At 63.6% G+C, this 115,343-nt stretch carries 101 protein-coding genes and 6 pseudogenes (1 of these 107 running past the window's edge); 36 read left to right on the top strand and 71 right to left on the bottom strand.

Translation table 11 applies throughout. The annotated features are described in order from the left end of the window. The 4 genes from B7G54_RS24955 to B7G54_RS24940 form a co-directional block, all read left to right on the top strand. Positions 1–518, top strand: the end of a protein-coding gene (locus B7G54_RS24955) for an NADH:flavin oxidoreductase/NADH oxidase family protein (protein WP_085041491.1). Its footprint begins 733 nt before the window's first position; only the last 518 of its 1,251 coding nucleotides appear in the window; the start codon falls outside the window, past its left edge; the stop codon is at positions 516–518. A gap of 45 nt (positions 519–563) precedes the next feature. Further along, positions 564–1,145 carry a TetR/AcrR family transcriptional regulator gene (locus B7G54_RS24950; RefSeq protein ID WP_085041490.1) on the top strand — a complete coding sequence of 194 codons (582 nt, stop codon included), beginning with the start codon at positions 564–566 and terminating at the stop codon, positions 1,143–1,145. A 68-nt stretch (positions 1,146–1,213) separates the two neighbouring features. Further along, entirely contained in the window at positions 1,214–2,077 is an 864-nt protein-coding gene (locus B7G54_RS24945) for an alpha/beta fold hydrolase (RefSeq protein ID WP_085041578.1), read from the top strand. Positions 2,078–2,222: 145 nt separating this feature from the next. Next, entirely contained in the window at positions 2,223–3,224 is a 1,002-nt protein-coding gene (locus B7G54_RS24940) for an NADP-dependent oxidoreductase (RefSeq protein ID WP_085041489.1), read from the top strand. A gap of 153 nt (positions 3,225–3,377) precedes the next feature. On the opposite strand, the gene B7G54_RS24935 is transcribed toward B7G54_RS24940, so the two are convergent. Together B7G54_RS24935 and B7G54_RS24930 are read right to left on the bottom strand one after the other, a co-directional pair. Beyond that, positions 3,378–4,136 (bottom strand): Tat pathway signal protein, encoded by a 759-nt coding sequence (locus tag B7G54_RS24935; protein WP_085041577.1) that lies wholly within the window; start codon positions 4,134–4,136, stop codon positions 3,378–3,380. A gap of 31 nt (positions 4,137–4,167) precedes the next feature. Then, positions 4,168–4,989 carry a hypothetical protein gene (locus B7G54_RS24930; protein ID WP_085041488.1) on the bottom strand — a complete coding sequence of 274 codons (822 nt, stop codon included), beginning with the start codon at positions 4,987–4,989 and terminating at the stop codon, positions 4,168–4,170. Between the two features lie 408 nt (positions 4,990–5,397). On the opposite strand from B7G54_RS24930, the gene B7G54_RS24925 reads away from it, so the two are divergent. The 3 genes and pseudogenes from B7G54_RS24925 to B7G54_RS24915 form a co-directional block, all read left to right on the top strand. Next, entirely contained in the window at positions 5,398–5,721 is a 324-nt protein-coding gene (locus B7G54_RS24925) for a cupin domain-containing protein (protein ID WP_085041487.1), read from the top strand. 128 nt (positions 5,722–5,849) lie between these two features. Continuing rightward, entirely contained in the window at positions 5,850–6,575 is a 726-nt protein-coding gene (locus tag B7G54_RS24920) for a glutathione S-transferase (protein WP_085041576.1), read from the top strand. Between the two features lie 79 nt (positions 6,576–6,654). Then, positions 6,655–7,128 (top strand): annotated as a pseudogene (locus B7G54_RS24915) (LysR substrate-binding domain-containing protein); the annotation flags it as partial. 211 nt (positions 7,129–7,339) lie between these two features. Here B7G54_RS24915 and B7G54_RS24910 read toward each other — a convergent pair. The 5 genes from B7G54_RS24910 to B7G54_RS24890 all read right to left on the bottom strand — a co-directional run bounded on the left by B7G54_RS24910 (position 7,340) and on the right by B7G54_RS24890 (position 12,257). Continuing rightward, entirely contained in the window at positions 7,340–8,872 is a 1,533-nt protein-coding gene (locus B7G54_RS24910) for an amino acid permease (protein ID WP_085041486.1), read from the bottom strand. Positions 8,873–8,974: 102 nt separating this feature from the next. Next, complete coding sequence (locus B7G54_RS24905) at positions 8,975–9,439, bottom strand: Lrp/AsnC family transcriptional regulator (protein ID WP_085041485.1); 465 nt, start codon at positions 9,437–9,439, stop codon at positions 8,975–8,977. A 98-nt stretch (positions 9,440–9,537) separates the two neighbouring features. Further along, positions 9,538–10,296 (bottom strand): dimethylarginine dimethylaminohydrolase family protein, encoded by a 759-nt coding sequence (locus tag B7G54_RS24900; protein WP_085041575.1) that lies wholly within the window; start codon positions 10,294–10,296, stop codon positions 9,538–9,540. A gap of 210 nt (positions 10,297–10,506) precedes the next feature. After that, a complete protein-coding gene (locus tag B7G54_RS24895; RefSeq protein ID WP_085041484.1) occupies positions 10,507–11,757 on the bottom strand; it encodes a DUF1479 domain-containing protein in 1,251 nt (416 codons plus the stop codon). A 110-nt stretch (positions 11,758–11,867) separates the two neighbouring features. After that, positions 11,868–12,257 (bottom strand): VOC family protein, encoded by a 390-nt coding sequence (locus B7G54_RS24890; RefSeq protein ID WP_085041483.1) that lies wholly within the window; start codon positions 12,255–12,257, stop codon positions 11,868–11,870. 72 nt (positions 12,258–12,329) lie between these two features. Here B7G54_RS24890 and B7G54_RS24885 point away from each other — a divergent pair, with 72 nt between their 5' ends. Next, positions 12,330–13,307, top strand: coding sequence for a helix-turn-helix domain-containing protein (locus B7G54_RS24885; RefSeq protein WP_085041482.1), 978 nt, complete (start codon positions 12,330–12,332; stop codon positions 13,305–13,307). 90 nt (positions 13,308–13,397) lie between these two features. Here B7G54_RS24885 and gltA read toward each other — a convergent pair whose 3' ends face one another. From gltA to B7G54_RS24850, 7 genes are all read right to left on the bottom strand, one after another. Further along, positions 13,398–14,699 (bottom strand): citrate synthase, encoded by a 1,302-nt coding sequence (gene gltA, locus B7G54_RS24880; RefSeq protein WP_085041481.1) that lies wholly within the window; start codon positions 14,697–14,699, stop codon positions 13,398–13,400. A 53-nt stretch (positions 14,700–14,752) separates the two neighbouring features. Further along, complete coding sequence (locus tag B7G54_RS24875) at positions 14,753–15,025, bottom strand: FAD assembly factor SdhE (protein WP_085041480.1); 273 nt, start codon at positions 15,023–15,025, stop codon at positions 14,753–14,755. Positions 15,026–15,032: 7 nt separating this feature from the next. Next, entirely contained in the window at positions 15,033–15,734 is a 702-nt protein-coding gene (locus B7G54_RS24870; protein WP_059237255.1) for a succinate dehydrogenase iron-sulfur subunit, read from the bottom strand. A gap of 21 nt (positions 15,735–15,755) precedes the next feature. Beyond that, a complete protein-coding gene (gene sdhA, locus B7G54_RS24865) occupies positions 15,756–17,531 on the bottom strand; it encodes a succinate dehydrogenase flavoprotein subunit (RefSeq protein WP_085041479.1) in 1,776 nt (591 codons plus the stop codon). Between the two features lie 3 nt (positions 17,532–17,534). After that, a complete protein-coding gene (sdhD, locus tag B7G54_RS24860; protein WP_085041478.1) occupies positions 17,535–17,903 on the bottom strand; it encodes a succinate dehydrogenase, hydrophobic membrane anchor protein in 369 nt (122 codons plus the stop codon). A 4-nt stretch (positions 17,904–17,907) separates the two neighbouring features. Then, positions 17,908–18,324 (bottom strand): succinate dehydrogenase, cytochrome b556 subunit, encoded by a 417-nt coding sequence (gene sdhC / locus B7G54_RS24855; protein ID WP_085041477.1) that lies wholly within the window; start codon positions 18,322–18,324, stop codon positions 17,908–17,910. Between the two features lie 170 nt (positions 18,325–18,494). Next, the gene (locus B7G54_RS24850) at positions 18,495–19,319 is read right to left on the bottom strand and encodes a GntR family transcriptional regulator (protein ID WP_085041476.1); all 825 of its coding nucleotides are present in this window, start codon (positions 19,317–19,319) and stop codon (positions 18,495–18,497) included. A gap of 288 nt (positions 19,320–19,607) precedes the next feature. Here B7G54_RS24850 and B7G54_RS24845 point away from each other — a divergent pair, with 288 nt between their 5' ends. From B7G54_RS24845 to acnA, 5 genes are all read left to right on the top strand, one after another. Next, entirely contained in the window at positions 19,608–20,594 is a 987-nt protein-coding gene (locus tag B7G54_RS24845) for a malate dehydrogenase (RefSeq protein ID WP_059237257.1), read from the top strand. 183 nt (positions 20,595–20,777) lie between these two features. After that, positions 20,778–21,785 carry an HpcH/HpaI aldolase/citrate lyase family protein gene (locus B7G54_RS24840; RefSeq protein WP_085041475.1) on the top strand — a complete coding sequence of 336 codons (1,008 nt, stop codon included), beginning with the start codon at positions 20,778–20,780 and terminating at the stop codon, positions 21,783–21,785. 230 nt (positions 21,786–22,015) lie between these two features. Beyond that, on the top strand, positions 22,016–22,531 hold the full coding sequence (locus tag B7G54_RS24835) for a hypothetical protein (RefSeq protein WP_085041474.1): 516 nt from the start codon (positions 22,016–22,018) through the stop codon (positions 22,529–22,531). 22 nt (positions 22,532–22,553) lie between these two features. Beyond that, on the top strand, positions 22,554–24,005 hold the full coding sequence (locus tag B7G54_RS24830; RefSeq protein WP_085041473.1) for a bifunctional 2-methylcitrate dehydratase/aconitate hydratase: 1,452 nt from the start codon (positions 22,554–22,556) through the stop codon (positions 24,003–24,005). A 52-nt stretch (positions 24,006–24,057) separates the two neighbouring features. Further along, positions 24,058–26,775, top strand: a complete 2,718-nt coding sequence (gene acnA / locus B7G54_RS24825) for an aconitate hydratase AcnA (RefSeq protein WP_085041472.1) — start codon at positions 24,058–24,060, stop codon at positions 26,773–26,775. A gap of 122 nt (positions 26,776–26,897) precedes the next feature. Here acnA and B7G54_RS24820 read toward each other — a convergent pair whose 3' ends face one another. The 4 genes from B7G54_RS24820 to B7G54_RS24805 are packed head-to-tail and all read right to left on the bottom strand — an operon-like array spanning position 26,898 to position 28,510. Then, positions 26,898–27,335 (bottom strand): DUF1801 domain-containing protein, encoded by a 438-nt coding sequence (locus B7G54_RS24820; RefSeq protein WP_085041471.1) that lies wholly within the window; start codon positions 27,333–27,335, stop codon positions 26,898–26,900. Next, entirely contained in the window at positions 27,332–27,763 is a 432-nt protein-coding gene (locus B7G54_RS24815; RefSeq protein ID WP_085041470.1) for an SRPBCC family protein, read from the bottom strand. Before B7G54_RS24815 ends, B7G54_RS24820 begins: the two co-directional genes overlap by 4 nt. Continuing rightward, the gene (locus tag B7G54_RS24810; protein WP_041493622.1) at positions 27,763–28,086 is read right to left on the bottom strand and encodes an ArsR/SmtB family transcription factor; all 324 of its coding nucleotides are present in this window, start codon (positions 28,084–28,086) and stop codon (positions 27,763–27,765) included. Before B7G54_RS24810 ends, B7G54_RS24815 begins: the two co-directional genes overlap by 1 nt. Positions 28,087–28,108: 22 nt before the next feature. Continuing rightward, positions 28,109–28,510 (bottom strand): hypothetical protein, encoded by a 402-nt coding sequence (locus tag B7G54_RS24805; RefSeq protein WP_133059213.1) that lies wholly within the window; start codon positions 28,508–28,510, stop codon positions 28,109–28,111. A gap of 219 nt (positions 28,511–28,729) precedes the next feature. Between B7G54_RS24805 and B7G54_RS24795 the strand changes: the two genes are divergently transcribed. After that, positions 28,730–30,463, top strand: coding sequence for a S53 family peptidase (locus B7G54_RS24795; RefSeq protein ID WP_085041468.1), 1,734 nt, complete (start codon positions 28,730–28,732; stop codon positions 30,461–30,463). A 106-nt stretch (positions 30,464–30,569) separates the two neighbouring features. Here B7G54_RS24795 and B7G54_RS24790 read toward each other — a convergent pair whose 3' ends face one another. The 5 genes from B7G54_RS24790 to B7G54_RS24770 form a co-directional block, all read right to left on the bottom strand. After that, on the bottom strand, positions 30,570–31,988 hold the full coding sequence (locus B7G54_RS24790) for an MFS transporter (RefSeq protein ID WP_085041574.1): 1,419 nt from the start codon (positions 31,986–31,988) through the stop codon (positions 30,570–30,572). Positions 31,989–32,208: 220 nt separating this feature from the next. Beyond that, positions 32,209–33,045, bottom strand: a complete 837-nt coding sequence (locus tag B7G54_RS24785; RefSeq protein ID WP_085041467.1) for an ABC transporter permease — start codon at positions 33,043–33,045, stop codon at positions 32,209–32,211. A 37-nt stretch (positions 33,046–33,082) separates the two neighbouring features. Beyond that, entirely contained in the window at positions 33,083–34,348 is a 1,266-nt protein-coding gene (locus B7G54_RS24780) for an ABC transporter permease (protein WP_085041573.1), read from the bottom strand. A 99-nt stretch (positions 34,349–34,447) separates the two neighbouring features. Continuing rightward, on the bottom strand, positions 34,448–35,494 hold the full coding sequence (locus tag B7G54_RS24775) for an ABC transporter substrate-binding protein (RefSeq protein WP_085041466.1): 1,047 nt from the start codon (positions 35,492–35,494) through the stop codon (positions 34,448–34,450). A gap of 76 nt (positions 35,495–35,570) precedes the next feature. Next, entirely contained in the window at positions 35,571–36,701 is a 1,131-nt protein-coding gene (locus tag B7G54_RS24770; RefSeq protein WP_085041465.1) for an ABC transporter ATP-binding protein, read from the bottom strand. Positions 36,702–36,809: 108 nt separating this feature from the next. On the opposite strand from B7G54_RS24770, the gene pdxR (B7G54_RS24765) reads away from it, so the two are divergent. Then, complete coding sequence (pdxR, locus tag B7G54_RS24765) at positions 36,810–38,333, top strand: MocR-like pyridoxine biosynthesis transcription factor PdxR (protein WP_085041464.1); 1,524 nt, start codon at positions 36,810–36,812, stop codon at positions 38,331–38,333. 27 nt (positions 38,334–38,360) lie between these two features. Here pdxR (B7G54_RS24765) and B7G54_RS24760 read toward each other — a convergent pair whose 3' ends face one another. The 5 genes from B7G54_RS24760 to B7G54_RS24735 all read right to left on the bottom strand — a co-directional run bounded on the left by B7G54_RS24760 (position 38,361) and on the right by B7G54_RS24735 (position 43,996). Next, entirely contained in the window at positions 38,361–39,395 is a 1,035-nt protein-coding gene (locus B7G54_RS24760) for a lipase secretion chaperone (protein ID WP_085041463.1), read from the bottom strand. 3 nt (positions 39,396–39,398) lie between these two features. Continuing rightward, on the bottom strand, positions 39,399–40,493 hold the full coding sequence (locus B7G54_RS24755) for a triacylglycerol lipase (RefSeq protein ID WP_085041462.1): 1,095 nt from the start codon (positions 40,491–40,493) through the stop codon (positions 39,399–39,401). A gap of 228 nt (positions 40,494–40,721) precedes the next feature. Further along, entirely contained in the window at positions 40,722–42,854 is a 2,133-nt protein-coding gene (locus tag B7G54_RS24750) for a TonB-dependent copper receptor (protein WP_085041461.1), read from the bottom strand. Between the two features lie 82 nt (positions 42,855–42,936). Then, entirely contained in the window at positions 42,937–43,305 is a 369-nt protein-coding gene (locus tag B7G54_RS24740) for a DUF2946 domain-containing protein (protein ID WP_085041460.1), read from the bottom strand. 154 nt (positions 43,306–43,459) lie between these two features. After that, entirely contained in the window at positions 43,460–43,996 is a 537-nt protein-coding gene (locus B7G54_RS24735; RefSeq protein WP_085041459.1) for a cytochrome b, read from the bottom strand. A gap of 224 nt (positions 43,997–44,220) precedes the next feature. Here B7G54_RS24735 and B7G54_RS24730 point away from each other — a divergent pair, with 224 nt between their 5' ends. Beyond that, positions 44,221–44,859, top strand: coding sequence for a Pr6Pr family membrane protein (locus B7G54_RS24730; RefSeq protein ID WP_085041458.1), 639 nt, complete (start codon positions 44,221–44,223; stop codon positions 44,857–44,859). A 48-nt stretch (positions 44,860–44,907) separates the two neighbouring features. Here B7G54_RS24730 and B7G54_RS24725 read toward each other — a convergent pair whose 3' ends face one another. Further along, positions 44,908–45,642 carry a peptidoglycan DD-metalloendopeptidase family protein gene (locus B7G54_RS24725; RefSeq protein WP_085041457.1) on the bottom strand — a complete coding sequence of 245 codons (735 nt, stop codon included), beginning with the start codon at positions 45,640–45,642 and terminating at the stop codon, positions 44,908–44,910. Between the two features lie 425 nt (positions 45,643–46,067). Here B7G54_RS24725 and B7G54_RS24720 point away from each other — a divergent pair, with 425 nt between their 5' ends. Then, positions 46,068–46,388, top strand: a complete 321-nt coding sequence (locus B7G54_RS24720) for a hypothetical protein (RefSeq protein WP_069259497.1) — start codon at positions 46,068–46,070, stop codon at positions 46,386–46,388. Between the two features lie 118 nt (positions 46,389–46,506). Here the strand turns inward: B7G54_RS24720 and B7G54_RS24715 are convergent, their stop codons facing one another. From B7G54_RS24715 to B7G54_RS24700, 4 genes are all read right to left on the bottom strand, one after another. Further along, positions 46,507–46,851 (bottom strand): DUF4148 domain-containing protein, encoded by a 345-nt coding sequence (locus tag B7G54_RS24715; protein ID WP_085041456.1) that lies wholly within the window; start codon positions 46,849–46,851, stop codon positions 46,507–46,509. A 200-nt stretch (positions 46,852–47,051) separates the two neighbouring features. Beyond that, positions 47,052–48,464 carry an NADP-dependent phosphogluconate dehydrogenase gene (gene gndA / locus B7G54_RS24710; protein WP_085041455.1) on the bottom strand — a complete coding sequence of 471 codons (1,413 nt, stop codon included), beginning with the start codon at positions 48,462–48,464 and terminating at the stop codon, positions 47,052–47,054. Positions 48,465–48,559: 95 nt separating this feature from the next. Next, positions 48,560–49,201, bottom strand: a complete 642-nt coding sequence (locus tag B7G54_RS24705) for a DUF938 domain-containing protein (RefSeq protein ID WP_085041454.1) — start codon at positions 49,199–49,201, stop codon at positions 48,560–48,562. Beyond that, a complete protein-coding gene (locus B7G54_RS24700) occupies positions 49,198–50,094 on the bottom strand; it encodes an NAD-dependent protein deacetylase (protein ID WP_085041453.1) in 897 nt (298 codons plus the stop codon). Before B7G54_RS24700 ends, B7G54_RS24705 begins: the two co-directional genes overlap by 4 nt. Before the next feature lie 1,023 nt (positions 50,095–51,117). On the opposite strand from B7G54_RS24700, the gene B7G54_RS24690 reads away from it, so the two are divergent. Further along, on the top strand, positions 51,118–51,849 hold the full coding sequence (locus B7G54_RS24690) for a GNAT family N-acetyltransferase (RefSeq protein ID WP_085041452.1): 732 nt from the start codon (positions 51,118–51,120) through the stop codon (positions 51,847–51,849). Between the two features lie 21 nt (positions 51,850–51,870). Here B7G54_RS24690 and B7G54_RS24685 read toward each other — a convergent pair whose 3' ends face one another. After that, positions 51,871–52,269 carry a lysozyme inhibitor LprI family protein gene (locus B7G54_RS24685; RefSeq protein WP_085041451.1) on the bottom strand — a complete coding sequence of 133 codons (399 nt, stop codon included), beginning with the start codon at positions 52,267–52,269 and terminating at the stop codon, positions 51,871–51,873. 199 nt (positions 52,270–52,468) lie between these two features. Here B7G54_RS24685 and B7G54_RS24680 point away from each other — a divergent pair, with 199 nt between their 5' ends. Next, positions 52,469–53,428: an LLM class oxidoreductase gene (locus B7G54_RS24680; protein WP_085041450.1), complete on the top strand. Its 960-nt coding sequence runs from the start codon at positions 52,469–52,471 to the stop codon at positions 53,426–53,428. A gap of 297 nt (positions 53,429–53,725) precedes the next feature. Then, the gene (locus tag B7G54_RS24675; RefSeq protein WP_085041449.1) at positions 53,726–56,194 is read left to right on the top strand and encodes a mechanosensitive ion channel domain-containing protein; all 2,469 of its coding nucleotides are present in this window, start codon (positions 53,726–53,728) and stop codon (positions 56,192–56,194) included. 27 nt (positions 56,195–56,221) lie between these two features. On the opposite strand, the gene B7G54_RS24670 is transcribed toward B7G54_RS24675, so the two are convergent. Beyond that, on the bottom strand, positions 56,222–57,055 hold the full coding sequence (locus B7G54_RS24670; RefSeq protein ID WP_085041448.1) for a CerR family C-terminal domain-containing protein: 834 nt from the start codon (positions 57,053–57,055) through the stop codon (positions 56,222–56,224). Positions 57,056–57,147: 92 nt separating this feature from the next. Here B7G54_RS24670 and B7G54_RS24665 point away from each other — a divergent pair, with 92 nt between their 5' ends. The 5 genes from B7G54_RS24665 to B7G54_RS24645 all read left to right on the top strand — a co-directional run bounded on the left by B7G54_RS24665 (position 57,148) and on the right by B7G54_RS24645 (position 63,904). Then, positions 57,148–58,272: an HlyD family secretion protein gene (locus B7G54_RS24665; protein ID WP_085041447.1), complete on the top strand. Its 1,125-nt coding sequence runs from the start codon at positions 57,148–57,150 to the stop codon at positions 58,270–58,272. Then, entirely contained in the window at positions 58,265–59,851 is a 1,587-nt protein-coding gene (locus tag B7G54_RS24660; protein WP_085041446.1) for an MDR family MFS transporter, read from the top strand. The genes B7G54_RS24665 and B7G54_RS24660 overlap by 8 nt, the downstream gene beginning before the upstream one ends. Positions 59,852–59,864: 13 nt before the next feature. Then, positions 59,865–61,352 (top strand): efflux transporter outer membrane subunit, encoded by a 1,488-nt coding sequence (locus B7G54_RS24655; RefSeq protein ID WP_085041445.1) that lies wholly within the window; start codon positions 59,865–59,867, stop codon positions 61,350–61,352. A 327-nt stretch (positions 61,353–61,679) separates the two neighbouring features. Next, positions 61,680–63,215, top strand: a complete 1,536-nt coding sequence (locus B7G54_RS24650; protein WP_085041444.1) for a catalase — start codon at positions 61,680–61,682, stop codon at positions 63,213–63,215. 77 nt (positions 63,216–63,292) lie between these two features. Continuing rightward, positions 63,293–63,904: an ankyrin repeat domain-containing protein gene (locus B7G54_RS24645; protein WP_085041443.1), complete on the top strand. Its 612-nt coding sequence runs from the start codon at positions 63,293–63,295 to the stop codon at positions 63,902–63,904. An 85-nt stretch (positions 63,905–63,989) separates the two neighbouring features. On the opposite strand, the gene B7G54_RS24640 is transcribed toward B7G54_RS24645, so the two are convergent. Further along, entirely contained in the window at positions 63,990–64,784 is a 795-nt protein-coding gene (locus B7G54_RS24640; protein WP_085041442.1) for an APH(3')-II family aminoglycoside O-phosphotransferase, read from the bottom strand. Positions 64,785–65,555: 771 nt separating this feature from the next. Between B7G54_RS24640 and B7G54_RS24630 the strand changes: the two genes are divergently transcribed. Both B7G54_RS24630 and B7G54_RS24625 read left to right on the top strand, forming a co-directional pair. Beyond that, the gene (locus B7G54_RS24630) at positions 65,556–67,388 is read left to right on the top strand and encodes a S53 family peptidase (RefSeq protein WP_085041441.1); all 1,833 of its coding nucleotides are present in this window, start codon (positions 65,556–65,558) and stop codon (positions 67,386–67,388) included. 453 nt (positions 67,389–67,841) lie between these two features. Continuing rightward, positions 67,842–69,524: a DUF3300 domain-containing protein gene (locus tag B7G54_RS24625; protein WP_085041440.1), complete on the top strand. Its 1,683-nt coding sequence runs from the start codon at positions 67,842–67,844 to the stop codon at positions 69,522–69,524. A 111-nt stretch (positions 69,525–69,635) separates the two neighbouring features. On the opposite strand, the gene B7G54_RS24620 is transcribed toward B7G54_RS24625, so the two are convergent. After that, a complete protein-coding gene (locus B7G54_RS24620) occupies positions 69,636–70,286 on the bottom strand; it encodes a pyridoxamine 5'-phosphate oxidase family protein (protein WP_085041439.1) in 651 nt (216 codons plus the stop codon). A gap of 314 nt (positions 70,287–70,600) precedes the next feature. Between B7G54_RS24620 and pdxR (B7G54_RS24615) the strand changes: the two genes are divergently transcribed. Next, entirely contained in the window at positions 70,601–72,067 is a 1,467-nt protein-coding gene (gene pdxR / locus B7G54_RS24615; protein WP_085041438.1) for a MocR-like pyridoxine biosynthesis transcription factor PdxR, read from the top strand. Between the two features lie 22 nt (positions 72,068–72,089). Here the strand turns inward: pdxR (B7G54_RS24615) and B7G54_RS24610 are convergent, their stop codons facing one another. From B7G54_RS24610 to B7G54_RS24580, 5 genes and pseudogenes are all read right to left on the bottom strand, one after another. Then, entirely contained in the window at positions 72,090–73,640 is a 1,551-nt protein-coding gene (locus B7G54_RS24610; protein WP_085041437.1) for a phospholipase D family protein, read from the bottom strand. Between the two features lie 729 nt (positions 73,641–74,369). Next, a complete protein-coding gene (locus tag B7G54_RS24600; RefSeq protein ID WP_085041436.1) occupies positions 74,370–74,996 on the bottom strand; it encodes a TerB N-terminal domain-containing protein in 627 nt (208 codons plus the stop codon). A 64-nt stretch (positions 74,997–75,060) separates the two neighbouring features. Further along, positions 75,061–75,777 (bottom strand): annotated as a pseudogene (locus tag B7G54_RS24595) (UTRA domain-containing protein). 77 nt (positions 75,778–75,854) lie between these two features. After that, entirely contained in the window at positions 75,855–76,472 is a 618-nt protein-coding gene (locus B7G54_RS24590) for a M17 family peptidase N-terminal domain-containing protein (protein WP_085041435.1), read from the bottom strand. 805 nt (positions 76,473–77,277) lie between these two features. Next, positions 77,278–77,682 carry a hypothetical protein gene (locus tag B7G54_RS24580; protein WP_244289414.1) on the bottom strand — a complete coding sequence of 135 codons (405 nt, stop codon included), beginning with the start codon at positions 77,680–77,682 and terminating at the stop codon, positions 77,278–77,280. 216 nt (positions 77,683–77,898) lie between these two features. Between B7G54_RS24580 and B7G54_RS24575 the strand changes: the two are divergent. Then, a pseudogene (locus B7G54_RS24575) lies at positions 77,899–77,997 on the top strand (transposase); the annotation flags it as partial. Positions 77,998–78,168: 171 nt separating this feature from the next. Here B7G54_RS24575 and B7G54_RS24570 read toward each other — a convergent pair. Then, a complete protein-coding gene (locus B7G54_RS24570; RefSeq protein ID WP_085041433.1) occupies positions 78,169–78,822 on the bottom strand; it encodes a hydrolase in 654 nt (217 codons plus the stop codon). Between the two features lie 155 nt (positions 78,823–78,977). On the opposite strand from B7G54_RS24570, the pseudogene B7G54_RS24565 reads away from it, so the two are divergent. Then, a pseudogene (locus B7G54_RS24565) lies at positions 78,978–79,226 on the top strand (LysR family transcriptional regulator); the annotation flags it as partial. Here the strand turns inward: B7G54_RS24565 and B7G54_RS24560 are convergent. The 9 genes and pseudogenes from B7G54_RS24560 to B7G54_RS24520 form a co-directional block, all read right to left on the bottom strand. After that, a pseudogene (locus B7G54_RS24560) lies at positions 79,226–80,008 on the bottom strand (IS5 family transposase); the annotation flags it as partial. The pseudogenes B7G54_RS24565 and B7G54_RS24560 sit on opposite strands and share 1 nt — an antisense overlap. An 85-nt stretch (positions 80,009–80,093) precedes the next feature. Next, the gene (locus B7G54_RS24555) at positions 80,094–81,395 is read right to left on the bottom strand and encodes an MFS transporter (RefSeq protein WP_085041432.1); all 1,302 of its coding nucleotides are present in this window, start codon (positions 81,393–81,395) and stop codon (positions 80,094–80,096) included. Positions 81,396–81,430: 35 nt separating this feature from the next. Then, positions 81,431–82,000, bottom strand: coding sequence for a gluconokinase (locus tag B7G54_RS24550; protein ID WP_085041431.1), 570 nt, complete (start codon positions 81,998–82,000; stop codon positions 81,431–81,433). Between the two features lie 1,210 nt (positions 82,001–83,210). Then, entirely contained in the window at positions 83,211–83,960 is a 750-nt protein-coding gene (locus tag B7G54_RS24545) for an SDR family NAD(P)-dependent oxidoreductase (protein ID WP_085041430.1), read from the bottom strand. 538 nt (positions 83,961–84,498) lie between these two features. Next, positions 84,499–84,912 (bottom strand): DoxX family protein, encoded by a 414-nt coding sequence (locus tag B7G54_RS24535; RefSeq protein WP_085041429.1) that lies wholly within the window; start codon positions 84,910–84,912, stop codon positions 84,499–84,501. Positions 84,913–84,978: 66 nt separating this feature from the next. After that, positions 84,979–85,704, bottom strand: coding sequence for a pirin family protein (locus B7G54_RS24530; RefSeq protein ID WP_085041428.1), 726 nt, complete (start codon positions 85,702–85,704; stop codon positions 84,979–84,981). Between the two features lie 296 nt (positions 85,705–86,000). Continuing rightward, positions 86,001–86,273: a DUF3331 domain-containing protein gene (locus B7G54_RS39825; RefSeq protein WP_244289420.1), complete on the bottom strand. Its 273-nt coding sequence runs from the start codon at positions 86,271–86,273 to the stop codon at positions 86,001–86,003. Between the two features lie 18 nt (positions 86,274–86,291). Continuing rightward, positions 86,292–86,510 (bottom strand): annotated as a pseudogene (locus B7G54_RS39820) (DUF3331 domain-containing protein); the annotation flags it as partial. Positions 86,511–87,001: 491 nt separating this feature from the next. Next, entirely contained in the window at positions 87,002–87,916 is a 915-nt protein-coding gene (locus B7G54_RS24520) for a LysR family transcriptional regulator (protein WP_085041426.1), read from the bottom strand. Between the two features lie 125 nt (positions 87,917–88,041). Between B7G54_RS24520 and B7G54_RS24515 the strand changes: the two genes are divergently transcribed. Together B7G54_RS24515 and B7G54_RS24510 are read left to right on the top strand one after the other, a co-directional pair. Next, positions 88,042–90,318 carry an FdhF/YdeP family oxidoreductase gene (locus B7G54_RS24515; protein WP_085041425.1) on the top strand — a complete coding sequence of 759 codons (2,277 nt, stop codon included), beginning with the start codon at positions 88,042–88,044 and terminating at the stop codon, positions 90,316–90,318. 320 nt (positions 90,319–90,638) lie between these two features. Further along, on the top strand, positions 90,639–91,562 hold the full coding sequence (locus B7G54_RS24510) for a LysR family transcriptional regulator (protein ID WP_085041424.1): 924 nt from the start codon (positions 90,639–90,641) through the stop codon (positions 91,560–91,562). Positions 91,563–91,673: 111 nt separating this feature from the next. On the opposite strand, the gene B7G54_RS24505 is transcribed toward B7G54_RS24510, so the two are convergent. Further along, positions 91,674–92,606 (bottom strand): LysR family transcriptional regulator, encoded by a 933-nt coding sequence (locus B7G54_RS24505; RefSeq protein WP_085041572.1) that lies wholly within the window; start codon positions 92,604–92,606, stop codon positions 91,674–91,676. A 140-nt stretch (positions 92,607–92,746) separates the two neighbouring features. On the opposite strand from B7G54_RS24505, the gene B7G54_RS24500 reads away from it, so the two are divergent. The 3 genes from B7G54_RS24500 (at position 92,747) to B7G54_RS40020 (ending at position 94,963) form a co-directional block, all read left to right on the top strand. Further along, positions 92,747–93,754 carry a zinc-binding alcohol dehydrogenase family protein gene (locus B7G54_RS24500; RefSeq protein WP_085041423.1) on the top strand — a complete coding sequence of 336 codons (1,008 nt, stop codon included), beginning with the start codon at positions 92,747–92,749 and terminating at the stop codon, positions 93,752–93,754. A gap of 71 nt (positions 93,755–93,825) precedes the next feature. Next, positions 93,826–94,512: an L-dopachrome tautomerase-related protein gene (locus B7G54_RS40025; protein WP_279628086.1), complete on the top strand. Its 687-nt coding sequence runs from the start codon at positions 93,826–93,828 to the stop codon at positions 94,510–94,512. 52 nt (positions 94,513–94,564) lie between these two features. Then, positions 94,565–94,963 (top strand): SMP-30/gluconolactonase/LRE family protein, encoded by a 399-nt coding sequence (locus tag B7G54_RS40020; protein ID WP_279628085.1) that lies wholly within the window; start codon positions 94,565–94,567, stop codon positions 94,961–94,963. A 207-nt stretch (positions 94,964–95,170) separates the two neighbouring features. On the opposite strand, the gene B7G54_RS24490 is transcribed toward B7G54_RS40020, so the two are convergent. From B7G54_RS24490 to B7G54_RS24410, 17 genes are all read right to left on the bottom strand, one after another. Beyond that, a complete protein-coding gene (locus tag B7G54_RS24490; protein ID WP_244289413.1) occupies positions 95,171–96,193 on the bottom strand; it encodes an amidohydrolase family protein in 1,023 nt (340 codons plus the stop codon). 129 nt (positions 96,194–96,322) lie between these two features. Further along, a complete protein-coding gene (locus B7G54_RS24485) occupies positions 96,323–97,282 on the bottom strand; it encodes an alpha/beta hydrolase (RefSeq protein ID WP_085041421.1) in 960 nt (319 codons plus the stop codon). Between the two features lie 194 nt (positions 97,283–97,476). Further along, positions 97,477–98,079: an NAD(P)H:quinone oxidoreductase gene (gene wrbA / locus B7G54_RS24480; RefSeq protein WP_085041420.1), complete on the bottom strand. Its 603-nt coding sequence runs from the start codon at positions 98,077–98,079 to the stop codon at positions 97,477–97,479. A 177-nt stretch (positions 98,080–98,256) separates the two neighbouring features. Further along, the gene (locus B7G54_RS24475; protein ID WP_085041419.1) at positions 98,257–99,021 is read right to left on the bottom strand and encodes an SDR family NAD(P)-dependent oxidoreductase; all 765 of its coding nucleotides are present in this window, start codon (positions 99,019–99,021) and stop codon (positions 98,257–98,259) included. A gap of 87 nt (positions 99,022–99,108) precedes the next feature. Further along, positions 99,109–100,095 (bottom strand): zinc-binding dehydrogenase, encoded by a 987-nt coding sequence (locus B7G54_RS24470; RefSeq protein WP_085041418.1) that lies wholly within the window; start codon positions 100,093–100,095, stop codon positions 99,109–99,111. A gap of 449 nt (positions 100,096–100,544) precedes the next feature. Continuing rightward, positions 100,545–100,904, bottom strand: coding sequence for a BON domain-containing protein (locus B7G54_RS24465; protein ID WP_244289412.1), 360 nt, complete (start codon positions 100,902–100,904; stop codon positions 100,545–100,547). 67 nt (positions 100,905–100,971) lie between these two features. Beyond that, the gene (locus tag B7G54_RS24460) at positions 100,972–102,051 is read right to left on the bottom strand and encodes a porin (protein ID WP_085041417.1); all 1,080 of its coding nucleotides are present in this window, start codon (positions 102,049–102,051) and stop codon (positions 100,972–100,974) included. A gap of 153 nt (positions 102,052–102,204) precedes the next feature. Continuing rightward, positions 102,205–102,654 carry a nuclear transport factor 2 family protein gene (locus B7G54_RS24455; protein ID WP_085041416.1) on the bottom strand — a complete coding sequence of 150 codons (450 nt, stop codon included), beginning with the start codon at positions 102,652–102,654 and terminating at the stop codon, positions 102,205–102,207. Positions 102,655–103,060: 406 nt separating this feature from the next. Further along, on the bottom strand, positions 103,061–104,329 hold the full coding sequence (locus tag B7G54_RS24450) for an MFS transporter (protein WP_244289411.1): 1,269 nt from the start codon (positions 104,327–104,329) through the stop codon (positions 103,061–103,063). A gap of 396 nt (positions 104,330–104,725) precedes the next feature. Then, positions 104,726–105,805, bottom strand: coding sequence for a maleylacetate reductase (locus B7G54_RS24445; RefSeq protein WP_085041415.1), 1,080 nt, complete (start codon positions 105,803–105,805; stop codon positions 104,726–104,728). A gap of 10 nt (positions 105,806–105,815) precedes the next feature. Next, a complete protein-coding gene (locus B7G54_RS24440; RefSeq protein ID WP_085041414.1) occupies positions 105,816–106,118 on the bottom strand; it encodes a Dabb family protein in 303 nt (100 codons plus the stop codon). Next, positions 106,115–106,999: an intradiol ring-cleavage dioxygenase gene (locus tag B7G54_RS24435; RefSeq protein ID WP_085041413.1), complete on the bottom strand. Its 885-nt coding sequence runs from the start codon at positions 106,997–106,999 to the stop codon at positions 106,115–106,117. The genes B7G54_RS24440 and B7G54_RS24435 overlap by 4 nt, the downstream gene beginning before the upstream one ends. 198 nt (positions 107,000–107,197) lie before the next feature. After that, positions 107,198–107,860, bottom strand: coding sequence for a hypothetical protein (locus B7G54_RS24430; RefSeq protein ID WP_133059211.1), 663 nt, complete (start codon positions 107,858–107,860; stop codon positions 107,198–107,200). A 58-nt stretch (positions 107,861–107,918) separates the two neighbouring features. Next, complete coding sequence (locus tag B7G54_RS24425; protein WP_425266521.1) at positions 107,919–108,800, bottom strand: SphA family protein; 882 nt, start codon at positions 108,798–108,800, stop codon at positions 107,919–107,921. A gap of 129 nt (positions 108,801–108,929) precedes the next feature. Further along, the gene (locus B7G54_RS24420; protein ID WP_085041411.1) at positions 108,930–109,754 is read right to left on the bottom strand and encodes an alpha/beta fold hydrolase; all 825 of its coding nucleotides are present in this window, start codon (positions 109,752–109,754) and stop codon (positions 108,930–108,932) included. Between the two features lie 47 nt (positions 109,755–109,801). Next, on the bottom strand, positions 109,802–111,088 hold the full coding sequence (locus B7G54_RS24415) for an LLM class flavin-dependent oxidoreductase (RefSeq protein ID WP_085041410.1): 1,287 nt from the start codon (positions 111,086–111,088) through the stop codon (positions 109,802–109,804). Between the two features lie 125 nt (positions 111,089–111,213). Next, complete coding sequence (locus B7G54_RS24410; protein WP_085041409.1) at positions 111,214–111,705, bottom strand: flavin reductase family protein; 492 nt, start codon at positions 111,703–111,705, stop codon at positions 111,214–111,216. A gap of 680 nt (positions 111,706–112,385) precedes the next feature. Between B7G54_RS24410 and B7G54_RS24405 the strand changes: the two genes are divergently transcribed. Further along, positions 112,386–114,980 carry a winged helix-turn-helix domain-containing protein gene (locus B7G54_RS24405; protein ID WP_165765613.1) on the top strand — a complete coding sequence of 865 codons (2,595 nt, stop codon included), beginning with the start codon at positions 112,386–112,388 and terminating at the stop codon, positions 114,978–114,980. 216 nt (positions 114,981–115,196) lie between these two features. On the opposite strand, the gene B7G54_RS24400 is transcribed toward B7G54_RS24405, so the two are convergent. After that, positions 115,197–115,343 (bottom strand): ATP-binding protein (locus tag B7G54_RS24400; RefSeq protein WP_244289410.1); only part of this gene is annotated, 147 nt, incomplete at its 5' end.

Genomic DNA, 115,343 nt, shown 5'->3' with positions numbered 1-115,343 from the left:
GCGCGTTGAGCGATGCGGGGATCGACCTGATCGAGATTTCCGGCGGTACCTATGAGGCACCTGCCATGAGCGGCGCGATGCGAGAACCGAAGAAGGAATCCACCGCGGCCCGAGAAGCCTATTTCCTTGATTTTGCCCGGAAGGTGCGCGCAGCAGTCAAAGTGCCACTCATGGTGACCGGTGGTTTTCGCACCGCTGCCGGCATGAACGCGGCGCTGCACTCCAGCGCGCTGGATGTGGTGGGCTTGGCGCGGCTGCTCGCGATCGATCCCGATGCCCCCGCCGCCTTGCTTCAAGGGCGCGATAGCCTGCAGCAGGTGCACCCAATCAGTACCGGCCTCAAGGCTGTCGATCGCCTCGGAATCATGGAGGTGCTGTGGTACACGCGCCAGCTCAAGCGCATTGCGAGGGGTAGAAAACCGCGCCCCGACGAGGGCGGCCTTGCAGCATTCTTGAAGTCTGCTTTCAGCAGCGGCTGGGGGACGTTTCGCACGCGCCGTCTGCGGGCGCGGAATTGAGCGCCGTGGGCTTGCGCCCAGAAACTCATCGGTAATGAACGTCATATGAAACGATCCACCACCCGATCCAAGGAAGCCACGCACGAGCGCATCGTCGACGCTGGCGCGCGCTTGATCCGCCGCAGCGGGTATGACGGCGTCGCCATTGCCGACATCATGAAGCACGCGGGCCTCACCCACGGCGGGTTTTATGGGCATTTCGCCTCGCGAGAGGCAATGCTGGTCGAGCTGGCGGATCGCGCAGGTGCCGATGCCATCGCCACCTTTTTGCACTGTGCGGCAGCCGTGCCCGCCGAGCATTCCCTGCGGGCGCTTCTGCGAGCTTATCTGTCCAAGGAGCACGTGAAGAACCCGGAGGCCGGTTGCCCAATCGCCGCCCTCGGAACGGAAATGCCGCGTCAGGCACCGGCGGTACGACGCGCAATTACGCGCCGCATCAAAGAAATGATCGAAGTCGTCTCCCGCCAATCGGCCGATTGGGGCGAGCCCGATGCGCACAAGCGTGCCCTGGCGACCGCAGCCACGATGATTGGGGCCGTGATCGTAGCACGCGCAGTCGACGAAGAGCCGTTGTCCGAATCGATGCTTGAAGCAGCACTCGAGCATCTTGTTTGCGGCGCGGATTGAAGTCCGACCGCTTTTTTACCCGTCAGCATGATGCTCGACATATGAAAGCAGCACCCAAGGAGTCAATGATGAAGAGCATCAACCCGGACACCCAATCGGCAACGTCGTTTGCTCAAGCACCGAACAAGTTCGTCAAGGCGGCTGGAACCACCTTCGTCTACCGTGAACTGGGCCCGCACGGCGGAATTCCTTTAGTTTTGCTAAATCATTGGGGCGCCGTGCTGGACAACTTCGACCCGCGCATCGTCGATGGCTTGGCTCACAAGCATCGCGTTATCGCCATCGACTATCGAGGAATTGGCTTATCCGGTGGCGTCGCGCCGGTGACCGTGGACGAGATGGCGCGCGACACGATCGCACTGATTCGCGCAATGGGTTTCGATCAAGTCGATCTGCTCGGCTTCTCGCTTGGCGGCTTCGTGGCGCAGGACGTGACTCTCAAGGCGCCAGGACTGGTGCGCAAGCTCATCCTCACTGGCACGGGTCCCGCCGGCGGTCACGGCATCGATCGTGTGGGGGCCGTGTCCTGGCCACTCATGCTCAAAGGCCTGCTCACGCTACGCGATCCGAAGGCGTATCTGTTCTTCACTTCCACAGCCAATGGACGGCGGGCGGCAAGCGCCTTCTTGAAACGGTTGAAGGAACGCAAGGCCGGCCGCGACAAGGGGCCCACACCTCGCGCCCTCCTTCGTCAACTCAAAGCGATCAAGGCCTGGGGCCAGCAGACGCCACAGGACCTCGCCAGTCTGCCCATGCCTGTCCTGATCGCCAATGGGGATAACGACATTATGGTACCCACTGCTCTGAGCCACGATATGGCCCGCCGAATCCCCCATGCACAACTCGTGATTTACCAGGACGCTGGCCACGGTGGAATCTTCCAGCATTACACCAACTTCGTACCCGCGGCACTGGAATTCCTATCGCAATGAACACTTTGTGGACCAGCGGCGTATGAAGTTTCTCGCGAATCCCGGCAGAGCACGCATGATTCTCGACCAATATTCGTCGCGTGGGCGTGAGCGCGGCTCAGTTCAGCGCCTTCACAATACAACGCAACATCGGAGCAAGAGCAACATGAAAGCACTCACATTCAAACGCTATGGCAAATCACCCGAGATTGGATTCGCCGAAATTCCTCGCCCCACGCTAAAGCCCGACGAACTGCTGGTTGAGGTTCACGCTGCGGGGGTGAACCCGATCGACAACATGATTCCAACGGGAATGTTCAAACCCGTCTTGAAATTCCAACTGCCCGCCATCATGGGTAGCGATCTGGCTGGCATTGTGATCGATGTTGGTAGCCGCGTCACTCGCTTCAAGAAAGGCGACGCCATCTTTGCAAATCTGTTCGACCTTGGAAGAGGATCTATCGCCGAGTATGCAGTGGTACCGGAGAGCGCTGCAGCCCCGAAACCGGTTAATCTGGACTTCGTGCAGGCCGCCTCGGTTCCAATGGTCGGGCTCACTTCATGGCAAGCACTGAAGGAGCGTGCCAATCTTCAGCCGGGTCAGAAGGTGTTCATCCCTGCGGGGTCCGGCGGTATTGGAACATTTGCGATCCAACTGGCCAAATATTTTGGCGCTAAGGTGGGGACCAATACCAGCACGGGTAATATCCCGCTGGTGACAAGCCTGGGCGCGGACGAGGCAATCGACTACAAGAAGCAAGCGTTCGAGAAGGTGCTGCGTGACTACGATGTGGTGCTTGGCACGATCAGGGGTGACGCGGTTGAAAAATCGGTAGGAATCCTGAGGCCGGGAGGGAAGATCGTCTCTCTTATCGGGCCGCTGGACGCAGCGTTCGCCCGTGCTCGCGGGCTGAACTTCGTCCTGAAGTTTGTGTTCGGCCTAATGAGCCGCAAGATCATGCGTCTTGCGAGAAAGCGGGACGTCACCTACTCATTTCTCTTCGTACGCCCCGACGGTGCTCAACTCGCCGAGATTGGCAAACTGCTTACGTCCGAACGTATCCATCCCGTGATTGACAAGGTATTTCCGTTTGAACAAGCAAAGGATGCACTTGAATACCTAGCCCAAGGACGCGCCAAGGGTAAGGTCGTCGTCAAGATCAAGTGACGTATCTAACGGTTGACGGTTGGGGCACGTTGAGCCCGGGAATTATGCGCGATACTCGACACGAGCACGATCGGCCACACCGCCCGGCCGGCGGGAGCGACGGCGAATCGCGGATCGCGCCACCCGGATCACACGCGCCGATGCCTCGTGGCTTCAGCCGTTCGGGTACTCACGATTGATCAGGTCGAGGCGCAGCATGCCGAGTTGCACGCCGGCGTTGCTCAGCAGGTAGAGATCGCGCCGCCGCAAGGCCGGCATCCACGCCGACGTGTCGTAGAGCGACGGCAGCGCAAGGCCGGCCGGCACGGCGGCCTGCATCCCTGCCGCAGTCGACACGCGCACGGCAATCGACGCCTGATCCGAATGCGTGACGACGCCAACCTTGCCGAGCGCCGCGGCCGAGCCGGCCTGCTTGACGATCGCGGCGGCCACGCCGTCGGGCGTCGGTATCGGGCTGCCGGCAGCCAGGGCGGGCGTCGCGATCGACATCACGCCGGCCGTCAGTCCGTACTTCGATGCGAGCACGCTCGCGACTTCCTGCTGCGCGAAGATCGGGGCCGAGACCTTCTGTCGAAGCTGGAACACGGCGTCGGCGATCGCCTCGTTCACGGGGCCAGGCACCGGCGCAGCACCGGATGCCCCGGCGCGACTGCCGAAACTGAACGCGGCAATCGTGTTGATGGCGGTGGCAGCGACGGTCGGTGACGTCCACGAGAAAAACGTGTCGAACAGGTAGCCGGCTTCGTCGCTGGCGGTCGCGCGGTCGTTCAGTTCGTTCGTCAGCTTGCCGAGCATCTGGCGCTGCAACTCCGCATCGGAAACGGGGGCATCGCCCGCGAAAGCGGGGGCAACGGACGCACACGAGGCGGCAAGCAATGAAGTGGAAGCGAGAAAATGGCGGCGGGTCGTCATGGTCATGAGAATCAAGTGGGAGCGGAAGGCGTCAGCCCTTCGGGAACGCCTGCATCGTCGCGGTCACCGCGCGGCCAAGCATCTGCGCATACATGTCGTGCACGAGATAAAGGCTGCGGTTGCGTGTCCACGGCTGGCCCGATTGCAGGTCGTACATTGTCGGGAGCGACACCTCGGCCACCGTTGCCGCCTTCATGCCCGCCTGCTGCGAGGTCTGGATGCAGCGCTTCGCGTGGTCGCGATGGCCGACCACCGCGACGGTGCCCATTGCGGCCGCGCCGCCCGCGCGCGACACGGCCACGGCCGCGACCCCGGCCGTGCTCAGGTACACGATCGAGCCGTCGCTCGCGATCACCGGCTCGACCGACGACAGCACGTCGGCGCCCATTCCGTACTTCGACACGAGAAAGCGCGCGATCTCCCACTGCGCGTAGACCTTGACCGGTTTCAACTGGCGGATGCGGTACACGGCATCCGCGAGCGCTTCATTGACAGGCCCCGGATCGGGCAGCGCGGACTGGTTGCCACCGGTGCTCGACGTGTTGCCGCTCGCCGCGTTCGGACGATTGCCGAAGCTGTACGCGACGATCGCGCCGATCTGCGCGGCCGGCACCGTCGGCAGGCCCCACGTGAAGCCGACATCGGTCAGTGCCGGCACGATCGCATTGACCGTCGCCGCGTCGCCGAGCTGTGCGTTGAGCTTCGCGGACATCTGCGCGGCCAGCGCCGCATCGGTGACGGGCGCCGACGTCACGTCGTCGCCGCCGCATGCGCTCAGCAGCGGTGCGACGGCAACCGCGGGCGCGGCAGCAAGGAGTTTTCTGCGTAACGATGCCGATGGGTTCAGATTCATGAGAAATACGAAATGGTGCGAGCGACGCCGGCAGCCGGCCACGGCGTTGCAAATCGCGGGTTCACGGGAAATGACAACCTGACGCGTTGCGCGATCGGGCGATGGATGGCACCGCCTACGCTCGAATCGAATCGCTGCGCATCGGTCGATCGACGATGCGGGATCGTAGTGGGCGTTTATTAAATCGTGGTGAACCTGTCGATCGAATGCGGACGATCGTCATGCCGTTTCATCGATGGACGCATCCGTTTCATCCTTGGCGAGCACGTGCGGCCGATGTTTCATCCATGGCGAGCCACGTGATTCGCATGCACCGTCTCACGCTGAGCGCCGCACCCCTTATTTCGAGATACGATGGCGCAACGCGCATTCCCAAGTCTCCACGAGACTGACCCGGAGCCCACCGCCATGAAGCTCGGCCTGAACGAATCGCTCGACCGCCTCGACAAGGAAGGCGCGCTGTTCACGACGCTGTTTCGCCACGGCACGCTCGACATCGAGCTGTACCGCCCGCGCATCGAGGACAAGCAGAAGCCGCATACGCGCGACGAGGTCTATGTGATCGCCACCGGCACGTCGCGCTTCGTCGTCGACGGACGCGAATGCGAGGTCGCGACCGGTGACGTGCTGTTCGTCCCGGCACACGCCGAGCACCGCTTCATCGGCTTCTCCGACGATTTCTCGACCTGGGTGTTTTTCTACGGCCCCGAAGGCGGCGAGCGCAGCGCGTAGCGTGCGATGCACGCGGCACTTTTCCTGCGATCGCCTAGACTGTCTATTCGCAGCGGGTGACGCGCGGCGCGCGGCCGCCCGGTCGTCACAATGCCGGTCGCAGCCGGTTCTACGAACGGGAAAACAACATGCGATACGAACTGTATTACTGGCCCGAGATCCAGGGCCGAGGCGAGTACGTGCGGCTCGCACTTGAAGCAGCCGAAGCCGACTATGTCGACGTTGCGCGCGAATCGGGGCGCGGCATGGGCGTGCCGGCGATGATGCGCATGATGGACAGCACGAAGGCGGAATGCGTGCCGTTCGCGCCGCCGTTCCTGAAAGCCGGCGACCTGGTGGTCGGGCAGACCGCGAACATCCTGCTGTTTCTCGGCGCGCGGCTCGGGCTCGCGCCCGACGACGAAGCCGGCCGGCTGTGGGTACACCAGCTTCAGTTGACCGTCGCCGATTTCGTCACCGAGATCCACGACACGCATCATCCGATCGCAAGCGGCCTCTACTACGAGGACCAGCAGGCGGAAGCCGCCGAGCGCGCGGCTGATTTCCTCGAAAACCGGCTGCCGAAATTCCTCGGTTACTTCGAGCGCGTACTCGACCAGAATCCGCACAAGAGCGGCTACCTCGCCGGCAACGCACTCAGCTATGCGGACCTGTCGATGTTCCAGTTGATCGAGGGCCTGCGTTACGCGTTTCCGAAAGCGATGAAGCGTGCCGAGCGGAAAATCGCGGCGCTGGTCGCGCTGCACGACCGCGTCGCACTCCACTCGCCGGTCGCGCACTATCTCGAATCCGAGCGCCGCATCCCGTTCAACGACATGGGCATCTTCCGGCACTATCCGGAGCTCGACAAGTAACGCCGGCACGGCATCCGCGCCGCTCTTCGTGCACGACAGCGGATGCCCCCGCTCACGCGACGACCGGTGTCTCGCACCGATGCTGCATGCGTTCACCGCGCAGCATCCCGCGTTGCGCGTGCGGCTCGAAACGCATACGTCGCAGGCCGATCTCGTGCGCGACTGCGTCGACGTCGCAATCCGGCTCGGACGCCACGAGCACTTTCGCGACCTGCCCTATCGCGGCGTCTGCCTCGCCACCTGCGACGAGCTCGCCGTGATGGCGCCCGACCTGCCTGCGAAGGTCGGGCTCCCGCAACCGGCGGCGCCCGATCAACGGGCCCGTGTGCCGCAGCTCGGCCACTGTCGTCTCGAGCGGATCGCCGAATGAGCGCTCACCGATCGCGCGGGCAACGAGCATGTGTTTCGACCGGCGACGAAGCCTCGCGTCGTCGTCGACAACGCATCGGTATTGAGCGAACTGGCGCACCAGGGCAGCGGCGGCGCGCTGCTGCCCGAATGGCTCGTGCGCGACGATCTCGAAAGCGGCGCACTGGTCGATACGCTGCCCCACCTACCGGTTTCCGCGGCAGAACATCTACGCGCTGTACGTCGCGACGCGGCACGTACCGCAGAAAGTGCGCGCATGGGTGGATTTCATGAAAGCGCAGTTGTAGCAGGCGCACTGAGCGCGGTTTGCGTGCGTCGCCGCACGCAGGCCACCGCGTCGGAGCCGGCCGTACGATACGACCGGCTCCCGTTACCGCGCTTTCAGTACCGGGCAGTCAGTGCGGCTGCCCGTGCTGCGTGGCCGTCGCATCGACGGCCTCGACCGAACGCGTCAGCCAGGGCCCGATGTCCATCTCCTCGTAGCGCACGAGCCGGCTCTTGCGCGCGCGGCGATAGGCCCACCAGATCGCGACGAACAGCGGAATCCAAACGTAGATCGACAGCACTTCCATCCAGTCGATGCGGGCCGCGAAGAACGCCTGGTAATCCTGCCCGAGCGAGATCACGATGCAGATCGCGATCGCGAACAGCGGCCCGAACGGAAACCATTTCGCGCGGTACGGCAGTTGATCGAGCCGGTAGCCCTGCTTCAGGAACCCCTTGCGGAACCGGTAATGGCAGACCGCGATGCCGAGCCACGCGATGAAACCGGTGATGCCGACCGTATTCAGCAGCCACAGATAGATGCCCTGGTTGTTGGTCAGCGACGTGAGGAAGCACAGCCCGCCGACGGCCATCGTCGCGTACAGCGCGTTGCGCGGCACCCCGCCCGGCGACAGCGTCGCGAACATCGCCGGCGCACGCCCTTCCGCCGCGAGGTTGTACAACATCCGTGTGGCCGCGTAGGTGCCGGAATTGCCGGCCGACAGCACGGCCGTCAGGATCACGAGATTCATCGCACCGGCCGCGAGCCGGAAACCCGCGTGACTGAACACCAGCGTGAACGGGCTCACGCCGATGTCGGTCACGTCGCTCTTCAGCAGGTTCGGGTCCGTATACGGCACCAGCAGGCCGATCACGAAGATCGCGAACACGTAGAACAGCATGATCCGCCAGAAGATCTGCTTCACCGCACGCGGGATCGTCTTGCGCGGGTTCTCCGATTCGCCGGCGGTGATCCCGACCAGCTCGGTGCCGAGAAACGAGAAGCCCGCGATCAGCGCAACGCTCATCATCGCGTGCACGCCGCCAACGAACGGCGCGTCGCCCGTCGTGAAGTTGCGCAAGCCGACCGGATGCCCGTTCCCGATCAGGCCGGCCGCGATCAGCAGCCCGGCCGCGATGAACGCGACCACGGTGACGACCTTGATCAGCGAGAACCAGTATTCCGATTCACCAAAACCGCGCACCGACAGCGTATTCAGCAGGAAGATCAGCACGAGGAAGCCCGCGCCCCACCAGATGCCGGGCACGGCCGGGAACCAGTAGCGCATCACGATCTGCGCGGCAACCAGTTCGATCGCGATCGTCACGGCCCAGCTGTACCAGTAGGTCCAGCCGAGCGCGACGCCGAAGCCTTCGTCGACGTACTTTTCGCCGTAGATCGCAAACGAGCCCGATACCGGCATCAGCGCGGCCATCTCGCCGAGGCCCGTGACGACGAAGTACACCATCAGCCCGATTGCGATATACGCGGCGATTGCACCACCCGGCCCCGCCTGCGCGACCGACGCCCCCGACGCGACGAACAGCCCCGTACCGATCGAGCCGCCGATCGCGATCATCGCGATGTGGCGGCCCTGCAGACGGCGCTTCAGCGTCGTTCCGGACGGCGCGGCCGTCTCCGCTACCGCTTGCAAAGCATCCATAGTGTTCACCCTGATTGGATTCGGGCCGGACGATTTGATTCGGAATGCAAATCGTCCAGCCCGGTCATTCGCGTCGAAGCCGGCGCTGCCCGGCCGGCCGCATCACACGACGCTGCGCTTGATCGCCTGCAGTTCGGCCGTCGTCACGATCTTCTCGATCCGGAACCGCGGGCTTTCCAGCCACACGTTCGCGATCCGCCGGTATTCGTCGAGATCCTCGCACGCGAGCCGCACGAGAAAATCGAACGTGCCGCTGACGAGCCAGCAATCGAGCACGGCCGGATTCGCACGCATTTCGTCCTCGAACGGCGCCTGCGAACGCCCGTGGTCGGCCAGCACGATCTGCGCGATCACGACGATCGGCTTGGTCGCGCGCGGCGGCTTGATCACCGCGCGGTAGCCTTCGATCACGCCGAGCGCCTCGAGCCGCTCCACGCGCGCCTGGCACGGCCGCGGCGTGAGGTTCACGAGTTCCGACAGCTTACGGTAGGAAATCCGCCCGTCGGTGCGCAGGATGTCGAGGATCCGGAGATCGATCTTGTCGAGCTGCATCTTCTTGTCAGGCATCCGCGTTCGCTCCGGTCGGGTCGTGGCTGGTGCGCGGAACGTCTCCTGTTCCGCGCGGGGGCCACATTATCCGGCCGAAGCGGCCGCGCGCCAATCGGCTAGAACCGCAGCGACAGGCAGGTCAGGCCGCCGTCCATCTTGCGGAACTCGCTCGTGTCGATCACGTGCAGCGGCAGCCCGAGTGCGGCGATCGCGTCGTGCACGCGCGGGTAGCCGGCCGGCGTGATCAGCGTGCCGTTCACACGCAGCGTGTTGCCCGCGTATTCGTCGGCGGCCGGGATCGCGATCCGGCGATAGTCGGCGAAGGCCGGATGCGCGGCCAGCGCCTCGGTCACGAGCAGCGTGTCGTCGCCGAGCGCGTTGACGACCGACTTGAGATGCAGGCCGGCACCCACCGGCACCGCCACGACCGAATAGCCGTAGCGCGACACGAGCGATTCGAACGCGGCAATGCCTTCGGCGTCGGTACGGCCCGTCAGGCCGATGTAGAAGCGCTTGCCCACCAGCATCACGTCCCCGCCATCGAGACGGCCTTCGTGCATCGGCAGCAGGTCGCGATACGCGCCGAGCGCCGCTTCGATGTGCACCGTCTCGCCACGCCGCGCGGGCGCGCCGGGGCGCGTGATCACCGCGAATTCCGGCGTCACGACGGCGACGTCCTCGACGAAGTGCGAATCGGGGAACGCCTCCAGCGGCGGCAGTTCGGTCAGCTCGACGCCGAGCGTGCGCAGCGCGTCGCAGTAAGCGTGGAATTGAGTAAGCGTCTTGTCGTAGTCGGGCGCGCCGAGCTCGGCGGTGGTCAGGCCCGCGCCACAGGACGGCGCGGGGCGGCGAACGATCGCTTGCGTAAATTGCATCGACTCCTCCATGGTCAGCGCCACGCCCGTGAGGTGCACGGGGCGGCTGCGTTGTCTCCGGACCATTATCGGAAGCCAAATTGCGCAATTCGCGTCGATTTCGGCTGCGCCGACAGCCGATTGCGTCGAATTGCGCGCGGCACGCAGCGGATTCGGCAGACGGCCGCTCACCCGTCTCGCGAACGGCCGCTTTCGCGTGCGGCGCGCCTGCTACACGTCCGGCCCGAACCCCATCTGCGAACGGCCGAGCGCCGTGAGATCGCCCTCCTCGCCCCGTCCGTCGAATTCGACCTCGAAGTGATCGGCCGGGAAATCGGGCGGGCTCTCGCCGCGCAGGAACGCAGCTCGTTGGCGCCGCAGGTACGCGTCGTTTTTCGCGCAACCGGGCGCGGCCGCGATGTACATCACGTTGCTGTCGCCGCTGCCGCGGTGCGCATCCTCGACCGCGTGCACGACGTCACCGTGCCAGAACACCGCGTCGCCCGGCTCCATGTGCGGGATCGGCACCAGCGCGTCGAGCAGCAGCGCGTGCCATTCGGGCCGGATCGACAGCGCCCGGCCCGGACGTGCGCCGCACAAGTCGTCGTCGGCGACATCGTCCTGCAGCGCGCGCAACACGACATAGGCCATCGCGTTCGCGACCGGGATCAACTGCAGCGTGCCGTCGCCGGGCCCCTGCGGCGTCAGCGCGGTCCAGCCCTGGAACGTGCGGAACATCGAGCACACGGCCGGCGACGGAATCTCCTCGACGTCCGGACGGAACGCCGCATCGAACGGGTCGTAATCGCGCCAGCGGCCGGCCAGCACATGACGGTAGACCTGGCGGAAATTCGCGCCAAGCCAGCGTTCGACGGAACCGCCGTCGACATGCGGCGACAGCCCGAGCGACGTCGAACCGGGCGGGCGGCGGCGAATCCGGTCCGCATAGGCCGGCACCTGGTCGGGATCGAAGTGCGTTCGTGCCCCGTCCGCATGCCGCCACAGGCGGTTCAGGAATACGCGCGCCCGGGTCAGGGCCGGCGACTGGCGCGCAGCGACCTGCGGCTTCGACCAGTAGACGCCGTAGATCTGCGGCTTGCCCGATGCGAGGTTGCCGAAATAGCGATCCTCGGCGCGTGCCTGCAGCCGGTCGGCGAAGCGGTTCGCGTCCAGGTACGCGCCGATCTCGTCGTTCCAGTCGCGCGCCTGCTGCGCATCGAATACGCCTCGGATCACGACCGCGCCATGCATGCGGATCGCGGCAAGCGCGTGCGGCTCGACGGTTTCGCCCGCGATATCCGCGAACGGCACCACCGGAATCACGTCATGGCCATGCGCATGCGCGCGGCGGATCGCGTCGACCTGCCGCGCGACGTCGCCCTCCAGCTCGCGGAACGTGGCCGCGTAACCGGGCAGGTCGGCGCGCAGCACCCTTTTCGCGTCGCGAATGGCGGCGGGCAGGTCGTCAATCGTCAGTTGCATCGTGGTCTCCTCGCTGACAGGTATCGTGATGTGCTGTCAGCGTACGGCCGGCACGCGGCCGCGATCACCACTATTCAGCCAACTATCGATACAATCCTGACAACCATGCGTCACTCCGGACGATGGCAGACCACGCACAGCTTGTTACCGTCCGGATCGCGGAAATAGGCGCCGTAGTAGTCGCGGTGATAGTGCGGCCGCAGGCCCGGCGGCCCTTCACAGGTGCCGCCGTGGCGCAGCACGAGCGCATGGCAGCGATCGACGTGCGCGCGTGTCGGCGCATCGAACGCGATCGTGTGGCCATTGCCCGGTTCGGGCGCGCGGCCGTCGAGCGGATGGCCGAAGAAGAACAGCGGCCGGTCGGCGTCGGCCGGCATCCAGCCCGACCAGCCATCCGGCTCGCGGAATTTCAGGCGCAGCCCGAGTTCCGCGAACAGCGGCGCGTAGAAATCGTAGGCGCGCGCGGTATCGCTAACGCCCACGCAAACATGTGAAAACATGGCATTGCTCCGTCGTGACGATCGCTCACGATCATGCCACGGCGCGGTGCCCGCCCTCGCCCGGAGGCCGCCATGAAACCGCAGTACGAGCACGTGACATTCGGCCCTGGCTGTTCGATCCGCGTCTATCACCGCCAGCTCGCGCGCATTCCGTTCGAATGGCATCGCCATCCCGAATACGAACTGACGCTGACGCTCAACAGCCGCGGCCGGCGCTTCATCGGCGATCACGTCGCGCACTACGCGGACGACGACCTGGTGCTCGTGCCGCCCAACCTGCCGCATACCTGGTCGTCGAATGCACGCATCGATCGCGATGCGCCCGAAGTCGCGCTCGTCATCTGGTTCGACGGCGACTGGGTGCGGCGGCTGGCCGACTGCTGCCCCGAATACGCGCCGCTGCGTTCGCTGCTGCGGCGTGCCGCATCGGGCCTGCGCTTCGACGCAGATGCGGCCCGCGCGATGCGCGCACGGCTGCCGCGATTGCTCGATCCGTCGCCTCGTACACGGCTCGCTGCCACGCTCGACACCCTCGCCGATCTGGCGGAAGCCGGCGGCGAACCGCTCGCCACCGCACATGCGTACAACCGGGCCGACGGTACGGCACCGCACGCCAACGCGGCCGCCCCCGAAGCCGAACGCCTCGACCGCGTGCTCGACGCGATTGACCGGCACTTCCACGAACCGCTGCGCATCGACGCGCTCGCCGCCGCCGCGCACATGTCCGAACGCACGCTGCAGCGCCTGTTCGTCCGGCATCTCGGCGAAAGCGTCGGCCGCTACGTGCAGCGGCTGCGGCTCGCGCACGCGTGCCGTCATCTGGTCGGCACCGACTGGCCGATCGCGACCGTGGCCGCGCGCTGCGGCATTCCGAATGCCGCGAACTTCAACCGCCAGTTCCTCGCCGAGCGCGGAATGACGCCCGGCGCATACCGCCAGTTCTTCGTGCAGCACGGCCACGCGCCCGACGACGACGCGCCCGCACTCGACACACGCCCGCCGTCGCTGGAGCGCCACGCCGGACCGGGCGAACCACGGCCGCACAAATGAAAACACCCCGACGGGCTGACCCGTCGGGGTGTCTTGGCGTTGCGATCGCCGGGCGCGAGCGGCCAGCCGGCCGTTCGCGCCGCGCACGACTTAACGTGCGTTGATCGGCTTCGCTTCGCGCGGCGTATCGCCGATGAACAGCTGACGCGGACGGCCGATCTTCTGCTCCGGATCGCCGATCATTTCGTTCCACTGTGCGATCCAGCCGACCGTACGTGCCATCGCGAAGATACACGTGAACATCGACGTCGGGATGCCCAGCGCGCGCTGGACGATGCCCGAGTAGAAGTCGACGTTCGGGTACAGCTTGCGCGACACGAAGTATTCGTCTTCCAGCGCGATCTTCTCGAGCTGCATCGCGAGCTTGAACAGCGGGTCGTCGTGCAGGCCCAGTTCGTTCAGCACTTCGTAGCACGTTTCGCGCATCAGCTTCGCACGCGGGTCGTAGTTCTTGTACACGCGGTGGCCGAAGCCCATCAGCTTCACGCCCGAATTCTTGTCCTTCACCTGCTTGATGAATTCGGGGATGTTGTCCGGCGAACCGATCTGCTCGAGCATGTTCAGCGCGGCTTCGTTCGCACCACCGTGCGCCGGGCCCCACAGACATGCGATACCGGCCGCGATACATGCGAACGGGTTCGCGCCCGACGAGCCGGCCAGGCGGACGGTCGACGTCGATGCGTTCTGCTCGTGATCGGCGTGCAGGATCAGGATGCGGTCGAGTGCGCGGACGAGCACGTCGTTGACCTTGTACTCTTCGCACGGGTTCGAGAACATCATGTGCATGAAGTTCGCGCTGTACGACAGCTCGTTCTTCGGATACACGAACGGCTGGCCGATGCTGAACTTGTACGCCATTGCGACGAGCGTCGGCAGCTTCGCGATCATGCGGATCGCCGACACTTCGCGGTGACGCGGATCGTTGATGTCGAGCGAGTCGTGGTAGAACGCCGACAGCGCGCCGACGGCCGCCACCAGCACCGCCATCGGGTGCGCGTCGCGACGGAAGCCGCGGAAGAAGAAGTGCATCTGCTCGTGCACCATCGTGTGCTTCGTGACGGTGTCGACGAATTCCTTCTTCTGCGCTGCGTTCGGCAGTTCGCCCTTCAGCAGCAGGTAGCAGGACTCGAGGAAGTCCGCGTTTTGCGCGAGGTTGTCGATCGGGTAGCCGCGGTACAGCAGTTCGCCCTTGTCGCCGTCGATGTACGTGATCGCCGAATTACAAGCTGCCGTCGACATGAAGCCCGGGTCGTACGTGAACTTGCCGGTCTGGCCGTACAGCTTGCGGATGTCGATCACGTCCGGGCCCATCGTACCCTTGTAGATCGGCATTTCGACGCTCGGCGAGTTGTCGCTGAACGATAGCGTGGCTTTAACATCAGACGGAGTCATGGCACATCCTCAATCGAAATAAAGAAACGGGATTCGATAACGGGCGTAACGCGTTACACGTTGCGCAGCATCTCCAACAGCCGGTGAATATCCAGGCTGTCTAGGTCGCCCTCTGGTTCCTTGCGCGCGAGGAGCAAGTCCATCAGGTCGTTGTCGCTCAGATCGAGCAGGCGCGACAACGCGCCTACGTCTGCATCGGTGAGGTCATGCTCGTATCTGCTGAAGAAACGCTCGAAAATGATGTCGTTTTCCAGCAGACCCCGCCGCGCGCGCCAGCGGAGGCGCGCGCGACGGTGCGGGTCGGATTGATGCGAATCGTCGCTCATCTCGACCTTAAACCGCGCGACGGACCATCAGTTCCTTGATCTTGCCGATCGCCTTCGTCGGGTTCAGGCCCTTCGGGCAAACGTCGACGCAGTTCATGATCGTGTGGCAACGGAACAGACGGTACGGGTCTTCCAGGTTGTCGAGACGCTCGCCGGTGGCCGTGTCACGGCTGTCCGCGATGAAGCGGTAAGCCTGCAGCAGGCCGGCCGGGCCGACGAACTTGTCCGGGTTCCACCAGAAGCTCGGGCACGACGTCGAGCAGCTCGCGCACAGAATGCACTCGTACACGCCGTCGAGCTCGTCGCGCTCTTCCGGCGACTGGAGGCGTTCCTTCTCCGGCGGCGGCGCATCGTTGATCAGGTACGGCTTGATCGAGTGGTACTGGTTGAAGAAGTGCGTCATGTCGACGATCAGGTCGCGCACGACGGGCAGGCCCGGCAGCGGGCGCAGCACGATCTTCTGCGGCAGGTCGTTCAGGTTCGTCAGGCACGCGAGACCGTTCTTGCCGTTGATGTTCATCGCGTCCGAACCGCACACACCTTCACGGCACGAACGGCGGAACGACAGCGTCTCGTCCAGTGCCTTCAGCTTCACCAGTGCGTCGAGCAGCATGCGCTCATGCTGGATGTCGAGCTCGTACGTCTGCATGCGCGGCGCTGCGTCCTTGTCCGGATCGTAGCGGTAGACTTCAAAAATGCGTTTTGCCATTTCGGATTCCTTTGACTCGGCTTAGAACGTGCGCGGCTTCGGCGGCACGGATTCGACCGTCAGCGGCTTCATTTGAACCGGCTTGTAGTCGAGGCGATCGCCTTCGCTGTACCACAGCGTGTGGCGCAGCCAGTTCTCGTCGTCGCGGTGTTCGTAGTCGCTGTGGGCGTGCGCGCCACGGCTTTCCTTGCGCGCTTCCGCCGACACCATCGTTGCGCGAGCAACTTCGATCAGGTTCTCCAGCTCGAGCGCTTCGACGCGCGCGGTGTTGAACACCTTCGACTTGTCCTTCAGGTGGATGTTTTCCACGCGTGCCGCGAGGCCGGCCATCTGTTCGACGCCTTCCTTCAGCAGTTCCGACGTGCGGAACACGCCTGCGTGCTTCTGCATCGTCGAGCGGATGTCGTTCGCGACGTCCTGCGTGTATTCACCCGACGACGACTTGTCGAGCTTGTTCAGACGTGCCAGCGAGAATTCGCCTGCATCGGCCGGCAGCGGCTTGTGTTCCTTCTGGTTCTTCACGTGCTCGACGATGTGGTTGCCGGCCGCACGGCCGAACACCACGAGGTCCAGCAGCGAGTTCGTGCCGAGGCGGTTCGCGCCGTGCACGGACACGCACGAGCATTCGCCCACTGCGTAGAAGCCGTTGACCGGTTCCTTGTGATCGCGCGACGTGCCGACGACCTGACCGTGGATGTTGGTCGGGATGCCGCCCATCTGGTAGTGGATCGTCGGGACGACCGGGATCGGCTCCTTGATCGCGTCGACGTTCGCGAACTTCAGCGCGATTTCGCGGATCGACGGCAGACGCTTCATGATCGTCTCGGCGCCGATGTGCGACAGGTCGAGCAGCACGTGGTCCTTGTTCGGACCGACGCCGCGGCCTTCCTTGATTTCCTGGTCCATCGAACGCGACACGAAGTCACGCGGCGCCAGATCCTTCAGCGTCGGCGCATAGCGCTCCATGAAGCGCTCGCCGTTCGCGTTGCGCAGGATACCGCCTTCGCCGCGCACGCCTTCGGTGATCAGCACGCCCGCGCCGGCCACGCCGGTCGGGTGGAACTGCCAGAACTCCATGTCCTGCAGGGCGATGCCCGAACGCGCAGCCATGCCGAGGCCGTCGCCGGTATTGATGAACGCGTTGGTCGATGCCGCGAAGATCCGGCCTGCGCCGCCCGTCGCGAACAGCGTCGTCTTGCCTTCCATGATGTAGACGTCACCCGTCTCCATCTCGAGGGCCGTCACGCCGAGCACGTCGCCGTCTGCGTCGCGGATCAGGTCGAGCGCCATCCATTCGACGAAGAACTGCGTCTTCGCTTCGACGTTCTGCTGGTACAGCGTGTGCAGCAGCGCGTGACCGGTACGGTCGGCGGCCGCGCAAGCGCGCTGGACCGGCTTCTCGCCGTAGTTCGCGGTGTGGCCGCCGAATGGGCGCTGGTAGATCGTGCCGTCCGCGTTACGGTCGAACGGCATGCCGAAGTGCTCGAGTTCGTACACGACGTTCGGCGCTTCACGGCACATGAATTCGATCGCGTCCTGGTCGCCGAGCCAGTCGGAGCCCTTGATCGTGTCGTAGAAGTGGAAGTGCCAGTTGTCTTCGCTCATGTTGCCGAGCGATGCACCGATGCCGCCCTGCGCGGCCACCGTGTGCGAACGGGTCGGGAACACCTTCGACAGCACGCCGACCGACAGGCCTGCACGCGACAGTTGCAGCGCTGCGCGCAAGCCGGAGCCACCCGCGCCGACGATCACCACGTCAAACTTGCGACGCGGGAGGGAAGTTTTGATTGCAGCCATTCTTTACACTCTCCAGAGAATCTGCGCGGCGTAGCCCGCACATGCGAGCAGCCAGACGATGGTCAGCGATTGCAGCAGCAGGCGCACACCGACGGGCTTCACGTAGTCCATCCAGATGTCGCGCACGCCGACCCATGCGTGGTAGAAGAGGGAGAGCAGCATCACGAAGGTCGCGAGCTTCATCCATTGCGCGGCGAAGATCGATGCCCAGCCTTCGTACGAAAAATCGCGCGCGCCGAAGAACAGGACGAGCAGAATGACCGTGTAGACCGCCATGATCGTGGCGGTGATGCGCTGCGCAAGCCAGTCGCGCAGGCCGTAGTGTGCGCCGACGACGAGGCGCTTCGAGCCGATTCGGTTGTTGGCTGCCATTTTCTTAGAATGCTCCGAACAGTTTGAGTGCCATGGCGATCGTCAGTGCGATCGAGACGACAAAGGCGACGACTGCCGTCCGCTTGCCGCCTTCCTTCGTGACGGCGTCGTGGTTGACGTCCATCAGCAGGTGGCGAATGCCGGCGCAGAAATGGTGGAAGAAGGCCCACGACAATGCGAGGACGATCAGCTTGACGATGATGTTGGAGAGGAAAGCCTTGAAGACTTCGAAGCTGAGCTCGGACGTGAGGCTCTGGTCGAAGAGGAACAGCAGGAACGGCAGGAACAAGAACAGCAGCGCGCCGCTGACTCGATGGAGAATCGACAAAGTCGCTGCCAGCGGCATGCGATATTTCATCGTGATATCGGCGAATCCGATGTTCCGGTATTCCGGCCTCGGCTTTCTTACTGCATCAGTCATGCTAGACCCCTACTATGTTGTCACACTAATCCGCGATTTTAGCGCCTTTTTATATCGCGCTGCAGCGAAAGTCTGCTCTGGATAGTTGCGCGAACAAGAACAAAGGCGGCCCGAAACGTGCTTCGCGAGCGTGGGAAACGCGAACGCACTCGGCTTGAGCCGAAACACCGTCAACTCAAATCATTCTGATAGTAGTACCCGGTTGTGACATACCAGCCGCGACGCACTTCCACCGGCCGGTCTCCGTATGTATAGGACACGCGCTCGACCGACAGCAACGGGAAACCCGCAGGGACGTGCAGCAGGTCGGCCACCGCCGGCTCCGCCGCCACCGCGCGGATCTTCTCCGTCGCGCGGATCATCCGCGTGCCGAACTCCGTCTCGAACATCGCGTAGAGCGGCCCCTTGTACTCGCTCAGCCGCTCGAACGTGAGCCCGCGGAACATCGCGCCCGGCAGCCAGATCTCGTCGAGCACCGTCACTTCGTTCTCGAACTCCAGCAGGCGGCGCACCTGAACGACGGGATCGGCCGGCTTCAGGTCGAGCTGCCGCGCGATCTCGGCCGGTGCGCGCAGGCGCCGGCATTCGAGCAGGCGGCTCACGTGCGGATGTTCGGCGCCGTCGTCGGCCAGCAGCCGCAGGAAGCGGAACTGCGCGCGATCTTCATTGTGCGTCGCAACAAAAGTACCCTTGCCCTGCCGCCGGACCACGAGGTTTTCGGCGGCCAGTTCGTCGATCGCCTTGCGGACGGTGCCCTGGCTGACCTTGTAGCGGGCCGCGAGCTCCACCTCGCTCGGGATGATCTCGCCCGGCTTCCATTCACCGGATTCGAGACTTTGCGTGATCAATGACTTAATCTGCTGGTATAACGGGCTGAACGTCGGCGACGGCGGCGCCGCAGGCGAAGATGCGGGATCGCTCGCGCCCGGCTGCCCTGGGCCGCCTGCGCCGTTCTGATTCGCGGTATTCGCCTGGTTCGATGTCATGGCGCGCATTTCATCACAAACCGCACTTTTTCGTCCACTCAAATTCCGCAAAACATCTGTCTTATATAAGACATATGATACCGTTTGACTTTGCGCGTGACGGCTCCTACACTCCCGGTCGAGCAAGGGTTCGCGGGTGCAAAAGCGCGTCCCCGGCTACGTGCCACGGCCGTCTCCAGGTTCACCGCGTCTGCCATCGCGAGTCCTCCGCCCTGCTTCAATGCAACGCTACGCACAACGCGCATAGAATGGCGTTTTCGCTAGCGTCCAACGCTTCACCCGTCCTGGAGATTTTCAATGGCTAAGCCCGCAAAGCGCGTTGCCGTCACCGGCGCCGCAGGTCAAATCGCTTACTCCCTGCTGTTCCGCATCGCGAACGGCGACCTGCTCGGCAAGGACCAGCCGGTCATCCTGCAACTGCTCGACCTCCCGCAAGCCCAAGGCGCCGTCAAGGGCGTCGTGATGGAACTCGACGATTGCGCATTCCCGCTGCTCGCGGGCGTCGTGATCACCGACGATCCGAAGGTCGCATTCAAGGATGCCGACGTCGCACTGCTGGTCGGCGCACGCCCGCGCTCGAAGGGCATGGAGCGCAAGGACCTGCTGTCGGCAAACGCTGAAATCTTCACGGTTCAGGGCGCTGCGCTGAACGAAGTCGCCAGCCGCGACGTGAAGGTGCTGGTCGTCGGCAACCCGGCGAACACGAACGCATACATCGCGATGAAGTCGGCACCGGATCTGCCGAAGAAGAACTTCACGGCCATGCTGCGCCTCGACCACAACCGCGCGCTGTCGCAGCTCGCAGCGAAGTCGGGCAAGCCGGTCGCATCGATCGAGAAGCTCGCCGTGTGGGGCAACCACTCGCCGACGATGTACCCCGACTTCCGCTTCGCGACCGCCGAAGGCGAATCGCTGCTGAAGCTGATCAACGACGACGTGTGGAACCGCGACACGTTCATCCCGACCGTCGGCAAGCGCGGCGCGGCGATCATCGAAGCGCGCGGCCTGTCGTCGGCAGCGTCGGCAGCCAACGCGGCGATCGACCACGTGCGTGACTGGGTCCTCGGCACGAACGGCAAGTGGGTCACGATGGGCATCCCGTCGGACGGCTCGTACGGCATCCCCGAAGACATCATCTACGGCGTGCCGGTCGTTTGCGAAAACGGCGAGTACAAGCGCATCGAAGGCCTGGAAATCGACGCATTCTCGCGCGAGAAGATGGACGGCACGCTGGCCGAGCTGCTCGAAGAGCGCGATGGCGTCGCCCACCTGCTGAAGAACTAAGCATCACGCATCTTGCCGGGCGGCCCTCGGGCAGCCCGGCTTCGGCCCGGGCCGGCATGCCGCCGGCCCGGCCGACCGATCCGATCCGCGCCCGTTTTGCCGCCCCGCGCCCGCCGCGTACCGGCCCAGAACGCGCCCGAATCCGATTTCTCCACGTTGACCCGCTTCCCTGACGTAGACGAGATGGCCGCGCTCACTCCTGCACAAGTGCTGTACGACGGGGCGTCCCCGCCCGCGATCCTGCCCTGCTGCGATCACTACGCAGGCAGCGAAAAGCTGATGCGCAAGTCGCTCGCGCTGCAGGCCGAACTGGGCCCCGTGTTCGACATCACGCTCGACTGCGAAGACGGCGCAGCCGTCGGCCAGGAAGCCGCGCACGCGGCACTCGTCGCCGAACTGCTCGGCAGCGGCGAGAACCGCTTCGGCCGCGTCGGCGTCCGCATCCACGACTTTTCCCACCCGCACTGGCGCGACGACGTGCGCATCGTGCTGCGTGCGTCGCGCGCCCCCGCCTACATCACGCTCCCGAAGATCGCGAGTGCCGCCGACGCAGCCGAAATGACCGCGTTCATCGAAGGCACACGCCGCGAGCTCGGCATCATGCAGCCGATCCCGGTCGACGTGCTGGTCGAGACGCACGGCGCGCTCGCCCAGGCGGCCGCCCTCGCCGCGCTGCCGACGGTCGGCACGCTGAGCTTCGGGCTGATGGATTTCGTCTCCGCGCACCACGGCGCGATTCCCGATTCCGCGATGCGCTCGCCGGGCCAGTTCGAGCATCCGCTCGTGCGCCGCGCGAAGCTGGAAATCGCCGCGGCCTGCCACGCGCACGGCAAGACACCGTCGCACAACGTGACGACCGAGGTGCGCGACATGGGTATCGTCGCCGGCGATGCACGCCGCGCGCGCGACGAATTCGCGTTCACGCGGATGTGGAGCATCCATCCCGCGCAGATCCGCCCGATCGTCGACGCATTCGCGCCGCGCACCGACGAGGTCACGCTGGCCGCCGAGATCCTGCTGGCCGCGCAGGCCGCCGATTGGGGGCCGACGCGCCACGGCGATACGCTGCACGATCGCGCGAGTTACCGGTATTACTGGTCGGTGCTGCGCCGCGCGCGGGCCACCGGCCAGCCCGTACCGGCCGAGGCCGCGCCGCTGTTCGGCCCGGCCGCCGCGGGCAGCGCGCCGTAAGCGCGCGCCGCCGGCCGATACACGAGTTTCATGCATTCGACGACGCGCAAACCGGACAGAGGTTTGCGAAACGACAAAAAACGTAACGGAGCCCGAAAACCTGATATGTGCGCGGCCAAATAGGTGAAAATAGCGGCCGCTGCGCGCTTTCGGGGCGCGTGCAGTTTCAAACCGGCCGGCAGTTGCGATTGCCGGCCCTTGTCAACTGATTATCGAAAGGTTCTGACTCCATGAAGAAACTCCTGATCGCTACCGCCATCGGCGCCTTGTCCGCCACGATGCTGGTGTCGGCTCCGAGCGCGTTTGCCCAGGGTACGACCACGACGACCGCAAAGAAGGCAGCGGCCAAGCGCCCGGCGCCGGCCAAGCGCATCATCCCGCGCAGCAAGAAGGCGCAGGCACGTGCCGCAGCCAAGGTCGATCCGGTGCCGGACGGCGCGGTCAAGTGGGCCTGCAAGGAAGGTCTGTCGTTCGACCTCGCCGGTGACATGAAGCGCGACCAGGTCGTCACGGTTCACTGGGCGAAGAAGAACTACAAGCTGCCGCGTCAGGCCACGACGACGGGCGCCGATACGTTCTACGATCCGGCAGCAGGCTTCAAGCTGGTCGTGATCCCGACCAAGGCGATGCTGTTCTCCGACGCAAACGGCGGCGAGCGCCTCGCGGACGAATGCGTGACGCCGGAAATGGCGCAAGGCACGCCGGCACCGACGCAGTCGAACGAGCTGAAGCCCGCAACGAACTAAGCGCGTTTCCATCGGCCCCTCGATGTCCGCCCCGGTCTCCAACGTCCGCCCTGCTCCGGATACGGTACTCGTCGATATCGTCGACTACGTGCTGAATGCCGGCATCGACAGCGCGCTCGCGCTGGAGACGGCGCGTCATTGCCTGATCGACACGCTCGGATGCGGACTCGAGGCGCTGTCCTACCCTGCCTGCACCAAGCTGCTCGGCCCCGTCGTGCCCGGCACGATCGTGCCGAACGGCGCGAAGGTGCCCGGCACGTCCTTCCAGCTCGATCCCGTCCAGGCCGCGTTCGGCATCGGCGCGATGATCCGCTGGCTGGACTTCAACGACACCTGGCTCGCCGCCGAATGGGGTCATCCGTCCGACAATCTCGGCGGGATCCTGGCGACGGCCGACTGGCTTTCCCGCACGGCCGTCGCGGCCGGCCGAAAGCCGCTCACGATGCGCGACGTGCTGGTCGCGATGATCCAGGCCCACGAGATCCAGGGCTGCCTCGCCCTCGAGAATTCGTTCAATGCGGTCGGGCTCGACCACGTGCTGCTCGTGAAGGTCGCGTCGACCGCCGTCGTCGGCCGGCTGCTCGGGCTCACGCGCGACGAGCTGATCAACGCGGTATCCAATGCGTTCGTCGACGGCCAGGCGCTGCGCACCTACCGCCACGCACCGAATACGGGCTCGCGCAAATCATGGGCAGCCGGCGACGCGACCTCCCGCGCGGTGCGCCTCGCGCTGATCGCGAAAACGGGCGAAATGGGCTACCCGTCGGCGCTCACCGCGAAGACCTGGGGCTTCTACGACGTGCTGTTCGACGGCAAGCCGTTCCGCTTCCAGCGCCCGTACGGCACGTACGTAATGGAAAACGTGCTGTTCAAGATCGCGTTCCCCGCCGAGTTCCACGCGCAAACGGCCGCCGAGGCCGCACTGCAGCTGCACGCGCAGCTCGCCGCCGCGGGCCGCACGACCGACGACATCGGCCGGATCACGATCCGCACGCATGCGGCCGCGATCCGCATCATCGACAAGCAGGGCCCGCTCGCCAATCCGGCCGACCGCGACCACTGCATCCAGTACATGGTCGCCGTGCCGCTGCTGTTCGGCCGGCTGACCGCGGCCGACTATGAAGATTCGGCCGCCGCCGATCCCCGCATCGACGCGCTGCGCGCGAAGACCGTCTGCGTCGAGGATCCGCAGTTCACGAAGGATTATCACGATCCGGACAAGCGATCGATCGCGAATGCGCTGACGATCGAGTTCACGGACGGATCGAAGCTTGCCGAAGTGGCGGTCGAATACCCGCTCGGCCATCGGCGGCGCCGCACCGACGGCATCCCGCTCCTGGTCGACAAGTTCCGGACCAACCTCGCCCGCCGCTTCCCGGCAAAGCAGCAACAAGCGATTCTCGACGTGTCGCTGGACCAGGCAAAGCTCGAAGCGATGCCGGTCGATCAGTACGTCGACTTGTATGTGATATAGCCGTCAAATACGAGACTCTTTGTTTCCTAGCCTTAAACCCAGGAAAATCACCATGGCCCACAATCTCCACAAGACCCTCAAGGAATTCGACAGCGGTTCCGGCAAAGGCAAGTTCTACTCGCTGCCGCAACTCGGCAAGGAACTGAAGACGAAGATCGAACGCCTGCCGGTGTCGATCCGTATCGTGCTCGAGTCCGTGCTGCGCAACTACGACGGCAAGAAAATCACCGAAGAGCACATCCAGCAGCTCGCGAACTGGAAGCCGACCGAAAAGCGCGTCGACGAGATTCCGTTCGTGGTGTCGCGCGTCGTGCTGCAGGACTTCACGGGCGTGCCGCTGCTCGCCGACATCGCGGCCATGCGCGGCGTCGCCGAGCGTACGGGCAAGAACCCGAAGAAGATCGAGCCGCTGGTCCCGGTCGATCTCGTCGTCGACCACTCGGTTCAGATCGACTACTTCCGCCAGAAGGACGCGCTCGACCTGAACATGAAACTGGAATTCCAGCGCAACAACGAGCGCTACCAATTCATGAAGTGGGGCATGCAGGCGTTCGACACGTTCAAGGTCGTGCCGCCGGGCGTGGGCATCGTCCACCAGGTGAACCTCGAATATCTCGCGCGCGGCGTCCACAAGAAGGCGGACGGCGGCGACACCGTGTACTACCCGGACACCCTCGTCGGCACCGACAGCCACACGACGATGATCAACGGCATCGGCGTGGTCGGCTGGGGCGTGGGCGGCATCGAGGCTGAAGCCGGCATGCTCGGCCAGCCGGTGTACTTCCTGACGCCGGACGTCGTCGGCGTCGAGCTGAAGGGCAAGCTGCGCGAAGGCGTGACGGCCACCGACCTCGTGCTGACGATCACCGAAATGCTGCGCAAGGAGAAGGTCGTCGGCAAGTTCGTCGAGTTCTTCGGCGAAGGCACGAAGTCGCTGTCGCTGCCGGACCGCGCGACGATCGGCAACATGGCGCCGGAATACGGCGCGACGATGGGCTTCTTCCCGGTCGACGAAAAGACGATCGACTACTTCGAGGGCACGGGCCGCACGAAGGCGGAAATCGCCGCGTTCGAAAACTACTTCAAGGCGCAGAAGCTGTTCGGCATCCCGAAGGCCGGCGACATCGACTACACGAAGGTCGTGACGCTGGATCTGACGACGGTCGCCCCGTCGCTGGCCGGCCCGAAGCGCCCGCAGGACCGCATCGAGATCGGCAACGTCAAGTCGACGTTCACCGACCTGTTCTCGAAGCCGGTCGCCGAGAACGGCTTCGCGAAGAAGGCGGAAGACCTGGGCACGCAGTACACGACGAGCAACGGCGTCGACGTGAAGAACGGCGACATCCTGATCGCCGCGATCACGTCGTGCACGAACACGTCGAACCCGAGCGTGCTGCTGGCCGCCGGCCTGCTCGCGAAGAAGGCGGTCGAGGCCGGCCTCACGGTCGATCCGAAGATCAAGACCTCGCTCGCGCCGGGATCGCGCATCGTCACCGAGTACCTGACGAAGACGGGCCTGCTGCCCTATCTGTCGAAGCTCGGCTTCGAAGTCGCGGCCTACGGCTGCACGACCTGTATCGGCAACGCGGGCGACCTGACGCCGGAGCTGAACGAAGCGATCACGAAGAACGACATCGTCGCGGCAGCCGTGCTGTCGGGCAACCGTAACTTCGAAGCGCGTATCCACCCGAACATCCGCGCGAACTTCCTCGCGTCGCCGCCGCTGGTCGTCGCCTACGCGATCGCCGGCAACATCACGCGCGACCTGATGACGGAACCGGTCGGCAAGGGCAAGGGCGGCCGCGACATCTACCTCGGCGACATCTGGCCGACGAGCGAAGAAATCCACGCGCTGCTCAAGTTCGCGCTCGACCCGAAGAAGTTCGAGGACAACTATTCGAAGCTGACCAAGAAGGGCGACCTCTGGAGCAAGATCGAGGGCGAATCGGGCCAGGTCTACGACTGGCCGAAGTCGACCTACATCGCCGAGCCGCCGTTCTTCGGCAACGACTTCTCGATGGAACCGGCTGCGTCGATCCCGACGGTCAAGGGCGCGCGCGCACTCGGCATCTTCGGCGACTCGGTCACGACCGACCACATCAGCCCGGCAGGCTCGATCAAGGAAGACTCGCCGGCAGGCAAGTGGCTGAAGGAAAACGGCGTGCAGAAGGCCGACTTCAACAGCTACGGCTCGCGCCGCGGCAACCACGACGTGATGATGCGCGGCACGTTCGCGAACGTCCGGATCAAGAACCTGATGATCCCGGCGAAGGCAGACGGCACGCGCGTCGAAGGCGGCCTGACGATCCACCAGCCGAGCGGCGAACAGCAGTCGATCTACGACGCGGCCATGCAGTATGTCGGCGCCGATACGCCGACGGTCGTGTTCGCGGGTGAAGAGTACGGCACGGGCTCGTCGCGCGACTGGGCCGCGAAGGGCACGCAACTGCTCGGCGTGAAGGCCGTGATCGCACGCAGCTTCGAGCGCATCCACCGCTCGAACCTGGTCGGCATGGGCGTGCTGCCGCTGCAGTTCAAGGGCTCGGACAGCGTCCAGTCGCTCGGCATCACCGGCGACGAAACGTACGACATCGAAGGCCTCGGCGACGACTTCAAGCCGCAGCAGGACGTCACGCTCGTGATCAACCGCAAGAACGGCGAAACGCAGCGCGTGCAGGTGCTGCTGCGCATCGATACGCCGATCGAAGTCGACTACTACAAGCACGGCGGTATCCTGCCGTTCGTGCTGCGTTCGCTGCTCGCAGCGTAAGCGCCCTGCTTTTGCAGGTGCCGCAGCCGCCTCGCGGCGGTTGCGGCCGATTTGGATGCCCGACCTCGTGTCGGGCTTTTTTTCGCGTGCGCGCTAGGCGACGCGGCCGGTCGTGCGGCGCGTCACGTCGCGTTGCCGGCCCGCGCCTTCGTGCCTGCGCTCGTTCGCCGCGCGTTCTTCTTCAGATGCGTGCGGTTGTATTCGATCGCCGCGCGCACCAGATTCTTCAGCGCCCGCTTGTCGAGCCGGTCGCCTTCGAACAGGTCGATCGCGCGCCGCGCATTGCCGTCGAGGCCGTCGTTGAACAGCTGGTCGGGATCGGGCAGCTGCGCACCGTGCATGAAGGTCAGCTTCACCTTGCCCTTGTGCGCGTTCGCCACGGCGATCATCCCGTCGCACGACCACACGGGGCTGCCCATCCATTTCCATTCCTCGACGATGCCCGCTTGCGCCTCGAGGATCGTCTGGCGCAGGTCGGCGAAGGTCTTGCCGCGCCAGTCGGCGATACCGGCGATCAGCGCGTCGATACGCTCCGACGGCGTGAGGTCCGTTGTGCTCATGCGCGGGCCTCCGTGCCTTCGCCGGGGCGGGCCAGCACCTGTTCGAGCGAGTCGAAGAACCGGGCCCAGCCGTGCTGCGCACCGCGGTATGCCTGCTCCTGATCCGTGCGGAAGCCGACCTGCTCCATCCGCAGGCGCGTGCCGGCCGGCGTCGGCGTGAGCGTCCACGTGACGACGCTTTCGAGGCCGTACGCGGCCCACGTATAGGACAGCGCGCGCGGCGGCTCGATCGTCAGGACCGTGCAGTCGACCGAGCCCCAGTCGGCGCGGAAGCTGAACGCGCGGCCCGCGACGGGCTCGAAGTCGCTCTTCATCAGCCACGCCTCGATCAGGTGCGGTTGCGTGAGCGCGCGCCAGATCTTCTCCGGCGGATGCGGCAGCTCCCGGTCGACAACGACGGAGCGCGTTTCGGTGGTGGCCTGGTTCATTACTGGTCCATCCTTTTCAGAAGATCTTCGAGGGCATCGAACCGGTTCTGCCAGAAGCCAGCCATCTGGCTCGTCCAGTCGATCAACGGGGCCAGCGCTTGGGGCTGCGCGCTGTAGTGCGTCTGCCGGCCTTCGTGACGGTCGCTCACGAGCCCGGCCTGCTTCAGGACGCCGAGATGCTTCGAGACGGCCGGCTGCGAGACGCCCGCATGGGCGGTGAGCGCAGCAACCGTCAGCTCGCCGTCCGCGCACAGCCGCTCGAAGAGCGCGCGGCGCGTGGGATCGGCAAGCGTCCTGAAAAGCATGTCGTGTGCGTTCTGCATGGTCAAATTCATAACCCGGTGGTTATGGATTGAAGAATATCCGCTGATCGACGTACGTCAAGGCGGAATTTCGCGAACGGCGTCGCGCGATCTTGCGCGGGCCTGCTGGCCGCCGCGTCGGCGCGTACACGCCCCCGAATTCGAACATTCCCTCTAATCCGCAATCGCCGCATGCGATCCGAAAGTCGCCTGCAAGACTGCCGGAAGCACCGTTCCACAGTTCGGGAAACGTTTGCGACCGACCGGCCCATTTTTTGTGCGCGCGCGAATCCGTTCCTGCCGTGTCGCTTCGTTTGACCACATAGTGCGACGCGGCACGCGGCAACGACCGGTCGCGCGTCATGCATTCACGCATCGATCCGCTCCGCGATCGCGCACGTTCCGGCGTCACGACGAACGACTCGTGCGTTTGAACGTCGCGCATTGCCGCGCTGTCGTGTCGCGAACCGGTTCCTTTCGACGCGGCCGCGATCGCTTGCACGTACGACGCAACGCATGCTCGCACCCGCCTCGATGTCAGAACTGACAGCTATGGAAAATGGCAGCTACCTGAACGGCAGCGGCGCCCTACGCTCGTCACCGCTCGCGACCCCACAAGGGTCGGGGGCTCCAGCAACGTCGTCTCTCCTAAAAAGGACTCCCGATGAAAAGGAACGCCTGGTTTGCCCTGCCCCTGCCGTCGCCCCGCCGCCTTGCGTGCGTGGCACCGCTCGTGTTCGCCGCCGCTGCGGCGCATGCGGCGACGGACTGGGTCGACACCCATACGAAGGCCTTTCTGACCGGCCCGCAGTTGATGGCGCGCAGCGCGGCGCCGTCGCTCGAACTCGCGGCCGGCGAAACGACCGACGTCGTCGTCAGCCTGAAGCTGCGCAATGCCGCGCAGCTCAAGCAACTGTCGCGCGACGTTAACCGGCCGGGCAGCGCGCATTACCGCCAGTACCTCACGCATGAGCAGTTCCTCGCCAGCTACGCGCCGACCGAAGCGCAGGTGAAGTCGGTGGTCGACTATCTGCACAAGAGCGGCTTCGTGAACGTCGAGGTCGCGCCGAACCGGCTGCTGGTATCCGCCCGCGGCACGGCCGGCACGGTGAAGACCGCATTCAACACGTCGCTCGTCCACTTCGAATACGCGGGCCGCTCGGGCTTCGCCAACACATCGACCGCGCAGGTGCCGCGCGCGCTCGGCGACGTCGTCGGCTCGGTGCTCGGGCTGCAGAGCGTCGCACGCGCGCGGCCGCTGCTGCGCATCGGCAACGTGTCGAAGCCGCAGGCGCTCGCGGCCGGCACGGCGACCGGCCACTATCCGAAGGAATTCCCGGGCCTCTACAACGCAACCGGCGTGCCGACCGCGGCCGGCGTCACCGTCGGCATCATCACGATCGGCGGCGTGTCGCAAACGCTGCAGGACCTGAAGCAGTTCACGTCGAGCAACGGTTACGGCACGGTGTCGACGCAGACCGTCAAGACCAACGGCTCGGGCGGCAGCTACACCGACGACCAGGACGGCCAGGGCGAGTGGGATCTCGACAGCCAGTCGATCGTCGGCTCGGCCGGCGGCCAGGTCGGCAAGCTCGTGTTCTACATGGCCGACCTCAATGCGAGCGGCAACACCGGCCTCACGCAGGCGTTCAACCGCGCGGTGTCGGACAACACTGCGAAAGTGATCAACGTGTCGCTCGGCTGGTGCGAGACCGACGCGAACGCGGACGGCACGCTCGACGCCGAGGAGCAGATCTTCACGACCGCCGCGGCGCAAGGCCAGACGTTCTCGGTTTCGTCGGGCGACGAAGGCGTGTACGAGTGCAACAACCGCGGCTATCCGGACGGCTCGAATTACACGGTGTCGTGGCCCGCTTCGTCGCCGCACGTGCTCGCGATCGGCGGCACGACGCTCTACACGTCGTCGTCGGGTGCGTTCTCGAACGAGACGGTATGGAACGAAGGGCTCGACGGCAACGGCAAGCTGTGGGCGACAGGCGGCGGCGTCAGCACGATCCTGCCCGCGCCGTCGTGGCAGTCGGGCAGCAACCGCCAGTTGCCGGACGTCTCGTTCGACGCCGCGCAAAGCACCGGTGCCTATATCTACAACTACGGCCAGTTGCAGCAGATCGGCGGCACGAGCCTCGCCGCGCCGATCTTCACGGGCCTCTGGGCGCGCCTCCTCGCAGCGAACGGCACGGGTCTCGGCTTTCCGGCCGGCAAGTTCTACGCCGACATTCCGTCGAACCCGTCGCTCGTGCGCTACGACGTGGTGTCGGGGAACAACGGCTATCAGGGGTATGGCTACAACGCAGGCACCGGCTGGGATTACACGACCGGCTTCGGCAGCCTGAACATCGCGAACCTCAACCAGCTGATCAAGTCGGGCGGGTTCTGAGCGAAGCGTGAAGGCCGGCGCGCGGCGGTGGTTCGTTGCGCGCCGGTTCGGGACTTTTCCGCAATCGTTGTTCGGTCGTCGGCTTGCGCCGCAACTGCGCGCAACCCTACTCCGTCGCGCGCTCGCTCACACGCTCCGACGAAGCCGGCACGCCAGCCCGATGCGACGGCGCAAAGAGCCGCAACCCGCTCGCGACGCTCGCCGCCCCGGCAAAGCCCGCGCCGAGCATCAGCGCAAGCGTCGGCCCGTGGCGCCCCGCGATCCCGAACGACAGCGCGACGAGCGCCGCGCCCGTGGCCTGCCCGATCAGCCGCGCGGTCGCGATGATCCCGCTCGCGCCGCCGCTGCGCTCGGGCGGCGCACTCGACATCAGCGCCTTCAGGTTCGGTGACTGGAAGAAACCGAAACCCGCGCCGCACAGCATCATCCGCCAGCCGATGTCGATGACGCCCGGCGCCGCCGGCAACGCGGCGAGCGACACCATGCCAGCACTCAGCAACGCAAGACCGATCGCGCCGAGCAGGCCCGGCGGATAACGATCCGACAACCGGCCCGCGATCGGCGCGGCGAGCGCGACGATCACCGACCACGGCGTCATCAGGAACCCCGTCTCGACCGCGTTGCGATGCAGGACGGTTTCGAAATAGAACGGCAGCGACACGAACGCAAGCCCCTGCGCGGCGAACGCACACACGGCGGTCAGCGCGGACAGCGTGAACACCGGCCGGCGAAACAAATCGACCGGCAGCATCGGCGCCGGGTGCCCGGCCTGGCGGCGGATCAGCAGCCAGCCGAATACGAGCGCGACCGCGGCCGCCGCGAACACGACGGAAAGCGGCCCGCGCTGCGCGAATTCGCCGAGCGCGAAGATCAGCGACGCGAACGTGATCACATTGAACAATGCAGCGACCGGATCGAACGCATGCTTGCCGCGCGCCGTCTGCGGCAGCGACGGAATCGCCACTGCAAGGGCGAACACGCCGAGCGGCACGTTCACCGCGAACAGCCACGGCCACGCGGCAACCGACAGGATCAGCGATGCGATGGTCGGCCCCACCGCGAACGACACACCGACGACGAGCGCGTTGAAGCCGACGCCGCGCCCGAGCCGGTGCGCGGGGAACAGGCCGCGGATCAGCGCGACGTTGACGCTCATGATCGCGCTCGCGCCGAAGCCCTGCACGATCCGCGCGGCCGTCAGCATCGGCAGCGTCGACGCTAGCGAACAGCCGAACGATGCGAGCGTGAACACCGCGAGCCCGGCGATATACACGCGCTTGTGGCCGACGATGTCGCCGAGCGACGCGAACGGCAGCAGCGTCGCGACCATCGCGAGCTGGTAGGCGTTGATGATCCACACGGACGCGGCCGGCGATGCATGCAGGTCGGCGGCGATCGCGGGTAGCGCGGTGTTCGCGATCGCGGTGTCGAGCGTCGCGAGCGCGACGGCCAGCAGCACTGCGGACATCGCACGCCAGTTGACGGCCGGCTCATGCGCGCCGGCGGGGGAAGCGAATTCGGACAAGATGAGGCTCGGCTGACGAGCGACGCGTTGTGCCGCGTCGCGGATTGGACTCGCGGCGGCGTTCCGCTCGCACTGCACGGAACGCGCGCCGCCGCGCCTCGTATTGTTGCAGAGCCGCATCGAACGTGCAGGCGGCCGCCTCGTCAGTCAGCGAAATGAAAGCAAGTGCGTTGCCGTGCAGGACGCGCGGCAACGCAGGCGCAGCAGGCAGGCCCGCCGGTCAGGTCACCGCGCGCCGCGCATTGCGTCCGCGCAGCCACTCGAGCGCGAGCAGCAGGCTCGTCGAGAAGATGATCAGGATCGTTGCGAGCGCAGCGATCGTCGGGCTGATGTTTTCGCGGATCCCCGTGAACATCTGGCGCGGCAGCGTCGTCTGGTCCGCACCCGCGAGGAACAGTGTGACGACGACTTCATCGAACGACGTCGCGAACGCGAACAGCGCGCCCGACATCACACCCGGCGCGATCACCGGCAGCGTCACGCGGAAGAACGTCGACACCGGATTCGCGCCGAGCGACAGGCTCGCGCGCACGAGATTCTGATTGAAGCCCTGCAGCGTCGCAGCGACCGTCGTCACGACGAACGGCACGCCGAGCGCAGCGTGCGCGGCGATCAACCCCGTGTAGGTATTCGCGAGCCCGAGCGGCGCGAAGAACAGGTACATGCCGACGCCGACCACGACGACCGGCACGATCATCGGCGACAGCAGCACGGCCATCAGCAGCCCCTTGCCGCGGAAGTCGGCCTTCGTGAGACCGATCGCGGCGAGCGTGCCGAGCACGGTCGCGACGACGGTCGCCGATGGCGCGACGATAAAGCTGTTCTTTGCGGCCATCCGCCACTCGTCCGATGCGATCAGGTTCTCGTACCAGCGCATCGAGAAGCCCGGGATCGGATAGACGAGGAACGTGCTCGACGAGAACGACAGCGGCACGATCGCAAGCACCGGCAGGATCAGGTACAGCAGCGTCAGCACGACGAGCACGCGCAGCGCGATAAACCACGCGCGCTCGACGAACGACATGTGCGGCGCGAACAGCGGCCTGGCGAGTTTCATGGTCGGATTCCCCTTCCCTTTTCGTTGCGCGCGGCGCTCAGCCGAGGCTCACGTTCGTGCGCGTGAAGCGCCCGTACACCGCGTACAGCACGAGCGTCGCCGCGAGCAGCAGCCCGCCGAGCGCGCACGCCATGCCCCAGTTGATCGTCACGTTCGTAAAGTACGCGACGTAGTAGCTGACCATCTGGTCGTTCGGCCCGCCGAGCAGCGCGGGCGTGATGTAGTAGCCGATCGCGAGGATGAACACGAGCAGCGCGCCCGCGCCGATGCCCGGGTAGGTCTGCGGCACGTACACGCGCCAGAATGCGGCGAACGGGTGGCTGCCGAGCGACACGGCCGCGCGCTGGTAGGTTGACGGGATCGACTTCATCACGCTGTAGAGCGGCAGGATCATGAACGGCAGCAGGATGTGCGTCATCGAGATGTACACGCCGACGCGGTTGAACAGCAACGTCAGCGGATGCGAGATCAGCCCGCTGCCGATCAGCGCCGTGTTGATGAGCCCTTCGCTCTGCAGCAGCACGATCCACGCGGCGACCCGCACGAGCACCGACGTCCAGAACGGGATCAGCACGAGGATCATCACGAGGTTCGCGCGCCGCTCCGACAGCGTCGAGATCCAGTACGCGAGCGGATAGCCGAGCAGCAGCGCGAACAGCGTGACGGCGACGCCGATCACGAACGTGCGGCCGAAGATCGCGAGGTAGATCGACTGGTCGGGATCGGCCTGCACGATGTGACCGAAGCCGTCCTGCTTGTGGTCGAGCGCGGCGAGCAGGTAGAACGGCGACACCTGGCTGCCGTTCTTCGCGATCGACTGCCAGTACGCGACGTCGCCCCAGCGCGAGTCGAGCTCGATGATTTTTTCGCGTGTCTGCGCGGGCGTCAGCGGCGCGTCGCCTGCACCGCCTTCGCCTTTCAGCGGCATCGCGCGCGCCGTCTTCGCGACGAGCGAGCGATAGCCGGGAATCTCGGTGTTCAGGCGCCGCGCGAGCGCACCCATCGCCTCGCTGTCGGCCACCTTCGTCATGTCCGCCGCGAGCGCGACATACGCGGCGTCGGCCGGCGGCGCCTTGCGGTCCCAGCCTGACAGCGCGGCGACCGTTTTCGGCAACGCGGTCGCGATTTCCGGGTTCTGCACCGCGCGCGTGAGCAGCGTACCGATCGGCACGACGAAAATCAGCAGCAGGAAAATCGCGAGCGGCGCGACCAGCAGCAGTGCCATCGTGCGCTTGCGGGCCTCGGCGGCCTTCAGCTCGCGCTTGAGCGCGGCGGTCGACGGCGAGGAAGGCGCGATCGTCATCGTATTCAACAGTTCTCTCCGGCCGGGCACGTTCCGGCGGAATGCCGCGCGACGCGATCGACGCGTCGCGCGGCCGGTTGCATCAGGACACCTGACCGGTTACTTGGTCGCCCATGCGGCGAAGCGCTGCTCGAGCTCGTCGCTGTGGTCGGTCCAGAAGCCGATGTCTTCCAGCACCGCGTTCTTGCCGTTGGCCGGCGAGTTCGGCAGGTTCGCGAGCGTCTTCGCGTCGAGCGACTTGATCGCCGCGATGTTCGCCGGGCCGTACGCGATGTGCTGCGCATACGCCTGCTGCGGCTTCGGCGTCAGCGAATACGCGATGTACTGCTCGGCCAGCGCCTTGTTCGGCGAGCCCTTCGGAATCGCCCAGTAGTCGAGGTCGTAGATGCTGCCGTTCCACACGACCTTCAGGTTCTTGCCTTCCTTCTGCGCGGCGTCGATGCGGCCGTTGTATGCGGTCGACATCACGACGTCGCCGGCGACGAGGAACTGCGGCGGCTGCGCGCCCGCTTCCCACCACTGGATGTACGGCTTCAGTTCGTCGAGCTTCTTGAATGCGCGGTCCTGGCCAGCCTTCGTGCCGAGCACCTTGTACACGTCCTTCGTCGCGACGCCGTCGGCCATCAACGCGAATTCGAGGTTGTAGCGCGCGCCCTTGCGCATCCCGCGCTTGCCGGGGAATTTCTTCACGTTCCAGAAATCGGCCCAGCCGGTCGGCGCCGACTTCAGCTTGTCCGCGTTGTACGACAGCGCCGTCGACCACACGAAGAAACCGACGCCGCATACCTGCGGCGACTCCGGAATCAGGTCGGACTTCTTCGCGATCTTCGACCAGTCGAGCTTCTCGTACAGCCCTTCGTCGCAGCCGCGGTTCAGGTCGCCCGACTCGACTTCGACCACGTCCCAGTTGACGTGCTTCGCCTCGACCATCGCCTTCACTTTCGCCTGCTCGCCGTTGTATTCGACAGCCGTGACCTTGTTGCCGGTCGCCTTCTCGAACGGCTGGTTGAACGCGGCCTTCTGCGCGTCGCCGTTCGCGCCGCCGAAGTTGACGACCGTGAGCTCGGCCGCCGATGCCGATGCGCCGACGACGGCGAGCGCGAGTGCCAGCGCGGTATGACGCGCGGTAAAGCTTGCTCGGTTCATGATGGTTCCTCTCCTCTCGTGGTGGAAGTGGGCTTTGTTGTTGACGACGTGCTGCGGAAAATCGGGAAAACCCTGCTCAAGCGAACACGCGCAGGTGTTCGGGCGCGAACGCGAGCGCGACCGGCGCACCGGGCGAGAATGCATCGAGCGCGCCGGTGCCGAGCGGCACCTTCACGAAACATTCGTCCTGGCCGGGTAGCGCGCAGCGCATGCGCACGTGATCGCCGAAATAGATGAGGCTGCGCGCCTCGCCGCTCAAGCGGTTCGCGGCCGCGCCGTTCGTCTGACCATTGGCGTGGCCATCCGTCTGCCCGTTCGCACCGTGCGCGGCGAGGCTCATGCGTTCGGGGCGGATGCACGCAACGGCCGGCGCGCCTTCTGCGGCCTCGCCGATACGGCGACCGACGAGTTTCGTGCCGTCGTCGAGCCGGAACTCGCAGAACTCACCGTCGACGCGCGCGATGGTGCCGCGCAGCCGGTTGCTGTCGCCGATGAAGTTCGCGACGAATTCGTTGCATGGCGATTCGTACAGGCGGTCGACGGTGTCGAGCTGCTGCACGATGCCCTTGTCGAACACGGCGACGCGATCGGACATCGTCAGCGCCTCGCCCTGGTCGTGCGTCACGTACACGAAGGTCACGCCGAGCTTTTCGTGCAGCGCCTTCAGTTCGTACTGCATGTGTTCGCGCAGCTGCTTGTCGAGCGCGCCGAGCGGCTCGTCCATCAGCACGAGCTTCGGCTCGAACACGAGCGCGCGCGCCAGCGCGATGCGCTGCTGCTGGCCACCGGACAACTGCGCCGGATAGCGCTTCGCGAAGCGCTCCATCTGCACCATCTTCAGCGCATGCGCGACGCGTTCCGCGCGCTCGGCCGCCGGCAGCTTGCGCACGGTCAGCGGATACGCGACGTTCTGCTCGACCGTCAGGTGCGGAAACAGCGCGTAGTTCTGGAACACCATGCCGATGTTGCGCTTGTGCGGCGGCACGTTGTTCAGCAGCTCGCCGTCGAGGCGGATCTCGCCGCCGGTCGGGAATTCGAAGCCGGCCAGCATCATCAGGCAGGTGGTCTTGCCCGAGCCCGACGGCCCGAGCAGCGTCAGGAATTCACCGCGGTGGATATCGAGGTCGAGCGATTTGACGACCAGCGTTTCGCCGTCGTAGGTCTTCCGCACGCCGCGAAAGCTGACGATCACATCATCGGACTTCATCGTGGCTGTCCCCTTGCTTCGCGACAATTGATTTTGAGATGCGAGCCACTATACGGCGCGCACGGTTCTACAATAGGGAACCATTTCAATATTACTAGTAGGACCACTTTGGATACCGTGATCCTCGCCGACTGGCTCTCTGCCCGCCTCGACCGCAATTCGCCCGAGCCGATGTACCGGCAGTTGCTGCAGCAGATGCAGCAAGCCATCCTGACCGGGGAATTGGGGCCAGGAACCAAACTGCCGAGTACGCGCACGCTCGCGGCCGACCTGTCGATCGCGCGCAATACCGTGCTGCACGTGTACGACCAGCTGACGGCCGAAGGCTACGTGCTGACGACCACCGGCAGCGGCACCTATGTGGCCGACACGCGGCCGGATGCCGCCGCGATCCGTGTGCCGGGCGCCACGCCGCCGCCGTCGAGCGCCGATGAACCGCCGCTGCCGGGCGCACAGGGCGGCCTGTCGATGCGCGGCCGGCAACTGATCGAGCATGCGGGCGTGTCGCGGCGCCAATGGGGCGCGTTCATGCCGGGCGTGCCGGACGTGTCGGAATTCCCGAGCCGGACGTGGAGCCGCCTGCAGGCGCGGCTGTGGAAGGAAGCGAACCCCGAGCTGCTGACCTATGCGCCGGGCGGCGGCTACCGGCCGTTACGGCGCGCGCTCGCCGATTACCTGCGCGTCGCGCGCTCGGTCAAATGTTCGCCGGACCAGGTGATCATCACGACGGGCATCCACCAGTCGATCGATCTCGCGGTGCGGCTGCTGTCCGACATCGGCGATCGCGCGTGGGTCGAGGAACCGTGCTACTGGGGCGTGCGCAGCGTATTGCAGGCAGCCGGTCTCACACTGACGCCGGTACCGGTCGACCAGGAGGGGCTCGACCCGCGTGCCAGCGACCTGCAGCATCCGCCGCGGCTCGTGCTCGTCACGCCTTCGCATCAGTACCCGCTCGGGATGGTGATGAGCCTCGCGCGGCGCCGGATGCTGCTCGAATATGCGCGCCAGCACCGCTGCTGGATCATCGAGGACGACTACGACAGCGAGTTCCGCTACGGCAGCCGCCCGCTCGCATCGCTGCAGGGGCTCGACGACGGCGGCCGCGTGATCTACGTCGGCAGCCTCGGCAAGATGCTGTACCCGGGGCTGCGGATGGGCTACATGGTCGTGCCCGAGCATCTGGTCGATACCTTCCGCACCGGGTTGTCGGAGCTGTACCGCGAGGGCCAGCTGATGCAGCAGGCCGTGCTCGCCGAATTCATCATGGACGGCCACCTGACTTCGCACGTCAGACGAATGCGCACGCTGTACGGCGAACGCCGGCAACTGATGATCGACGCGATCCGCGCGCGCTTCGGCGATGCGCTGCCCGTGATGGGCGACGAGGCAGGCCTGCATCTCGTGCTCGGCCTGCCCGACGCCTGCGACGATCGCGCGGTCACGCAGAGCGCGTTCGACGCGGGCGTGATCGTGCGCCCGCTCACCAGCTACTACAGCAACCTCGACACCGCGCAGCGCGGCCTGCTGCTCGGCTACGCATGCGTCGCGCACGAAGGCATCGGGCCCGCGTTCGACACGCTCGCGAATACCATCGAGCGACACCTGCCGCGGGATCTCACGCGCGCGGCCTAGCAGCGCTCATGCGCCGCGCTGCTCGCGTTACCGCGCGCTGCCCGCCCCGCGATCGAGCGATGCCGCGCGCACGGCTTCGCCGGGCTTCGTGAACACGCGCTGCCGCAGCGCGGCGATCTGCGCGTTGCGATCCTGCGGCGACAGCCCGGCCGACTCGATCTGCGCACGCTGCGCCGCATAGTCCGCGTAGCGGCTCTGCCACGACGCGTCGTCCTGCTGCATCTGCGCGACGCGCGCGGCGGCTTCGGTGCCGAGCGTCTGCGTCAGTTGCGCGCGCATCGCATCGGGCGTCGCCCCGCTCTTCTGCAATTGCGCAATCTGGTCGATCGCCGCGCGCTGCTGGTCGATGCGCTGCTGCGCGGCACGTTCGTCGGCCGGCATCTGCTGTTCGAGCGCCGCGAGCCGTTCGGACTTCTGCGCGTCCGTCAGCGTGGGATCCTGCGCGATCTTCAGCCGCGCGAGGTCGTAGCGCTGCCGCCACTGCTCCGCACCGAAGAACGGCTGGCTCCAGTCGCCGAGCGTGCGGTACGCGATCGACGCGCGCTGGTCGAGCGCGAGTTGCAGCGCGCCCAGGTCGGACTTGTCGACCGCGCCGGCATCGCGCAGTTTCGCGAGTGCGTCGAGATACGCGCGATACCGGTGCCACACGTCCAGCGCCTCGGCCTGCGCCATGGTGCCGTCGAGCTGGCCGGCAACCTCGCGCACGACGAACGCATCGAGCGCGGCCGCGCTCAGGTCGCTCTGCGCGGTCAGGCAGTAGTCGAAGAAATCGCGCACTGCGCGCGACTTCGCGAGATGGCCGCCGGCGTCGAGCGGTAGCCGTGGTGCGCTGGAGCCGGCGAGTGACGGCGGCAGGCCCGCGCTCGCCGGCACCGCGGCCTGCGGCGGTGCGGCAGCCAATCCGCCCGCCACCGACACATCCGGCGACTCGCCGGCAGTGCCCGTCCCGCGATGCCAGCCCGCGCCGCTCCACATCGCCACGCCGGCGATCGCCGCCAGCCCCACGACACCGTAGGCCATGGCGCGCCGCGCCAGCGGCGCGCGCCCTTCACGTTCTGCCATCGATTACACGCCCGCCAGCTTCAGACGGTTCGCATGCGTGCGGATCACCGCGACCGGATCTTCCGCATACGCACCGCGTACGCCGAGCAACTGGTTGATTTCGTCGATATGGTTCCACTTGTAGCTCGTGCTCAGCACCTTGCCGTACAGCGCACTGCACTTCGACACGAGCCCGTCGTTCTGCCCGGAGCCGCGGTTGATCATCACCGTGCCCGTGCCGAACAGCGCGAGCGTCGACAGATCGAGTGCGTTCGCCGGATCGACGAGCGGAATGGTGCTCGTGTCGGTCGCACCCGTGACGCCGAGCAGCGAGAGCGTCGGCTGGATCGCCGTGCCGGCCCACGAGTACAGCAGATGCGTGTTGCCGCCGACGGTTTCGGTCGGCGCACCGGTCTGGCAACTGCCCGGCGCGCCCAGGCCCGCGCTCGGGTAGTTCTGGTTGTACGTGGCGGCCCGTGCGGTCGTCAGCGTCTGCAGTGCGGCGAGCGCGTCCTGGTTCGTGTTGTGGGTGCTGCTCGTCAGGATTCCGAATACATTGACGAACGCGGCGATCACCGATGACGATAGCCCGGTCGGATCGTACGCAAGCACGTTCTGCACGAAGTCGGCGAACTCGGAGCCGCGATGCGGCGTGCCGATCGTCGTCACCGACGCGACGAGATCGGGTGCGACGGCCGCAACATAGCGCGACGTGAGGCCGCCCTGGCTGTGGCCGACGAGATTGACCTTGGTCGCGCCCGTCGCCGCGAGCACCGTCTTCACGTAAGCGAGCAACTGTTCGCCGCGCCCGTTCGGGCCGTCGTCGCTCTGGAAACCCGACAGGTTCGCGACGTAGACGGTCGCACCGTTCTGCTGCAGGTCTTCCTGGATGCCGTACCAATACTCGAGCACGCCGGCGTACTTGTCGGTACCCGTGAGCCCGTGCACGAGGATGATCGGATAACGCGTCGCCGCGTATTTGTCGGCGGGCGCGGGCGCCGCCACTGCCGCGTGCGTCGTCGCAATCGTCATCACGGCGGTCGCCCCCGCGAACGGCGCGATGCTCATCGCGCATGCCACTGCCCCTGCCACCACCCTGGAACGCATCGTTTTGGCCATGCATGTTCTCCTGATTATTGTGCTGCCGGTGCGAATGAAGCCGGATCGACACACACTATGCGTCGCAAACATCGCGACCACTGTGTGCGTCGAATGCGGGAGTGAATCACGAGTCGCGAACGTTTGCGCCCTGACTAGATACGGTTCTCTAATCGGTTGACGCGCCCCGCCCGTTCAGGCGGGGCCGCGTTCATGCGTGCGCATGCTGCAACGCACACGCGCGTCGCGTTACAGCTTCGCGCTCACGCGCACCCATGCAGTCCGGCCGGGCTCCATCACCGGCGAGTTCGCCGGATAGCCGAAGCCCGCATTGCCGGCGAGGTTCAGGTGCTCGGTGTAAGCCTTGTTCAGCACGTTGTCGACGCCGACCGAGATCTGCACGCTCTTGCTGATGTTGTATTGCGTATGCAGCGAGAGCACACCGAATCCGGCGCTCGGGCCGAAGTCCTTGCCGACCACGTTGCCTTCGTTCAGTGCATAGCGATGCTGCGGCGCAACGATGCGCCACAGCCCCCCCGCCGACCACGCGCCACGCGTGTATTCGAGCCCGATGCGCGCCTCGAGCGGCGGCATCTGCGGCAGCGGATCGCCGCTTGCCACGTTTCGCCCCCACGCATATGCGAGCGACGTGTCGACGCGCAGCGGCGAAACCGGTTTCCACGACACGCCCGCTTCGCCACCCATGATCTGCGCATTGACGTTGGCCGCCTGCGTCGTCGGGCCCATCATGCCGGCCGAATAGTTGAACAGGATGAAGTCCTGCACGTAGCCCGCGTAGGCCGACACCCATGCATCGAGCCGGTCGCTCTTGTATTGCGCGCCGATGTCGACCTGCGTGGTCTTCTCCGGCTGCACCGCCGAAAACGCATTGACCGACCCGGCCGGCCCGCGCTTCGCGGAAAACAGCTCCCAGTAGTCGGGAGAGCGTTCCGTATGGCCGATCCCCGCGTACCACGTGACCGGCAGTGACGCGAGATCGCGCTCGTAGCGAATGAAGCCGCTAGGCAGCAAGCGCGTGCGATCGTCGTCGAAGGTCGGATTGGGCTTGCGCTTCATCATGCCGCTCGTCGTCGCGCGCTTGTCGCGTGCGCTCGCATAGTCGATGCGCGCGCCGCCGATCACGCGCGACACGTCGCTCGCGTACCACGTCAGTTCGCCGAACACACCCGCGTTCCACATCGTCGCCTGTGCATCCCACGGCTTGTCGCCGTAGTTCAGCCGCCCCATCGCCGAGCGCGAGTCGAGCCGGTTCGATTGCGCGTCCATGCCCGCCACGAGCTTGAAATCGTCGGCAAAACGGAACGTCGCGGCCGCGCGCGCGCCGAACGTGCGGCGCCGCACTTCCGACGCCATCCGCATCGGCATGCTGCTGGTCGGGTCCGGTTGCCGCAACGTGTAGTTGTCCATCACGTGATCGGCTTCGTTGTAGTACACGCGCGCCTCGATCCGGTCGAGCACGTCGCCGAGATGCTTCTTGTCGAACGACAGGCCGAACGTCTCGCGGCGAAAATGTGCGCCGTCCATTCCGCGCCCCGCGTAGCGCGCATAGCCGTCGCCGGTGCCGGCGGTCAGCTCGACGCGCGTGTGGTCGTCCGGCGTCCAGCCCAGCGCCGCATCGGCGTTCCACTTGTCCCACTGCGACGGCACGGTGTTGCCGTTGCCGTCCTTGTAGTCCTGCGAATGCGCGTGGTTCGCGGTCACGCGGCCATAGACGTCCGGCGTGCCGGCCGTCACGTCGATGTTCTGGTCGTTGCGGCCGAACGACCCGCCGACAAGGCTGCCCGCGAAGCGCATGCCGGGCTTGTCGAAGCGCGGCGTCACGCGCTCGAACATCACGGTGCCGGCCGACGCGCCGGGACCGTACAGCACGGTCTGCGGCCCCTTCACGACCGTGACCTTGTCATAGCTTTCCGGCGCAATGTACGACGTCGGCGCATCCATCCGGCCCGGACATGCGCCGAGCGTCGACATCCCGTTCGCCAGGATGTTCAGCCGCGAGCCGAACATCCCGCGCAGCACGAGGTCGCCGTTGGTGCCGCCACTGCGGATCGACGTGAAACCGGGGATCGTCTTCAGGTAATCCGCGCCGTCGCTGGCGGGCAGCGGCTGGCGCGGCGTCTTCGGATCCGTGACGACGACGAGCGGCGTCGACAGCGGCGAGGCGACGACTTCGATGGCCGGCAGCGGCGCGGCCGTATCGTCGGCCGGCGCGCCGGCCACGCGCGCCGTTTCGGCGGCCGCGGCGCTCGCGGCCAGCGCGCCGGCTGCGAGCGCGGGAACGGTGAGTTTCAGCACGCGCGGCATGCGCCGCGCACAGGCATTGCGTGACGCCCGCGGCGCACGCAACTGGAAAATGGTCATGATCGAAAGCCCGAGTGACGCCCTCCACGCGGCCTCGACGGGCCGCACGGATATTGGCGGTGAAAAGAACGGAAACAGCGCGTCAGGCGCGCTCGGGCGGGGCGCGTGGATACGCGCGCGGATAGCGGTCGGCACGCGCCGCGACGGCAGGCGGCGCGACGGCGGAAACGGAAACGACGGGAACGGAAGCGAGTGCTGCGGCGGCAGGCCCGCCGATCGCGGGGCTGTGTGCGAAGAAACCGCAGTAGCCGCACGCATCGATATGCAGCGCATGATCGTGCATGCGGCTCGCATCGGGCGACTGATGTGCGCGATGCTCGGTACTGCAGACAATTGCGTCGGGCGTGGCCGCCTGCGCGACGCGCCACTGCGACACCAGCGGCGCCGTGATCGCGAACCAGATCGCGAGCACGCCAAGCCAGGCGGTCAGGTGACGATGTCGGTGCAGCATGCTCGGCAACGAGTAAGCAGAATGTAAAAACAGCCGAGATGTTACAGAATGTTTACCGCGATGACCAGCGCAGATGGCGGTAAACGGACCGGGGGCGCATGGTTGTCAACACAACCATGCGCCCCCGCCTGCTGCATGATTCAGGAACGTGCGATCAGGGCGCCATGCGCCGCAGCACGTCGTCGCGCCGGATGAAATGATGGTAGAGCGCGGCCAGCGCGTGCAGGCCGATCACGAAGTAGAACGCGTTGCCGATCAGTTCGTGCGCTTCCTTGATCGTCGGCCGCAGCGCCTTGTCGGGGCCGAACAGCGTGAACGACACGCCGAGCCAGTCGAGCGACACCGGCTTGCCGCCCAGGTTGATCATCATGATGCCGAGCAGCGGCTGCGCAATGATGAACACGTAGAGCGCGACATGCGCGAGCTTCGAGAGCCAGCGCAGCAGCACCGCTTGAGCAATGGCCTCCGGCACGCGGCTGACGACTCGCCACAGCACGCGCAGCACCGACAGCACGAGCACGAGCGTGCCCGCGGCGAGATGCACGTTCATCCAGAATACCCGGCTGTCGCTGCCTTTCGGCCCGCGGATCTCGATGGCCAGGTAGGCCAGCGCCACCAGCAGGAACACGGCCCAGTGGAAGAAGATCGCGGGCGAGCTGTAGCGCGTCTGTTTCGCGAGGATGTTTCTCATGCGTCGTCTCGTGTTGTATGCGGGGATGGGCGCATGCGGCAATCGGCCCGCGCCCGGAAAGCTGCCCCGATTGTAGCCGCACGGGCGCCCGGTTTTGCACGACGCGCGCAAATATCCGACGAATCGTCCACGCACGCCGCGCGGCGCGCCATATGGAAAGTCCGCATCGCGCGCCCGGACGGCTGTGGCACGATGGAGCTTTGGTGCGACGGCGCGCGGGCATCATGAGCAAGGCGTTCTTCGTTGCGGCCTATCGGCTGATCGCCGCGTTGCTCGCGGTATCCACCACGCTGCACAGCGTCGCCGACTACTGGCACCTGCCGGGCTTTCATCTCGGCAACTACCTCAGCTACTTCACGCAACTGAGCAGCCTCTACGCGGCCGCGATGCTCGCCGTGGGGCTCTCGCGCATCACGCGCCCCGGCTCGGCCCGCTACGAATCGATGCGCGGCGCCGCGGTGCTGTACGTACTGATCACCGCGATCGTCTACGAACTCCTGCTCGCGCGGCTCGATGCGCTGCGCCACGTCACGCCGGCGTTCAACAACTGGGTGCTGCACCGGATCGTGCCGCTCGTCGTGCTGTGCGACTGGCTGTACGTGGAGCCGCGCTTGCCGATCCCACGGCGCAGCGCGTTCGCGTGGCTCGGCTTTCCGGTCGTCTATCTCGGCTATACGCTGGTGCGCGGCGCGCTGGAGAACTGGTATCCCTACCCGTTCGTCGATCCGAGACCGAATGGCTACCTGCCGGTCGCCATCCAGTGTTCACTGATCGCACTCGGCGCGGCGGCGCTCGCACTGGGCATTCGCTGGCTCGGCAATCACGCGAGACAGTCCGGCGCGGTAACGCTCAAGAAAGGATGAAGGCGGGAGCGTGTGCGCCGCCCGGCGCACACGGGGTGATGCGGGTCGTCAGCCGCCGTTGCGCGGCAGGAAGTTCATCGGATCGACGACCTTGCCGTTCTGGCGGACTTCGAACTCGAACGTCGAACGACCGCTCGCGTCGGTGCCCATTTCGGCGACCGGCTGGCCCTGGCGCACCGCGTCGCCTTCGTTGACGAGCAGTTTGCCATTGTGTCCGTAGGCCGTGATGAGTCCGTTCTCATGCTTCAGGATCACGAGCGGGCCGTAGGCCTTGACGCCGGAACCGGCGTAAACCACGCGCCCTGCAGCCGCGGCCCGCACCGAATGGTCGGGCCCGGACGCAGCGATCACGAGGCCGCGCGCCTTGCCGGCCGAGAACGGCGCCGCCACGACGCCGGTGGCCGGCCATGCGAGCGAACCCGGCTGCGCGGCCGCCGCGGGCGGCTGCCCGAGCGACGTCGCGGCAGGTGGCGGTGCAACGCGCAGCACCTGGCCGGGATACACGGCATCGGTCGGCGCCATGTGGTTCCAGCTGGCCACGTCCTGGACGCGCTGCCCGTAGGCGTTCGCGACGCCCGCGAGCGTATCGCCCGGATTCACGCGGTAATAGCCGGCGATCACGCCCGGCGTCGCGGCCGATGTGGGTGCCGACTGACGCGCCGGCTGCCAGCTGTCGGTCCACGGCGTCATCGTGCAGCCCGTCAGCGCGATGGCCGCGGCAACGAGCGCCGCCTGCGGCAGCCAGCGCGTCAGCGCATCGTGGATGGGAATAGTTTCTCTCAAGGGTCCTCCCGGATTTGCGTCGTTGCGCCGCCCACCGCCCCCCGGTGCGCGACGCACGATGTCCGGCCGGACGGCCGGACCAATCAGTATCCGACCGCTCTCGCGGCCTTCAGTTTCCACAGTGGAACGTCGGCGCGAATGGGCTCACCGGCCCCTTTTTCGCGTCGTCCAATCGGCAAAGATACCATTTGTGGCGGTCAAGGCCGCGTCAGGTGCCCGATCCGGCAACAATCTTGCGGCGTCGCACCGATGTGCCGGCGGCCTGCAAGCCGTGCCGCGCGGGCCGCCGGGCCGGCCAGCCGCGGTTCTTCCGCGTGCCGCGCCGCCCTCGCAGGCCGGTATCGATCCCGTCACATTCTCCCCTTCGATCGCCACCTATACTCGGTGATGCACTGCGCGATCCAACGACAACGAGGAGCATGACAATGAACAACGCGACGTTTCTTTCCGTGCAGCTCAACGCCGACGATTTCTCCGGCTCCAGCGGCCTGGTCGAATTGCTCAACCGGCACCTTCTGTTTGCGACCGATGTCGCGGAAGCAGCCGATGCGCTCGTCCAGCTGGCGAGCGTCGCGCACATGACCGGCGCCACGCGCCACAGCGTCGAGTTGCCGGTCCTCGCGATCGAGCGGCTGCGCGAGGCGCTCGACACGCTGAGCGGCTACGACGAAACGTGGCTGCAGGTGCTGGAACCGGCCGAAGCGCTGTTCCGGGATATCGGGCGCGGCAGGCGCCCGCTGCACTGAACCGACGGCTGGCGCGTTATACGCGCCGCCAATGAAAACAGCCCGCCGTTCCGCATGACGGAACGACGGGCTGTTTGTACTTCAGGGGTCGGATCAAGCCGCCAAGGCGGCCGCACCATTAACGACCCTTGTAGATCGGAGCGTCGTCAGCGATGCGCTTGACTTGCCAGCCGGTCTTGGCCTTGGCCGGTACGCCGGATTCTTGCGCGGCAGCCGGTTGTGCGCCATAGCCCGTCGTGTCGGCAGCGGCGACGTTCAGTTGCGGGTTCAGGCGGGCTTCAGCAGCCTGGATACCTTCCGGGTAGTTCGTACGGTCGCTGCCCAGCTTGTAGCCGGCCTGTTGGACGGCGACCAGATCGGCCTTCACCTGTGCACGGGTGACGGGCGCATTCTGTTGGGCGAACGAGACGACGGGAACGGCGAGGACGGCAGCTGCGGCGAACGTTGCGATCAGCGATTTCATGATTACCTCCGGGATTTTTTTGCTCCGCCGCACACACCATGTCTGCAGCGATGGAACAGAGTTTAGTCCCGGCGTCCCCTAGGGAAAACCATGAAACAGCGAAAACACTGTTTCCCCGGAGCCAACAATGCCGGCATCCGGGATAGAAAAACCCTATTCAAAGAATAGATTTTCGCAACAATGCTGCCCCCACCCGCCGGTTACGACCAGTTCGCGTGGAAGCTGCCCGGCTTGTCGGTGCGCTCGAACGTGTGCGCGCCGAAGAAGTCTCGCTGCGCCTGCACGAGGTTCGCCGGCAGCCGCTCGGAACGATAGCTGTCGAAGTACGCGACCGCCGACGCGAACGCCGGTACCGGTACGCCGGCCTTCACCGCGGCGACCACGACGTCGCGCAGCGACGCCTGGTAATTCGCGGCGATGTCCTTGAAGTACGGGTCGAGCAGCAGGTTCGCGAGCGCCGAATCCTTCGCGTACGCGTCCGTGATCTTCTGCAGGAAACGCGCGCGGATGATGCAGCCCGCGCGGAAGATCTTCGCGATCGTCCCGAGATCGAGGTTCCAGCCGTATTCTTCCGACGCCGTGCGCAGTTGCGCGAAGCCCTGCGCGTACGAGATCACCTTGCTCAGGTACAGCGCGCGGCGCACCGCTTCGATGAACGCGGCGCGATCGCCGTCGAACGGCGTGGCGGCCGGGCCCGGCAGGACCTTGCTGGCCGCGACGCGCTCGGTCTTCAGCGACGACAGCACGCGCGCGAACACCGATTCGGTGATCAGCGGCAGCGGCACGCCGAGATCCAGCGCGTTCTGGCTCGTCCACTTGCCGGTGCCCTTCTGAGCGGCGCGATCGAGGATCACGTCGACCAGGTGCTTGCCGGTTTCCTCGTCCTTCTTGCCGAAGATCTTTGACGTGATCTCCATCAGGTAGCTGTCGAGTTCGCCCTGATTCCACTCGGTGTACACCGCGCCGAGTTCGTCGTTGGTCAGGCCCGCGACGTCCTTCAGCACCGCATAGCTTTCGGCGATCAGCTGCATGTCGCCGTATTCGATGCCGTTGTGGACCATCTTCACGTAATGGCCCGCGCCGTCCGGGCCCATGTACGCGACGCACGGCTCGCCGTCCGACGGCGCCTTGGCTGCGATCTGCTTGAGGATCGGCTCGACGAGGTCGTACGCGTCACGCTGGCCGCCGGGCATGATCGACGGGCCGCGCAGCGCGCCCTCTTCGCCGCCCGACACACCGGTGCCGATGAAGTGCAGGCCCGATTGGGCGAGCTCCTGGTTGCGGCGGATCGTGTCGGTGAAGTGCGTATTGCCACCGTCGATCAGCACGTCGCCCTTCTCCAGCAGCGGCTTGAGCGACGCGATCGTCGCATCGGTCGCGTCGCCGGCCTTCACCATCATCAGGATCCGGCGCGGCGTTTCGAGCGACGCGACGAACTCCTCGAGCGTATAGGTCGGCACCAGATTGCGGCCGGGGAATTCGGCGATCAGTTCGTCGGTTTTCTCGCGGCTGCGGTTGTACACCGACACCGCGTAACCGCGGCTCTCGATATTGAGTGCGAGATTGCGGCCCATCACCGCGAGCCCGATCACACCGATTGCTTGTTTGCCCATTAGTCAATTCTCCGGAAAAAACGGGGCGCGACCCGAGCCGGGTCGCGCACAGGCGAAAGGATAGTGGAAACCCGGCAGCGCTGCGCGCTTCCGTGTCACTGCTCCGCGTGCGGCAGCCGCCGGAACACGACGCTCAGGTTGTTCGCCGGCATCTCGACCACCTCGATGCAGTCGAGCCCGCGATCGAGGCCCAGCGCGACGACGGTCTCGAGATCGCGCACGCCCCACGACGGGTCGCGGCTGCGCAACTGCAGGTCGAATGCTTCGTTCGACGGCGCCGTATGCCGGCCCTCGCGGCGATACGGCCCGTACAGGAACAGCACGCCACCCGGCCGCAGCAGGCGCGCCGCGCCCGCGAACAGCGCGTCGGTGCAGGCCCACGGCGAGATGTGAATCATGTTGATGCAGACGATCGCGTCGAGCGTGTCGACCGGCCACGACGCGTCGCGCACGTCGAACGCGAGCGGCCCGGCAACGTTGGCGAGTCCCGCATGGGCAACCCACGCGGCGATCGAGCGCCGCGCCTGCGCATCGGGATCGCTCGGTTGCCAGTGCAGGCCCGGCAGCGCCTGCGCGAAGTGGACGACGTGCTGGCCCGTGCCGCTCGCGATTTCGAGCACGCGGCCGCTCGCCGGCAACACGCGGCGCAAGACGTCGAGGATCGGCCCGCGATTGCGTTCGGCCGCCGGTGCCGACAGCCGTGCGGACGGATCGGGCGACGAGGTCGGGCCGGTCACGATGCCTGCTCCGGTGCGTGGCCCGCGAGGCCCAGCCGCGCCGTCAGCGCGTCGAGCGCGGGTGCGCAGCGCGCCTCGACCTTCAGCGTCAGCATCGGATCGGCCCGCGTATGGCCGAGATTGAGCGCGGCGACCGGCTTGTGCTGCGCCTGCGCCCACACGCAGAAGCGGTAGCCGGAATACACCATCAGCGACGAGCCGACGACGAGCAGCGCATCGGCTGCGTCGAGCGCCTGCGACGCGAGCGCCACGCGCTCGCGCGGCACGTTTTCGCCGAAGAACACGACGGCCGGCTTCAGCAGCCCGCCGCACGCGGGGCACGCCGGGATGCGGAACGTGTCGAGCGCGGCCCATTCGAGGTGCGCGTCGCCATCCGCGGCCGGCTCGGCCTGCGCGCCCAGCAATTCGGGATTGTCGGCCTCGAGCATGACCTGGATCCGCGCGCGCGCATGATGCGCACCGCAGCCGAGGCATGTGACGCCGTCGATTCCGCCGTGCAGCTCGATCACGTCGCCGCTGCCCGCGCGCTGGTGCAGGCCGTCGACGTTCTGCGTGACGAGACGCTCGATCCGTCCCGCGCTGCCGAGCCGCGCCAGCGCGACGTGCGACCCGTTCGGCTGCGCGCGGCCGACGACGGGCCAGCCGATCATGCTGCGCGCCCAGTAGCGCCGCCGCGCGGCATCGGAGCCGAGGAATTCGTGGAGCTGGATCGGCGGCGAGCGCATCCATTGGCCGTTGCGGTCGCGATAGCCGGGAATGCCGGAGTCGGTGCTGATGCCCGCGCCGGTCAGCACCAGCAGGCGCGGATGGCGCTCGACGAACGTATGCAGCGCATCGAGTGCGGCCGGATCGACGCCGGCGGTTGAGAGGTCGTGCAGGGCTTTGTCGTTCATGTTGGCAACGCGTGATCGGGCGCGCCGGCAAGCCGTGCGCCCGCACGGGCGGCCAGGCACGCCAGCACATGATACAGAACGCCGCGCGATCGGGCCGAAGGCTCGCGTCGCAAACCGGCGCACAAAAAAAGACGCCCATCCGCCACTCGGCGATGGGCGCTTCAACAATTGATCCATCGGGGTAGTGGATCAACTGACAGCACAATTTCGCGGCGCCCGCCCTGCTGCGACCGGCGAACGCTTCCCCTGGACTACACGTATTCCGCGATGCCGAACACATCGATGCGCTGCCGTCTTTCCGGTGCGATCCGGTTCGGATCCGCCGCGCCGACGCAATGCGCGGCGCACGAACGCCTGCGCAGCGCGACGACTCGCGTTGCGCGCGGCAGCATGACGATCCGGGATCCGGGCCGCGCCATCCGCAGGCATTCACGGTTCATCCCCGACGGCCGACCGGCACCGGTCGGCCTCGTGCGTCACACCTGCACGTCGTCGTTCAGAACAAACCCGATTGCTCGGATGGAACGGAAAGCCGCGCGCTCACGTCGCCTCGATCAACGGCGAAGCGAACACCCTGGCAGGTCGGCGATTCATGTTTGCAACACGACACGTTGCGATTCGGTCTGTTTTCATTCTCTTGTCCCCGTCTCCGATACGTCCGACCCACTGAAGCGATCGCCAAACCGACTGCGTCCGCAACCGCGCTCACGGCCCATACACATATGCAAGGAGCGCACCATGCTTCACGCCGCAAGGCCACGCGGGCCGATGCGGGGCGATCGATGCGAATCGTGCACCGGCAAAAAGCGCGAACGTTTCGAAACTGAAACGCCTTCCGGGCCGGCGACCGTGGCCGGGCGTGCTGTCACACCGCGCCGGCCCGGCCCGCGCCGACACCGCGGCGTCGCATCTGCGCGCGATCGCCTGTCGGCTTACAATCGCCCCACAGTGCCGCATCGCGGGCCGGCCCTGGCCTGCCTCGCCCGGCCCGCCGCCACCTGACCGGAGCCACCTGACCGACGCATGCCTGACGCACACGCCTGGCTGGATATCGACTACCGCACGCTGTTCCGGTTGCATCCGGATCGCCGGATCGAACGCGAGAACGATCCCGACTGCTCGCCCGGGCCGCGCTTCTGGCTCGGCAGATGCGCGGACGGCAACCTGGCGGGCGTACGCGCCGACGTGCCGCCCCCTGTCGCAGATGAACTGGCGCGCCTGGCCGCCAGCGAACCGCCGCTGGCGGACCGCATGCAGCCCGCACATCTCGAGCGCTATCTCACGTTGCTCGCCCCGGTTCCGCACTGGAACATCGGCCTCGTCTTCGCGCTGCCGCACGCACGCGGTTTCGACACCGATGCGCGCGTCGCGTTGATCGACGGCGACAGCGACGCAGGCCGGCATCTGCTGCATGCGCTGTCTACGCACGGAATGCCCGAAGGCCTGTTCTCGATGGGATTTCGGAGCGTCGCCGATCTGTGGGCACCGTGGTGCGCGGCCGTCGTCGACGGAGAAGTCGCATCGGTCGCGTTCGCCGCGCGGCTATCCGAGGTCGGCGCCGAACTCGGTCTCGCGACGGCCCCTGCATTTCGGGGGCGTGGCCTCGCGGCGGCGGTGACCGCAGCGTGGTCGCGGCTGCCGTCGCTTCAAACACGCACGCTGTTCTACAGCACAGACCGCGACAACCGCGCGTCACAACGCGTGGCATCGCGCCTTGGCCTCACGCTGCGCGGCACGACGCTGCGGGTGGCATAGCGCCGCGGCCGGCGCGACACCTCAACGAAAGGCTTCGATAACCTTGACGCGCCGCTCGGTTTCGTTGACGAAGCAACTGTCAACCTCCACGAGCCCGAGCGTGCCGCCCGCGTCGGGCTGCCGCGATTCGGCGCAGGTGGCATCCCGCACCTTGAGCCAGCGGCGCTCGTCGTTGCGCAACCTCGTCTTGCCCTGCGCATCCAGGCTCGCCATCTTCGTCTGGTAGACGGAATTCAACTGTTTGTCGGCCGCGTCGTATTTCAGCTGGAGGCAATTGCGGATGTCGGCCGTGTAGCCCGTTTGCTCGGCAGTCTTGCAGATCGCGGTGCGCGCTGCTTCGTCCGCAAGCGCGGCGGACGCAACGGCAAAGAGCATCACGCTCGCCGCCAGACCGATTACCCCGTGTCGATGCGCGTTCATTCGGGTTCGTTGGTTTCAATGACGGAAGGCACCGATTATGCCCGGCCCGCTGCCTGCATGGCCCGCGTTGCGTCGACGTCGACCGGTCGCGCTCGATCGGTCACCGCGCATGCCGTGCCGCGCAACCGGCGAGCAAACACGCTAGCATTCGGACACGCAACGTCGCGCGTTCGCATTGCACCGCTTCCAAGGATTCGACATGACCCTGCCCGCCCCTGCCCGCCTCGACGTCGCGCATCGCGTCTTTTCGGCCGGGCAGCTGTCGATCGGCCTCACGCTTCCGCTGCTTCGCACCGGCCATATCGTCGCCGACTTCGACGAGCAGCTCGAACTCGCGGCGCTGGCCGACACGCTCGGCTTTCGCGCGCTGTGGATTCGCGACGTGCCGCTGAACAGCGCCGACTACCCCGACCCGGTCGGTCACCTCGACCCGTGGGTGCTGCTCGGCGCACTGGCGTCACACACGCGCCGGATCGCGCTCGCCAGCGGCGCGATCGTGCTGCCGCTGCGTCATCCGCTGCATATCGCGAAAGGCGCGCTGTCGGTCGCGACGCTGTCGGGCGGACGCTTCATCCTCGGGCTCGGTTCCGGCGACCGGCCGCCCGAATACGCGGCGTTCGGCGTCGATGCGGAGACGCGGCGCGACCGGTACCGCGCGCACTGGGACGTCGTCGCGGCCGCGCTCGGCGCGCCATCGCGCGTGCTACCCGACGAAACGCCGCCCGATGCGCCCGAATTCATGCTGCTGCCGCGCGGCGCCGACGCGGTGCCGATGCTGGCAGTCGGCTCGGGCGGGCAAAGCGTCGACTGGATCGCGCGTCACTCGATCGGCTGGATGACGTACCACCGCGATCCGGACACGCAGCGCGCACGCTATTCGATGTGGCGCGCGGCGGTCGACCGGCTCGCGTCGCCCGCCTTTCGCGCGTTCGGTGTGTCGATGCGGCTCGACCTCGTCGCGGCTCCCGATGCGCCGGCCGCCGCATTGCCGCTCGGCTATGCAACCGGACGCCGCGCATTGATCGACATCCTGCAGGACATGCGCGCGGCGGGCACGCATCACGTCACGCTGAATCCGGGCTCGGACCGGCCCGTGCGCGAAGTCATCGAAGAAATCGCGGAACACGTCCTGCCGGTTTTTCACGACGGGCGAGCGTGATTCAGCAGGATTCCAGATTATTTCGATGCGGTGCAGCACGTGCGTTGCCCGCCGTTGTCGACGAGCAGCCGTTACAAATCCCTTACATTCCGGTGATTGGGACACCCCCGCCGGTCTGGCTGCCTGCAGTCCGCGTCAGGCACATGACCGCGCAGGCGCGCCGCAAACGCCCGCGCCGCGTCGTGTATGCCCGATTCGAATAATCGTCGATGGAACTATTCGGTTCCGCTCGCGATCATGTTAACTTCCGTCCATCGTTCAGCCTGGCGGGCCGATGCGCGCCCGCATGCCTACTCCATGCGACATTTCCTCCTCGGCTGGCTGCTTGCCGCCGTCGTCTCGGCCGCCCACGCGGCCGCTCCCGCCCCGGCCGCCGCGTCGGCCGCTTCCGGCACCGTGCCCGCGCTGACGCCGCAACAGGCGCAGCAGGCACTCAATGTGCTCGAAAATCCGCGCGATCGCGCGCAGGTCGAAACGACGCTGCGTGCGATCGCGGCCGTCGGCGTGCTTGCCGCGCCCGCAGTCGCGGCAAGCGATGCGGCTGCGGCCAGCGGCGCGTCGGCGGCGGCGGCCCCGGCCGCGCTCACGTCGAACGGGCTCGCGTCGATGCTCGTCCGGCAGGGGGCGCGCTGGACCACCGAAATCGGCGGGGCGCTGAAGGAATCGCTGCACTCGCTGCTCGATGTCGGCTCGGTCGGAAGCTGGTGGCATGACCGGCTGGTGCGCGCCGACGCGCGCGCGGATCTTGCGCATGCGCTCTGGATCATCATCGCCGTGCTCGTGCCCGCACTCCTCGTCGAATGGTTCGCGAAGCGGCTGTTGCGACGCGCGCTGGCTGCGGTGGCCGCACGGCGCGCCGACACGTCACGCCGCACCGCGCCCGACGCCGTCACGCCCGACGACGACGACGCGCCGCCGGACACCCCCGCCACACCCGGCGCCCCCGACGCCGCGCCCGCATCGTCGCAAGGCCACGGCCATGCGCGCCGCCACACCACGCTGCTGCACCGGATGCCTCGCGCGCTCGTCAGCCTCGCGCTGCGTGCCGTGCCGCTGCTCGTGTTCGTCGGCGTCGCCAGCCTGACAATGTCGGTGATCGGCGATACGGGCACCCCGATCGAATCCGCGCTCGAAGCGCTGATCGACATCTACGTGATCTGCCGGCTCGTCACGATCGTCAGCCGGCTGTTCTTCCAGCCCGATGCGCGGCAATTGCGGTTGCTGCATATCAGCGACACGTGGGCCGACTTCGCGCAACGCTCGATCGCGCGGATCGTGATCGTGGTCGGCGCGTGCACGGCTACTGTCGAGATCGCCGCGAACTTCGGCCTCAGCGACGCCGGTCACGTCGCACTGCTGAAAGCCGTCGCGCTCGTCGCGCACCTGATGGTCTCGACGCTGATCCTGCAGTGCCGCCAGCCGGTCGCCGCGCGGATCCGCGCGGCCGGCGACGGCCGCCCTTCCTTCGCGATGGTCGCCAACGCGCTTGCGGACGCATGGGCGCCCGTCTCGGTATTCATCGTGATGGCGCTGTGGTTCGTGTGGGCGCTCGACGTCCACAACGGCTATCGCGTGCTGATCACGCTCGGCGGCCGCTCGATCGCCGTGATGATCGGCATGCGGATGGTGTCGATCGTCGTGTTCGGCGCGCTGGCGCGGCTGTTCCAGGGCCGCGACGAAGACCGCACGCTCGTCCATCTGCACGCGTACCGCTACTACCCGCTGCTGCGCCAGATCGTGTCGGTTGCGATCGGCATCGTGACCGTCGTGCTGCTGCTGCAGATCTGGGGCGTGCCGATCTTCCGCGCGTTCGAAACCGGCACGATCGGCCATCGGCTCGCGTCGGCGCTGGTGACCATCGCGATTGCGGCCATCGTCGCGCTCATCGTGTGGGAAGCCGCGAACATCGCGATCGAGCGCCGGCTGCAGCGATGGACGCGCGAAGGCAATCTCGTGCGCGCGGCGCGGCTGCGTACGCTGCTGCCGATGCTGCGCTCGCTGCTGTTCGTGATGATCGCGCTCGTCGTCGTGCTGACGGGGCTCAGCCAGCTCGGCGTGAACGTCGGCCCGCTGCTTGCCGGCGCCAGCATCTTCGGTGTCGCGCTCGGCTTCGGCTCGCAGAAGCTCGTGCAGGATTTCATTACCGGGATCTTCCTGCTGATGGAAAACGCGATGCAGGTCGGCGACTGGGTCACGCTCGCCGGCGTGTCGGGCACGGTCGAGTACCTGTCGATCCGCACCGTGCGACTGCGTGCCGGCGACGGGTCGCTGTACACGATCCCGTTCAGCTCGGTGACGACCGTCAACAACACGAATCGCGGGCTCGGCAACGCGGCCGTCAAGATCGGCATTGCCTACGGCGAGGATATCGACCGCGCGATCGCGACGCTGAAGGAGATCGGCGCGGCGTTGCGCGACGATCCGAAGTACCGCGACGGCATCCTGTCGGACTTCAGCTACTGGGGTATCGATCAGGTCGACGGCGCGACGCTCGCGCTGGCCGGACAGATGCAATGCACGGACTCGACACGCTGGAGCGTGCAGCGTGAATTCAACCGGCGGATCGCGGAAACGTTCCGCGAACGCGGCATCCGGATCGCCAATCCGCAGCGCAGCGTCGTCGCGTACGCGGACGGATCGCAGCCTGCCGTCAATGGCGAGAACGGCAGCAACGGCGACAACAGTGCCAACAGTGCCAACGGCCATGCCGCCCAACCGACGGCCCGGCCGCCGTTGCCCGCGGAACCGGCGCGCAAGCCGGGTTGACCGGCCGCGACTGACGGCGCGCCGCGTTCAACGCGCGGCCGGCTTGCTCACGCGCCGCGCGCTTTTCGCGGCCGGCTTCGACGCCCCCGCCTTCGCCGTGCCTTTCGCCGCGGCGCCCTGCCTCCGCTTCGAGCCGGCTTTCGAACCGGCAGCCAATGCGTCGCGCTGCGCGTGCCATTGCTCGAGCAGCACACGCGTCTGGTCGGCGATCGTATCGATCAGGAGTGCCGCACGCTCGTCTTCGAATGCATCCCATTCGAGCAACTGAAGCGCCGATCGCTGCGCGATGTGGAACACGGTGAGCTGCCCGAACAGGCTCAGCGCGCGCAGCCGCGTGACAGGATCGTTGGCCGGCCGCCCCGAGATGCGGCCGATCAGCTCGGCGCTCACGTCGTTGAGCGGCTTGCGCATGCGCTTCATCAGGATTTCGCTCGCGCTCGCCGGCTCCTGGCCGCCTTGCTCGCGCACGAAGAACATCCGCTGGTTCATCGTCTTCGGCGCCGTGAACATCCGGTCCGACAGCGCGCGCAGCAGCCCGACGAACGCGTCGATCAGCACGTCGACGTCCGCGTCCGCATCGAGCATCGCCCACGCATGGCCGACCGACGGTGCGAACACCTCCCAGCCGTGCTCCGCGATCGTCTCCACGCACGCGCGGTACACGCCCTCCTTGTTCTCGAAGTAGTACTGGAGCGCCGGTGCGTTCACGCCGGCCATCGCGGCGATCTCGCGTGTCGATGCCCCCGCGAACCCGCGTTCGCCGAACAGTTCGATCGCCGCCTCGATGATCCGCTGACGCGTTTCGTCGCCGCGGGCGTAGCCGCCCGCCGATGTACGGCGCAGCTTCTTCGCTTCGTTCATGCCTTCCTCGTCATTCGATCGATCGACATTCTACTTGACACAATTTTATCAACTGGAATAATTCTTCCACCCGGAATAAATTGGATGTCAGCATGTCGACCCTGCAAGACCCGCCACAGAAAGCAAATCGTCAGGAAACCGGAACAACGCCACGCAACGGAAACGTCGGATCGAAGCGACGCATCCTGCTCGTCGTCGCCGTGCTCGCTGCCATCGGCGGTAGCATCTGGCTCGGCCGATGGTGGACGAGCGGCCGCTTCATCGAAAGCACCAACGACGCGTACCTGCAGGCGGACAGCATGACCGCCGCGCCGAAGGTCGCCGGCTACGTGACCGACGTCTACGTGCGCGACAACCAGGCTGTGAAGGCCGGCGATCCGCTCGTGCGGCTCGACATCCGTCCATATCAGGTGGCGCTCGCGCAGTCGCGCGCGACCGTCGACGCCCGCCGCGCGGATATCGCCCGCGCCGAAGCCGACATCAGCCAGCAGCACGCGAATCTCGAGCAGGCCGACGCACAGGCGAAGGTGTCGCGAATCAATGCGCAGCACGCGAGCGACGAATACACGCGTTATGCGCCGCTCGCGGCGACCGGCGCCGAAACCCACGAACGCGTGGCCGACCTGAAGAGCACGCGCGACCAGGCGCTTGCGACGCTCGCCGCGAACAACGCGTCGATCGCCGCTGCGCACACGCAGATCGCGTCGTTTACCGCACAGCTCCAGCAGGCGCGCGCGCAGCTCGAGGCCGCGCAGGCCAGCGCCGCGCAATCGCAGCTCGACCTCGACAATACGGTCGTGCGCAGCACGCTCGACGGCCGCGTCGGCGATCGCACGGTGCGCGTCGGCCAGTACGTACAGCCCGGCACACGGCTGCTGACCGTCGTGCCCGTCGACGCGATCTACCTCGTCGCGAACTTCAAGGAAACGCAGATCGCCAACATGCGCATCGGCCAGCCCGTCGAACTGCACGTCGACGCGCTGCCGGACGGCGCGCTGTCCGGCGTCGTCGACAGCTTCGCACCCGGCACCGGCGCGCAGTTCGCGCTGCTGCCGCCCGAGAACGCGACCGGCAACTTCACGAAGATCGTCCAGCGCGTGCCGGTACGCATCCGCCTCGCCGCGAATGCACGCGCGCAGCACATGCTGGTGCCGGGGCTGTCGGTGACGGTCGACGTCGATACGCGTTCGGCCCGCGACGAGCAGCACCATGGCTGATACGCCCGCCACGACGCCCGCGCCGCCGCACGAGGGCCGCGCGAGCGTGACCGACTGGATCGCGGTCGCGGCCGGCGCGCTCGGCGCGCTGATGGCGACGCTCGACATCTCGATCACGAACTCCGCGCTGCCGCAGATCCAGGGAGAAATCGGCGCGACGGGCACCGAAGGCACGTGGATCTCGACCGGCTACCTGATGTCGGAAATCGTGATGATCCCGCTCGCCGCGTGGCTCACGCGCGTGTTCGGGCTGCGCAATTTCCTGCTGACGAACTCCGCACTGTTCATTGCGTTCTCGATGATGTGCGGCTGGTCGCACTCGCTGCCGATGATGATCGCCGGCCGGATCGGCCAGGGCTTCACCGGCGGCGCGCTGATCCCGACCGCGCAGACCATCATCCGCACGCGGCTGCCGCTGTCGCAGTTGCCGGTCGGGATGACGCTGTTCGGCCTGATCGTGCTGCTCGGGCCGCTGTTCGGCCCCGTGCTCGGCGGCTGGCTGGCGGAGAACGTGAACTGGAGCTGGTGCTTCTTCCTGAACCTGCCCGTGTGCCTGCTGCTGATGGCGCTGCTGGTGTTCGGGCTGCCGTCGGATCGCCCGCAATGGCGTTCGTTCTTCAACGCCGACTGGCTCGGGATCTTCGGCCTCGCGATCGGGCTGAGCTCGCTCACCGTCGTGCTCGAGGAAGGTCAGCGCGAACGCTGGTTCGAATCGCAGACGATCGTCACGCTGAGCGTCGTGTCGCTCGCCGGGATGATCCTGATCGCGTTGTCGCAGATCTTTGCGAAGCGGCCGATCATGCGGCTCTCACTGATGCGCAACCCGCGCTACGCGAGCGTGATCGTGATCGTGTCCGCGGTCGGTGCCGGGCTGTACGGCGTGTCCTACCTGCTGCCGCAGTTCCTCGCGATCGTCGCCGGCTACAACGCGGAACAGGCGGGTGCGATCATGCTGCTGTCGGGGCTGCCCGCCTTTCTCGTGATGCCGATCCTGCCGCGCCTGCTCGGCAAGGTCGATTTCCGCATCCTCGTGATCTCGGGGCTGCTGCTGTTCTGCCTGAGCTGCATGCTCGACATCAGCCTGACCGCGCAGAGCGTCGGCCACGACTTCGTCTGGTCGCAACTGATTCGCGGTGTCGCGCAGATGCTCGCGATGATGCCGCTCAACCAGGCATCGATGGCGGCCGTCGCGCGCGAAGACTCGGGCGATGCGGCCGGGCTCTACAACATGGCGCGCAATCTCGGCGGCTCGATCGGGCTCGCGATCATCGGCACCGTGATCGACCGGCGCACGACCTTCCATACGGCCGCGCTCCGCGAATCGGTGACGGCGAACTCGCTGATCGGGCAGGACCGGCTGTCGGCCTATGCGGCCAACTGGTTCGCGCACACCGGCGACCTCGCTTATTCGAACATGCGCGCGCTCGGACAGCTGGCGCAGCAGATCCAGATCCAGGCCGTCGTGATGACCTATTCCGAAACCTTCTATCTGCTGGGCCTGGCGTTGCTCGCCTGCGTGCCGCTCGCACTGCTGCTGAGAACGCCGCGCGGGCCGCAGCCGATGTCGTCCGGCCACTGAACCGTCTTACGCGATGAAACCCTTCTCCCTGCCCCGTCGCCCTGCGCTCACGCTGTGCGCCGCCGCGTGCCTGCTCGCCGGCTGCACGGTCGGCCCCGACTACCGCGGTGCGCCCGCCGCACCGGATGCGCCGACCTTCGTGCGCGCACCGGCCTCCGGCGTCGACGCCGCTGCGCCCGCGCCGAGCGCGTGGTGGCACGCGCTGAACGATCGCCAGCTCGACGACCTGATCACCGCCGCGCTGGTGTACAACCCCGATCTGCATGCTGCGCAGGCACGCTTGCGCGCATCGCGCGCGCAGCTCTCGCAACAGCGCGCGGCGCAGCTGCCGAAATCGTCGGCCACCGTCGCCGCCATCCGCATGCGCGAGCCGGACGTCAGCGCGCTCGGCTCGCTGCTGCCGCCGAACGGCTCGAACCAGTCGGGCGGTGCCTCGCCGTCGCTGGGCGGCTCGGGCCCGCTGCAGCTCTATTCCGCAGGCTTCGACGCAACCTGGGAAATCGACCTGTTCGGCGGCACGCGGCGCGCGGTCGAAGCGGCGTCCGCGCAAGCGGAGGCGGTCGACGCCGATCTCGCCGATACGCAGGTGTCGATCGCGGCCGAAGTCGCGAACGCGTACGTCGACCTGCGCGACCGCCAGCAGCGGCTTGCGCTGTCGCGACGCACCGCCGAGTTGCAGCAACAGATGCTCGAACTCACGCAGCAGCGTCGCGCGCGTGGCATCTCGGCCGACGTGGATATCGAACGCCTGACCACGCAGGTCGAAACCACGCGTGCGTCGCTGATCCCGCTCGACGCGCAGGTGACGGAGTCGCTCGACCGGCTCGCGATCCTGACGGGCCGCCCGCCGGGTGCGCTCGACACGGCGCTGTCGACACCGGACGCGCCGCTGCCGACGCTACCCGGCAGCGTCGCGGTCGGCGATCCGGCTGCGCTGCTCAAGCAACGCCCCGATATTCGTGCGGCCGAGCGCCGGCTTGCGTCGAGCAATGCGCAGATCGGCGAGCATGTCGCCGACTATTTCCCGAAGGTGACGCTGCTCGGCGATCTCGGCTTCAGCGCGTCGGATCCCGGCCATCTGTTCCGCAAGCAGAACTTCACGTGGGTCGGCGCGCCGTATCTGCAATGGAACATCCTCGACTTCGGGCGCACGCGCGGTGCGGTGCGTGCGGCCGAAGCATCGCGCGACGAAGCGGAAGCGAACTATCAGAAGGCAGTGCTCGCTGCATTGCAGGATGCCAACACGGCATTGCAGCGCTACGGGCACCAGCGCGAACACGTCGTTGCGCTCACCAAGGTGCAGACGTCGGCCGTGCATTCCCGGTCGCTGATGGACGAGCGCTATCGCGCGGGCGTCGCATCGATGATCGACCTGCTCGATACGCAACGCGAAGCGCTGTCCGCGCAGCAGAACGTGATCGCCGGGCAGGCCGAACTGATCAAGGACTACGTGTCACTGCAGAAGAGCCTCGGGCTCGGGTGGCAGGCCGGCGAGGGTTGAAATCCAGTTGATCGGCGCCGCATGGCCGGGTCTGGCGAGGCCGCCGCGGCGCCGACACTTGAAATGCAGATCGCAAAAACCGCGCAAGGCATCGCACGTTCAATCGTCGGTGTTCGACACCCGCGGATCGTTTCGCGATGCGCGACGCAACAACCCATTGCGCTCGCAACACTATTCAGCATCGGCGCCGATCACATCCGGACTCGCACCGCATCGATGCCGGCCCTATCGGAAACATATCCAATATCAATTGGCCAATCGTCTGACGATCTCTTCTAATTCAGTCGGCTTCCCCACCACCGATCGGATTCAAGGAGTTCCATCGTCATGTCCTCATCCTCCCGTCGCGTGCTGACACACGCAGTCGCCGCGATCTGCGTTGCACTTTCCGCCTCTCCCCATGCCGCCGAACTCACTCGAGACACGGGCGCCCCCGTCGGCGACAACGAGAATTCGCAGACGGCCGGCCCTGCCGGCCCCGTGCTCCTGCAAGACTCCGCACTCATCGAGAAACTGCAGCGCTTCGATCGCGAGCGCATTCCGGAACGCGTCGTGCATGCACGCGGCACCGGCGCATTCGGCGAGTTCGTGCCGACCGCCGACATCTCGAACCTGACGAAAGCGAAGGTCTTCACGCCGGGCACGCGCACGCCGGTGTTCGTGCGCTTCTCGACCGTGATGGGCTATCGCGGCTCGCCCGAACAGGCGCGCGATCCGCGCGGCTTCGCGGTGAAGTTCTATACGCAACAGGGCAACTGGGACATGGTCGGCATCAACTGGCCCGTGTTCTTCATTCGCGACGGCATCAAGTTCCCCGACTTCGTTCACGCGAACAAGCCGAGCGCCGTAACCGGCGTGCAGGATCCGAACCTCGCATTCGACTTCTTCGCGAACACGCCCGAAGCGACCAACATGTTGACGATGCTGTACACGAATGCGGGCATGCCCGATTCGTATCGTCACATGGACGGCTTCGCGGTGCATGCGTTCAAGTTCGTCAATGCGCACGGCGACGTGCACTACGTGAAGTTCCACTGGAAAAGCCAGCAAGGCATACACGGCCTGCGTCCGCAAGATATCGACGCATCGATCGGGCGCGACTGGAACATGATGACGAACGACCTGTACGGTGCGCTGAAGCAAGGCGACTTCCCGAAGTGGGATCTGTACGTGCAGGTGCTCACGCCGCAGGACCTGAACCGGTTCGATTTCGATGCGCTGGACGATACGAAGGTATGGACCGGCGTCCCCGAGCGCAAGATCGGCACGATGACGCTGAACCGCGTGCCCGACAACTACTTCCAGTCGACCGAGGAATCGGCGTTCGCGCCGTCGCGACTCGTGCCGGGCATCGAGCCGTCCGAAGACCGGATGCTGCAGGATCGCCTGTTCGCCTACGCCGACACGCAGATGTACCGGCTCGGCGCGAACTACATGGACCTGCCGATCAACCGGCCCGCCGTGCCGGTGGTCAACAACAACCAGGACGGCAAGATGAACGCCGGCGACCGCAAGGGCGAGGTGAACTACGAACCGTCGACGCTGCATGAACTCGCGCCGGATCCGCAATACAAGTCCGTACGCATGACGCTCGGCGGAACGACGCAGCAGGAAGCAATCCACAAGAAGCTGCGGTTCCGTCAGGCGGGCGAGTACTACCGCAGCCTGTCGCAGCAGGACAGGGACGACCTGATCACCGCGCTGTCCGGCGATCTCGGCAAGGTGACGAACGCGCACAACCAGTACGCGATGCTGTCGTACTTCTACAAGGCCGATGCCGATTACGGCACGCGTCTCGCGCAGGCCGTTCACGCCGACGTCGGGCAAGTGCAATCGCTCGCGGCAAAGCTGAGCGAGAACTGATCCCGCGACTCCGGTCGCTGTCGACGTGCGGGGTCGCGCCGCGCACGTCGACCCTACACAACCATCAGGACATCCCCATGCAATCCGAACGCCTGACGCGCGCGATCCGCTCGACCGCAACGGCCCTGGCGCTGGCCACGCTCGCCGGTTGCGCGCACCTTCCCGACCGGCCGGCGTATTCGCGGGCCGATCCTGCCGCGCTGCGCCGCTACGACGGCGACTGGTTCGACGCCGCCCGCGTCGGACGCGTCGACATCCTGCGTGCATTGCACGACGCCGGCTATCCCGTCGATGCCACCGACAGCCACGGCTTTACGGCCGTGATACTCGCGTCCTACGACGGCCAGCCGGCCGCGCTCGACTACCTGCTGTCGGCCGGCGCAAACGCATGCGCCGGCGACCGTCACGGCAACACGGCGCTGATGGGTGCGCTCTTCAGGAACGAACCCGACATCGCGCGGCGCCTGATCGACACGCATTGCCCGATCGACCAGACGAACGGCGCCGGGGAGACCGCGCTGGGATTCGCCACGCTGTTCAATCGATTCGAGCTGATCCCGCTCCTCGTCGCGCATGGCGCGAATCCGAACCATGTCGATCGCCGCGGCCAGTCGCTGCTGCAGCTCGCGCAGTCGCACGACAACGCGGACGCTGTGGATGCGCTGCGGCATGCAGGTGCGCGACAGTAGAAGGGCAGGAATCCTGCTGAGTTCCGGTAACCCGGAGGACAAGGAAGCAATCTCCTGCGCCGCCCGCGAAATCCCGCGCGCGGACTCAGAAAAACTCGTCGAGCAGCCGATAGAAGGCGATCCGCTCCTGATCGGGCTGCTCGATTCCGTACCGGGCGAAGAAAGGTGCGACCCATTCATCGCCGAGATCCACTTCGATATCGCGCGCCGCCAGCGCCAGATCCTGATAGCGATCGGCCACGCCGAGGCGCCCGCAATCGATGAAGCCCGAGAAGCGGCCGTCTTCGACCATGAAGTTGGGCAGGCACGCGTCACCGTGCGTGACGACCCTGCCCTCGATCAACGGCCGGCTCGCCTGAAGCCTGGCGAACAGTTCGTCGAGCGATACACCCGTATTCGCGTCATCGAGGTTGTCCGCGTCGACGAGCCCCGCGCTCATCCGAGCGCACGCGCGCTCGATGCGAGACGCAGCGCCGTGATCGAACGGGCAGGTTGCCGGATCGAGCCGATGCAGTGCACGCAGCGCGTCGGCGATGATCGCCACCTTTGCCGCCGGCCCGAGCCGAGCGACTTCGAGATTTTCGCCGCGCACGGCACTCAGCAGCATCCACTCGCGTCCCGCCGCCGATGCCACGTCGAGCACCCGCGCGCCCGGCAAGCCCGTCGTCGCCAGCCAGCGCAGTCGCGCCGCCTCGTCGCTCAGTTCGGCCAGCGGCCCAGCCGGTTCGATCTTGACGAACCGTCGCGTTCCATCGCGCGCATCGAGCCGGAACACCAACGCATCCGACTGCCCGTCCGTCTGTCGCATCCATCGGCAATCTGCCAGTGCGGCCTTCCAGGCTGCCGGCATTTCGATGCAAAGCTTGTCGTTATCGATCACGTCAGGTTCGGTCCTCGTTGACCCGGCCGGCATGCGAAATGTCGGACACCTTGAGACTTCGTGCTCCGCTTCCTGCCAACCGCGGACTCGACTTTTTCCGGCGCGCCCCGGCGATTCGAGTCACGCCTCGAACACGATCGGCCAATTGCGCCAATTACACGTCGAATCAGAAACGATCGGCAGATCGAATTCAGCATTACTTTCTTTGCCGGCCTCGAATATTACAAAATACTGCCAATATTTTCAAAAACATTGCACTTATTCGCTTTAATTTAGTTTCATATAATCAAAAAAAGTTTGACACCTCGCTTTCGTTCTTGATACCGTCCGATGCAAGCAATCTGACGAATTGTTCACCACGCAATCGCTCCGCTCTACGTTTTTTCGCTTCCGCCGCACCGCAGTGCTCGCCGCCGGCTGTATCGTTCGCGCGCCGGCGCATGCAACATCCCGATGCATCTCATTGGACGACTGCCATCCGGCAGCGGGCCGAAGGATCGAATCAAATGAGCAGGACAACGAAACTGTTGCTCTAGCAATCCCGCCCGCGCCATGTCCGGCGCGGTTGCGTCGTACCTCGGCGCAGCCTTCCCGTTACCGCGTTTTCCGTATTTCGCCCCCGGAGAAAAACACCGTTCCGGATCGGGCGAAGGGCCCTGTCGCGCCTGTGCCATCCGCACGCGTGCGACAGAAATCGGCGGTGCACGACCCGCACCGCTGTCGACCGTTGTTGTTCGTGCCGTTCGATGTTCAACCGGAGGGGTAATTCAAATGAATCAGGTTGCAGACAAGAATCAAAAGCACCATCGCTTCGTCAAGCTCGCATTCGCCGCAGCAGCAGCCGCGTCGTTCGGCATGGCGACCGTCCACGCCGCGCCTGCGGCCGGCTGGACGGAAACGCGCACCAAGGGCTTCCTGCCGCTCGTGCAGCAGAGCGAAGCCGGTACGGCCGGCGCGCCTGCCGCGAGCACGGCCGCCGCCGCTGCGGCAGCCGTCGAGATGGCGCCGGGCGAATCGGTGGATATCGTGCTCGGATTGAACCTGCGCAACGAAGCACAACTCGACCAATACCTGCACGACCTGCATACGCCTGGTTCCCCGCACTACCGGCAGTTCCTCACGCCGGCGCAGTTCGCGGCGCAATATGCGCCGACCGACCAGCAGGTCGCCTCGGTCGTTGCGCATCTGCGCAAGGAAGGCTTCGTGAACATCGTGGTCGCGCCGAACCGCCTGCTGGTATCCGCGTCCGGCACCGCGGCAACCATCAAGTCCGCGTTCCGCACGACGCTCAAGCGCTTCTCGCGCAACGGTCGCAGCGTCTATGCGAATACCGACGCCGCGCAAGTGCCGAACGCGATCGGCGGCATCGTGGGCGCGGTGCTGGGCCTGCAGAACGTCGAGCTGATGCACACGGGCGCGGGCAGCCAGCCGCAAGGCAACACCAGCAACCTGACGATTCCGGCCGGCGCATCGGCGGTGCCGCACAACCCGACCGAGTTCTCGTCGATCTATGGCGGCGACGGCACGCCAACGGCCTCGCAGACCACGGTCGGCATCATCTCCGAAGGCGACCTGTCGCAGACGGTAAGCGACCTCAATACGTTCGCCGCAAACAACAGCCTCGGCACGATCAGCAGCAGCATCGTGAAGACGGGCCCGTCCGGCAGTTCTTACACCGACACCGACGGCACCGTCGAATGGAACCTCGACAGCCAGTCGATCGTCGGCGCGGCCGGCGGCAGCGTGAAGCAGGTCGTGTTCTACGTCGCACCGTCGATGACGCTCACCGCGATCACCGCCGCGTACAACAAGGCCGTGACCGACAACGTCGCGAAGGTGATCAACGTGTCGCTTGGCGTGTGCGAATCGTCCGCGAACAGCACCGGCTCGCAGGCAACCGACGACACCATCTTCAAGCAGGCAATCGCGCAAGGGCAGACCTTCTCGGTATCCGCCGGCGACCATGGTGCGTACGAATGCGCGAGCGGCACGCCGTCGCGCTCGACCTACACGGTGAGCGAGCCGGCAACGTCGCCATACGTGATCGCCGTCGGCGGCACGACGCTGTTCACCAATACGTCGACTCACGCGTACAACAGCGAGATCGTCTGGAACGACCCGAGCTGGCAGCCGGGCACCGTGTGGTCGACGGGCGGCGGGTACAGCAAGTACGAAGCCGCGCCGTCGTGGCAATCGTCGAGCCTCACCGGATCGACCAAGCGCGCGCTGCCTGACGTCGGCTTCGACGCGGACCTGCGCACCGGCGCGATTCTCGTCGTGAACGGCCAGACGTCCGACACGCTGTGGGGCTCGGGCTACCTGAACAACGAAGGCGGCACGAGCCTCGCCGCGCCGATCTTCACGGGCATCTGGGCGCGGCTGCAGTCCGCGAACAACAATGCGCTCGGGTTCCCCGCGTCGAGCATCTACAAGTACTTCCCGAGCAACGCGGCCCTGCTGCACGACGTTACGTCCGGCAACAACGGCAGCGGCACCTACGGCTACAAGGCAAAGGCCGGCTGGGACGCGACGACGGGCTTCGGCAGCGTGAACATCTCGAAGCTGAACACGTTCATCCAGAGCACGCCGGATTTTGCACGCTGATGGATCGATGAACCGCCCCGGTTCCGCGTGCGCACCGCAGCGCACGCACCGAACCGGACGAGATCGATCAAACCACCCGCGGGGCTTTGCAGCCTTCGCGGGTTTTTTTACGTTCCGCGTCATCTCGCGGCGCGGCATCCGGCGCGACGATGCCCTCGCCGACCTTTCAATCGTTGCGCAAGCAACTTTCATATCCATTACCCGGGCGGCGCCAGCCCGCTTACGGGCCGCAAGGTACACACACTGTTACACAACACCCAGACAACTTCCGCGTGTGTCGCGCGTTTAACTGGATATATCGATTCGTCGCAAGACAACCACCATGCGATCGCGACCTTGCCGCCTGCCCCGGCCGTTGCCCCCGGAGCATGCGCTGACGGTCGCGGCACAGTGCTCAAGCCGGTCGCGCCGCCCGCGTGCCTGCCAACGCCGACACAACACCGAACGAACAACATGAACAACACACGTGCACACCGCCCCGTCAGAACGCTGATCGCGTCGTCCCTCATCGTGTCGCTGCTCGGCCTCTCGGCTTGCAACAAGAACAGCGACAGCAGCGCCGCTACGCCGGCCAGCGACGCGAGCACGGCCGCCGCGGCACAACCCGCGTCGACGCCTGTCGCGTACACGCCGCCGACCGCTGACCAGCTCTACCAGATGGTCGCGCCGATCGCACTGTTCCCCGACAAGCTCGTCGCGCTGGTACTGGCGGGTGCAACGTACCCGGACCAGATTACGGCCGCCAATAACTGGGGCGCGCAGAATCCGTCGTTGAAGGGACAGGCACTCGCAACCGCCGCCGATACGCAACCGTGGGACCCGTCCGTCAAGGCATTGACCGCGTTCCCCGCGGTGCTGTCGCAGATGGCGTCGAACCCTGCCTGGACCACGTCGCTCGGCCAGGCGTACTACAACGATCCGACCGACGTGATGAACGCGATCCAGGTGATGCGCCAGCGCGCGCAGACGTCCGGCCATCTCCGCACGGGCGGCCAGATGCGGGTCACGCAAGTCGCGCAGGCCGCACCGACCGGCTATACGCCGGCCACCGATGCGCCCGTGGTCTACGCCGGGCCGGCGATCGTGCCGCCGCCCGCGCAGGCCATCGAGATCGAATCCGCACAGCCCGACGTCGTCTATGTCCCGTCGTACAACCCGACGGTCGTCTACGGCGAGCCGGTTTCGCCCTACCCCGGCTACGTGTATCGGCCGCCTTCATACAGCACGGGTGAAGTCGTTGCCGCCGGCGTGATCACGTTCGGCGTCGGTATCGCCGTCGGCGCCGCGATCTTCGGGCACCACGACTGGGGCTGGCATGCATGGGGCATGAACTGGGGCGCGCCGCGTCCGGAAGGCCCCGGCTGGAACGGCGGCTGGCAGCGCCCGGCCGTGGTGTACAACCACACCACGTATATGTCGAAGTCGACCACCGTGATCAACAACATCACCAACATCCGCAACACGCGCATCACGAACAACTACGGCGGCAACGTCACCAACAACACGACGATCGAACGCAACCCGATGCAGCCGGGTGCGGAACCGATGCGCGGGCAGGCCATGGAGCAACGCCCGGGCGCCGTGCCGATGACAATGCCGCACTTCGGCGCGAACGACGCACGTCCCGGCGCACGGCCGTCGCCCGACGCATTCGCGCAGAACCGTGCGAACGAATCACATGCCGAAGCGCCGGCGCAACATGCGCCCGGCGCGATGCGCGAGGAGCGGCAGCAGGCAATGCAGCAGGAACACGCCGCACAGGAACATCGCGCGGCCGCACAGCAACAGCAGCAACAACAACGCAACGAGGCTCAGCAGCAACGCGAAGCGATACAACAGCACAACGCAGCGCAGAAGCAACGCGAGGAAATGCAGCAGCACAACGCTGCGCAGCAGCAGCGCGAGGAGCTGCAGCAACACAACGCAGCGCAGCAAGAGCAGCGCGAAGCCATGCAACAACGCAACGAAGCTCAGCAGCAAGTGCACAAGGAGGCGCCGCCGCGCAACGAAGCGCAACCGCAGGAACACGCGGCACCGCAGCCGCGGCAACCGGCCCCCGAGCACGCGGCCGCACCGCATCCGCACCCTGCGGAGTCGCATCCGCCGCACGAGACGCGTGAACATCACGCCGAGTGAAACGTACGCCGTGACGGCAGCGCGGCATTCGCGCTGCCATGCAAACGCAGCACGACGCCAAATGCCGCACGCCGCCACTTTCCACAAAACCGCGCGGCCTTGCCGCGCAACTCACCCGGCCCAGTTCCGGACGTAGTCCGGCACCGGCACGTTGCCGTCGGCATGAACCGGCGCGCCGCGCGTCGTCTTCAGCGGCAGGATCCCCGTCCAGACGGCGAGCGCGAGATCTTCGTCCTTGTCGGACGGCATGGAATCGCTGACTTTCACGGCTGCTTCCTCAAGAGCAATCCGCAGCACGCTGGTCGCATTGATCTCCCTCTCGTTACCGGGCCGCGCGTCATGCTTGCGACCGGGTGCGATCTTGTCCATCAATGCATCCAGCGCTGCGAGCTTCTCCGCACTGCCCTCCACCATCTCGAACCGCCCGTAGATCACTGCGGATCGATAATTCATCGAATGATTGAAGGCCGACCTGGCCAACACGAGACCGTCCAGCAACGTAATCGCGACGGACGTCTGCGTGCCCGCCGACAACGCCTTGATCATCCGGCTGCCATTGGACCCGTGAATATAGAGGTCATCGCCCCGTCTCCAGTGCGCGGTCGGGATGCAGTGCGTGTCGTCGCCTGCCCGGAACGCGATGTGGCACACATAGGCGTCGTCCACGATGCGATGAAGCATCGTGCGATCGCGATTCGCCAGTTCCGGCAGGCGGCGAATGGTGGTGCGGGATGTGGGAGAGATGACGGTCTGGTCTTTCATGTTTCGTTTTCCTGTTCGCGCGCCCTGGCGCATATCGTGCGGCCCGCGTTCCGGAAAGACGCAGACATTCACTCCAAATAATATTTGCACTCCGAAGTTAATCGATTCGGACACGTGCTGCTTCCACACCCGAGCAACCGGTCGATCGATCCATCGACAGTCGCTCGCCAAATCGATCAAAATACGCGCATTCCGCTATCGGTGACGATCACCGGAAAGACCTGCGCACCAGCCGGCACCGCGAGAACGTGAACGATACGATGCGCGTCGAATCTTCAAAAGAACCAGCTCAACGAAAAATTCTGGAACCAGCCATGGATCTCGCGCTGCTCATCTCTTCGCTTTCCAGACAGGACGGCACGACACGCCACAGCCAGCAGGAAGCCCTCTACCGGAGCCTGCGCAACATGCTGCTGGACGGGCACCTCCCGCCCGGTACGCGGCTCGTGTCGACGCGCGTGCTCGCCGCGGAGCTGGGCATCGCGCGCAATTCGGCGGTCTATGCGTACGAGCGCCTTGCCGAAGAGGGCTTCGTGGCGGCCACGCGCAACGGTACGATCACGCGATGGGACGGATGCGGCCGTTCGAGCGCCGGACTCGAAAGCGGCCCGGCCCCGGTTCAACTGTCCGAGCGCGTGCACGGGCTGGAGAACGCCGATCCCGAACCCGAACGCATGCTGCCGTTCGTTCCCGGTCTCCCGTCGCTCGATGAATTCCCGGTTGCCCAATGGCGCCGTTGTATCGAGCGCGCATGGAAAGTGATCAAGCCCGCGCAGCTCGCATACGGCCCGGTCGAAGGGCTGCCCGAATTGCGGCGCGCCGTGGCCGCCTACATCCGGGTCTCGCGAGGCGTGCGCTGCGAAACAGGCCAGGTATTCATCACCGACGGCACGCAAAGCAGCCTCGAACTGTGCGCGCGCATGCTGGCGAATCCCGGTGAGTTCGGCTGGCTCGAGAACCCCTGCTATAACGGCGCCCGAACCGCATTCCGGTCGACCGGCCTGGACATCGTGCCGATCGAGGTCGACCACGAAGGGATGGCGCCCACCGACGAACAATGGCGCACCCGGCCGCCCCGGCTGATCTATACGACGCCATCGCATCAATACCCGCTCGGCGCGCTGATGAGCCCCCGGCGGCGCGCGGCGCTCGTCGAGCACGCACGCGCGTGCGGCGCGTGGATCATCGAGGACGATTACGACAGCGAGTTCCGCCACGGCGGCCAGCCGCTGCCCGCGATCCAGGGCCTGCATGCCGACGCACCGGTCTGCTATCTCGGCACCTTCAGCAAGACGATGTTTCCCGCCCTGCGGCTCGGCTTCATGGTGGTGCCACCGGTTTTGGTCGAGTGCTTCACCAGAACGCTGCGCGAACTCGTCCATCGTGGCCACTCGGCCGATCAACTGGCGATGGCCGAATTCATCGACACCGGTTTGTTTGCGCGGCACCTGCGCAAGATGAGGACGCTGTACGCCGAGCGGCGGAGCAGCCTTAAAGCGGCACTCGCCCGCCACCTCGGCGCCGCGCTGAGCGTTCGCGAAAGCCCGGGCGGCATGCATCTGTCGGCCGATCTCGCGATGCCGCTGCACGATACCGACGTCGCCCGCGCCGCAGCCGCGCATGGCCTGCTGCTTCAGCCGCTGAGCAGCTATCGGGTCGGCGACGGCCGGCCGTACAACGGCTTCGTGCTGGGATACGCCGGGCTGAACGATGCGACGATCGAGGCCGCAACGATGCAGCTCGCGGCCGTCATCGAGCAGCACGGCCGCATGCGCTGCTGAGCCTCGCGCGCAGCGGTGTCGCTCACAGTTGCGATTCGATCGGAAACAACCCGAGAAACCAGACTTCCATCCGCCGCGCGGCCGACACTTCCGGTTCATGATCGAGCTCGGTGACCTTCCCGTCGGAATCGGTCTGAATCCACTTGAGCTGCGCCTTGCCCGCCCGGTCGCTCCTTGGCTCGACCCGCCACGCGATCCGGTCGAGCCGTGCTTCCAGATCGTTGGCCACCTGCGACGCAATCGCCGGGCTCTCGCAGTAAACGCCGATCTCCGTATTGAGGTTCAGCGAGCGCGGATCGAGATTCATCGACCCGATGAAAATGCTCTTGTGATCGAATACGTAGGTCTTCGCATGCAGCGACGCACGCGACGACCCGATGATGACCTGCTTCGAAATACTCTTGTCGCCCGACGGCCGCCGTTCGTAAAGCCGCACGCCGGCCGCCACGAGATCGCTTCGGTACTGCCGGTAGCCCGCGTGCACGGCCGCCACGTCGGTCGACGCGAGCGAGTTGGTCAGCACCGTGACGCGCACGCCGCGCGCCGTGAGCGCGCGCAGCCGCTCGACGACCTCCTTGCCCGGCACGAAATACGGCGACACGATCAGCAGGTCATGTTCGGGCTGCAATGCGAGCGCCCGCAACTGCGGCATCAGGTGCCCGTCGCTGTCGTTCGGCGCGTGCGCGATCTTCGACGGATCGTCGTACAGCACCGTCGCGCGGCCCCACGACAGTTCCGTGCCCTGCCCGTGAACGATCCGGTCGAGCCGCTGCCTGGCCTCGAGCACGTATGGATTGTCCTCCATGGCCCGCAGGTAGTCGCGCAACCGTTCGCGCTCGCGGTCGAGCCCGCCCGGCGCCGCATCGTGCCCGACCAGCGCACTGATCGGATACGCGTACGGGGAATTCCAGAACGTATCGAATTCGGTCGAGATGTCTTTCACGACCGGGCCATGAACGACGACGTCGAGATCGCCGAACTCCAGCATCGACGATGCGCCGAAATACTCGTCGCCGATATTGCGGCCGCCGACGATCGCCGCCTGGTTGTCCGCGATCATCGCCTTGTTGTGCATGCGCCGGTTGACGCGCGAGAACTCGAACACCGTGCCGATCTTCTTGAACCGGCGCGTGGCGACCGGATTGAACAGCCGGATCTCGATGTTCGGATGCGAACTGATCTCGAGCAGCTTGCGGTCGTCCGCGTTCGTGCCGAGGTCGTCGAGTAGCGCACGGACGCGGACGCCGCGATCGGCCGCGCGAATGATCGCGTCGGCCAGTTCGTGCCCGGTCAGGTCGTCATGCCAGATGTAGTACTGAAGGTCGAGCGACCTATCCGCGCGATCGGCAAGCAACACGCGCGCATCCAGCGCATCAACCGGATCGGTCAGCAGATGAAACGCGTCCTGCCCCGGATGCGCACTGGCCTGCTGCTGGAACGCGACGCCCAGCCGCGTGCTGTCCGTATCGGTGTACGCGTGCGTCGGCGCGCGCTCGGCCTGCGGCGGCAGGCTCGCGCATGCAACGAGCGCCAGCAACGAAAGAATCGCACCCCACGAACGCAGCTTGGTCATGATTGCCGTCCCACTCCCGGCCGAAGTCTGTTTGTTCTTGCCGCCGGATGGATCGCGGGGCTGTTTGGCTTGCCTTTGGCCGCAACGGGTGTCGCGTGTGAGCCGGCCGCGCTACAGCATACTTCGATTGACCGCAGTGCGGCACCCTCTCGGTAGTTTCCTGATCGTGATACTCGCGAACGCAAAGAAAAACCCGCGACGCCTGAAGCCATCGCGGGTTTTCGGCATTGTGCCGTTAAGCATAAGTCGTCCGCCATATAAAGCATAAACGATCCTCGCGTTATGGCGTTACCGGCAACCATATTATCCCCCAAAAACCATTAGTTGACCACTCGCGCAAATATAAAGCATATCCCGTCCGTGAAAATCACCGATAAAATAGTCTAGTTTTTCGCTTTAACGCGATGCAAACTCGAATACCATGAATGACAGCGCAGTATCGACGGGCCGCCAAGGTGAGATTCGACATTTTCCCGCCAGGCCCTCATTGGTGAACAGGAGATGCTCATGACTATTTGGAGAATCGCCCCAGTGAGTGAGGAACCTGGGGTAACGTTATCGCGCTGGAGAATCATGGAAACATCGAGCGGGACTCGACATTTTGTCGGTGCAGACAACCGAGATCTCACCGGACGCGTCAGCTCCGAAGTCGTTACGTTCGACCATCTCGGCTTACGTGGTGAGACTCGCTCGGGCCGAATTTATCAACTTATCGGGGAGCCTGGCTGGTCAGATAATGCGGACTATGTGTGGAAGCGCTGGTGCCAGCCACTGAATATATGTTCGGCGATGTGCTGCAGAGAACGAGTTGTAGCTCAGCCAGTAGTCTTCGGGGCCAACCGAGCTTTCGCTCCCTTTCGCTGCCACGTTCGAGTTACAAACAACGGCGCACGCATCGAGGCCCTGGTACGCCTCACCCCGTCGTGGTGTACCGAAAAAGAACATGTCGCCGGTAATAGTCGTCCCAGCGATGTCCACCGCCTCACCTTGATTGACCCAGCGGACTTTCGGCGACGTCTCGAAGTTCGGGGGCGCGATCCGATAGGACGATTTGGTTGAATCGGACGACAGTGTTACTGTCAAAAATTCCTCATCCGGCTCCGAAGGGGTTCCCGGTGCAGATTTCGGCATGGCCTCCGCTGGTGTTGTAGACTGCGGCTCCGTCGAGCTTGGGCTCATGGATTTCGTTATTGTCGGCGGCGGCTTCTTTTTCGTCAGGGTGGAAACGATTACACACATAAGGGTGAATACAAAGGCGATCGTCCAGTTCCCCTTCGGGGCCGCAACAATAGCAATCAACAGGGCCACGACAAGCACGCCCACCCCGGCACCCGATTTTTTTGCCTTGTGGCTCATGGTTTTGGTCTCTCTCGCTTCTTCGAACTCAGCCCCCGTCCGGTCGAGCAGTTCGTTTGGACGATTATATTACGTTGGAATATTCGTCCTCGGAAATTGCGCTCGAAATCATGCGGCGCCTTCCCTTCGAAGCTCGATGAAACCGCGACGCCGGATGCCACAGCTGCACTGACGTCGCGACTTCCTCGCCGACCCATGTGCGGTGTCTCAGCAACAGGCGCGGCTCGCCGATTTCCATCACAAAATGGCGACGTACCTGCGCATCGGATTTCTGCGCGTAGATGAGAAATTCCGCGTGCAGGATCGGCGCAAGGCGCATCATTTACTGATTCGGCGTCTCGACGGTGAAATCCTGCTCCAGATACGCGGGAAACAGCGCCGGATTGACGTAGCGATCCTCGAACTGGATCGGTTCACGCTCCTCGTAATGCACGATCCGCGAATGAAGCGCGGCTCCCGAACGAAGCCCGAGCACGTCGATCGCTTCTGGATCGTCGCTGCTTGCGATCAGCAGCACGAGCGCTCTGTGCCGATGGCCGCGCTCGGCGATCTCGTCCGAGGTGTCGCAGATCTCGGGCACCGTCGATTCGTAATGGCGGCGCTCGACGACGGTGCCCGCGCCCGGGATGCAGATCAGCATGCGCTCGGCTGTCAATTCGCGCAGCGCGCGCGACACGATCATGCACGCCACACCGAACTCATTGACCAGCTCGGCGTCAGTCGGAATCGCGCAGCTCGGCTTCCCGTCACCGTTCGCCAACCGCTCAAGCAGGTAACGCATAATTTGCTGGTGTACATCGACGGTGCGACGAGCCGGCTGATGACGCCACACTTCACGCAAACCGAATCGACCTGCCGTTACTTCGTGCCTTGGGACAGTACGGCCGCAAGCGCGTTTCCGAAATGTTCTACGGCTCCGTCGAAGCGTGACGCGCCGACATCGAAGACCCAATGGCGCAGTGACGGTAGCACAGCGAGCCCCAGTTCCGCGATCCGGTACTGTGTGTTTATCGTGGCCAGCACGGCCGTCACCATGGCCTGCGGCATACCTTCGGTCGCCGCAGTAGTCAACCCGCCGTCGAGTATGCTCGGCGCGAAGGCTACACTCCGCGCACCCTGCTGCATCGCCGTTCGGGCAGCGGTGGCGGCAGCATCCGCGGTTACTTCAATGGTCCAGCTTGCGGGGTCACCGAGCCCGACCAGCAGCAGGCTACCCGCTTCGATGCCCGCGGGCGGGCGGCTGATCAACAATGTTTCCATCGGCGCTGCCAAAAAGTGACCTTCGCGCCGCAACCCGGTGAGTGCACCCGAAAGCGCGAGGTCGAGATGGCGTAGTCCGCCCGTCGGCCCCTCACCTGCCGCCTCGCGCGCGAACATGCAACCACAGGAAAGATCGACCTGTGCACCAACGCCATCCCATGCTGCAACCTCGAAGGACACATCACGCCAACTGCCGATGATCTGCCGAAGAACCATATCGTCTCTCCCGTGAGGTCACGACGCGGCGGGCCTACCTTCGATCCTGACGATCAATGGCAAAGCCTCGAGCGTGCAATAGACCAGACATTTGCGTGCAATCCCGATCAGCGGCTCGTACTGATCGGGATTGCCCTCGATGGCCTCCTGTTCATGCGAATTCGAAGCGGCGACACGCCCGGTGAGCCGGCCCTTCTACCCGGCATGCGAGCGCGCCGCTCGCCGTCTATTCGCCATGCGTGAAAGCGATCGCCCTCTATCTTATACGGCGCGGAGCCAGGATGCCTTCGTCGAGCACAAGCGCTCGAGCCGTATGCTGCAGGTCACGCAAGCCCTTCAGGCGCAACGCGATCACCGTTGACTCGGTAAAGCCCGGCCTCGAACACGTCGAGGCGACTTGGGCGTGACACCAGTCGCGTTCGAGGGAGATCTGGAGCGGCACGAGAGGACGATTTCGCCTCCCGAATATAGCCCCCCACCGCGCAAGAGTCCGGCCTGTATCGGACCTTCGCCGATCTGCTTCTTTCCGGTAAGCGCGATCGGTTCTGGCCCGACGTGCCGATGACGACCCAACGGATCTTGGATGCGTTGCTCGAATCCGCCAACGCCGAAAGCGTACCGGCTTCTTTGACGTGAACCCTGGGCGCGGTCGTGCCGTCAACGGAGAAGCGGCGTCGCGCAGGACGCGATCCACCGTTGATGGGCGTGACGAGCGTCCTGCGTACTGCGCCGCCATTGCGCGTCCTAGGCGGGGTGACGCGTAGAGACTGCGCCGAGCACGTCAGCCGCTCGTTTCGAGCATGCCCTACGCAACGCTGCCGATGAGCCTCAACAACGCAGTGTGGTCGACCGCAAGATAGGCCGAGTTGTCAAAGTGATGCAGATAGCGCGTTGCAAATGCGTCCGCGGACGCCCGGTCCAGCTTGAGCAATTCCCGCGCTCTTGCCACGACCACCGTCGGCGTCAGCTCCAGTTCGCCCTCTTGATCCAGCGCTTCGTCCAGCATGACGATGAGTCGGCTGAGAGGCTCCAGCCACTTCATCGAATCGTCGAAGGCCATCACCTGCAAAAAATCGCCGGCGGATTGGTGCCCATAGACCTTCTCGTACTCTCTACGCTCAAGCTCGACCAGTGTCCGGTGCAAATTGAGAAGCGCGGTCCGGATGCGGGCGCAGTGTTCTGCTCGGTGGGAATGTGTTCCAGTATTCATATCGGTTCGCCTGTTCGGACAGCCGTATTCCATTCGGTGGCAGTCCCTGCACAGTGTTTCGCAGGCCGCCATTCTCGGTGCGACGCTCCATCATAGAAGATTGTCTCGACGATGGCATCTGCGTTGGCGATCGATCGCGGCCGGCATGGGTTCCGACGCTGTACCGGCCGGCCGGACATCTTCGAGCCATAATTTTTGGCAAGCGAGGAGATCCATATGAGCAGCAAGCGCTACACGGATGAGTTCAAGATAGAAGCAGTCAAGCAAGTCACCGAACGTGGTCGTTCGGTGGCAGATGTGGCCCAACGTTTTGGCCATGGCCGCTAAGTTTCCACTTCTGAACTCCGTGGAAAACGGGGCGAATACGAGGCCGGCGGCCTGCAGCCCTGCATGATGGCCTTCTCTTTAGAGAGGGATGACGAGACTCGACAAGCAATCAGCCGTCTCGCGGCGCGTCGCTCAAAAACCTCTTCATCCCCACTCAGATCATGCTGCGTTGTTTGGCACAGGCGTGTTGAGCAACTGCTGCTCCCACAGAAAGGCGATGCCGCTACCGCCGGCATGCTGCGTAATCACTTCTGTCAGCGCCGCAGCTTGATCGCTCCGAGCCCAATCGCGCTGCCATTCAGATGCGACCGCCAGCCAAGTCATCATGTTCGCGCCAGCCGCGATCATGCGCTGGATTGCGACCTCATGGGCCTCGACCGAAACACCGCCTGACGCATCGGTGACGACCGTAACGTCCCAACCTTCGCCGAGAGCCTGGATTGTTGGCATCGCGACACATACCTCGGTCCACAAGCCAGCGATAATCAACTGCTTGCGGCCCGTCGCTTCTACCGCATCCACAACCTTCCGGTCCTGCCTGGTGTTAATGAAAGTACGGTCGATGATCTCTTGGTCGGGGAACACGTCGGCGATCTGGGGGAAGAGGTTCCCTCCCCGTCCAGCGACCACCGTCGTCAGAATGGTAGGGACCCCGAAGGCCTTGGCGGTCTTCGCGAGAGCCGCCGTATTGTTGATCACCATCTGCGGTTCGTGGCTGTTCACGTTCGCGAGTTGGTACGGTTGATGATCAATCAGAACGAGTACCGAGTCTTCTGGACGAAGAAGCGAAGCGAGACCGTTACGAAAAGTCACGAGTGCCTCCTTTGTTGCCGATGTGAGCGAGATTCGATTTCCGGGAAACACACGCCAGCGACGACGTCGCCGGGAAGCAACATTTTGTTGGTCCCGTGCTCAACACGGTAGTACCACTCTGGGGCGAGCTGTGTCGCGAATTGGGGAACACCGAATTGGACATCGAAGAGTTGCAGACATTTGTGGAAGTGGCAGATGCTGGGGGCGTTTCACCGGCTGCGCTCCGGCTTGGCGTGTCCAAGTCGATCGTCAGTCGCCGGCTCGCGCGGCTTGAATCGGAACTTGGCGTCCAGTTGCTTGCACGATCCACCCGAGGAGCTGCAGTCACAGAAGCCGGGGCCACGTGTCGAGACCATGCGGCGACGGTCTGCGCCGAAATCGACGTCGCCAAGAGGCCAGTTCTATAACCTTGCTCAGCTTGCCTGAAGATGTTCCAGCAGACGAGCGGGCAGTCAAGTTTCAAGAATGCTTCGTGAATGTCGGCGCGTCGCTCGAAGCGCGCGCGTAGACGACGGAACTTGTGGAGCCAGGAGTGCGTACGTTCCACCACCCAACGTACTTGCCGAACCCGCTGCCGTGTACGGTCCGGCGTTTCTCGATCACGGGCCTGATGCCACGCTCACGCAGTGCACGTCGGCGTCGTGTGGCATCGTAGCCGCGATCGGTGTAGACGACGCCGGGCTTCCGAAGTGGTCGGCCACGGACACCGCGAATCGGCGGAATTGCATTAACGAGCGGCAGCCACTACGTGACGTCGTTGGCGTTCGCGCCGGTCAGGATCGCCACGACAGGAACGCCGTTGGCGTCTACGAGGATGTGGTGCCTGGAACCGGGTCGCGCACGATCCGTGGCCCCAATGGCACGCACGGACGATGAATCAACCGCAGCGTATGACAGATCGATCCGGCCGGCCGCACGCAACTTGTCGAGCAGCAGCTCGTGCAGTCGGTCCCATACACCGGTCTTTTGCCAGTCGTTCAATCGCCGCCAGCAGGTTGCGCCAGAACCGAAGCCCAGCCGAGTCGGCAAGTGGTTCCAGCGGATTCCCGTCTTGAACACGAACAGGATGCCGTTGAGCGCCGCACGATCGGAAACGCACGGACGACCAGGATCACTTTTCGCACGAGGCTTCGCGGGCGGCAGCAATGGGTATCCACGGTTCGTCGTCAATGATCGGCGCTTCCATCCTTGAGCTTCCGTTGTTCTGGTGCCCAAGGCTAACAGCTCGCCGAGGAAGTAAACAGCCCCTCACGGGGTGTTTGAACCGACCTCTAACTGTCGTACTGGACGTCGTCAAGACGGGGGCGCTGGCGCGTTCCGAACTGCCCCGAACGAACTGGAACCGTGATCATCAGTATCACGGAAAGCAGTAGCGCGGCTGCCATGAAGACGTACGAGCTGGACGGGCTTCCGGTCGCACCATTTAGATATCCAACGACCCACGAACCGACAAACGCGCCTAGCGCGCCACTCGAATTGATGATGCCGATCGCGCCGCCGAGCACGTTACTCGGGATGAGTTCCGACACGAGCGCAAAGAAGGGGCCATACGGCGCGTACATAGTTGCGCCAGCAACTATAAGAAGCATGAACGAGATCCAGAAATGTGCCCCTCCAACCATGTACGAAGCCATTAGAGCTATGGTTCCGACGAGCAGTAGTGGCCAGACGAACAGCTTGCGGTTTCGCGTCTTGTCTGAAAGCCACGATGCAAGAAGCATCAGGATAATCGCGGCAACATACGGAATGGCCGCAAGCCAACCGATCGAAACAATATCAATATTCGACGCGGTCTTGAGAATCGACGGCAACCACATGATGAATCCATATACGCCGATGCTCCAGAGGGCGTGGACCGCACTGCACTTCAGCACGACCGACGAACGGAATGCAGCCTTGTAGTCGCGAACCGGCGCGATGTGGGCTTGCTCAGCCCTCAGGCGCGCGTCGAGTTCAGCTTTTTCTGCATCGGTCATCCACGTTGCGTCGACAGGTCGATCCTTGACTGTCAACCACCAGACAATTGCCCACGCAAGTGCTGGGAGTCCTTCGATGACGAACATTTCCCGCCAGCCGAAGCTGCGTACCAAATATCCCGAGACGATCGACATCCACAACACGGTCACCGGGTTGCCGAGAATCAGGAACGTATTCGCGCGCGAGCGCTCGCTACGCGTGAACCAGCGGCTGATGTAAATCAGCATCGACGGCATTACCGCGGCTTCCACCATGCCAAGAACGAAGCGCAGCACCATCAACATCGGAATGTTACTGACCAACCCGGTCGCCGCAGCGCACAAACCCCACAAGATCAGACTGACGAAGATCAATTTCTTCACGCTGTTGCGTTGCGCATAGATCGCGCCGGGCACCTGGAACAGGCAGTAGCCGAGAAAAAACAACGAGCCGATCAGCGACGACGTGCCGTGCGTGATGCCAAGGTCCCTGTCGATCCCGACCGCAGCTGCAAAGCCATAGTTGGCGCGATCCAGATAGGCCAGACTGTAGGTAATGAAGATCACTGGCATCAAGTACCACCAGCGTTGTACGGCAACCGATTGTGTCTTTTCCATTTCGTCTCCTAAGTACAGTATTGTTTTGAATTGCCTTATCGATTCGGTTGGAAGTGTGTCTGGCCTCGACATACGGCGCCACCCTCCTCGCCGGCATCCGCTTCCGGATACGGCAACGCTCGTATCTTTTGCATGACCAGATTGACGATGCGAGCGGGTGCCAGCTCGATGCTGACCTCGATCGCCTCATCTGCCCCTGGCTCCTCGAGCGTATCGAATTGACTCCGCAGCAGCGACGGATCGAAGAAGTGGCCGCCGCGCGCATTCAAACGTTCGCGCAACGTATCGAACGAACCCTTCAGATAGACGAATCGAACGTCGGTGTCGGTGCCGCGCAACACGTCGCGGTACGACCGCTTCAGCGACGAGCAGGTGAAGACGGCAGCCTCTCCCGCGCGCTGCCGCTCCTCGATGGCCGCGCGGATCGACTGCAGCCACGGCCAGCGGTCGTCGTCGGTCAACGGAATGCCGTGGTGCATCTTTTCCTTGTTCGCCGCGCTGTGAAACGCGTCGCCGTCGGTATAGCTGCACGACAAGCGTTCCGCCAGCATTTCGCCGATTTGCGATTTGCCCGCGCCCGACACGCCCATTGCGATCAGAATCATTGATTACCTCTTGTACAGAGCGCACTCCGATCTCACGTGAAACCGAGACCTAGCGCGGTCGTTTCCTCATTACGATCGCTGATCTCGCTTCGGCCAAGCCGCAGGCGAATCACACCCCAAGCCATGCTTCAGCGATCGTTGCGCAACTGAAGTTCCAGCTGAACCGGTCTAACGCATTCATCGTGTCTGTCTCCTCGAATGCTTGTCGAGCCGTCGGATTATCGCGGCCCGTTTTGCTTGGGACGTATCATCTGTTCTCTACCCTGGATTGCGCCAATGGTCTTTTCTGATCTGGTTATCAAGAGGACTGATTACCAGCACCGGTCACCCTTGGGCCACCGTCAATGGAATTCAATTAACTGCGCGGATTGGTCAGATCTGCCTCCCGGGTGCGTAGCGCAGCGCCTATTCTTCGCGCAGTCCGCACTGAACATGCAGACCACGGCGCTCAACGAAGAACTTGGCGTGCGGCTGTTAGAGCGCAACTGAGCGACATCGGGCGCGTATTCCTGCTGGAAGTGCGAGCGGCGCTGCATCAGACCGCGCCCGCCGAGCACATGGCGCGGCTCTCGAGCTGAATCGAGATCGGCACGCTGCCTATCGCGCTCGTCTCGGAGATACTGACAACCGTACTTCCATCCGTGCCGCGCGTGATGCGTCCGTGTTATCCGATGATCACGCTCGAATTGAGGGACATGCCGAAGCTCGGCAAGGTCTCGGCGCGATGCATCGCAGGAATGATTTCGGGTTGATCCGGCTGCCCACAGCACATGCGGCATCGACACGTGCGCGGTGTTCGAAGAAGGGTTCGTCGTCGGGCAGCTGCTCGGCCATCCGCTCGCGGCACTCGACACGATAGCGCCGACCGCGCTGCGCGGCCAACCCGCGATTGTCCTTGCGCTGCACAATGCGCCAGACATTCACGGCGACATGCCGCTCACACTAAGCCGCGCCGGGACAAAGTTCGAGATTGCGCAGGGATTAGGCGGATTCACCACAATGCCCGCGCTTTGGGTAGACAGCGTATCTACGGGCACCCAGACGCCGCTACGATCGCGATGCCGCGGCGCGCCAGAACTCCGTTGGAGAGCGGTATTTCAGCGTCTCACGTGGATGTCAATCGTTGTAATGATCGGAGCAGTGAACCGATGAGACCTTGCTGTCGAATGCAAGATGAAGTTTGACGCTCCGCGCCGCTTTGAGGGCTATCTCAGCGCGAGAGGAAGCCACCGTCGATCGGGATATAACCACCGTTGACGAAGGACGCGCCCATACTGCTCAGGAGGGCAACCACTTCCCCAACCTCCTCTGGCTCGCCCATACGTCCTGCTGGATGCAGTTGCGCAAGCGAGTTGCGGGAGGTTTCGTCAAGGCCTGCCTCCAGCCCAGTCTTCATGAATGCTGGACCAACACTGAAAGCACGAATGCCAAGCGCCGCATAATCCACGGCGATCTGCCTGGTGAGGCCGACAACACCATGTTTCGCCGCAGTGTAGGGTGCGAGCCCGGGAAAAGCCACCTGTCCGAGGATACTAGCCATGTTTACGATAACGCCCCCACCGGTCACGAGCATCGCCTTGATCTCGGCTCGCGCACAATAAAAAACCGAGTCGAGATCCATCCGAGTAATTCGGCTCCATTCCTGATCACTGTAGTCAGCAAGCGGCGTTGCAAGAGGAGCAATCCCTGCGTTATTAAACGCGATATCCAACCGTCGCTTCTTTTGCACTATGACATCGATCATTGCCTGAATTTGCTGCGGAGATGTTACATCGGCGAGAACAAATTCCGCTTCGCCTCCAGCCTCCTTGATCTCCGACACGGTTTCTTCGCCAGTCATCATGTCAATGTCATTGACGAATACATAAGCTCCGTATTTGGCATAGGCAAGTGCACTCGCCTTGCCGAGTCCGTGTCCAGCACCAGTGACCAGAGCGGTCTTTCCTTCGAGAATTTTCATGGCGTCTCCTGTGTTCGGTATCGATGTGTCACCTAGGTCAGCATCTCTGGCCGTTGACGACGTTTTCTTCGTGCTCGGAAGAATGAGCATACGCTCGTGCCAGCGTCCAGATCCCTATCAAAAGATAGGTTTTTCGGCCTTTTCTCTGCTCGGATGCGCATTTCTGACGATCGTGACCGGCCGCTTCGGGATCGCGCCGGCACGGGCACTCTGTGCTGTACTTGCGTGTGCCGCGACTTGGCGAGGAACTACGTGTATTGCACGGCAACGGAGACTGCACCAATGGCTGCGACAGGTTGCCCGCATTGGCGTTCACCTACTGAACGATTTGGGAATGGTTTCTCTCGGCGCAATGGTTCGAAACGATCTGCTCTAGATGATCGATGACCGTGCGGTGGGCAAACCCTTCAGCGTCATTAGCCAGTTTCCGATGGTGCACTGGCAAGGATGAATCAGTGACAAGACCATCGTCGATGCGATGCTCGACTGTCTCATGCTGCATCGTCACTGGATTACGCGTTCAAAGACGGGTTACCGATCATCGCCGGTCGAGAGAATACTTGCCGGCACCCGTCACACACAGCAGCATCAGCCCTCCGATGATGCTGATGTTTTTGTAGAAGTGAATCATGTTGTCTTGCTGCATGGCGCCAGTCATATTCCAGTAGTGATGGCCGATAATCGCCGTACCTAGCGTATAGACCGCGAGCAACAAAGCCAGGGGCCGCGTATAGAACCCGATCACCAGCGCGACGCCGACAACCAGCTCCATCACCACAGCCGTGATCGTCGACAACGCAGGTGCGGGCACGCCGCTCGACGCCATATATGCGACGGTGCTGGAAAAGGCCGTCAGCTTCGACCAACCGAATATCACGAACAGCACCATCAATAGAATGCGAGCGATAAGAATCAACTCATCCTTCCGGTTTTCAAATAGTGTAAAGCGCATGATTTTCCTCGATGAGATAGCTGTCGAGCCTCCCACCTGGTGCTCGACGGGTTCTGAATAGGCCGGTTATGACGACAACCGCGATACTTCGATGCCGCGCAGATCGAACACAAGCACTTCAGCATCGTGACCTCGTGCGAAGCTCAGTGTTCGTTCACCGCGGATCCGTGCACCGTCACCTTCGCCAAGTTCGACGCCGTTCACGGTAATCCTGCCGCACGCCACATGAACATAGGCATAGCGATTGCCGGAGAGTTCGAGCTCGGCGCTTTCGTGACCGTCGAACAGACCTGCATAGACGCGGGCATCCTGTTGCAGCGCGAGCGATTCGTTCGCACCGTCGGGTGACAACACCAGTCGCAGCACGCCACGCTTCTGCTCCACGCCGAAGTGACGTTGCTGATAGCTTGGCGGCGTGCCTTTCATGGCAGTTGCGATCCACACCTGCAAGAGGTGCACGGGCTCGCTATTCGAGTGGTTGTATTCGCTATGGGCGATGCCCGTGCCAGCGCTCATCACCTGAATGTCACCGGGTACGATCACCGATCCGGTTCCCATCGTGTCCTTGTGCGCCAGCGAGCCCTCCAGCACGTACGTGAAGATCTCCATGTCGCGGTGCGGGTGCTTGCCGAATCCTTGCCCCGGCATGATCCGGTCGTCGTTGATCACCAGCAGATCGGAAAAACCGTTTTGCTCCGGATCGTAATAGCTCGCGAATGAAAACGTGTGACGCGTGCTGAGCCAGCCGTGCTCCGCTCTTCCACGTTGATCTGCATGTCTGATCTCGAGCATCGTGTTCCTCCTTGCGTGGACGAGATGGCCCGAGCACTATGCCCGTTCGTTTCATGCTGCGAAAGCGACAAATCTGGTAACCGTCCTCTCAAATTCAAGAAGCTGGTGTGGAGCTTGCGTCGGGATCCGCTTGAGACGCCATGGACCGACCTCATAAAGGTTGAATCCGCGCGCCCGAGGTCTTACGCCGGGGCGGCCGTTTCGCGCGATCACATGAATTGCTGCGTGCAGCGGACGACATGCGGTCCCAGCGCATTACTGGCTCGAGCGCCGGCACGGCACACCGGATATGGCGTTCACACGGACGATCTGTTGTTGCGGTCGAGCGCTGCTGCGAGAATCATCGCTCCCGCGTTTGACGGCTTTGGGCGGCCGATCGGCCTGAAAATCTCGTCACCGCGCGCAATCGCGACACCCGACAGTGCACAGATGCCTGAACGCGCCGCTCGTCCCGGTCGCCAATGCTGCTCTCCATAATGAGCGCGCCCTGGCTCGACCCAACGCACCAGAAGCAACTCATCCGACTGCTCGAGCACATGAACCTGTGGGCGCGCCGGTAGCGTGCCCATGATCCGCTCGAGCACCGCGGCGAGAATCATTGTGTGCGGATGAGCAGCCGCCCGGTCGCCGGGGCTAAAGACGGCATCGCCGCAAATGACTTTCGATCCCGACAACGCACAATTCCCGGAACGCAACGCACGCCCCAGCGTCCATCGCTGATCTTGCGGGCCACTGCGACCGCGTTCGACCCAACGCACCAGCAGCACTTCGTTCGAATAGGCCAGGATATGCACCCGTGCATTCATTTGATGTCGCACCCTGCACGGTCACGGAGTCAGAGTCGCTACCCGCGCGTCGACATCGCACCTGGCGACTTCGACGTTTCAACCCGAATCGCACGGCCCAACGATTCGTCGCCAGGCTCGCACCGGCTCTGCGGGGCGCGACGGCAAACTGGAAGACGCGATGCACGACCGGGAAATCGCGAGCACCAACGTCAACCTCGATGGCTCGTTGCGTGTGTTGCCCTTCCAGACGGATAGGAAATGGATTGCTTTCTTGATCAGATGGATCGGTAACGGCCGATATGCATTGCACTCGAGCACGGATCCAAACCCGATTATTGGACACGCAATAGCTTTTGAAGGGAACAGAAGAACTGGAATCGATCTTATTCCGCATTGCGCATCCCGTTCAGGACCAACGCCACGGCTCGTCGGAGCGTACCGAATCCCGATCGGATCTGCACGAAGCAAGCTGCAGGATCGGCACGGGAACGCGGCCCTGGATCATCGGGTCAAGCGTGCGAATCCAGAGGCCCCACCCCCTTCACGACATCACTCAACTTCGCATCCCAATACGCCTGGCAAAAGTCGAGATAAGCTCTGACGACCGATGACGGATGTCGGTGTGACGGAAACAGCAGGTTCAGCTCGACGGCAGGAAACGGATAGTCGTCCAGTAGCGAAACGAGCCTGCCTTTACGCAGCTCGTCCGAGACAAGAAACGGCGGGAGTTCGCTCACGACATGTCCATCGAGCACACGGTTGCGCAGGTGCGAGTAATCGTTCGTCGACAGCACCGGGCGCGGATGAAACTTCGTGTCGCCGAGGTGCCAGACGGGCGGCGCATACGCACCACGCCCCCAGGTCGCGCACGGCAAACGATGCAGATCTTCGGGCGTCTCCGGCCGGCCGTAGCGCTCCAGCAACGCGGGGCTCGCGACGAGCCGATGCCGATAGATTGCGATCTTGCGCGCCACCATCGACTCCTGCTCGATCGCCCCGACACGCAATGCCACATCGATGCCGTCGAGGATCAAGTCGACACGACGCTCGGTGGTATGAACGAACAGGCGAATACCCGGGTAGCGCGCCTGAAACTCGCCGAGCAGATCCCACCAGACTTCGAACGTCGGCGGCAACGACAAGCGCAGGAACCCTTTCAATTCATGCTGCGCGCCCACCACCGACTCGCGCGCCTCAGCCAGCGCTTCGATGCCGCGACTGGCGTGTTCGTAGAGCCGCACGCCGGCATCCGTCAGCCGCGTGCCACGCACTGAACGCTCGAGCAATTGCACGGCCAGTTCGCTTTCGAGGGCCCTGATCCGGCGACTGAGCGTCGGAAGCGGGATACCCGTACGCACGGCCGCCGCCGACAGGCTGCCGGCCTGCACGACGATCACGAACATCTCGACAGCATTCAGATCCATATAAGCCTTTCGAATTTGAGAGGAAGGTTATCAGATTTGTCGATTCCACATCGCGATTCGAACAGGCACAGTGACCAGCCAAACCGACCGACATTCAAGCTGGCCTGGACAGCAACGGAGTTCATATGACTGCACGACGCGACGTACCTGGTATCCGGGCATACGACGGCCCGGCCGGTGGCTGGGGCGCCCTCCGTGCAACGGCGGAGGCAGTCCGCACGCAGATGGAATCGATCAAGGCGCCGATCACGCTGCTCCGGACCAATCAGCCTGACGGGTTCGACTGCCCCGGCTGCGCGTGGCCCGACAAGGAACACAAGTCAACGTTCCAGTTCTGCGAGAACGGCGCGAAAGCCGTCACGTGGGAAGCGACGACCAAGCGCGTGACGCCCGAATTCTTCGCGGCGAACACCGTGTCGTCGCTGCTGCGCATGTCGGACTACGAGCTGGAGAACATGGGCCGGCTCACGCATCCGCTCGTCTACGATCGCGCGACCGACACGTTCCGTGCAGTCGAATGGGACGATGCATTCGCGCGCATCGGCGAAGTGCTGCGCGTGCTGCCGCCCGATCAGGTCGAGTTCTATACGTCGGGCCGCGCATCGAACGAGGCCGCGTATCTGTTCCAGTTGTTCGCCCGCGAATACGGGACGAACAACTTTCCCGACTGCTCGAACATGTGCCACGAGCCGACGAGCGTCGGCTTGCCGCAGTCGATCGGCATCGGCAAGGGCACCGTGTCGCTGGAAGATTTCGACGTGTGCGACCTGATCATCTCGATCGGCCACAACCCGGGAACCAACCATCCGCGCATGATGGGTACGTTGCACGAAGCCGCGCGGCGCAACGTGCCGATCATCGTGTTCAATCCGCTTCGCGAGCGTGCGCTCGAACGCTTCGCCGATCCTCAGAATCCCGTCGAGATGGCCACCTATGGGTCGACGCGCATTGCGTCGACCTACTTTCAGGTCAAGGCCGGCGGCGACGCGGCCGCGCTCAAGGGCATCATGAAGGCGCTGCTGGCCCTGGACGTCGCACAAGGCGACGTGCTGGACCGTGCGTTCATCGCCGAGCATACCGAAGGTTTCGACACGTTTGCCGCCGATCTCGTCGCGACCGGCTGGGACGCAATCGAGCGCGAAAGCGGGCTCGCCCGCTCGGCACTCGAACAGGTGGCGAACGCGTATGCCAAGGCGAATGCGACGATCGTCACCTACGGGATGGGCGTCACCCAGCACAACACGGGCACCGCGAACGTTCGCCTGATCGCCGACCTGCTGCTGTTGCGCGGCAATATCGGCAAGCCCGGCGCAGGCATCTGCCCGCTGCGCGGTCACTCGAACGTGCAGGGCAACCGGACGGTAGGCATCACCGAAAAGCCCTCGGCCGAATTCCTGAAGAAGATCGAGGACGTGTTCGGTTTCGAGCCGCCGCGTGCGCACGGCCACGATGCCGTCAAGGGCATGCAGGCGATAATCGATGGCACGGCCAAGGCGCTGATCTGCCTCGGCGGCAACTTCGCGGTCGCCCTGCCCGACTCCGGGCAATGCTTTCCGGCGATGGGGCAGCTCGATCTGAGCGTCCACCTCGGCACCAAACTCAATCGCTCCCATCTACTGGTCGCAAAAGAGACTTTCGTGCTGCCGTGCCTCGGGCGCACCGAGCTTGATGTGCAGGCAGGCGGCCCGCAATCAGTGACGGTCGAGGATTCGATGTCGATGGTCCATGCGTCGTCGGGCAAGCTCACGCCGGCGTCCGAACATTTGCGCTCCGAACCCGCGATCGTCGCCGGCATTGCGCACGCGACGCTGCCGGACAGCAAGGTCGCCTGGCTGAATCTGATCGCCGACTATGACGAGATCCGCACGTTGATCGAACGAACCATACCGGGTTTCGACAACTTCAACGAACGGATCAGGACTCCGGGTGGATTCCGGCTGCCTCTGCCGCCGACCGAACGCAAATGGCCGACCGCGACCGGCAAGGCGATGTTCTCGGTATTCAGCGGCGTCGAGGAAGATGCCCCCGTTCACGGCGACGACATCCTGCGCCTCGTGACGCTGCGCAGCCACGACCAGTACAACACCACGATCTACGGGCTCGACGACCGCTATCGCGGCGTGTTCGGCCGACGCGACGTGTTGTTCATGAACGAGGGTGACCTGGCAGCGTGCGGGCTCGAACACGGCGATTTGGTCGACATCGAGACCGTCGCACCTGGCGGCCGGCCGATGCGGCTCGAGAAGATCACGGCGATTGCCTACGACATCGCCGCGGGATCCGTCGGCGCGTATTACCCGGAAGCGAACGTACTCGTCCCACTCGACTACATCGACAAGGAGAGCGGCACGCCGTCGTACAAGTCGGTCCCGGTTCGCGTGGTCCGGTCGCAAACGGTATGAACCGGTGGCAAGCGCGCCGGATAAAACAGTACGAAGCGCGGTCGGCCGCGGCTCGCCGAACCGCCGCGCCTACGCAGCCCGGCAGAATCCGCTCGGCTCGTCAGACTGTCCCGCCGCCATAATCGATTGACACGCGAGCGCCTACGCAATGCCATTATGCATTGCGTAGGCGCACCGTTCGGGGATCGAGCGTGCGGCGCACGCACATCCCACACGTTCCCGAGAGGCGCCTCAGGGTCCCGCCTCACGCCGCGTACATCGGATGAGGTTGCCCTCACTACCGACGTCAGCGCGAAACCTTCATCGCCCCCCACTGCATAATGCATCACCTTCCTGATCTCGAAGCCTGGGCGATCTTCGTACGTGTCGCCGAAACCGGTTCGTTCTCGAAAGCTGCTGCGCTGCTCGGTATGTCGCAACCGACCGTATCGAAAGCAATCGCCCGCCTCGAACAGCGACTCCGCACAACGCTACTGTACCGAACACCGCGTAAGCTTTCGCTCACGCCGACCGGCGAGATGCTGCGTGACCGCGCGATAAAACTGCTCGCGGACGCGGAATGCATCGAGTGCGACGCGTCCGCATACGCACTCGAACCGCACGGCCTCGTCCGGGTTAATGCACCCATGTCGTTCGGGGTCCGCCATCTCGCACCGGTGCTGCCTGCGTTTCTCGAACGCTATCCGCTCGTCGATATCGATCTCGTGCTGACCGATCGTCTAGTCGACATCGTGTCGGACGGCTTCGACATCGCGATCCGCATCGCCAAACTGGACGATTCGACGCTGCGCGCCCGCCCGCTGTGTCCGGTGCGCCGGTCACTCGTCGCGTCCCGCTCCTACCTCGAAAAGTACGGCAGCCCGACACATCCGCGCGATCTCGAGCAGCACGTAATCTTTCTCTACACGAACCTGCCAACACCCGAATCCTGGCACTTTCGCAACACGAAGTCGGGCGAAGAATTCTTGGCGCCCGTGCGCGGGCGCATCCGCAGCAACAACGCTGAAGTGATCATGCCCGCATTGATCGGCGGGCATGGCCTCGCACTGCAACCCGAGTTCGTGATATGGGGCACGTTGCAGCGAGGCGAACTGGAGGTAGTGATGCAAGACTGGTCGATCTCCGACATCAACATCAACCTCGTCACGCCGCCTGGCACGCTACGCCCGGCGCGTGTCACGTTGCTCCTCGACTTTCTCGCCGAGTGCTTCGCGCAAGCACCATGGACGTTCTCTGAGCTTTGATGTGTCAATACCGCGCTGGCAAAAAAGCCGTCCGCGATCCGTGCCGTTGCGATGCCTCGCCTTTACCTGGCCGGAATAAATCAGCGCCGGATCGAAACGCCTCGCGCGCCCTTATTTCTCTTGTAATACGGTATGGTTTTTCATTTCAGCGACCATGTACGAGATTTGATCTCGCAGCGCCGCGTGCAGATAACGCACGGTCGGCGAGAATTGCCGGCGGTGCGGGCATACGAGGTTCAGCGGTGCAGGCTCGCCAGGCTGATCCGGAATCAGCACCTCCAGCCGCCCGCTCGTGACGTCATCGCAAACGTCGAGCCATGACTTGTAGGCAACACCGAGCCCCTCCACCACCCAGCGACGCGCAACGTCTGCGTCGTCGCAAAGCAGTTCTCCGTTGACCGTCACCAGCCGGCGCACGCCGTTGACGGGAAATACCCATCGGTCGTATACGCGGCCGCCGAGCGCGAATAGCAGGCACTTGTGCAAGGCAAGCTCGTCAAGCGAGGTCGGGCGACCATGGCGTGCCAGATAGGCCGGCGATGCGACCAGCACACGCCGGTTGCTCTCCGCGAGCGGCAATGCCACATAGCTGGCGGTTTCTGCCACGCCATAGCGAATCGCGACGTCGACCGGATCGCGGAACACGTCCGCCACGTAATCCGACAGCGACAGCTTCAGCACCAGCTTCGGATGCGCGTCGCGAAACGCCGTCAGCCATGGCAGCAGCACGTTTCGCCCAAGATCCGACGGCGCGGAGATCTTCAGCACGCCCTGCAGCTCGTGGCGCTCCCCATGCAGGCGCTCCCGCCCCTCCCTGAGCGCCGACAGCGCTTCCTGCGCATAGGGCAGGTATTGCTCGCCCTCCGACGTAAGCTTCAGGCTGCGCGTCGACCGCGCAAACAGGCGAATGTCCAGCTCCCGCTCTAGCCGCTGAATCGCCGCACTGACCTGCCCCGGAAGCAGGTCGGCCTCACGGGCGGCGTTGGAGAAGCTGCCCAGCGCCGCCGTACGCACGAAGAGTCCAAGGTCGTCAATCCGGATCATTTTCATTCCAACAGTGAAAGTTCTACCCGATTTTCCTGGTTTTTCATCTGTGTTGCAGTTCGGAAAATACGATCCACACGTCGACGGCGGCGATAGCCACCGGTTTCCGACCTCTCTCCACATCGACTGGAACACACCGCATGAAAGCCATCGTCTATACGCAGCACGGCCTCCCGGCCACCCACCCCAACGCGCTCCACGAAGCGGAGTTGCCCCTGCCCAAGCCGGGGCCGAGGGACCTGCTCGTCAGGATTCGGGCGATCGCCGTAAACCCTGTCGACACCAAGGTTCGGAAGGGATCGCCGACCGACGAGCCGCGCGTGCTGGGCTGGGATGCGGTCGGCACGGTCGAGGCCGTGGGTCGCGACGTTTCGCTGTATCAGGCGGGCGACGACGTTTACTACGCAGGGTCGATCGCGCGAGCCGGCGCCTATGCGGAGTACGGGCTGGTGGACGAACGAATCGCCGCGCGCAAGCCCGCCAGCCTGAGCGATGCTCATGCCGCCGCCCTTCCGCTGACATCGCTCACCGCATGGGAGTTGCTGTTCGACCGTCTCGGCGTGGCCGAGGGAGGCGGCGAAGGCGATGCCATCCTGATCGTCGGTGCGTCCGGCGGCGTCGGGTCAATCCTGACGCAACTCGCGCGGCGCCTCACCCGGTTGCGCGTCATCGGCACGGCCTCGCGCCCGGAAACGCAGGCCTGGGTCCGGGAATTGGGTGCCCACGACGTCATCGATCATTCTCGGTCTCTGGTCGAAGGGCTGCGGGAAATCGGCGTACCCCACGTACGTTATGTTGCAAGTCTCACGCAGACGGATAGCCACTATGCGCAGATCGTCGAAGCGCTCGCCCCTCAGGGGCGGCTCGGTGTCATCGACGATCCGGCGACGCTCGATGCGGTGCCGCTCAAGCGCAAAGCCATCTCGCTGCACTGGGAGCTGATGTTCACCCGCTCGCTCTTCGAGACGCCGGACATGATCCGCCAGCACGACATCCTCGACCGCGTCGCCACCCTGGTCGACGACGGCACGCTTCGTACGACGATGGGCGAGCACTTCGGGGTCGTCAATGCGGAAAACCTCCGCCGCGCGCACGCCCTCATCGAAAGCGGCCGCGCACGCGGCAAGATCGTGCTCGAGGGCTTTTGAGCACGGCAACACCGCGTCGGCATTCGATGCCGCGCCGGCAGCCAGATTCCCCCAACGACAGGAAAATAGCCATGCGCCACTCGCGCCGGCATTCCACGCCAATCCGCTACCGCCTGAAATCACTCGCGCTTGCCAGTGCGCTCGCGTTGTGGAGCGTTGCGCCTTACGCCTCGAGCGTCGCCGCAACGCCTGCGGCAACCGTCGCGCCGACACCTTCCGACACCCGGTCAACCCCGGGTACCCTGGATACTGTTGCCACGTTCAACGATGCGATGCCGACCGGCGTCACGGTTTCCGAATCGGGCCGAATCTTCGTCAACTTTCCGCGCTGGGGGGACGACGTGCCGTTCACCGTCGGCGAACTGCGCCACGGCAAGGTCGCCCCGTATCCGGACGCCGAGGTCAATCGCGCGGACGACCGGAATCCGGCCGATCACTTCCTGAGCGTCCAGAGCGTGGTGGCGGACGGTCGCGGCCGCCTCTGGGTGCTCGATACGGCTGCGCCGAATTTTTCCAGCCCGGTCGCGGGCGGCGCAAAGCTCGTCGCCATTGATCTGAAGCAAAATCGGATCGTGAAGACCATCGTCTTTCCCGGCAACGTCATGCGCGCGCAAACCTATGTCAACGACGTGCGCTTCGACTTCCGCGTCGGCAAGGCGGGGGTCGCCTATGTGACGGACTCGTCGCTCACGGGTATTGGCGGCATCATCATCGTCGATCTTGACACGGGCAGCGCAATGCCGACGCCTCACGGATGACGTCTCGACATCTGCCGATCCGCATTTCGTACCTGTCTTCGATGGCGAACACATGATGACCCGTGATGCCGACGGCAACACCCGGCCTTTCTCGGTGGCTTCGGACGGCATTGCCCTGTCACCGGATGGGAAGACGCTGTCTTACTGCCCGCTCTCCAGTCGTCGTCTCTACGCGGTATCGACGGCAATGCTGCGTGATGCCTCCGTCAGCGACACGCAGCTATCGGCGGCCGTCCAGGATCTCGGCGAGAAAGGCGCATCCGACGGGCTCGCGGCAGACGCGAACGGCACTGTGTACGCGGGCGACTACGAGCACAATGCGATCCGCAAGCGCTCACCCGGTGGAGCGTGGACGACCGTCGTGCACGACTCCCGCATTCTGTGGCCCGACACGCTGGCCATCGGCCCGGACGGCTACCTGTACTTCATGGCCAATCAATTGCCACGGTAGGCCGGATTCCATAGCGGTAAGGATCTGCGACAAAAGCCGTACAGGCTCTTTCGTACACACATCGGCGCCGCCCCCGCTCCGGCACATTGATCTTCCGAGGGCGAACACGACACATGTGATCCTGCGCCGAATGCAGGTACATCGACGCGTGTTTCGCAAGCCTGCTTGTTCGCTACCTGCCGGCGTGGCACGCCGGGCATGACGCGTCTACTTTCGCGACGACTGCTGCCTCGTCTCGTCAATCAGCGGACTCGCATGTCGCGTGGACGACAGTCGCGGAAACAGTTGCTCTGCGTTGCCACGGTAAATGGCATGGCGTTGGTCGGGTGTCAGCGGGAATGCATGAAGCATCTCGGTAAACGCCAGCGAGCTACTTTTCGGTGCATAAGGCCAATCGCTGCCGAAGGTGATATGAGTCGGATCGGCAAACGCGAGAAGCGCGGGCATCGCATACGGACTGCTCGATAGCGCGGTGTCGAAGTAGAAGCGCCTGAGCCGTGCAAGCCCGCCGTCGCGGCTACCGTCTGGCGAAACGACGCGAGCGATGCGCTGGGCGGCGTACGGAATGAATCCACCGGCATGAGAAAGAATGATTCTTACGTTGGGGAATCGTTCGAGCCAACCTGACTTCGCGATGTTGATGGCGGCACGCGTCGTGTCGAGCAGAAAGTCGGCGGCATAAGGCGGTATTCCGGGCACGGGTTCGGCCGGCAAATCCCCCGGATGAACAAACACCACCGCATGCCGACGATTCAACTCGTCGAAGAGCGGTGCCCACGACTCGTCGCCAAGATATGTCCCGCGCACGCTGCTGATCAGCACGACACCATCCGCGTTGAGCTGGTCAAATGCATGCTTCGCTTCAGTAATGGCGCCCTCGACGTCAGGCAGTGTCAGCGTTGCAAAGAAGCCAAAGCGGCCCGGGTATCTGGCGACGATGTTCGCGGCGAACTCGTTGACCTCCCGTGCTTTCTCACGTGCTTCAACATCATCACCGAGATGAACTCCCGGAGTGGAAACGGAGAAGATGCCGGTTGCAATACCCAATGCGTCGATGAGGTCCAACGCCCCCTCTTCACTCCACGATGGAATCGCAAGCCCGCCGGCCGTGATGCCGCGCTGAGTAAGCCACGCTGCGTAGGTCGGGGGCACGATGTGGTGATGTGTATCAATCTTTCCTGCCATATGCCAAACCTCATAAATAATTTCGTCATGCAGAGCATTACACATAGACTGATCGGTCTGGAATTTTTCGAAACAGATTGCCCTGAGTGCTACCCTGACACCACGCCCAATCAGCTGACGGCCTCTGAATGGCAAGTGATTTCCGACGCCGGTTCACTTGCCACCCGGCGTTCGTTACAAAACGGACATCAGATACTCAGTCAGTCGCGCATTGAATTTTTTCGCCGTGTCGCTCGGGATGAAGTTGAATCCGTGAACAGCTCCAGCCACCACCTCCATCGAAATCGGTACGCCAGCACAGCTGAGCTTCTTGGCATACTCGAGACTTTCGTCGAGCAACAGATCGAGGCTGCCGACTGCAATGTAAGCGGGTGGCAGATTCTCGAAACTCGGCGCGTACGACGGCGAGTAATATTGAATTTCAATATCCTCGACCTTTTTTTCTCCAAGAAGATATTTCCATCCGAAGTCGTTCACATCGTGGGTCCACACATACTCGCCGGCGTATTTGTTTTTGACCTCGGCAGGATTGGCAGACGTCTTGTAGTCCAGCATCGGGAACAGCATGACCTGGTTTCTGGGGGTGATCTTTGTCTTGTCCCTCAAATAGTGACACAGCGAAGCAGTGAGACCGCCCCCTGCACTTTCTCCCATCACCGTTATTCTCTCCCGATCGATGCCAAGCTGTTCCGCGTTGTCATAAACCCACGTGATGCCGGAAACACAGTCGTTCAGCGGTGTCGGGTACGGGTTTTCAGGAGCCAGCCGGTAATCCACCGCGACGACAACGCAGTGCAGCTTCGTGGCCGCCTCGTGGTGTTCGTTGTCATACAGGTCAGCGGACCCGGCTACATACCCACCGCCATGGATATAGAAAATCGCAGGCAACGGTTCGTTTTCTGTGCCTTGCGAAGGACCGTATACGAGGACGCTCACATCTTCGTTTACCTGGACTTTTTTCCCGAAAAAAGTGTCGTCCACTTTCGAGCTGAACATGCGCACGGCAGCCCTCGTCGCCTCGACATCACCTTTTGTTCGCAATTTAAGGATAATCGGCGATTCAGTGACCGAACTTACCTGATCCTTCGCAATGAGATGACTTGAATTGCTCATATATCTAAATCCTAAGGTCATATGAGATCGTCCGGCCGCTGCGTCCGAGGTCAACTGACGATGCAGTGATCCTACGACGCACGCTAGCCCTGGACCGCTCTAACGACATCCTCTGCGGGTTTCACGCAGTGAAACTAATAGGGATAGTGCCGCCGTCGCCCACCTGCACCAACGGTGGCACACGCAAATCTAATGCGAAACAGGAAACGCCGATGTCAGCGAGATAGTTTGGCCGCCAGTTCCGCTACATGCTTACCCTGGTATCGCGCAATATCAAGTTCGTTGGCCGACGGCTGCCGTGTGCCGTCAGCACCCGCTAGCGTCGTTGCACCATAGGGTGTACCGCCCGTGATCTCGTCCATTTTCGTCAGTCCTGCACAAGCATACGGGACACCGACGATCACCATTCCGTGGTGCAACAGTGTGCTGTGAAAGGACGTAATGGTCGTCTCCTGACCACCGTGCTGAGTTCCAGTGGAAGCGAAGACGCTGCCGATCTTGCCGACCAGCGCTCCCTTCACCCACAGCCCGCCGGTCTGATCGAGGAAGTTGCGCATCTGTGCGGCCATGTTGCCGAAACGGGTCGGAGTGCCGAAGATGATCGCATCGTAATCGGCAAGTTCGGCAGGCGTCGCGACTGCTGCGTCCTGGTCGAGCTTCGCGCCGAAGGCGGCAGCCTGTTCGGCTGGAATCGTTTCTGGAACACGCTTGATGGTCACTTCCGTGCCGGAAACCGATTTCGCGCCGTCGGCCACCGCATTCGCCATCGTTTCGATATGGCCGTACATCGAGTAGTAGAGGACCAGAATTTTTGCCATGATTGCTCTCAAAGTAACGGACGTTCCTCGTATCCCGATACGGATTCCATCAGGGCGAGGAACTTCCTGGAGGCGACGGGGTCGTGCCGACGTCTGCGACGTCCCGCCACCAATATTCGCGATCCTACGTATCGCGACGGCCTGCTTCGCACGCAATATGCGTGTGAATGTCGTGGATTAATGTGCAGTCATGCCGCCATCGGCGAGCCAAACCGCACCAGTGACGAATGACGCTGCGGGAGAACAAAGGAAAAGCACCACACCCGCCATCTCCTCAGGTTCCGCCGCACGGCCCATCGGGCTACTCGCCATCAGGGTCTGTGTCATAGCCGGATCGCTCAGCCAACGGTCCGTCATCGGCGTGCGGATCAAACCCGGCGCCAATGCATTCACGCGGATTCCCTTGGTTGCGTAGTCGAGAGCGGCGGCCTTCGTCAGACCAATCACCCCGTGTTTCGCTGCCGCATAGGGCGCCATCCCTGGATCAGCGATTACCCCCGCCACCGAGGCCGTGTTCACGATGGCGCCGCCGCCCGTCTTGAGCATGGCGTCGATCTCGTGTTTGATGCACAGGAACACGCCCTTGAGATCGACGGCGATCACCCGGTCAAAATCTTCTTCCGTCATGTCGGCGAAAGGCGCCGTTCGCGGCAAGATCCCCGCATTGTTGAATGCGGCGTCGATCTTCCCGTAAGTCTCGACCGCCGTCGCCACCAGCGCACGCACCGCTTCGGCGTTGCTGACATCCGTCTTCACGAAGATCGCTTCGCCACCCAAGGCGTGGATTTGCTCGACGGTTTCGTTGGCACCTTGCCCCACATCACCGATCACAAGCCGAGCGCCGCGCTCGGCAAACGCCAGCGCGGTGGCCCGGCCGATACCCGACGCCGCTCCCGTGATCAGGACTGTCTTGCCGGAATAGTCGAATTGTTCGTTACCCATTTTTCATCTCCTGCGTTAATGCAGCGCTCGCTGCCTATCGAAACTAGCGGATGGCGACATCCGGCTTTCGGAATGTTCGCGCCTGACTCAAACTCGCACCACCAGCTTTCCGTGTGCACGATTGCTGTCGATCCACTCGTGCGCTTCGCGTACTTCATCGAACGCGAACGTATGTTGAAGATGCGACGGCCAGTGAGCCCCGGCGACGTCGTTGACGATCGAGCGCAGTGGTGAATGTGTCAGCGGGAGCGCCGCCGAGCCAAGCAATTGCGCTGGAAAGAAGGCAAGCCGAACAGCCGGTGGCAGATCAGCCATCAGATTCAATTTTTCGAGAACCGGCGGACCGCCAAGCATCCCGATCACGGTGACTGCGCCGAAGGGTTTCAATGTCCTTGCCGTATCACGCAGCGTTGACGCACCGACCACTTCTAATACCGCATCAATCCCTTCGGGATGGAGCCGGAGCACCTCGCTGGAAATGGTCCCGCTGTCGACAATCACACTATCTGCGCCGGCAATGTGAAGCTGTTCGACGCGATCTTTCGAGCGTGTCGTCGCAATCACGTGCAGATCTCGGGCTTTCGCGTAGGTGACGGCCGCCAGCCCAATTGTCGACGTGGCACCGCGCACGAGAATCATCTGTCCCGACTCGATTTCCAGGCTGCGACTCAGCGCACCCCAGATCGTCAGATAGGCCAGCGGCAGTGCCGCGAGCTCTTCCCATGACAGTGCGGTGCCGCCGAGGTCGATCACGTTGGTACGCAACACCGTCACTTCTTCGGCATAGGTGCCGCGGCGACTAAACTGCAAGCCGCCCATTACGGTTGCGACGCGCTGGCCAACCCGGAACGTACCGGACGGATCCTCGAGGATTTCCCCGACTGCCTCGACGCCGGGTACGCGCGTGCCGTCGACAGGCCCCATCTTGCCCGCACGTAGATAGGTCTCGACACGATTGAGGCCAAACGCACGGACCCGAATACGAACTTCATCCGCGTTCGGCGGAACGGACGGGATGTCACGGAGTTGCAGGACTTCCGGTCCGCCGCTACGGTCGATCACATATGCTTTCAAGGCTCTTCCTTCGCAATGAAGTGGCCCTAACCGATCGTGCAGATATGCCGGTCAGGATGATTGATGGAACCACGCCTCCCCCGCAGAACTCCTACCGTCTTGATCCTCCGATCAAATCGCAAGTTCTGGCAGAGAAGCGACGACGAAGCCGTCGTAGCGGTTCGGGCCCGCACGCTGGTCACCCGACTGACAAGTGAGCGACCACGTCTGTATTGCTGGCCGCAACCATTGATTCAAAACGATTCAGAATAGCGTGCATGGCTCATGACCAATGCGGGTGTTGCTTCCACTATGCACGCTCGGATCGTGGTGTGGAATCGACAAAAGTGACAACCATCCTCTCGGATTCGAGAGGATCAGCAAGCGGAGAATGTCACGGTTGCATATGCCATCTATTGCCGACGTGAATGTGCGTCCTCGCGGAGCCACACCGCTCGACGACGTACGGCTCATTCCGGCCGAATCATTAGATCGTTCTTGACGGCTGAGACGCCGCTCACCGAACTGGCAACGGCCGTCGCTACCTCCGCCTGCCTCGAGTCCACGACCGAGCCACGCAGCGTGATCTCCCCACGGCGCGCGATGACGGCTATATTCGTCGCGTTCAATCCCCTCGTACCAGATAGCGCCCTGATCACGCCCTTCTGCAGCCTCAGATTCTCTGCTTTCGTCACTTTCTTGTCCGCAACGCCGACCGATCCAGTTGCCACAGTGCTCGCGGCCTGGTCGCCGGTTGCGTGCGCGCTTGTCACGGCGACAAGCGCGAGCGCAGCCATCAGCACCTTCAGATTCCCGTTGAGTTTCATCATTGCTTTTTTCCACATTCGGTCAGACGACGCGCCATTCGAAGGAACCGCAGCGCCACCTGGAGTGCGTTTAGAAAGATTTTCGAATGCCCAGCACACCGCCGAACGACGTGCCTCGTCCTTCGTAAAGCGCACCGATCATCGACAAGCCGGTATTCATTGCTTCGTGGTTATTTACTATTCCGGCCTGTGCGTAAAGCGCTGTCGATTTAGATAAAAAGTAATCCGTACCAATTGCGGCAAGAATAGAATGGTTAGTGGTGTGATTGCGGTCGCTCGTCAGCCATATGCCGCCGTTGACATCAAGCGTCGGCAACACAAACCAGTCGACCCCGCCGCCATAGACATGATTATTGAATGAACCAGAAACCTTGTAATTCACGAACGATGCTTTCGCGGTGAGCGAGCCGAATTGGTACCCGACGCCGAGCATGCGCCCATCAAATTCGACATTGGTCGGAATCGGCGTGCTACTCGCTCCGCCGGCATTCCCGCTGTAGAGCGCCGCGTTCAGTGTGAGACTGCCAAGGTGGTAACGAACGCTCGCGGAATATTGCCGGCCCGCGCTGAAGTCGCCGGGCGTCCCGCCAAATGCGATCAATGCGCTCACGTTGAATCCGGCAATCGTGGGGCTAGTGTACGACACCGAGTTTGGGTTGAAGACGCCAGTCGCGAACACGCTATCAACATAGTGGATCGCTTGGCTGCCGAATAGAGAAAGACTTCGTGGATCGGCATCGTATACGGCAAGAAAAAATGGGGAGAACTGCAAGCCCATCTTGAGTTCGCCAACAGAGCTGGCAAGCGATACCCATGCCTCGCAACCGAACAGGTTTCCGTTGCAGTGGAGTAGCTCGCCATTCGTCGCGCTGATCCCGCTCTGTAGCCGGAATTTCGCGTGGACACCGCCGCCCAGGTCCTCCACCCCAGTCAGACCGAACTGAGAATAGTAGCCTCCCCCGTCAATCATCGAAATTTGTTTCCCGGCATTCAAGCCGGTGACGGGATCGAGCGTCTTGTTGGTATACAGAACTGCGACATCGATCACGCCGAACAGCGTGACGCTGCTCTGGGCATGCGCGGGTCCGCACGCAGCGGTTGCCAGTAGGCAGCCGACGAGTCCCAGCCCACCCTTCCTTTTCACTGACATTGTTGTCTCCGTTACCCACCGCACGAAGTGCGGCAATCTTTTTGTTATCGTCCCCGCGCGGGATCGCCGCGCGATTTGCCACAATTCGCCTTCTTTACCGGCGAGCCTTCTTGCGTGCATGACCGGCGGCAGGACATCTCCGCCGGCATCGCCTCAATACCGACGCATGTGTTCGGCCTCGAGCCACGGGTATCGGCCCGTGTCCGCGCCTGCATAGTCCGGATCCAGATAGATGTGACAGCGATGGATCCGGAAGTCGCGAATCTCGAATACGTCGCACCAACGGCCGGCATGCGTGGCGCCGGCCCGCCACTGAGCACCGCTTTTCAGCTTGCCGCTCGAAAGCCCCTCGACGCACACGAGATCGCCCTGCTGGACGAAATTCAAGTACGAGGTTTCGTGCGCCACGCTGTCGATAATCGCCATGAGATCGGAAAACAACTGCTCGATCTCCGGCTTGCCTCGCGCGAGGCCCCATTTCGGGAAGTACACTTCTGCATGTTCATCGAACAACTCGAGGAAATTTTCACCGCGATCGAGCCGCCTGAAGTACTCGATGGCTACGGCCTTCCTCTGTTCGTCATTCATCGATTTTATTTCCATTGCTCACTCCTTTCACGCACATGATCGTGCGAATTTTCACTTACATATGGACTACGAAATAATTGTCTTGAATATCGACATCGAATTCTCGATCGCTGTTCCGATGCCGGGAAGACCGTTACGATTCGGCGTGGGACATGAACCAGGGCTTGCCAAGTGGACGTCTCAAAACATGTCCCGTCATCGCTCTTGTGCCTTAACCAATCTCTCGCTCTGACTTACGGGTACTCTTCAAGATCGACTTTCCATGTTCGAACGGGGCCGCCCAAGCTACACCCCGCCTCGCCAAAACATGAGAAGAGATGCCGGCCACATGGCTCATTAAGCGAGGCAAGTATCTCGATACCACGATGAAACCGTAGCAGAGAAGTTCCTATGAATACGGCGGGGTCTGCAGTTCATGGGGTCACGGCACCGTGGAAACGGTACCTTGCTGCGCAAGCCGCACAGGTGCTGTTTCTCTTAACGACAGTGCAATAGCGAGTCCGACCATCAGCGCACCCATGCCGAGTTGCATAATGTGCTGGATGCCGAAATGCTTCGCGACATAACCTGCTACCGATGGGGCTACGCCGCCACCGAACACCTCACCAACGCCGATGACAAGGCCGGATGCTGTTGTCATCAGCTTTGCGGGGACTGCCTCCGCGCTAATCGGGCCGACCGTCAGCGTAATCAAGCTGAAGACGAAGAAGATCGTTGCCAACAGCCAAAGGAACAACCGTGTCGGATCCGCACCGGTTCGCGCCAACGCCCACAACGCCACGAATGCGCCGACTACCGAGATGACCATCACGGGCTTTCGGCCGAGCCGATCCGACAACGCCGGCATGATTAGTCCGCCTAGGGTGCCGCCCAAGCCGATTGCCGACAACACGAATCCCATCTGTTCAAGAGTCATGTGTAGATAGTCGGTAAGATAATTCGGCATCAACGCGCTCAGCACAATCAGACAAGTCAGCCAGCAGAGCATCCCGACGATGTTGAGTGGCACATTGCGGTAACGCAGCACCTCATGCCACCGGTGGCTCGCCGCGTCATGGATTTCCGTATGCTCCGCGGCGGCGGTCGCGCTGGTATTGCGCAGGATCTTCCAGGTCAGCACGGACAGTACGAGCCCCGGTAAGGCGACTATCGCGAAGATCCAGTGCCACGGAATGAAATTGAGAAGCTGGGTGACGAAGATCGGCGCGATGCCGAGTCCGAGAAGCGGCAGCGCTGCTTGCTGAATCCCAATGTTGAGCCCGTGCCGAGTAGGTTTCGATGCATCAAGCGTCGCTGTAATGCTCGGGGGCGTATAGGCGCCCTCGGCAAAGCCCATCGCCGCGCGAATAAGCATCAGGCTGCCGACACCCCAGGCGAGACCGCTCGCACATGCCAGAACCGAAAATGCAAGCATCGCGGGAATGATGACTTTACGATGTCCGAAGCGATCCGACAGATTTCCGGCAAACATCGCGGACAAGCCCCACGCGATGGACAACGCGGCAGTAATGTGCCCAAGATCCTGGTAATCGAGATGCAGGTCACGCATCATCACTGGAAAGAGTGGCATGATCATGAACCGATCAATGCCGACCAGTCCGAAGCCGAGCGACAGCAGTGCCACGATCTTCCATTCGTATGCGGTATCCCAGTCAGGATTTAGCCCATTTTTCATTTCGCTCGTCTCCATTCATTGAGTTTTCTCACGTCGGTGTCATGCTCGCGAACCGTCAGAATGGGAAATTTGACGGCAGCTCTGGCGCGTCCCGCCGTCAGCAGGTCATGCGGAACCGGCGAACGCGTTGGCGAGAAGACAGCCTGTGTGCGGTGATCTACGTTGTCCCACGTGCCTTACGTGCCTTCCGGAACCAACACTCCGTTGATCTGCACTGAGCGCGGCTGTTGGGGCACCGGCAAACCCCGTCGATGTACTTCGTCATCCGCTTGAAACGCCAGTATTGAGGGAGCGTTCGCAAGCTGATCCATTTTTCATTTCAAAACAGATAATTCGGATACCTTATTTTTCAAAATTATTCACGAATGCGGTGATTATTTCCTTGCTCGTGTGCCAGGTCGGCGTATCAGCTCAGGTCTTGTATATGCGAGGCGGCGCGCCTTCGAATGCGTATTGCAGAAGCACCCGCAGTGCTTCGCGCTCGACAGGCCGCGGGTTCCAGTACGGATTCGCGACGGCGAGGTCGGCGGCGCGATCGAGATCGGTCTCTTTCATCCCAAGCACCTTCAGCGCGACTGGTGCGCCATTGTCGCGCGCAAGATCGTAGAGGCCACGCGCGGCATCGTCCGCACCAATCGCACGTGCGATGCGGCGCATCGCGTCGGGCGCATGGGCCGCGTTGTACGCAAGCGCATGCGGTAGCACGACGGTATGCGTCTGCGCATGCGGCAGGTTGAAGCTACCGCCGAGCGTGTGGCACAGCTTGTGATGAAGCGCCATGCCGACATTGCCGAGCACCATCCCGCACAGCCATGCACCGTACAGCGCGTCACTGCGCGCCCGCAGGTCGCCCCCGTCACGCCGCACGCCCGGCAGCCCCTTCGCCAGCGCGCGGATACCCTCTTCCGCGATCAGGCTCATCACCGGATTGGCGTTGTTCGCGTACAGCCCTTCGGCCGCGTGCGCGATCGCATTGATCCCACTCGCCACCGACAGCTCGACGGGCAACGTCACGGTCAGTTCGGGGTCGTAGATCACAGTCTTCGGCAGCACGCGCATATCCGTGCCTGTGCGTTTGATACCGCCGTCGGTCACGCCGTAGATTGGCGTCATTTCGCTGCCCGCATAGGTCGTCGGAATCGCGAGGATCGGCAAGCTGCTTTCAAGCGCAATTGCCTTGCCGAGCCCGACCGTCGAGCCGCCGCCAATCGCGATTGCGCAGTCCGCACCGCACGAGCTCGCAAATGCGCGCGCGTCGCGAGCGATCTCCAGCGGGACATGCATCGTGGCACGGTCGTAGATTCCTGCCCCTCGCGAGCCGAGACGGTCGATGACATCTTGCGCGAGCGCGCGCTGTTCCGGTGTGCACAGCACGATCGCCCGTTCGGCGCCAAGTTCCACAACCTCGCGTTCCAGATGATGCAGGCTACCCGCACCGAATATCACGCGAGCAGGACGAGCCTGATAGATGAAATCCGCTTTGCTCTGCATGCTGCCTCCGTCATTGCACGACGTAATCGACCTGATGACGCGCTATGCGCAAACCCGCGAGTTCATCTCGAACGCGCATGTGCTCGGGATGCGTCGTATAGCCATCAAGCGCTGCGTGCGAATCAAATTCAGCGACGAGCACCAGATCGCACGCGTAGTCGGCTTCGCTGAAATCGGCACCCACTTCCAGGTACGTCATTCCCGGGATGCGGCCGCGTAACCCCTCGAACGCAGCCTTCACGCTCGCTCTCGCGTGACTTCGCTCCCGATCAGTTTCACCTGCCACCTTCCACATCACGATGTGCCGGATCATGCGTCGCCCCCCACCGCGTTCAGGATGAAATCAAAGTCGAGCGTGTAATACGGTATGTCGACGCGTGAACCGTCAGGCGCCGTGCCAGGTGTGTGCCTAACCCAATCGGCGATGAGCGTCGAGCGAACGCCGAACACCGCGTCCGAATCGAGATAGCGGTCGCCATCGCGGAAAACATGCGTGATCAGGCGTTCATAGCCAGTAGCCTGAATCATGAAATGCAAGTGCGCGGGCCGCCACGGATGACGGCCGAGCGCGGCCAGGAGCGCACCCACCGGGCCGTCGTGCGGGATTGGATACGACTCGGCGAGGATCGAACGAAACGCGAAGCGCCCGCCAGCATCCGTATGCAGCCGACCACGTGCGCGATGCGCGGCGCGGTCACCATCTCCAGCCGATAGTTGCACGTCGTAATGCCCGTCCTGATCCGCCTGCCAGACTTCGAGCAGCGCATTCGCGACCGGCGTACCATCGAGTGCGCGCACGTGCCCGCTGACGAAACACGGTTCACCGCTCGCGCCGTTCGAGATGTCGTCGAACTTGTCGTACACGGGGCTGCCTTCAACGTAGAAAGGCCCAAACACGGTCGCTTCGGTGCATCCTTCCGGCTTCGCATGGTTTTGCGCGGTGACGAGGGTCGACAGACCGAGTATGTCGGACAACAAGATAAACTCCTGACGCTTGTCGTCGGTGATGTGACCCACCGCCGTCAGGAACTCAATCGCCGCCTGCCATTCGGCTTCGGTCAGGTTCGCGTCACGTGCGAACGAATGCAGATGCTGAACGAGGCTCGTCATTATGGTGAGTAGCCGATCGTCACGACAGCCGCCTAGCGAAGCAATTACCGCCTGCGTAATCGTGTCTTCGTTCAGGTTGCGCATGTTCGTTGTCTCCGAATGATATTCAATCGATTGAAGGGGCGAGGTAGATTCATTCCGTTGGAAGTGAAAAGGTACGTTCCTGAAATGGTCAGCACGCGTGGAATACGGATCGACGGTTGCCTAGATGCGAAAGATCAGATTCGCGATTGCACACGCGTTTTTCCCCGAGTTTGTCGCGCTCACGGCTGGCGAAAAATGTCATGTTGAACAGGCAATGGCATCGGAAAGCAGACCGGGCCGACCAAGCAGCAGCCACATCCGATCAAGATCTCCCTGCGCCCTTGCAGTTCGCACGGCAGTGCTCGAAATTCGATCGCCGAGTGCCTTTACATCGCGCTGGGTTTCAAGTTCAAAGCCCAACTCAAGACCGGCCTTGCTCAGCATCGCCAGATCACCCCGTCTCCTCGCGCCGAATCGAAAGTCCTCGCCGACCAGAAGCCACTGCACGCCCAGATTTTTCACGAGAACCTGTGATACAAACAGCTCAGCCGGCAGGTTGGCCATATGGTTATCGAAACGGCAAACGTAGAGTCGGTCGATGCCATATCGTTCCAGCAGGGCCGCCTTTTCGCTCAGTGTTGTGAGTCTTCGCGGTGCGATTTCGGGAAACAGGTATTCTCGAGGGTGTGGCTCGAATGTCAGTACGCATGCAGGCAGGCATCTTGATTTCGCCTGGTATTTCAACCTGTCTATCATTGCCTGATGGCCAAGATGAACGCCATCAAAGTTGCCAATCGTGAGCGCCAGCGGTCCATCTGGACATGTCGGCAAGGTATCAACGATCTTCATAAGTTGCTCCAACACCATCTTCAGGGATAATTCGGCGCCGAGACCGAAACCGAACCCGAGTTGCGGCAGCAATGCTTGAGCGCCGTCGTCTCCGTTAGGCGAGGCATCCGTCAAAATTCAGTTCGTCGTGCTACGAGAGCGGAAAGCTCACTTCCACCCAAAGCTTCTCGCCCTGCGGACGATTGCGTACGGCGAATTCATGCTGGTACTTGAACACGATTCCAGCCGCCGGTGACCACATGTACCGCAGTTGCGGCCCTATAGCGACCGCCTGTCCGCGAAAACCACCGTCGGGAACCGGAACGCCGTTCATGGTGTCGTCGGTAACCTGCTTCAGAAAATATCCTTGCAAACCGAACTGAACCTTGTTGTTCAACGAATAGCCGACGAGATAATCCAGGGTCCCAACCACGCCCGAGTGATAGTGTGTGGCAGAATTTGGAGCGTGTATTTCGACAAGCGTGGTCGACGAGACTTCCCACGCCGGTGTGGGAAACCACGTCACGCTGAGGTTGGGCATGAGCGCATACGTGTTCAATCCGGTGTTGGCCACGCGGTTCACCGAGTACGCGCCACTGGGCACCGCAACATCGGTGGCAAGAAATGCAAGGAACGTGTGCGACGGATTCGTGTAGCTGATCAGCCAGGGTTGAAGAATGATGTCCCCAAGCGCGGTCCGATTGCCCGTTCCTCCGGGAGTGGTTACGTGCAGATGGAATACAGGGACGATCAAGCCACTGGAGACACTGAACGGGCCCAAAGTTGTACCCCAAGTGTGTACCGCTCTCGGTGCGTCGACAAACGCATCGAGGTGAAACCCAGGAAGCAGATTTTGTCCGTTTGATCCGGCAAACTTGTTCGCAAAGTAATAGAGCGTGTAGTTATAGAATTGGGTGGCGCCAGGTGGGGGCAGCACGCCGTTGAGCACCGTATTGACTCCGACGGGGTAGCTGATCAGGCCATTCTCTGTCGCGCCTGCGTTGGTATTCAGAAACGCCAGAATCGCCATCATGGAAGGCAGCAGTTTTCTAATGGAATTCAGCATCTCCACTCCATATTTACGTAGCATTACTAATATTTCTATCGGGTACGCGAACCACGTACCCGATATCCTGGCGCCCCATGATTCGCTGCGCGAAAGCTATTCGACGCGCAGGAAATCGCTTACTGCAGCCACTGTTTCGGAAAGCTTCTCCACTTGCGGAATGTGGCCGCAGGCATCGATGACAGCAGCTCTGGAATCCAGGAGTCGAGCCTGCCATTCGTCGACATATCCGACCGGAACCAGCCGGTCTTCCCGCCCCCAGACCAGCAGGACTGGCTTGGTGATCCGATGCAGCCTTGCACTAAGGCCTCGGTCAGGGATAGGCCAGGCGAACTTCCCAGTACAGCCGAAGGCCCAAACCCGTGCCGCGATGGCAGCGGCCGCCAAATTGGGATCTTCGGGAAGCGCAAGCATGGACTGTGCAGCCGGACTCGCCGAATCGTGGAACAGCAGCGACGGAAGTTCTCCTGAGCGAGCGGAGATCCAGTCCGCAACGGGCAAGTCTTCGCGCCACAGGCCAATAGGATCTAGCAGCACGACCCGGGAGGCGAGATTAGGAAAAGCCGCAGCGAGTTCTGCCGCGAGCATGCCGCCGAATGATTGGCCAATCAGTATGGGCTTAACGAGCCCCAAGATGCGGACGACCTCCTCGTACACGAGTACGACGTCGCCAAGCGAGTTGACCGAGTGAATCGCATAGGGATCGCCAGCGCTCGTTCCGGGAAACTCGGGAGCGTAGACGGTGAAGTGTTCAGACAGCCAGGACAGAAATGGATCCCAGCCAAGTCCGGCTGACGGATGCAGGTAGACGACTGGTTGTCCTGCACCCGCGACCTTTACGCGCATGTTGATGCGACCACCCCACACTCGCAGTGTGCGTTCGGTGATGTCTGGACTCGCGGCCCGGGTTTGCATATTCATGAAACAGTTTCCTTTTGACATGTGAGCACTAAGTCAAACTCGCGACCTCAACGGCCCGGCTTCTGCGCTTCGGAACCACCGACGGTTGCGCGCGTGCCATTTGTAACCGGGCCGGGACGCCCGCCGAGCTTGGCCGGCCACCAGTGGTGTTCGTAATCCGAGTCTTTCCAGATGTCACGCAAGTAAGGCGCGACTTCCTTTGCGAACAGTTCGACGTTCTTGATGGCGAGGTGCCGAGGGAGGGATCCGAATGTCAACATGGCATGGAGATTCCCGATGCCGTACAGCTTGATGTACTCGGCCAATTGTTCGCGCACAGTTGCCGGGCTACCGGCGATCACGCAACCCGCATTGACGAGGTCGCGATAGGAGGCATCGCGCAACTTTTCGACCATCCCGAAGTCACCCGGGTCCTTGATCAGGGCTTCGACACCCTTGATATCGATGCCTCCCGGCAAACCCAGCTTTTCGATCGGGATGGCTCCCAGACCCTTTCGGAATCCGTACTCCAGATGCCGCGCGTAGTCAACCTCTGCTTGCGCGTCAGTTTCTGCTACCGCGATGGTCTGCACGAATCCCATGCGGAAGGGATTGCGAGCCATGCCGAGCTGGTCGGCAGTTTCCCAAAATCGGTCGAAGATTCGCTTGCCGGTCAGTTTCGCCCCAAACCAGCTCAGGTAGTTGAACGCCATATTGCGTTCCAGGCACATCTGCATCGTTCGGGGATTTCCGGTGCCCGTGATATAGACCGGGATATTTTCCTGCAAGGGCCGCGGCCAGATGTTGACTGTCGGATGCTGGCTGAATCGTCCGTTGAACGGGAAGGGTTCTTGTTCCCTCCAGGTCCGCAGAATCAGTTCGAGCCCTTCGTCGAAGCGAGGCCGAATGTCGATTGGCGCGATGCCATTGTTGATCGCCGCGTCGTAAGACAAGCCGATCGGGAACCCCGCCACAAGCCGACCGCCGCTCATTACGTCGATCATCGCGTATTCCTCGGCGACGCGAAGCGGCTCGCGGGCCTTACCGAGCGAGCGGCCCATCGGAATAATCGCGACCGGGATGTTTTCCGACTCGGTCATATAAGCCAGAGCACTGGCGATGAGGTCCGGATTCGGGATCATGTCGTATGCCGACTGGCTGTGTTCGGTCACAGCGAGCCCATCAAATCCGGCTCGAGCGGCGACCATCAGCACATCGAGAAAGTCTCGAACGTCCGCGTAAATGCCATCCTGATTGGTGAGGGAGTACGGGGTGTCGCACACCGACTCGTATTGGTGTTCGAAGTCTGCGGGCAACCCACGATACGCCGCTTGCGCAAAAAGACTGATCTTCATCTCTGCTCCTGTGATGCTCTTAACTGTTTAGTTATGCTTATGCTGGTCAACCGATATCGGCCCCGTGGCGTGCCCGACTGGCGACGCGCTCGTGCCCGTCGATCATCCTGATGAATTGCGGGTGGTCAACTGAGCAAAGGAAGACCCATGCTCATAAACTGCCCGTCACTGAATGCCAGTGGGTCTCCATCGCGCAAGATGCTCGATGTAACCTCGCCGACAACTAGGACGTGGTCTCCCCCGTCATACTGCCGCCATGGCTTACATTGGAAAACCGCAATGGCATTTGCAAGAGCCGGTGTTGTGTTGGGCGCGCGGTCGTCGCTCCAGACCAGCTCGATGCCCTCCTTGCTCCGACCTGCAAAGTGCGAAGCGACATCTACTTGATCGGATCGGAGAACATTGATGGCGAAAGGCTGCGTATCAATAGCCGCGCACGTACGGGACGACCGAGCAACCGAGATCAGCACAAGTGCTGGATCAAGGGATACCGAAGTAAACGAATTCATCGTCGCGCCACGCGGACCTTCAGCAGTGCGATACGTCACCACGGTTACGCCTGTCAGAAAGCGTCCGAAGCATCTGCGCAGATTTTGCGCATGCGTCTGAGTGTTCATGTCCCTTCCCTGTCAAATTCCGCCGATTAAGGCAGTCATGCACACGGGAGCGAGCGACAATGCGTAACGAGCACTGCGAGCACTACCCGTCTGAGAAAGGGCGATCGAGGTGAGAGGCACCTCCAATTGGCGTCTCATGGTCATGTCTGTGTCTCCATGTATTCCTTGCACCACATCCTTGCGTCGGGAAGCGGCGCTTCTGATGCGTCAATGTAGTAATCGATGGACGTTCACACACCTGCATAAAGGAAGGTGAGATGTGGTGTTCGAGCTGACGTGGACATGCGTCGTTGACGCAACGCCCGCCCGTCAAGGGTGACAGCCACTACTAGGTGTTTTCCCGCAGCGACCCCGTCGCCCCGATTTTGGCTTCCGGGCGATAAGCATCCAAGCAAGGCGAACGCGACAAACCTATCTTTCGATAGGAACCTAGATGCGGACACGCGTGTATTCTTTTGTGAGGAGACGAGAAACCAAATGACCGGAAGCTTGCTTGCGAGCGGCTATACGGTCGGAGGAGGAGGACGAAGATGCTACCCGTGGTCGCGACCCGGTTACGCCCGCCAACAAGAGCAGGTGCCGCGGTACAGCGAGAGGCACTGCCAACGGCACTGGAACACTTGCATTCACGCCGATTGCTTCTTGTGCGCGCGCCAGCCGGCTATGGCAAGAGCCTGTTGATGACACAGCTCTATGACGCGCTGCGAGCTGGACGGAAAGCGGCCGTAGGGTGGATCAGTGTGGGGGAGATCGGCGCATCCCTTGCCGAAGTCGCGATGCATTGTGCAGCGGCTCTTTCCCATATCGTGCCTGGTCTCGACAGCGCCATGCAGACCCTATTCGAAGCACAGCGCAACGTGTCGCCGGAAACAATCAGCGCAATGTTGTGCAACGAACTGGAGAGCGCTGACGGTGATGGTTTCCTCTTTGTCGATGACCTTCATGCCATTGCCAGCACGCCCGGTGAACGGCTGTATGAATGCTTGCTGCGCGATGCGCCGGAACGGATGCACTTTGCCATAGCAAGTCGGACAGAACCTGGCTTCAGCGTCGCACGGTTACGCGCCCGCGGCGAACTGGGCGAGATCGACTCGACAACGCTCAGGTTCTCGGTGCAAGAAGCTCATCAATTCTTCAACAGCAGCAACGCAAGTCCGCCAAGCGACAGGCTGGTCGAGCTCGCGTGCGAAAAGACCGAAGGCTGGGCAGCAGGACTCCAGTTGGTCTCGCTATCTGTCGGCAGCGGCAATAACTGGGACGAGCGACTTCACGGCCTTTCCGGTAGCAATCGTTCGGTCGGCTCGTTTCTCGCCGACGACGTTTTCTTGGCGCAGAGTGAAGATGTGCAACGCTTTCTGCTGGAGTCGTCGGTTCTCCGGCAGTTCTGCTACGCGTTGTGTGACGAGGTAGGCCAACGCCACGATAGCCGGACTATCATCAAGCAACTCCAGCGACAGGGCCTGTTTATCTTTTCACTCGACGAAGAAGAAAATTGGTATCGGTATCACCACCTCTTCTCGCAATTCTTGAAGAAGCGATTGAGCGAAAGCAGTCAAACTCAGTTATATGCCCTACACCGGCGCGCAGCCCACTGGTTTTGCAGCAATGGAATGCTGGATGATGCCATGTTCCATGCAATCTCCTCGGGCGACTTCAGGTATGCCGCCGGCATTCTCGACGAAGCGTGCAACGACCTATTTTACCAGGGAAAGCTTCTTTCGCTCATGGCGTGGGTCAAGCAGATTCCGGAGAGCGTGCTCAATGAATATCCAACAATACAGCTCATTCGCGCCTGGAACTTGACGCTCGAATGGCGCTTCGACGAGGCTGGATGCGTTCTGAATTCGGTACTTAAGTGCATTCGCGAGTCAGTCGAGAAAGACTCGCTCGTGCCTGAAGCTGCCGCGCGGCTTTACCAAATTTACCAGCATCGAAAAATGATGCTTGCACACTTTTCCGATGACATGCGCACAGTAGAGCGAATGTGCCCTGAGCTGCTGGTAGATTTCGCGGACGATGACCCATATCTTCGCGGCAGCGTTGAGTTGTGCCTTCTTTGCGCTCAGCGGGAGATATATCACCTCGAGGCAGTCGATCGCCTCGAGATGGCGGCTCGTGGCTTTTTTGAGCGAGCCAACAGCCAGTTCGTTCTTGTCTGGCATGAGAGCATCCTGGGACCCGCCCTAATTCAACGCGGCGACGTTGCGAAAGCTACGAGTGGATACCGATCTGCAATTGACATTGCGTACGGCATCGCCGGACATGCCAGCCCATTGGGAGCAATGCCCGCGGTCCTGCTTGCCGAGCTGTTGATGGATTGCGGCCAATACGATGCCGCGAGATCTCTATGGGACCAGTACCTGCCGCTTTGCGACGAGTTGGGCCTCGTCGACCATCTTATTGCCGCATATGTCGGACGCGCAAGACTGGCCTCAATATTCGAAGAAAACGAGATCGCCGAATCACTGTTGGCGCATGCCACGCGATTTGCCTCGGCAAAATCCTTCGACCGTCTTTTCTGGCACGTGACTGCAGAAAAAATCAGGCGCGCAGTACAAAGCAATGATGTCGCTAGCGCGCAGCGGATCGCCAATGAAGCAAAACTACCTCGCGATGCGACACCTCTCTACCCCTCTGATCAAACAACGACGAAAACCGAGGCGATGGCTATCGCGTGGATCAGGCTGGCTTTGGCGCGTGGCTTCGCAAAGGAGGCCGAGGCACTGGCAAAGCGGTGGATCACATTCGCGCTGCCCCGTTCCTGCCTGCGTACCGAGATTCGCATGCGCATTCTGGTTGCCGCGTCGAAGCTGGCCTCCGGTGATGCTCGTGGAGCGACGAGAGCATTGATCGACGCACTTGCGCATGCAGTGCCGCGGGGAATTGTCCTGCCGTTCCTCGAAGAAGGCCACGCGGTCAAGCAAACGCTCGCTACGATCTTTAGCGTCCCGGAAAATCTTCGGTCTGACGTCGAGTTTTCCGATGCACTTCTGCAGACTTATGCCGGAGGACCGGAGAGTGTCTTGCAGCGTCCACGTGCAGCGGTAGAGCAGGCAGCGGCTCTACCAGCGAGAACTGAGGGGCGGCTGTCGCAACGGGAGATTAGTATTCTTGAATTCGTCTCGCAAGGTTTGCAAAACAAGGAGATCGCAGACCGGCTCGGCCTTGCCGAAGGGTCAGTTAAGTGGTACATGCAGCAGATCTATGCAAAACTTGGCGTTAGACGGCGATTAAATGCGTATCAGAGGGCGAAAGCGTTAGGCTTAATCCGATAGTTCTCAGTGCCCCGGCTTCGCCCCCCGCTGCGGTCCGAGACGGTGCCGCTGCTGGTCCGGGGGGCCTCCGACTACGCCACCGCACTGCCAGCGCCATCTGAACAGCCATACAGCTTCAAACGCGTACGCCGGAGTGAATCCAAGTGTTGATTTTCACGCAGTCTTAACCCACCGTTTTCATCCGAATCTGACCCACCCCGAGATAGCCTAGTACATCTATTGCGGTGTGGATAACTCTTCGTTGCCTGCTGGTTTTGCTGCTCTCTTGCTCGTTGTCTTCGCCTTGGCAGAACTGGTCCTGAAGCGCCACGATTCATTGCCCGTTTCGACGATGTGGCAGTGATGGGTAACGCGGTCCAGCAG

The organism is Burkholderia puraquae (assembly GCF_002099195.1).
GTDB lineage: Bacteria > Pseudomonadota > Gammaproteobacteria > Burkholderiales > Burkholderiaceae > Burkholderia > Burkholderia puraquae.
Note: the sequence above shows the minus strand (reverse complement) of the source record. Positions and strands in the feature narration are given on the sequence as shown.

What these genes read in the sequence shown, in the direction of transcription:
- B7G54_RS24950 (WP_085041490.1), top strand. Translation starts at nt 564, where the DNA reads ATGAAACGATCCACCACCCGATCCAAGGAAGCCACGCACGAGCGCATC.
- B7G54_RS24945 (WP_085041578.1), top strand. Translation starts at nt 1,214, where the DNA reads ATGAAGAGCATCAACCCGGACACCCAATCGGCAACGTCGTTTGCTCAA.
- B7G54_RS24940 (WP_085041489.1), top strand. Translation starts at nt 2,223, where the DNA reads ATGAAAGCACTCACATTCAAACGCTATGGCAAATCACCCGAGATTGGA.
- B7G54_RS24935 (WP_085041577.1), bottom strand. Translation starts at nt 4,136, where the DNA reads ATGACGACCCGCCGCCATTTTCTCGCTTCCACTTCATTGCTTGCCGCC.
- B7G54_RS24930 (WP_085041488.1), bottom strand. Translation starts at nt 4,989, where the DNA reads ATGAATCTGAACCCATCGGCATCGTTACGCAGAAAACTCCTTGCTGCC.
- B7G54_RS24925 (WP_085041487.1), top strand. Translation starts at nt 5,398, where the DNA reads ATGAAGCTCGGCCTGAACGAATCGCTCGACCGCCTCGACAAGGAAGGC.
- B7G54_RS24920 (WP_085041576.1), top strand. Translation starts at nt 5,850, where the DNA reads ATGCGATACGAACTGTATTACTGGCCCGAGATCCAGGGCCGAGGCGAG.
- B7G54_RS24910 (WP_085041486.1), bottom strand. Translation starts at nt 8,872, where the DNA reads ATGGATGCTTTGCAAGCGGTAGCGGAGACGGCCGCGCCGTCCGGAACG.
- B7G54_RS24905 (WP_085041485.1), bottom strand. Translation starts at nt 9,439, where the DNA reads ATGCCTGACAAGAAGATGCAGCTCGACAAGATCGATCTCCGGATCCTC.
- B7G54_RS24900 (WP_085041575.1), bottom strand. Translation starts at nt 10,296, where the DNA reads ATGCAATTTACGCAAGCGATCGTTCGCCGCCCCGCGCCGTCCTGTGGC.
- B7G54_RS24895 (WP_085041484.1), bottom strand. Translation starts at nt 11,757, where the DNA reads ATGCAACTGACGATTGACGACCTGCCCGCCGCCATTCGCGACGCGAAA.
- B7G54_RS24890 (WP_085041483.1), bottom strand. Translation starts at nt 12,257, where the DNA reads ATGTTTTCACATGTTTGCGTGGGCGTTAGCGATACCGCGCGCGCCTAC.
- B7G54_RS24885 (WP_085041482.1), top strand. Translation starts at nt 12,330, where the DNA reads ATGAAACCGCAGTACGAGCACGTGACATTCGGCCCTGGCTGTTCGATC.
- gltA (WP_085041481.1), bottom strand. Translation starts at nt 14,699, where the DNA reads ATGACTCCGTCTGATGTTAAAGCCACGCTATCGTTCAGCGACAACTCG.
- B7G54_RS24875 (WP_085041480.1), bottom strand. Translation starts at nt 15,025, where the DNA reads ATGAGCGACGATTCGCATCAATCCGACCCGCACCGTCGCGCGCGCCTC.
- B7G54_RS24870 (WP_059237255.1), bottom strand. Translation starts at nt 15,734, where the DNA reads ATGGCAAAACGCATTTTTGAAGTCTACCGCTACGATCCGGACAAGGAC.
- sdhA (WP_085041479.1), bottom strand. Translation starts at nt 17,531, where the DNA reads ATGGCTGCAATCAAAACTTCCCTCCCGCGTCGCAAGTTTGACGTGGTG.
- sdhD (WP_085041478.1), bottom strand. Translation starts at nt 17,903, where the DNA reads ATGGCAGCCAACAACCGAATCGGCTCGAAGCGCCTCGTCGTCGGCGCA.
- sdhC (WP_085041477.1), bottom strand. Translation starts at nt 18,324, where the DNA reads ATGACTGATGCAGTAAGAAAGCCGAGGCCGGAATACCGGAACATCGGA.
- B7G54_RS24850 (WP_085041476.1), bottom strand. Translation starts at nt 19,319, where the DNA reads ATGCGCGCCATGACATCGAACCAGGCGAATACCGCGAATCAGAACGGC.
- B7G54_RS24845 (WP_059237257.1), top strand. Translation starts at nt 19,608, where the DNA reads ATGGCTAAGCCCGCAAAGCGCGTTGCCGTCACCGGCGCCGCAGGTCAA.
- B7G54_RS24840 (WP_085041475.1), top strand. Translation starts at nt 20,778, where the DNA reads ATGGCCGCGCTCACTCCTGCACAAGTGCTGTACGACGGGGCGTCCCCG.
- B7G54_RS24835 (WP_085041474.1), top strand. Translation starts at nt 22,016, where the DNA reads ATGAAGAAACTCCTGATCGCTACCGCCATCGGCGCCTTGTCCGCCACG.
- B7G54_RS24830 (WP_085041473.1), top strand. Translation starts at nt 22,554, where the DNA reads ATGTCCGCCCCGGTCTCCAACGTCCGCCCTGCTCCGGATACGGTACTC.
- acnA (WP_085041472.1), top strand. Translation starts at nt 24,058, where the DNA reads ATGGCCCACAATCTCCACAAGACCCTCAAGGAATTCGACAGCGGTTCC.
- B7G54_RS24820 (WP_085041471.1), bottom strand. Translation starts at nt 27,335, where the DNA reads ATGAGCACAACGGACCTCACGCCGTCGGAGCGTATCGACGCGCTGATC.
- B7G54_RS24815 (WP_085041470.1), bottom strand. Translation starts at nt 27,763, where the DNA reads ATGAACCAGGCCACCACCGAAACGCGCTCCGTCGTTGTCGACCGGGAG.
- B7G54_RS24810 (WP_041493622.1), bottom strand. Translation starts at nt 28,086, where the DNA reads ATGCAGAACGCACACGACATGCTTTTCAGGACGCTTGCCGATCCCACG.
- B7G54_RS24805 (WP_133059213.1), bottom strand. Translation starts at nt 28,510, where the DNA reads ATGCGCGACGTTCAAACGCACGAGTCGTTCGTCGTGACGCCGGAACGT.
- B7G54_RS24795 (WP_085041468.1), top strand. Translation starts at nt 28,730, where the DNA reads ATGAAAAGGAACGCCTGGTTTGCCCTGCCCCTGCCGTCGCCCCGCCGC.
- B7G54_RS24785 (WP_085041467.1), bottom strand. Translation starts at nt 33,045, where the DNA reads ATGAAACTCGCCAGGCCGCTGTTCGCGCCGCACATGTCGTTCGTCGAG.
- B7G54_RS24780 (WP_085041573.1), bottom strand. Translation starts at nt 34,348, where the DNA reads ATGACGATCGCGCCTTCCTCGCCGTCGACCGCCGCGCTCAAGCGCGAG.
- B7G54_RS24775 (WP_085041466.1), bottom strand. Translation starts at nt 35,494, where the DNA reads ATGAACCGAGCAAGCTTTACCGCGCGTCATACCGCGCTGGCACTCGCG.
- B7G54_RS24770 (WP_085041465.1), bottom strand. Translation starts at nt 36,701, where the DNA reads ATGAAGTCCGATGATGTGATCGTCAGCTTTCGCGGCGTGCGGAAGACC.
- B7G54_RS24760 (WP_085041463.1), bottom strand. Translation starts at nt 39,395, where the DNA reads ATGGCAGAACGTGAAGGGCGCGCGCCGCTGGCGCGGCGCGCCATGGCC.
- B7G54_RS24755 (WP_085041462.1), bottom strand. Translation starts at nt 40,493, where the DNA reads ATGGCCAAAACGATGCGTTCCAGGGTGGTGGCAGGGGCAGTGGCATGC.
- B7G54_RS24750 (WP_085041461.1), bottom strand. Translation starts at nt 42,854, where the DNA reads ATGACCATTTTCCAGTTGCGTGCGCCGCGGGCGTCACGCAATGCCTGT.
- B7G54_RS24740 (WP_085041460.1), bottom strand. Translation starts at nt 43,305, where the DNA reads ATGCTGCACCGACATCGTCACCTGACCGCCTGGCTTGGCGTGCTCGCG.
- B7G54_RS24735 (WP_085041459.1), bottom strand. Translation starts at nt 43,996, where the DNA reads ATGAGAAACATCCTCGCGAAACAGACGCGCTACAGCTCGCCCGCGATC.
- B7G54_RS24730 (WP_085041458.1), top strand. Translation starts at nt 44,221, where the DNA reads ATGAGCAAGGCGTTCTTCGTTGCGGCCTATCGGCTGATCGCCGCGTTG.
- B7G54_RS24720 (WP_069259497.1), top strand. Translation starts at nt 46,068, where the DNA reads ATGAACAACGCGACGTTTCTTTCCGTGCAGCTCAACGCCGACGATTTC.
- B7G54_RS24715 (WP_085041456.1), bottom strand. Translation starts at nt 46,851, where the DNA reads ATGAAATCGCTGATCGCAACGTTCGCCGCAGCTGCCGTCCTCGCCGTT.
- gndA (WP_085041455.1), bottom strand. Translation starts at nt 48,464, where the DNA reads ATGGGCAAACAAGCAATCGGTGTGATCGGGCTCGCGGTGATGGGCCGC.
- B7G54_RS24700 (WP_085041453.1), bottom strand. Translation starts at nt 50,094, where the DNA reads ATGAACGACAAAGCCCTGCACGACCTCTCAACCGCCGGCGTCGATCCG.
- B7G54_RS24690 (WP_085041452.1), top strand. Translation starts at nt 51,118, where the DNA reads ATGCCTGACGCACACGCCTGGCTGGATATCGACTACCGCACGCTGTTC.
- B7G54_RS24685 (WP_085041451.1), bottom strand. Translation starts at nt 52,269, where the DNA reads ATGAACGCGCATCGACACGGGGTAATCGGTCTGGCGGCGAGCGTGATG.
- B7G54_RS24680 (WP_085041450.1), top strand. Translation starts at nt 52,469, where the DNA reads ATGACCCTGCCCGCCCCTGCCCGCCTCGACGTCGCGCATCGCGTCTTT.
- B7G54_RS24675 (WP_085041449.1), top strand. Translation starts at nt 53,726, where the DNA reads ATGCGACATTTCCTCCTCGGCTGGCTGCTTGCCGCCGTCGTCTCGGCC.
- B7G54_RS24670 (WP_085041448.1), bottom strand. Translation starts at nt 57,055, where the DNA reads ATGAACGAAGCGAAGAAGCTGCGCCGTACATCGGCGGGCGGCTACGCC.
- B7G54_RS24665 (WP_085041447.1), top strand. Translation starts at nt 57,148, where the DNA reads ATGTCGACCCTGCAAGACCCGCCACAGAAAGCAAATCGTCAGGAAACC.
- B7G54_RS24660 (WP_085041446.1), top strand. Translation starts at nt 58,265, where the DNA reads ATGGCTGATACGCCCGCCACGACGCCCGCGCCGCCGCACGAGGGCCGC.
- B7G54_RS24655 (WP_085041445.1), top strand. Translation starts at nt 59,865, where the DNA reads ATGAAACCCTTCTCCCTGCCCCGTCGCCCTGCGCTCACGCTGTGCGCC.
- B7G54_RS24650 (WP_085041444.1), top strand. Translation starts at nt 61,680, where the DNA reads ATGTCCTCATCCTCCCGTCGCGTGCTGACACACGCAGTCGCCGCGATC.
- B7G54_RS24645 (WP_085041443.1), top strand. Translation starts at nt 63,293, where the DNA reads ATGCAATCCGAACGCCTGACGCGCGCGATCCGCTCGACCGCAACGGCC.
- B7G54_RS24630 (WP_085041441.1), top strand. Translation starts at nt 65,556, where the DNA reads ATGAATCAGGTTGCAGACAAGAATCAAAAGCACCATCGCTTCGTCAAG.
- B7G54_RS24625 (WP_085041440.1), top strand. Translation starts at nt 67,842, where the DNA reads ATGAACAACACACGTGCACACCGCCCCGTCAGAACGCTGATCGCGTCG.
- B7G54_RS24620 (WP_085041439.1), bottom strand. Translation starts at nt 70,286, where the DNA reads ATGAAAGACCAGACCGTCATCTCTCCCACATCCCGCACCACCATTCGC.
- pdxR (WP_085041438.1), top strand. Translation starts at nt 70,601, where the DNA reads ATGGATCTCGCGCTGCTCATCTCTTCGCTTTCCAGACAGGACGGCACG.
- B7G54_RS24610 (WP_085041437.1), bottom strand. Translation starts at nt 73,640, where the DNA reads ATGACCAAGCTGCGTTCGTGGGGTGCGATTCTTTCGTTGCTGGCGCTC.
- B7G54_RS24600 (WP_085041436.1), bottom strand. Translation starts at nt 74,996, where the DNA reads ATGAGCCACAAGGCAAAAAAATCGGGTGCCGGGGTGGGCGTGCTTGTC.
- B7G54_RS24590 (WP_085041435.1), bottom strand. Translation starts at nt 76,472, where the DNA reads ATGGTTCTTCGGCAGATCATCGGCAGTTGGCGTGATGTGTCCTTCGAG.
- B7G54_RS24580 (WP_244289414.1), bottom strand. Translation starts at nt 77,682, where the DNA reads ATGAATACTGGAACACATTCCCACCGAGCAGAACACTGCGCCCGCATC.
- B7G54_RS24555 (WP_085041432.1), bottom strand. Translation starts at nt 81,395, where the DNA reads ATGGAAAAGACACAATCGGTTGCCGTACAACGCTGGTGGTACTTGATG.
- B7G54_RS24550 (WP_085041431.1), bottom strand. Translation starts at nt 82,000, where the DNA reads ATGATTCTGATCGCAATGGGCGTGTCGGGCGCGGGCAAATCGCAAATC.
- B7G54_RS24545 (WP_085041430.1), bottom strand. Translation starts at nt 83,960, where the DNA reads ATGAAAATTCTCGAAGGAAAGACCGCTCTGGTCACTGGTGCTGGACAC.
- B7G54_RS24535 (WP_085041429.1), bottom strand. Translation starts at nt 84,912, where the DNA reads ATGCGCTTTACACTATTTGAAAACCGGAAGGATGAGTTGATTCTTATC.
- B7G54_RS24530 (WP_085041428.1), bottom strand. Translation starts at nt 85,704, where the DNA reads ATGCTCGAGATCAGACATGCAGATCAACGTGGAAGAGCGGAGCACGGC.
- B7G54_RS39825 (WP_244289420.1), bottom strand. Translation starts at nt 86,273, where the DNA reads ATGGGCACGCTACCGGCGCGCCCACAGGTTCATGTGCTCGAGCAGTCG.
- B7G54_RS24520 (WP_085041426.1), bottom strand. Translation starts at nt 87,916, where the DNA reads ATGGATCTGAATGCTGTCGAGATGTTCGTGATCGTCGTGCAGGCCGGC.
- B7G54_RS24515 (WP_085041425.1), top strand. Translation starts at nt 88,042, where the DNA reads ATGACTGCACGACGCGACGTACCTGGTATCCGGGCATACGACGGCCCG.
- B7G54_RS24510 (WP_085041424.1), top strand. Translation starts at nt 90,639, where the DNA reads ATGCATCACCTTCCTGATCTCGAAGCCTGGGCGATCTTCGTACGTGTC.
- B7G54_RS24505 (WP_085041572.1), bottom strand. Translation starts at nt 92,606, where the DNA reads ATGATCCGGATTGACGACCTTGGACTCTTCGTGCGTACGGCGGCGCTG.
- B7G54_RS24500 (WP_085041423.1), top strand. Translation starts at nt 92,747, where the DNA reads ATGAAAGCCATCGTCTATACGCAGCACGGCCTCCCGGCCACCCACCCC.
- B7G54_RS40025 (WP_279628086.1), top strand. Translation starts at nt 93,826, where the DNA reads ATGCGCCACTCGCGCCGGCATTCCACGCCAATCCGCTACCGCCTGAAA.
- B7G54_RS40020 (WP_279628085.1), top strand. Translation starts at nt 94,565, where the DNA reads ATGATGACCCGTGATGCCGACGGCAACACCCGGCCTTTCTCGGTGGCT.
- B7G54_RS24490 (WP_244289413.1), bottom strand. Translation starts at nt 96,193, where the DNA reads ATGTGTAATGCTCTGCATGACGAAATTATTTATGAGGTTTGGCATATG.
- B7G54_RS24485 (WP_085041421.1), bottom strand. Translation starts at nt 97,282, where the DNA reads ATGACCTTAGGATTTAGATATATGAGCAATTCAAGTCATCTCATTGCG.
- wrbA (WP_085041420.1), bottom strand. Translation starts at nt 98,079, where the DNA reads ATGGCAAAAATTCTGGTCCTCTACTACTCGATGTACGGCCATATCGAA.
- B7G54_RS24475 (WP_085041419.1), bottom strand. Translation starts at nt 99,021, where the DNA reads ATGGGTAACGAACAATTCGACTATTCCGGCAAGACAGTCCTGATCACG.
- B7G54_RS24465 (WP_244289412.1), bottom strand. Translation starts at nt 100,904, where the DNA reads ATGATGAAACTCAACGGGAATCTGAAGGTGCTGATGGCTGCGCTCGCG.
- B7G54_RS24460 (WP_085041417.1), bottom strand. Translation starts at nt 102,051, where the DNA reads ATGTCAGTGAAAAGGAAGGGTGGGCTGGGACTCGTCGGCTGCCTACTG.
- B7G54_RS24455 (WP_085041416.1), bottom strand. Translation starts at nt 102,654, where the DNA reads ATGGAAATAAAATCGATGAATGACGAACAGAGGAAGGCCGTAGCCATC.
- B7G54_RS24450 (WP_244289411.1), bottom strand. Translation starts at nt 104,329, where the DNA reads ATGGAGACGAGCGAAATGAAAAATGGGCTAAATCCTGACTGGGATACC.
- B7G54_RS24445 (WP_085041415.1), bottom strand. Translation starts at nt 105,805, where the DNA reads ATGCAGAGCAAAGCGGATTTCATCTATCAGGCTCGTCCTGCTCGCGTG.
- B7G54_RS24440 (WP_085041414.1), bottom strand. Translation starts at nt 106,118, where the DNA reads ATGATCCGGCACATCGTGATGTGGAAGGTGGCAGGTGAAACTGATCGG.
- B7G54_RS24435 (WP_085041413.1), bottom strand. Translation starts at nt 106,999, where the DNA reads ATGCGCAACCTGAACGAAGACACGATTACGCAGGCGGTAATTGCTTCG.
- B7G54_RS24425 (WP_425266521.1), bottom strand. Translation starts at nt 108,800, where the DNA reads ATGATGGCGATTCTGGCGTTTCTGAATACCAACGCAGGCGCGACAGAG.
- B7G54_RS24420 (WP_085041411.1), bottom strand. Translation starts at nt 109,754, where the DNA reads ATGAATATGCAAACCCGGGCCGCGAGTCCAGACATCACCGAACGCACA.
- B7G54_RS24415 (WP_085041410.1), bottom strand. Translation starts at nt 111,088, where the DNA reads ATGAAGATCAGTCTTTTTGCGCAAGCGGCGTATCGTGGGTTGCCCGCA.
- B7G54_RS24410 (WP_085041409.1), bottom strand. Translation starts at nt 111,705, where the DNA reads ATGAACACTCAGACGCATGCGCAAAATCTGCGCAGATGCTTCGGACGC.
- B7G54_RS24405 (WP_165765613.1), top strand. Translation starts at nt 112,386, where the DNA reads ATGACACAGCTCTATGACGCGCTGCGAGCTGGACGGAAAGCGGCCGTA.